Raw genomic sequence first — 115,343 nt, forward strand, 5'->3', positions numbered from 1 at the left:
GGCGTCAGAACGCCCTGCGGTGACGTGAGTTGCCGAAGAAAGGAACACGATGAAGTCCCTGAAGGCCGCCGCTGTCGTTGCCGGATCCGTGGCCCTCGCCGGCGTCGCCGCGCCCGCGTTCGCCCAGAGCGCCACCGATGTGACGCCCACCAGCCTCAACGGCGCCGTCAACCGGATCACCGAGGGTCCCCTCACCGTGCACGACGTGATGCCGCTGCAGCACCAGTCGGACGCCCTGGACACCGAGAACAAGGGTTCCGTGCTCAACACGGTCAAGGGCGCCACCACCGCCCTCAATCAGCACAACCCGCTGCTCGGCGGCCTGCCCCTGCAGAGCTGACGACGCCTCACCCACCGGGGCCGGTACCGCACCCGCGGCACCGGCCCCGGTGCTTCCCCGGCGCGTCGCCCGATCGTGTGGAGCCGAGACGGGCGCTGGTCCACACGGGTGAGAAGCCGCAGGGGCTGGACGGCCGCCGTCGATAGGGTCGCGCGGTGACCTCAACCCCCACCGAGAAGCGCCCCGCCGAAGCCGGCACGCTCGTCGTGCTGGCCTGGAGCGGCGAGGCCCCCGACGGATCCGACATGCCGTACCTGCTGGCCTACTCCCTCGGGGACGCCGAGGGTGGCCCGGAGGCGACCTCCGCCGCCGTACGGCAGCTGCTCGACCGCAACGGCCTGCCCGTCGGCGGCGACCTGGTCGACGGCACCGGCAAGCCCGGCCTGCCCGTCTCCCTGCTCGTCGAGGCCGGCCAGGCCGTCCTCAACATGCCGCAGCTCGTCGCCCAGTGCGACGCCCCGCCGGAGTGGCTCGCCGCCGTCAAGGAACGCGGCTACGCCTACCTGGTGTTCACCACCCGCGCCTGGCCCGAAGGTGAGCCCGGCAAGCCCGTCGAACCCGCCGCGCTCGCCGCGTTCGCCGGCGCCGAGGAGACCCTGACCGCCGCCGCGCACGTCGTCCTGCCGGCCCGCAGCCTGCGCGGCTGATGACCGGGACCCCGGCCGGCGGCAGACGGCTCGGCCCGCTGCTGGTGCTCTCGGGGGCGGCCGGGCTGCTGGCCTCCTGGGTCATCACCCTGGACGAGTTCAAGCTGCTGAAGAACCCGCGCTTCGTCCCCGGCTGCAGCCTCAACCCGGTGGTGTCCTGCGGCAGCGTCATGAAGAGCGACCAGGCCTCGGTGTTCGGGTTCCCCAACCCGATGCTGGGCCTGGTCGCCTACGGCATCGTCGTCTGCGTCGGCATGAGCCTGCTCGTCGGTGCCCGCTTCCCCGGCTGGTACTGGCTGCTGTTCTGGGCCGGCTGCCTGTTCGGCATCGGGTTCGTCTCCTGGCTGCAGTTCGAGTCGCTGTACCGGATCGACGCGTTGTGCCTGTGGTGCTGCCTGGCCTGGGCCGCGACCATCCTGATCTTCTGGTACGTCACCTCCGCCGTCGTACGCCACGGCTTCCTGCCCGCGCCCGGCTGGCTCAGGACCTTCTTCGCCGAGTTCACCTGGGTGCTCGCGCTGCTGCACGCCGGAGTCGTCGGCATGCTCGTGCTCACCCGCTGGTGGGACTTCTGGACGAGCTGACGATGACGAAAGCCGAGGAGGTGACGAGCCGATGAGTGACCAGACGACTATTGCTGCACTCGGGGGAATTGTGAACTGAAGGCCAATTCCGGCTCGTTACGCGGTACGGACGTCGAACCCAGCATCCTGCCCAGCATCCCGAAAGGCACCGTACCTGACATGAAGTCGACCACCCGAGGAACCCTTGCCGCCGTCGTCACGGGCATCGCGGCCGCCGTGGGCGCCACGGCCACGCCCGCCGCCGCCGCGGTGCCCACGGTCCCCGTTCCGGTACCGCTGGACGGTGTCTCGAAGTCCCTCCACACGGAGGTGCCGCAACTGGGCCTGGAGATGCCGCTGATCATCCCCGGCGCGCCGGAGGGCCCCCGCTACGTCCAGGGCCGGCTCCTGCCCGAGCAGGTGCTGCCGCAGGTGCCCCTCAACGGCGCGCTGCCCGGCGCGAACCTGCGCACCCCGCTGCCGCACCTCGTCGGCCAGGGCTTCGACCACCTCAGCCTCGACGCCCCCGCCTCCGCCCTGCGCGCCGTCAGCCCCGGCCTGGCCGCGAAGGCCCCGCTGACCCCTCCCAACCCCGGCAACGCCGGCCTCCCCGCCCTCACGACGCCCGCCCTCGGCGTCATCGCCCCCGTCCTGCAGACGGTCCCGGGCGCCGACCTGGGCCTCGGCCCGGGACTGTAGCGGGACGACCACCCACCGGATGGCCGTCCCCCGGTGACCCCGGCGCCCTTGATCCGGTTAGCGCTGGTGACAGCTGAACCCGGACGAGGAGTGAGCGATGGTCGTCGGTGTCGGTGGCGTGCCGGTGGGTGCCCAGCAACGGGGCGGAGCCAGGGCGGGGAAGCCCTCGCGCAGAGACGCGGCACGGGGGCTGTTCGCCTCGCTCGCCGCCCTGGCACTGGCCCCGGTCGTCGCCGCCTCCCGCCCCGCACCCCCACCGGGCGGCCTCCCCGGCGGCTCCTTCGAGGAGACGTACCGGGGCCGCCGCATCCGGGGCGTGCCCGTCCCGGCGGCCGGAGGGCCGGCGGCGGGAGGGCCGGCGGCGGGAGGGCTCGCGGCGGACGCCGACTGGCAGGTCACCGTCGACGACCGCCCCCTGCACCTGATGCGGCGCGCCGACGGCAGCTGGCTCAGCATGATCGACCACTACAGCTCGTACCCCACCCCGCTGGCGGCGACCCGCGCGGCCGTCGACGAACTGCGCGGCCGGCGGCTGCGGGACCTCGCGCCCGGCCCCAGCGGCGGAGCGCCGGGCCGCATGCACATGGGGGGTGACCATGGCGTACGTGCGTAAGAACGTCCGCAACCTCACCGGCGGCGAACGCCGGCGCTTCGTCAACGCGCTGCTGGAACTCAAGAAGCGCGGGCGGTACGACGAGTTCGTGCGGACGCACATCGACTACTACACCGCCGACGGCGAGACCGGACTGCGCGCCGCCCACATGGCGCCCTCCTTCCTGCCCTGGCACCGCAAGTTCCTGCTGGACCTGGAGCAGGCCCTGCGCGGTGTCGACGACTCGGTGACCGTGCCGTACTGGGACTGGACCCGGGACCGCACGACGACATCCGTGCCCTGGACGAACGACCTGCTCGGCGGCACCGGGCGGCGCTCGGACCGGCAGGTGATGAGCGGCCCGTTCGCCTACTCGGCGGGCCACTGGCCCATCAAGGTGGGCCTCACCGACGGCACGTTCCTCACCCGGGACCTGGGCCGCGCCGCCGCCCCCCTCCAACTGCCCACCCGGCGCGAACTGCAGAAGGCGCTCGACCAGAGCGCCTACGACGTCTCGCCCTGGGACTCCACCGTCACCCGCGGCTTCCGCAACACGCTGGAGGGCTGGGGGACCGGCCACGGCAGCGCCTCGTGGCGCAACCACAACCTCGTGCACCGCTGGGTGGGCGGCGCCATGGTGAGCGGCGCCTCCGTCAACGACCCCGCCTTCTGGCTGCACCACGCCTTCGTCGACCTGCAGTGGCAGCGCTGGCAGCACGCGCACCGCGAGCATCGCTACCTGCCGGCCGAACCGCCCGGCGTCCACGACAAGCAGCACGGCCGGGTCGTCGCCCGGCACGAGAAGCTCCCGCCGTGGAACATCACCCCGGACGAACTGGAGGACCTGAGCCGGATCTACCGCTACGCGTGAACCGCCCGTCCCGGGCGACGCGAGAGCCCCGGCACCTTCAGGTGCCGGGGCCCTCGCGACAGGGTCAGTTGCCGTAACCGCCGGGGGCGCCGGGGGTGCCGGGCATGCCGGGCATGCCGCCCTCGTCGTCGCCGCTGACGTTGGCGCAGATGTTGCCGAACGCCGGGTTCAGCGCACCGATGACGTCCACGGTGTTACCGCAGACGTTGACCGGGACGTGCACCGGAACCTGGACCAGGTTGCCGGACGCGACACCGGGCGAGCCGGCGGCCAGGCCGTGGGCGCCCGCGTCGGCCATCGCCAGACCGGCCCCGCTGATCACCACGGCACCGGTGCCGAGAGCAACGGCGGTTGCCTTCGCGATGCGAGACATCACGTTCTCCTTCAGTAGCTCGGAAAGCGCGGGGGCGAATCCAGCCACCGCACTCCCCCTTCAACGGCTCGGAGCGGGGGTGGTCACGGGTGATCAGCCGCGCATCACCCTTTCAACGGGCCGGGGCTTCCCCCGTGCGGCGGGTACGAGCCGGGGATCCCCCGGGGGAGGGCGGGCGCTGCCGGGGTAGGCGGGGGCGCGCTGCCGGGGACCTCGGCCGGGGTGGGGCCGGGCTCGACGGCACCGCGGTCGCTGAGGCCGGGCCCGCTGGAGGCCACCGGGCTTGCCGGGAGGGGACAAGACACGGTCGCGCTTGCCGGCGCCGGGCTCGCTGGAGCCCGCCGCGCTTGCCAGGGCCCGGCCCGTCGGAGGCCGCCGCGCTTGCTTGAGCCCGCGGGCTTTCCGGGGTCCGGCCCGTCGCAGGCCGCCGCGCTTTCCGGGGCGGATTCGACGGGGCCTCGCTTGCTTGAGCCCGCGGGCTTTCAGGGGTCCGGCGCGTCGGAGGCCGCCGGGCTCGGCGGAGCCGCGCGTGCCAGAGCCCGCGGGCTCGCCGGGGCCCCGTTCGCCGGAGCCCGCTGCTCGCCGGGACCCCGCTCGCCGGAACCCCCTCCGCCCGGAGCCCGCCGCGCTTGCCGGGGCCGGCCCGTTTGGGGCCGCCGGGCTTGCTGGGCCGGGCTCCACTGGACGCGCTGGGCTCGCCGGCAGGTGTCGGGCTCCGCATGCCCGGGGGCTCGGTATGGCGCATCCTGGGCGGGTGGAGCTGAATCGGGTGCGGTCCCGCTCGCGCGCTTCAGGACGCGTGCGCCTCCTCGGGCGAGGGGGCGCGATGTGACGCGGCCCGCGGGCGCCGGCCGGGGGGTGACGGCCTTCGACGGTGTGCCGGCGGCGCTCGTCGACGGGCGCGGCAGGATCGTCTGGTGGTCACGCTCCGCGGCGGAACTCCTGGGCTGGCCCGAGGCCGAGATCACCGGAACCCCTGCGCGGGACCTCCTGGCACCACCGGAAACCCCGGCGCCGCACCACCGCCCCCGTACGCGCCGGCTGCGGCACCGCTGCGGTGAGGTGGTCGAGGCCGACGTACGGATCGAGCGGGGGCCCGAAGGGGACAGCGCGTTCCTCGTCGCCGTACCACCGGACTCGCCGGCCCCCCTCGACGAGGACTCCGCCCTGGCACGCGCCCTCCTCGACCAGGAGCACATGGGCGCCGCGTTCCTCGACACCGGACTGCGCACAGTCCGTACCAACGGCACCTTCGAGGCTCTGTGGCCCGCCGGGACCGACTGGCTGGAGGAGCTGCGGGACGCCAGCGGGGGCGCGAGCGCGCGCTACCTCGTCCGCCGGGCCCTGGCCGGCGGCGCCCCGGTCGTCGGTGCCGAGTACCGGATCGGCCCGCCGGACTCCGAGCGGATGGTCTCCCTCACCTGCCTGCGCATCACCGATGCCCGAGGCAGGCCCTCGGGCGTCGTGGTCGTCGCCACGGAACTCACCGAGCAGTACCGCGCCCACCGCCGGCTCAGCCTGGCCTACGAGGGCGCCGTCGGCATCGGGGGCGCCCTCGACGTCGTGCACTGCGCCCGGGACCTGGCGTCCCTGCTGGTGCCCGCCCTCGGCGACTACGCCTCCGTGGACCTCAGGAAGGACGTCCTGGAGGGCTGGGAGCCGCTGGCCGGATACCACGGCCCGCAGGCGGAGCAGCTGCGCAGGGTCGCCGTACGGGCCGCCGACGGCGCGTGGCCGGCCGCGATGGTCCAGGTCGGCGAGTTCCTGCCGGAGATCCCGGACCGCCCGGAGTTCCAAGGGGTCGCCGTCGGCGAGGGGGTCGTCGTCTCCGATGCCGCGACCACCCGCCGGCTGCTCGGCGACGACCCGCACCTGCTCGCCAAGCTGATGCCGGACGGCATGCGCTCCTCCCTGGGCTGCCCGGTCTACCGGCGCGGCCGCATCCTCGGGTACGTCCTGGTCTACCGCACCACCGACCCGGAGCCCTTCGACTCGGGCGACACCCAACTGCTCAAGGACCTGTGCGCGCGCACAGCCCTGGCCATCGACCACGCGCTGCGCTTCACCCGGGAGCACCACACCGCCGTCGTCCTCCAGCGCAGCCTGCTGCCGCCGTCGGCCGGGGAGAGCGCGGCCGCCGAGACCGACGGCACCTACCTGCCGGCGAGCGGCACGGCGAGCGTCGGCGGCGACTGGTTCGACACCTTCCCCATGTCCTCGCTGCGCCTCGCCCTGGTCGTGGGCGACGTGATCGGCCACGGTCTGCGGGCCACCGCCACCATGGCCCGCCTGCGGACCGCCGTGCAGACCCTCGCCGACCTCGACCTCGCCCCCGACGAACTCCTCACCCACCTCGACGACCTGGTCATCCGCATCGGCGCCGAGGCCGAGGAACCCGACACCGTGGGCGCCTCCTGCCTCTTCCTCGTCTACGACCCCGTCAGCAGGGTCTGCCAGATGGCGTCCGCCGGACACCCCGCGCCCGCCATCGTCCGGCCCGGCCACGACGCCGAGTTCGCCGACTTGGTGCCGGGCCCGCCCCTCGGCGTCGGCGACAACCCCTTCGAGGTGTGCAGCGTCACCCTGCCGCCGGGCAGCGTGCTCGCCCTCTACACCGACGGACTGGTCGGCCGGGGGCTGACCGAGGGACCGGAACGGCTGAGACGGAGCCTCGGCACCCTGTGCGCCGACGGCCTCGGCCTCAAGGAGATCGGCACCCGGATCATCGAGCAGCAGCCGCCCGCCCGGGAGTCCGACGACGACATCACCCTCCTCCTCGCCCGCACCCGCGCCGTCCCCGACGAGGACACCGCCGAGTGGCGGTACACCGCCGACCCGGCGGCCGTGCACGACGCCCGCGACGACATCCGCGCCCAACTCGGCGCCTGGGGGCTCGAAGAGCACGTGTTCGCCACCGAACTCATCGTCAGCGAACTCGTCACCAACGCCATCCGCTACGCCGGCGCACCCGTCACCCTCCGGCTGATCCGCGAGCGCGTCCTCGTCTGCGAGGTGTCCGACCCCAGCAACACCCAGCCCCGGCTGCGCCGCGCCAAAAGCACCGACGAGGGCGGGCGCGGCCTCTTCCTGGTCGCCCAGATCGCCGACCGCTGGGGCAGCCGCTACGGCGTCCACGGCAAGACCATCTGGACCGAGCAGGCCCTCGGCGCCGGCCTCGGGCAGCCCCTCCGGCCCACCGGCACCGCCCGGAAAATCCCGTGAGATCTCCGGGCCCGCCGTCCTAGACTCCCGCGCCATGGACGCCGATACGGACAGGCTTACGGAAACCGGTGCCGACGTGGCCGAGCGGTCCCGGCAGGTGATCGGGCTGCTCGCCGACGAGCGCAGACTGCGCGCCCTCGCCGCGGTGGCGCTGGGCGCGGACAGCGCGGCGCGGGTCGCCCAGGCGGCCGGGCTCGGCGCGAAGGACACCGCACTGGCCCTGCTCCGGCTGCGTGAACAGGGCGCCGTGACCTGCACGGACGGCGCCGACGGCGGGCTGGCCGTCGGCTACGGCCTCTTCCGCGAGCTGGCCCGGCCGGCGCGCTCCGCCGAGGACCGGCCGGCCGACGGGACGGACGCCGTGCTGAACACCTTCGTCCGGGGCGGCCGGCTGGTCCGGCTGCCCGCGCAGTGGACCCGTAAGAAGCTGGTGCTGCGGCACATCGCCGAGGAGACCTTCGAACCGGGCGTGGAGTACCCGGAGCGGATCGTCAACGAGCGGCTGCGCGCCTGGTGCGACGAGTCCGACGACATCGACCATGTGACGCTCCGGCGCTATCTGGTGGACCTGCACCATCTGCACCGGAGCGAGGGCGTCTACCGGCGCCCCGAGGCCGCCTGACCGGCCGGGGTCAGCCGATCGTCCACTGCTGACGCGCGGATCCGCTGTCCGCCTCCTGGGTCACCGTGGCGGCGTCGGCCGTCGAAGCGGTGGTCAGGAGCAGTCCGCTGTGCACCGAGGCCACGGTCCAGGCGCCGTTCGGCAGGCGCTGGACCGTCCAGTGCTGGTTGCCGCCTCCGGTGCAGGTCCACTGGATGACCTTCGCCCCGGGGCTGGTGGAGCCGCCCGCCACGTCGGCGCAGAGTCCCGACTCGGTGTTCCTCAGCTCGTAGGAGCCGTCGGACTGCCGGGTGAACCGCCACCGCTGGTTGGCGCCGCCGTTCGCGGTCCAGGTGATGAGCTGGGTGCCCGCGGTGGTGCTGTGGTCCGGGTCGTCCAGTGCCTTGCCGCCCGTCACCAGGGTGTGGGTGCCGTCGAGCGACGACGGCGCGGGGCCCGTGGCGGTCAGCGTCAGGGTCTGCTCGGCCGCGGTGCGCCCGTCCCCGACGGAACTGCCGCTGGTGTCGGTCCAGAAGCGGGCCGGGGTGGTCTCGGCGAACCGGCCGGAGTCGGCGGACAGCCCGATTACCAGGCCGCTGTAGCGGTTGACGAGCCGGTAGGCGCCGGTGGCGGCGCCACCGGCCGTGGTGCCGGGGATCACCCACCACTGCCGGCCCACACCCGGGCCGCCGGAACCGGCGGCGGTCACCGTCGGCCGGGTGCCCCAGGCGCGCTGCGCCGTACGGGTGGAGTCGACGCCGAGCAGGTCACCCGTGGCGGCGTTGGCGATGCGGTACGAGCCGTCGCCGTCGGCGCTGAAGATCCACGACTGCAGGTCCGAGCCGGAAGCGGTCGCCGACGACGTGGTCGCGGAGCTGCCGGAGACCTGGGCGAGGACCCGGTCGTCGCCGCTCGCGATCCGGTACGCCTTGCTCGTGTCGACCGGAGCGGCCGGCGCGGAGGTGCCGATGCTGACGTTCACGTACTCGCCGGAGGAGCCGCCCGAGCAGCCGAAGGAGCAGTACGAGCGGAACGACTTGCCGACGATGCCCGTGGCGGTCCTGTTCGCGCTGTCCAGGAACCAGCGGTACCAGGACGCCGTGCCGTAGCCGCTGCCCGTGTCCCCGAGCAGCTTCCACTTCTGCGTGGCCAGGTCGTCCGTGGCGTAGAACCGCTGCGGCGCGTCGCCGCTCTGGTCCACGCCCTGCGGCTCACCGATGTACAGGCCCAGGTAGGCGTCGTAGGTGACGTCCATCACGAACAGCGGCGAGGTGGGGGGCGTGGTGCCCGCGGCGATCTGCTGGGCGGCGGTGCCGCTGTTGCCCGGGTCGTACTCCTTGTCCGTGGGCGTGTAGCCGGTGGTGTGGGTCGCGTCGACCGGCACCATGTTGCTTTCCCTGCCGCCCACTCCGGGCTGCGTCCAGGCGCCGTCGTACCACTTCTGCCAGGTGCCCGGCGCCATCTTCCCGGAGATCGGGGCGCGGGCCACGTGCTCGTGGAACGCCTTCCAGCTGCCGCCCTTGTCCACGATCCGGGAGCCGTAGAAGGCGTAGAACCAACCGGACGCGGTGTCCACGAACAGCCGGGGGTCGCCGTCACCGTAGTCGAACGTCTGCTGCGGGAAGGCGGTCGTGTCACCGCGCTTCGTGCTGTACGGCGAGGTGATGACGTGGTTCTTGATGGTCCACGTCCTGCCCTGGTCGGTGGAGACGGCGTAGTCGATGGCGTCGAAGTGGAGGCCGTCGCCGAAGGGCTGCGGGGTGAACTCGTTGTGCACCAGCCCGTACCAGTCGCCGGTGTCCGGGTCCACCCACACGTTCGTCAGGTCGCAGTAGTTCTTCCGTGCGTAGCCCGACCCCGAGGGGGCGTACGTCGCCGTCAGGCCGGTCGGGCTGTTGTCGCACCGCCAGGTGGTGTCGTTGTTCCGGTCGCTGGGGTTGGCCGGGTTCACCGCGTCGCTGATGGCCGACGTGCGGGTGGCGTCGTCCATGGTGGTGCCGGTGAAGAACGTCCACTGCCGGCTGTCGCTCGCGCCGTACAGGGAGTGGGCCTGCGCGAAGTGGAACGTGCCGTCCTTGTCGATGTACGGCGAGGCCGGCGTGTCGTCGGGGTGCGTCCAGGAGCCCTTCGCCCCGACGCTGACGGTGTAGGCGGGACCGGAGGCGGCGGCCGCGGGTGCGGCGGGGGCGGCCAGGGCGCTGCCGACGGTCACGGCGAGCGCCGTGGCGACGACCGCGCCGGCGAGTCTCTTCCGGTTTCTCGGGGGAGTGGACACAGGTGCTCCTCTTCTGTTTCCAGGTGGGGTTCGGGTGGTCAGTCGAAGGTCTCGACGTACTCCTCCGGCGGTCCGAGGGCGGGCCGGTCGTGCAGGGTGAGCCGGTCCCCGAACCGTTCGAGCTCCAGCACGGTCAGCGTGTTCTCGCCCCGGCGCAGCAGCGGGCCCGGGACGTACAGCGTGGTCTGCGGGCCGATCTCCCAGTAGCGGCCGAGGAGGGTGTCGTTGACCCAGACGAAGCCCTTGGCGAAGCCCGGCAGGCCGAGGAAGGTGTCGGCGGGCTCGTCCAGGATCAGCGGTGCCGTGGCGAAGCCCGCGCGGCCGTCGCAGGGCGCGGCCGTCGCGGCGCGGGCGGTGTCCGGCCCGCTCCACTCGTCGAGCGGCAGCCGGTACATCGTCCAGTTGTGCACCAGGCGGCGGTCCACCCGCACCCCGCCGAGGATGCCCTTGCCCTGCCCCAGCAGGGGCCCGTAGTTGATCCGGCCCTGGTTCTCCACCAGCAGTTCCAGGCGCACCCGCTCACCCCGGCCGGCCAGGGCGAACGAGGCGGTCTCCCGGTCCAGTACGGCGACGGGGGCGCCGTCGGCGAACACCTGGGCCCGGTCGTGCAGTCCGGTCACCGTCACCTCGTGCCGGCCCGGCGGCAGCAACGGCTCCGCGGCGTACAGCACCAGTCCGGAGGACTGGCCGAGTTCCTCGAAACTCAGCGGCGCCGCCGCCCGGACCGGTTCGGTCACCGACCGCAGCGCCGTCAGCAGGGCCGCCCGCCGGGTGACCGGCAGGTCGCGGGGCGCGAGCAGGGGCGGGTCGGCGGGCACCGGACGGGTGACGGGCGCGCCGGCCAGGGCGGCGAGCTGCTCGCGCACCGCGTGGAACTTGTCGGTGAGCGCGCCGTGTTCGGCGATCGGGGCGTCCGAGTCGTAGCTGGTGACGGTCGGCCGGAGCGTCTCGCCGTCGTGGTTGGCGCCGGCCCACAGCCCGAAGTTCGTTCCGCCGTGCGCCATGTACAGGCTCACCGAGCCGCCCGACCGGAGGATCCCGCCGACGCCCTCGGCAGCGCCTGCCGCCGGCCGGACGTGGTGCTTCTCGCCCCAGTGGTCGAACCAGCCGTTCCAGAACTCGGCGCAGAAGAAGGGCTCGCCCGGCCGCCGCGAGCGCAGCAGCGCGGCGGCCTGTTCCGGCCGTGACCCGAACGTCACGGCCGCCAGCTCGCCGGGCACCGTGCCCCCGTCCAGCATCAGCGGTGTCGGCCCGTCGGCCGTGTACAGCAGTTCGGTCACGCCCCGCTCCACCAGCGCGTCCCTCACCCAGGCGAGGTAGGTGTGGTCATCGCCGTAACTGCCGTACTCGTTCTCGATCTGCACGGCCACGACCGGGCCGCCCCGGGCCGCCTGTAGCGCGGCGATCCGCGGGACCAGCGCGTCGAACCAGCGCCCGACGGCCTCCAGGAACGGTCCGTGGGAGCTGCGCGGCCGCATGCCCGGGATGCCGGTGAGCCAGGCGGGCAGACCGCCGTTGTCCCATTCGGCGCAGATGTACGGCCCCGGCCGGACGATGACGTCCAGCCCCGCGTCGTCGGCCAGCCGCACGAACCGGGTCAGGTCGCGCCAGCCGTCGAAGCGCACGTCGCCCGGTGCGCGCTCGTGGAAGTTCCACGGCACGTACGTGTCCACGGTGTTCAGGCCGAGGGCCGCCAGCCGCTGGAGCCGGTCGGCCCACTGCCCGGGGTGGACCCGGAAGTAGTGCAGGGAGCCGGAGAGCACCCGGTGGGGACGGCCGTCGCGCCGGAGAGTCCCGTCGGCGAAGGTCAGGGCGGGCCGGGTGGCGGCCGCGGGACGCGGCAGGGACAAGGTCACTTGACGGCTCCTGCGGTCATGCCCGCACGCCAGAACCGCTGGAGTGCGAGGAAGGCGATCAGAAGCGGTACGACGGACACCAGGGAACCGATGACCACCAGCGGGGGAGGCACCGCCACATGGCTGGCGTTCCAGCCGACCAGGCCGACCGTGACCGGCTGCAGGCGGTCGTCGCCGAGGACCATCGCCGGAAGCAGGTAGTTGTTCCAGATCTCCACGAACTGGAACAGGAAGATCGTCACCAGCGCGGGCAGCATCATCCGTACGCCGATGGCCCGGAAGATGCGCAGCTCGCCCGCGCCGTCCAGCCGGCCGGCCTCCAGCACCTCGTCGGGCACGGTCTGCGCGGCGAACACCCGGGAGAGGTAGACGCCGAACGGGCTGACCACGCTCGGCAGCAGCACCGCCAGCGGATTGTCGATCAGATGGACGCCGGAGAACATCAGGTACAGCGGCAGCGTGAACAGCACCTTGGGCACGAGCACGGCCGCCAGCACCGCGCCGAAGATCGCGCCGCGGCCGGGGAAGTCGTACTTGGCGAGGGCGTACCCGGCGAGCGCCGAGAACGCCGTGCCGAGCAGCGCGCCGATCCCGCAGTACAGCACGCTGTTGAGCATCCAGCGCCAGAAGATGCCGCCGTCCTGGCCGCTCAGCCTGGCGATGTTGCCGAACAGCCCGAAGCCGTGGAACCACAGGCCGCTGCCGGAGAACTGCTCGCCGAACGGCTTGGTGGACGACACCAGCAGCCACCACAGCGGGAACAGGAAGTAGCAGGCCGACAGCCCCAGCAACGCCATGACGGCGATCCGGCTCGTCGCGGTGCCGTCCCGCCGTGCACGGACGGGGCGTGCCTTCGTGGTGATCGCGCTCATGCCCGCTCCTCCCGGCCCGTCAGCCTGAAGAAGACGAAGGACACGCCACCCACCAGCAGCGCCAGCAGCACGGACTGGGCGGCCGCGTACGGGTAGTTGCCGGCCGCGACCGCGCTCTGCGCCGACATGATCGGCGTGAACGTGGAGGACACCGAGCCGCCCGACACCGGCAGCAGGACCGTCGGCTCGTTGTACAGCTGCGCCGAACCGATGATGGAGAACACCGTGGTCAGCACCAGCGCCCCGCGGACGAAGGGGATCTTGACGCTCCAGGCGACGCGCAGCGCCGACGCGCCGTCCATCCGCGCGGCCTCCAGCACCTCCGCCGGGATCGACTGCAGCGCGGCATAGATGATGATCATGTTGTAGCCGGCCCAGCTCCACGTCACGATGTTGGCCACCGACCACAGCACCAGATCGCTGTCGAAGAACGGGATCGAGACGCCGAACGGGTGCAGCAGCCGGTTGACCGGGCTCGACTGCGCCGAGTACATGAACGACCAGACCAGCGCCGCGCTCACCCCGGGGATCGCGTACGGCAGGAAGCTCGACAGCCGGAAGAAGCCCTTGCCGCGCGCCGACTTGGAGTCGATCAGCAGCGCCAGGACGAGGGCCGCGCCCAGCATCACCGGCACCTGCACCACGCCGAACAGCGCCACCCGGCCCAGCGAGGACAGGAACGCGCCGTCCTCCAGCGCCCGGGCGTAGTTGCCGAGGGGATCGAACACCTTGGTGGGCGCGGTGAGGCCGAGCCCCGACCGGTGCACGGTGTACAGGCTGCTGACCGCCGCGTAGCCGATGGGCGCGACGTACATCGCCAGGAACAACGCGATGAACGGGGCGCAGAACAGCAGGGGGCGCAGCCGGCGCCGGGGCATCAGCGCGCGCGGCGGGGGCGGGGCCGGGGCCGGCGTGGGGCCGCCGGCCGGGCGGCTCCGGCCCCGGGCCGCCGCCGGAGCGGTTGCGTTGGTCACGGACTCGTTCCTCACTGTGGGTCTGTGGCGCCGGGGGGTGTGACTCGCAGGCCGGGGTCGCCCGGTCATCCGGTGATCTTCAGGCCCTGCTTGTTCATCTCGCCGACCGTCTGGTCCTGCGCCGTGTGCAGGGCGTCGGCGATCGTGCCCTTTCCGGCCCACGCCTTGCCCAGGCCGTCGTCGAGGTCGGCGGCCGTCTTCGTCATCAGCGGGCCCCACGTCCAGTCGGCGTTGACGTGCGCGGACGCCGCGGCGAAGACGTCGTAGATCTTCTGGCCGCCGAAGTACGCGTCGCCGCCCTTCAGTTGCGGCAGGTCCAGCAGGCTCTTGGCGGCCGGGTACAGCGCGGCCTTCTCGACCAGTCCGCCGAACGCGGAGCGGTCGGTGCCGAGCCAGTGCGCGAACTCCCAGGCGCCCTTCGGGTCGTCGCAGCCCTTGAGGACCGCGGTCGAGGACCCACCGGCGTTGCCGGCCTGCCGCGCCCCGTCGGTCCACTGCGGCAGCGGCGCCACGGCCCACTGGCCGGCGCCGTTCTTCGCGCCGCCCTTGATGACGCCGGCCTGCCAGACCGCGCCCACGACGGTGGCGATGTCACCGTTGCCAAGCCCCTTGTACCAGGCCTGGTCGTACATCGGCGCGCTGCTGATCAGCCCCTTGTCGGCCAGGCCCTGCCAGTAGTCGGCGACCTTGTCGTTGGCCCGCGAGTCCATGCTGACCTGCCAGGCGTCGCCCTTGATCCCGAACCAGCCGGCGCCGGCCTGCCAGGCGAGGCCCGCGTAGTCGTAGTCCAGGTACGGCGAGGAGATGTAGCGGTGCGGGCCGGAGGCGTGGATCCTCTCGGCGTCGGCCTGGTACTCGGCCCAGGTCGTGGGCGGCTTCAGGCCGAGCGAGCCGAACACCTTCTTGTTGTAGAACAGCGCCATCGGGCCGGTGTCCACGGGAGCGCCGTACACCGCGCCGCCCAAGGTCACCGACTTCCACGCCGCCGGCTGGTAGTCGCCCCGGTCCGCGGAGGCGTACGCGCTCACGTCGGACAGCGCGCCCTGGGCGGCGAAGCTGGGCAGGGTCTCGTAGCCGACCTGGGCGAGGCAGGGGGCGTTGCCGGCCTTCACCGCGTTGAGCATCTTCTGGTAGCCGCCCTTGGCGCCCGGCTGCACTTCCTGGTAGTCGACGTGGAGGCCCGGGTGGCTCTTGTCGAAGGCGGCGACGGCGTCCGAGTAGCCCGGCGCCCAGCCCCAGAATGTGATCGATGACGTGCCGGACGACGACGTCGATCCCGATCCGGATCCGGAACACCCCGTGGCGGCCAGGACCAGTCCCGCGGCACCCGCGATACCGGCGACGCGCATGATGGAACGCTTCACAGCTCCTCCTGAGGCTGGGTGGAGCGGAGGAGAGGCCTCCGCGAGGCCGCGTGCGCGGCGTGCGGCACTGGGCCCGAACGGACGGGCCGGCGCGCTGTTGGCCGAAACTATGGCAGAGAATGTTATCGATGCCAATGGGGGTGTTCGCTTTGGCTCCGGTGCTGGGTGAACCGCGTGCGGGCAGGGCTGTGGGCGATATCATCGGTGCCCGCGAGGAGGAAGGAACTCATGGCGAAGCAGAAGGCCGGGGTCGAGCGGCCGCCGGGCATGGCCGACGTGGCACGGGTCGCGGGTGTCTCGGCGCAGACCGTGTCCCGCGTGCTGTCCGACCATCCCAACGTGCAGGACAAGACGCGCGCCAAGGTCCTGGCCGCGGTGGACCAGCTCGGCTACCGCCGCAACAACGCGGCCCGCATGCTCTCCTCGGGACGCAGCCGCACGATCGGCGTGGTGACCCTGCAGACGAACTTCTACTCGCGGGCCGCGGTCACCTCCGGCATCGAGCACGCGGCCCAGGCCGCCGGGTACACGGTCAGCACGGCGACCACGACCTCACTCGACACCTCCGCCATCGAGGGGGCCCTGTCCCGGCTGGCCGACCAGGGCGCCGAGGGGATCATCCTCTCCGTTCCCCTCATCCACACCAGCCCCCGGATAGAGCAGCTCACCCGGGCCACCCCCACCATCACGATCGACGGTTCGCGCACCGATGCCACCGAGGTGGTGGCTATCGACCAGACGCTGGCCGCCCGGCTGGCCACGCAGCACCTCCTCGACCTGGGTCACGACACGGTCTGGCACGTCGCGGGCCCCGAGGAGTGGCTGGAGGCCGCGGCCCGGCGCGAGGGCTGGCGCAGCACGCTGGAGGAAGCGGGGCGCCCGGTACCGCCGCCTCTGGAGGGGGACTGGTCACCCGGCTCCGGTTACCGGAACGGACTCATCCTCGCCCGCATCCCGGACGTGACCGCCGTGTTCGTCGCCAGCGACGAGATGGCCTTCGGCGTCATCAGGGCCCTGCACGAGCTGGGCCGGCGGGTGCCGGAGGACATCTCCGTCGTCGGAGTGGACGACATCGAACTGGCCGAGTACTGCTCGCCGTCCCTGACCACGGTCGCCCAGCCGTTCGCCCGCATGGGCGCCCTCGCCGTGGCCCATCTGCTGCGCCTCATCGCCGAACCGGGCGCGATGCCCGAGCCGGCCTCGGTGGAGCCGCAACTCGTGGCCCGGGCCAGCACGGCGCCCGCGAAGGGCGGGGGAGCTGCCTGAGGGGCGCGGGCACCCGCGGGGCGACGCACGCTTGGCCCGCGGGCATCACGTGCCCCCACCAGGCCCCGTCCCTTCCTTCCCGCGCCGTACTCGCCGTCAGGCGCCCGGCCCGGCCTGCTCCTTCTTCCGCAGCAGCACCAGGACCCCGCCCCCGATCACGACCAGGCCGATGGCCAGGCCGGTGATCAGCGGGGTGATCGCGGAGCCGCCCGTGTCGGCGAGGTTGGTGCCGGTGGCCGCCTTGCCGCCCACCGTCGCGGGGCTGGGCTCGCTGAGGGTCTGGGTGCTCTCACCCGTGATCGCGCCCTGCGTCCGGCAGTCGAGGACCCCGGTGAAGCGCCGGATGAAGCCGTTGGGCCCGGTGATCGTGAAGTCGTAGGGCTGGTCCTCCTGGAGCGGGATGGTCACCGTGCGGGACGCGGCCGCCGGGATGGTGTGCTCGGTGCCCATCAGCTCGAAGGTGAAGGGCTGGTCGCCCTTGTTGACGGCGGTGATGTCCACCCCGCCCCTGGCGCAGTCCTTCCGGGCCGACAGGGCCGGTATGGCACCCTTCGAGGCCCAGGTGGCCGTCGTCGTCGCGGACACGGTGGACTCGCTGGAACCGGCCAGGATCTGCGTCTGGCTGCGGCTCTCGGCGGTGAAGGCGCGTCCCACCGGAACGGTCGTCGACGCCTGCACCGTCAGCTGGGCCGTCCCGGCCGCCGCGTCCTCCGGCACGTCGAAGTACAGCTCGCTGCCGTCCTTCACCGACGTGAGGACCTTGCCGGTCTTGTCGATGATCCGCACCCCGCTGGTGGCCGCGTCCGCCGGCGGGATCACCGTCACACCGCGCGCGTTGGTGTGCACGGTCACCGGGCCGAGCAGATCACCCGGACGGCCGGACACCGCGGGCGGGTCCAGTGTCAGCGACGCCCGGGGCTCGGCGCCGCCGCGGGCGCTCCGCTCCAGGTAGTCGGCGAGCTTCTCGGCGCGCGGGTCGACGGCGTCGACCTTCGCATGGTCCGAGTAGCGCCAGATGGCCACCTGGGTGCCGGCCGCCGCGTCCTGCTCGGTCAGGCCGCGCGCGCCCGCCTTCCGGGCCAGGGCGGCGAGATCGTTGACCTGCGGGTAGGAGTGCTGCAGGATCCAGCGGATCCGGCCCGCGTCCTTGTTGGCGCCCAGGGACGTGCCGCTCCACGGCGTCTCGTGGTACCTGGCGTCGCGCTGCGTCGGGTTCTGCAGATCGACGCAGTACGTCTGCAGGGTGCCGCCGCCGTCCACGGACATCTCGAACAGGCCCGCGGCCACCCGCTGGTCGCCGCCGTCCTGATGGATCACGGCCTCGCCGTACGTCTTGAGGCCGTTGATGGTGGCCGTCGCCCCGCCCTGGGTCTGGGTCTCAGGGGTCCCGTCGGCGAGGGCCGTACCGGCACCGGACAGCACGCCCGCGGCCGCGAGGCCGGACACCAGCGTCACCGCGGCGAGCCGGGTCACTCCGGCGGGCCGGAAGAGCCCAGAGAACGCAGCAAGCACAGAATTCCCCTTCGAGCAGGACCCGTTGGACGTGGGGGACGGTCCCACCAGCAGAATCGGCGGCCCCGAGGGGCACGCCCGGCATCCTATGATCACGCGGACGCGCCTTGCCGGTCAGATCGTCCGACGGGCGATCCGATCCGGAATCGTTATCCCGGCGCCCGCACTTGAGCTGCGACTTATCGACAAATCCACTGGTGAGCGGGGTGCGTTCGCCAGGCGTGCGCCGATAAGTCCCGTTGGGGATGGATGGGGAGGGCGGCCCGGGTTGCCCGACAGCCTCCTCTCCGCCCCTTGCCGCCCCTCGCCGCTCCCTGACGTCATGTCACTGCTGCTGGCTCACGCCGCGGTTGGTTCTGCTCCTGCTCCTCCTCCCGTTCCCGCTCCCGCGCCTGCTCCTGTTCGGTTTCCGGGGCCGGCGTCGGCGGTGGGGTCTCCCAGTTCGGCTCCGGGCGGGCCGCCGTCGCCGGTGACTCCGTCGGTGTTTCCGGCCTGGCCGCGCGGCGGAACACCGCGGTGCCGCGCGCGAGGTCGTGGCCGATCGCGACCGCGTCGATGTCAGCCGACGTCCAGGTCGGCTGCCCGTCCCGCATCTCCGAGCGCACCTTCAGCCGCCCCTGCACGACGACGGGGTGCCCCACCTCCACCGAGGCCATCAGGTTCACGGCGAGCTGCCGGTTGGCCCACACCGTGAAGAAGTTGGTGTGCCCGTCGGTCCAGGCGGCCTTCTCCCGGTCCCAGTAACGCGAGGTCACCGCCAGGCGGAACCGTGCCGACGGTCCCGCCGCCAGCTCCCGGTACACCGGCCGCGTCGCCACGTTCCCCACTACGCAGACAACTGTCTCGTTCATCGTCCGTACCCCTCCCTCGCCCGGCCCCTTCCGGCCGGGCGGACACGCGTACGGGCCCGTCCCGTACGGCTGCCGTCTCCGTCGTGCCGCCGCGTACGTCGCCGTCGTCGCCGTACGCACGCCACCGCACGCCCCGCCGATCGCGAACGCCGCCGGATCCCCGCTCCCGGGAACCGGCGGCGCGATCGCCGTGGGACCAGACTGCCTCCGTCGGGACGAGCCCGCTGAGCCCTGTGGACCACTCCTCACATGTGGAAAACTCCGTCACCCGGACGAGTGATCCGGGCGCAGCAGGAGCCGTCTCACCCCGTCTGGACCACCCGCCCGTACTGCTCCCGGACCTCCCGGTACCGCAGCAGCTCGGCCGCCACCGGATCCAGTACCCGGGCCCGCCCGCAACTCGCGGCGGCCTCCCGCAACCGGCGTTCCGCCTCCAGCCCGTAGCGCCGTGCCGGCCCCCGGGCCACCATCCGGCAGCCCCACTCCACCAGCGGCCCGCCGACGATGCCCGCCACCATCAGCAGCACCGGCACCCACAGGTTCGGCGCCATGATCCCGGCGATCTGGCCGGCCAGCCACAGGCCGCCCACGATCTGCAGCAGCGTCATCGACGCCTGGACCAGCACCGCCGCGGGCCACCAGCCCGGCCGGGGCGGCCGCCCCGGCGGCAGCCCGGCCCGCGACGCCAGCTCGTCCAGCGCCTCCGACAGGCCCAGGGAGCCCCGTACGGCGGCCTCGCGCACCGCCTGCGCCCATGGCGCGGGCAGCCCCGCCGAGGCCCGCTCGGACACCGTACGGACCGCCTGCTCCACGCGCTGGCGTGCCGTGGCCTCCTCGTCGGTCTGCGTCCGCAGCGCCATCCGGCCCGTCGAGGGTTCGCCACGGTTCTGGTACCAGCGCCACAGCCGCAGCCAGGGCGTGCCGCAGGCCCGGTTGGCGTTGCGCAGCCAGGCCCGTTCGGCGGCGTCACCGGCCGCCCCCGCGCCGACCGCGTCGGCGAGCCGTGCGGAGAACTCCTCCCGGGCGTCCTCGCTGAGACCGATGCGCCGGCCCGCCGCGTACACGGGCCGCAGGCCGGCCGCGGCGGCGTCCACGTCGGCGGCGATTCGGCGGCCCGCCGCGCCGCGTTCCGTCACGAAGTGGCTGAGCGAGTCGCGCAGTTCGCCGACGCCCTCGCCGGTGAGCGCGGACAGCGCGAGCACGGTCGCGCCCGGCTCCCCGTGCTCGCCGAGCGCCACGCCGTCCTCGTCGAGCAGCCGGCGCAGATCGTCCAGGACCTGGTCGGCGGCTTCCTCGGGTAGCCGGTCGACCTGGTTCAGCACGACGAACATGACCTCCGCGTGCCCGGCCATGGGCCGCAGGTAGCGCTCGTGCAGGACGGCGTCGGCGTACTTCTCGGGGTCGACGACCCAGATCACGGCGTCCACCAGCCGCAGCACCCGGTCCACCTGCTCGCGGTGCTGCACGGCCGCCGAGTCGTGGTCGGGCAGGTCGACCAGGACGAGCCCGCGCAACTGCTCCTCGGCCTCCGGGCTCTGCAGCGGCCGTCGGCGCAGCCGTCCCGGAATGCCGAGCCGGTCGATGAGGCTCGCCGCGCCGTCGCTCCAACTGCACGCGATCGGCGCGGCGGTGGTCGGGCGCCGTACCCCGGTCTCCGAGATGGCCACCCCGGCGAGCGCGTTGAACAGCTGCGACTTGCCGCTGCCGGTGGCGCCCGCGATGGCGACGACGGTGTGCCGCCCGGACAGCTTGCGCCGGGCGGCCGCCTCGTCCAGGACCCGGCCCGCCTCGGCGAGCGTGCCGCTGTCCAGCCGGGTGCGGGAGAGGCCGACGAGTTCCCGCAGCGCGTCCAGCCGGGAGCGCAACGGGCCGTCGTACGCCAGCGGGGCGGGGGCACGGGAGTCCCCGCGCCGCTTCTCCTGCGCCAGGGCCCGCTCGGAGGCGGCCGTGGTGGCGGGCGTGTTCTCGGTGACCCGGCGCGCGATGAGGCCGTCGTCCCAGGCGTCGCCGGCTTCGTCGGGACCCTGGGCGTCGCGGGTGGGGGAGGCGGCGTCCGGGGTGACGTCCGGGGTGACGTCGGTGTCCGGCTTGTCGGTGCCGGGACGGCCGGCGGCTGTACGCCCGCCGTCGTTGCCGGCCCCGAGGGCCTCGGCGCCTTCGCCGTGCCGGCTGTCCCGGCCGCCGCCCTTGCGGTCCTCGTGGCCCTCGCGGTCCTCGTGGCCCTCGCGGTCCTCGCGGCCCTTGCGGTCCTGGCTGGGCTCGTCGCCCGGCACGCGCGCGTGGGGCGCGTTCTCGCTGTCGTCGCCGGTCTTCTGCGCGGGAACGGGGTCGGCGCCGGCGTCGGCGTCCTCGTCCGCCTCGCGCGCGGCGGTCGGCTCGCCGCTCTCGCGCCCCAGACCGTCCTCCGGGCCCTGACCGGCGTCGCCCCCGTCCGAAACCTTGGCCCCAGCCCCAGCCCCAGCCTCAGCCTCGGCTTCGACGGAGGCGGTCACGCGGGCGGAGTCGTCGCCGCCGTCAGCGCAGCCGTCGGCGGGCTCGTCATCCTCCAGGAGGAGACTCCGCCCGCTCTCGCTGGAGGCCTCTTTCTCCCCCTCATCGTCCGCTCGACCGGTGAGGCTGATGAGATCCGTGCGCTCGACGCGTTCACGGCCGACGCGTTCACGGCCGACGTGATCGCGCTCGTCGCGCTCGGCGTCCGGCACATGAACGGCGTGATCGGTGTGATCGCTGTGGTCCCTGTGATCCGTGTGATCCATGTGATCGATCTGACCCATCTGGTCCATCTGGTCCGTGTGGTCCTGGTCAGTGACGGCGGTCACCGGTCACCTCTCCTTCAGCAGTACGGACAGCGCGGCGATGAGTTCGGCCTGCGGTTCGGGCTGGACGTCGAGGGCGTCGAGCGGGGCGAGGCGCCGCTCGCGTTCGATGTGCATGACGCGGTCCACGTAGTCGTCGAGGAGCCGGCCGGCCCGCTCGCGCAGCCGCAGCGCCCCGTTGGCGCCGATGCGTTCGCCGAGCCGCTCGCCCGCGTTCCGGGTGCGGCGGCCGCCGAGCAGCGCGGTGGCGACGAGCGCGGCGACCACCTCGGCGTCCGGGGCGACGCTCCGGTCCAGCCGGCGTACCTCGTCCTCGGCGTACTCCTCCAGCTCGCGCCGCCATCGCCGGACGGCGAGACCGATGCGGTGCTCGGCCTGTTCCAGGGACTGGTCCCGGTCGGCGAGTCCCGCGGTACTCGCGGCGGGCTCGCGGCGCCAGGCGTCGTCGACGCGCTCGTCGGCCGCAGTGACCGAGCACAGCAGCAGCGCGGACAGGCTGCCCACGAGGGCGTTCAGCAGCTCTCCCGCGGTGCAGTCCAGGGGGTAGGCGCGCCAGCGCTTGAGCGCGTCCCCGGCGAGCACGGCGCCGTTCTGGAGCCGGCCACGCACGCGTGCGTGCTCGGCGTCGTAGGCGCTGTCGACGGCGGAGGTGAGACGCAGCGCGGCCGAGTACTGGGCGGCGGTCGCACCGGCCAGCTCGGGCATGCGGGACTTGAGCGAGTCGAGCAGGCCGTGCACCGTGCGGGCCATGACCTGGTTGCGGGAGGCGGTGTCATGGGCGTGGTGCACCAGCCAGCTGCGCAGCGGGGCGACGGCCGTGGCGGGCAGCAGGCCCCCGCCCCAGGCCGACTCGGGCAGCTCGGGCACCGTGAACCGGGGTACGTCGCCCAGGCCGGCCTTGGTGAGAAGGGCGCCGTACTGCCGGGAGACCTCGGAGACGACCTGGTGCGGCACGCGGTCGAGGACGGTGACGAGCGAGGCGTCGTACTCCTTGGCGGTGCGCAGCAGGTGCCAGGGGACGGCGTCGGCGTAGCGGGCGGCCGTGGTCACCATGATCCAGATGTCGGCGGCGCAGATCAGCTCGGCGGCGAGGACCCGGTTGTCAGCGACGAGCGAGTCGATGTCGGGGGCGTCGAGCAGCGCGACGCCGCGCGGCAGGGTGTCCGCGGTCTCCAGGCGCAGTACACGCGTCGGGTCCTGGCCGGGCGGCAGCAGCAGGTCGTCGGCGGGGTCCTGATGGGGCACCCACGCGCGGGTGAGGCCGGGCAGCACCCGCTGGTCGCTGAACCAGTGATGGTCCTCCGGATGGCAGACCAGAACCGGCGTCCGGGTGGTCGGCCGCAGCACTCCCGCCTCGCTGACGCGGCGCCCCACCAGTGAGTTGACGAGCGTCGACTTGCCCGCGCCGGTGGAGCCGCCCACGACGGCCAGCAGGGGCGCGTGGGGTTGCCGCAGCCGCGGCACCAGGTAGTCGTCGAGCTGGGCGAGGAGTTCGTCGCGGTTGGCACGCGCGCGTGGGGCGCCCGCGAGGGGCAGCGGAAAGCGCGCGGCGGCGACACGGTCGCGCAGGGCGGAGAGCGTGTCGAGCAGCTGAGGCCGTACGTCCAAGGTCACCACATGCGAAGAATGCCCAATTTTAGGGGAATTCTGAAGCATATAGACATGTCTGCGCGCCGACGGGACACAACGGGCGGAAGGGATGACTGGGACGCGGGCACAGTCAAGGCATAACGAGTGCACAACACCCGGTGCGCCGACGGCCAAAAGCGGTGCACGATTCGTACCTGCCTGCGATTATCAGGACCGCTTCACCGAACCTCCACATCGAGCCACGGAGGCGAAGCGACAGGGGCAAGGAACGGGGAGCTTTATCCTTGTCCCGCACCAGGCCCCCGTAGCTCAGTGGATAGAGCAGGCGCCTTCTAAGCGCTTGGCCGCAGGTTCGAGTCCTGCCGGGGGCGCCCCCGCCCAGCCCTCCCACCGGGAGGGGCCAGACTCTGGAGCCGTCCGACTGCGAGCACGTGTCACGGCTGGCCGTGTCTCATACGTGTCGGAGTTCTGGGTGAGGCATCCCCTCGTGGGCGGCCGCTCAGCGAGATCACCGGCCGTTTCAGGCCGTCGCTTCAGATCGGGCAGCGGCCCATCGACGGGGGAGCGCAGGCCGATGCCGTGCTCATGCCACTCCATGCGGGCTCTGCAGCCCACCAGGCTCCGTTTCGACCGGCTTCAGCGCTCGCAACGCCACCGGGGCAGCCGTTGGGCTCGACCCCGGCCTGGCCCGAGTGCAGCCAGCCCATGAAGTTCGGCGGCTACGTCCTCGTCGAAGGGGAGGGCGATCGTCAGTGGACCTGCCGGGCGCTGTGGAGGTGTACCGGGCCGGCATGTCTGGTGGCGCTCGGACGGCCGGCCCGAAGAGCTGTTGGAGGCCTGCCTGATGTCCGAGCTGTTCCGCTGACATCCGACGCTGGCGCCGCCATCGCTGTACTCGACGCCTCGTTCACCGCGGCCGTCCCTGGTCAGGGAAAGCCGCGATCGGAGAGTCTAGGGGCATGCTGCTGCCGCTAACCCATGGGAAAACCGAGTTCATCGAGGTCGTGCGCATCACCGACCCTGTCAGGCATCTCACATCGGAGGACCTGGCCGGTGACACTGTCGCGGTATGGGAAGGAGATCAAGCCCAGCAGGCCCTGTCTCTGATCGCCGGCCTACCGGGGAGTGAGCTGTATCGCTGCTTTCTCCCGGGCTGGGGGATCCGGGCGCACGGCTCCATCGATCAGCTCTTCGAGATTGCCTTCTGCTTCCGCTGTCACGGGGGCCGTATCTGGGGGGCGGGTCTTCCTGTCGAACAACGCGGTCAGACCTTCGACGCAGAGAGTCCGGCCGCACTTGAACTGCTCCACCGATTCCGCTCCTGCCTGGCGGACTGACGTCTCGGGAGCTTGTGCGGCCAGGTCAGAGCAAGGGAGAGAAGTCGGCAGACTGGTCGAGGTGGAACGGTGAGCCCGCACGAGTCGGAACCCATTTTTGCCGTAGGGCAGCCGCGATGGCGTCGGCAACGTCGGAGAGCACCACTGGGTTGCCCGGGCGTTCGAGCCAGTTGCTGGTGTGAAGCTGATTCGTGGTGACGACCAGGGTCGTCCCAGGGTGTTCTGCATGCTCCACGGCGTATGTACAGGGCGACCAGCAGAGACCCTGACTGTATGTGGGTCTGCGTCGCAGCCGCCGGCGGTAGCTCGTGCCGTCGACGACTATGCGCCGTGAGCCCTTGCGGCCCATTGCTATGGTTTCTCCCCCAGTTGTCAGCATGCTAGTGGCCAACGCATAGCGGAGGCGCGGTGCGGTACTCGGGCCGTCTCTGGGCCGTCCGAGGGCACCCGACGCCGACCAGCAACGACAGAAGCCCACGACATCTGAACTGTTCAGAGCCGTGGGCTTCGTCAGGGCCGCCGGTCGGCGAGACCGTTGATCAGCAGACCGGCTACTGAGTGCCGTCTGCGGGTCTCATGAGGGCGAGTCGAATGAGTTCCGAAGTCGGCAGACAAGCCGTCGCGGGGCCTTTCGCTGGTCCGGGTGGGCGAACCCGGCCGCATGAGCCGCCGTGCCCTCTCGGGGACGAGGGCTGACTCCAGCGCTGACCGACTGCGAGCGTGTCTCCCGGGCGGCCGTATCTCATACGTGTCGAAATCCCGGAAGAGGCGTCCTCTACGGGCGTGTCGTTCGGCAGATCACCGCCGGCTTCAAGCCGTCGCTTCAGAGGCCGGTGGTTCCCGATCCGGATGCCGGCGGTTCCCGATCCGGTGGCAGCCTGTTGATGGATGACCGGCGAAACCCCTGCCGCGGAACCGACGCCGCGCGCTGCTCGGTGGGCGACAGGCGTCTGGGAAAACCCATTGCGGACCTTCCTGGGACGGTTTGAAACTGAGGTCCATGCGCGGATTCACCAGGACCGACAACGAATTCCTCGTCTCCTGCCTGGGCGATCCGCAGCGCACAGTGGCGGCCTACCATGCGCTGCTGCGGCGCGGCGAGGAGGCGACGAGTGCCACTCGCCGTGGCCTCCACCACGAGAATCCCGCAGCCCGTGAGGGCTGCTGCCGCCTCCTCGACCACCTGGTCGACACCGAAGAGCAAGTCGCTCCAGGACATCACCGCGGCGCACCACAAGGTGCAGAAGCCGGTGTTGCTGGCCGGGATCTCGCGGACGTACCAGCCGAAGGACGAGGAGGGTGAGCAACTGCCGCCCGAGTCGACCCGCGTGCAGGTCAAGGGCGAGGACGCGCTGAAGGAGATGGCCGCGTCGCTGACCCGCCTCTTCGATGTGACCGCCACCAAGGACTGGGCCAACTGCACGGCCCGCGCGGACGTCGTCGTGGACGACAGGACCGTCGTCGCCGACGTCCCGGTCAGCTATCTGCTGTTCCTGGAGAAGCAACTCACCGACCTGCACACCTTCGTCAAGAAGCTTCCCGTGCTGGACGCCGCCGAGTCCTGGTCCCTGGACCCCTCGACGGACTGGTGGAAGACCGACCCGGTCCGCACGATCCGTACCAAGAAGGTGCCGCGCAACCACGTCAAGGCCGAGGCGACCGAGAAGCACCCGGCGCAGGTCGAGGTGTACTACGGGGACGTCCCGATCGGTTACTGGACGACCGTGAAGTTCTCCGGAGCGCTCCCCGTACGGCGGGTCAACGAACTCGTCGAACGGGTCGAGAAGCTGCAGCAGGCGGTCAAGTTCGCCCGTGAGGAGGCCAACGGCGCCGAGATCACCGATCAGCGGGTCGGTGACGCGGTGTTCGGCTATCTGTTTGAGTGACGTCCAGTTCTGGTGACATCCAGTTCTGGTGACGTCCTGTTCGAGTGCCGCGTCGCTCGGACAGCATCATGAACGCTCCCGTGCGCGAGCGCGGGGGTGCGCCACTGGCGCGGGCCGGCATGAGGACCGGTTCGCGTACGGAGCGCAAGCTGAAACTGAAGTTCAGGCTGATCACGCGGTAACGGTGGAGGTTCGAGTCCTCCCCCCGGCACCACGCGCCGGGGTGGCCCAACATGGCAGAGGCAGCCGCGATCAAGCTCAGATTCTCGCTCCAGTCTCAGTATTGCCGCCGATCGCCGGGTCGACCGGGGACGGACGAGCGCCGTCGGATGCGAGTTCGACTCTCGCCTGCACCTCTTGCACGCTGCGGTAGTTCAAAGGAAGAACACGACGGCCTGATGACTGATCCGTCCTCTTGAACGCCGCCGGCGTGCGCAATTGGGTGGCATCCCCAGGGGCCCGGGAGCTGGATACGACTCCCGGGCTCCGCCACGTCCGGGAAGCGGCGGCGGCTGGATCAGGCGGGCGGCTGATCGTCTGTGGCCGAGCGGCGGCCCCCGTACGAGGCGATCAAGGCGTCGGCCACCTTCGCCGCGTCCGCGTCGGCCACCTCCGCCGGGTACTCCGGCAGCAGGTCGTCCCAGACGGGCAGCCAGGACCCGAACAACTGCGTCTGCCCCTCGGGCCGGGCGAAGAACCAGATGTGCAGGTGCGCGGCGCCGTCCCCGATCCGGTACACGTGGGCCCGGGAGATGTGCGGCAGTGCCTGTATGTGGCGGACGAGGTGCGTGCTGAGCACGCCCAGCTCGGCTGCCATCTCGTCGGACAGGTCCGCCATGTCGTAGTGGTCACGGGAATGCAGCATCAGCACCAGCGGCACGCCGACGCCCTTGATCCGGGACAGGCGCCAGCGTTCGTTGAACCAGACGCCCTCGTCCCGGGCGCGGCACACGTCGCAATGCGCCGGGTCCTCGCCGTGCCGTTCCGGCTCCGGCAGCACGGGCGGGCGCAGCGGCGAGACGCGGAGTCCGTCCGGTTCGAACGGGCTGATGTCCCAGCCGGTCATCCGCGCCAGCGGGAGCCGGCTCTCCTCGTCCGCCGCCGCACGTGCGTGGTCGTAGAACTCATCAGGTCGCAAGGGCATGATCGGAGACTAGCCGCGCAGGCGTCGATGGTCTGATGATCGGTGCGATAGGTCGGACAGCCAGTCAATTCGGGTAGTCGCTGGCAGTGGTGACTGCTGTTCCCGTCGTCACGACCGCGCGGTCGTAGAAGAGACCACAGTAGAAGAGACCACGGCGGAGACGACGGCGGTCGCCACGAGGCTGCCGATCATCACCATCCCCACGCCGATCACGAAGAGGCCGCTGGAGTCGTCCGACCAGTCATAGTAGGCGGCGATCGTGAGGCCCGCCGTGGTGCCGAGCACGGCGCCCGCGACGTAGGACCGGTACGCCGCCCAGCACACCGGCGCCAAGAGCGTCAGCACCAGCCCGATCACCTGCCACGCCTCGTACGGACCGGTCTCCGTGCCATCCGGCCGCACGTCGCGATGCTGGTCCCAGCCCAGCCAGGCAGCCCACCCCGCCAGCGACACTCCGGCCAGCAGGAGGATCGCCAGCAACTGAAAAGCAGGTTTCCTGAGTCCTTGTCCCATGGCCCAAGCGTTTCCGTTCACCCGGCCACCGACCAGAGCACAAGTACTCAGCTCCGCCCGAGTACCTCAGCCATGAGCGGCCCGACCGGGCGGCCAGGTCTGCGACCATTCCGGCATGCGTGAGCTGAGTCAACTGATCGACGTCGAGGAACCGGCCTGGTCCGAACTCGGGCGGACGCTCGAAGCCTGCCCGGTGCCCGTGGAGGTGCTGCCGTCCGACAGCGGTCTGGGACGGGCGTCGATTCTTCAGCTACAGGTCACGGCCAGGTCCTACCTGGGCGCGGTGGTGCTGCACTGCGGCGGTCTGCTGGTGGACGAGGGATGGCTGCGAGTCTTCGGCAGCCCGGTGAGTGGGGCCGCGCACGGGGTGCCGGGCCTTGCCCGGGTGAATCGGTTCCCCGCGACGTTCGACCCGGCGTGGCGGCCGGAAGCTGGTCTGGTGGTGGCACACGACGTGCTGGGCGAGGTCTTCGCTCTCAACGGTGCCGCCCCCGCCGATGCCGGCCGCCCCGGCGCACCTGGCGAGGTCGTCTACTTCGCTCCCGATTCCCTCCGCTGGGAGGCCCTAGGGGTGAGCCACTCGACGTGGCTGACCTGGCTGCTCTCCGGGGCGCTCGACGAGTTCTACGCCGACCTCCGCTGGACCGGCTGGAAGGAGGAGGTCCAGGCACTGAACGGCGAGCAGGGCCTCACGGTGTACCCGCCGTTGTGGTCTGCCGAGGCGCGCCAGGACGTCGCGGCGACCAGCCGTCGCGCCGTGAGCATGCGGGAGATACTCGGAGTCGCCCGGGACACGTGCCGACAGTTCGACGGGGTGGACCCAGGCTTCCTCGGCGTCGCGTGAGCAGGGCATCGTGTGAACAGGCGGCCTCGTCCAGGCGGCGGCAGCAGGCAAGAGGGAGGGGAGTCGGACCCGCTTAGGATCTTGTGGCATGGACATCGTCGAACTTGTCCTCATACTGGGCCTCTTCGCCGGAATCGTGAGCGTCCAGAGCCGTCTCTCCGGAATGGAGAGGCGACTGGTCCGTATCGAAGGCCGGCTCGCTCTGGTAGCCGACCGGCTCGGGCTGCAGGAGCCGGAGGAACAGTGCGCGCAGCGGGAGCGGATCGAGGCGCTGGTGCGCGAGGGCAAGCAGGTCGCGGCGATCAAGGCGTTCGGCTGAGACTTCCCGGAGCGATTGCTTGGCAGATGCCGGCGCAGCAACCGGATCGCAGGGGCGTGGTCGTAGTACTCGGCTACCTGTAGTGGCGTCTGCCCAGTCGAATCGGGCAATTTCCGGGTCTGCGCGGTACGCGAGGAGCACTGCCGTCGTGGCCACCATGAGCGGATCACCGCTCTGCAGCGCGGCATCTCCTTCCGTCCCAATCGCGTGTGTCAGCGGAGTCGCACCGTTGCCCTCGTCGGGGTCTGCACCGGCATCAAGCAGCCGAGCCAGCAGTGAATAGGGTCCCCGTCCTTCGGGGGTCAACGGCTATAACTAGCACTTCGTTACCGTCGACACTAACGTAGGAGGGAACCCATTCCGGACCTTGTGGTCCCAGGTAAGGTCTAATTCCCGACTCCAAGTCGGCCAGGTCGATTGTGGCTACTCCATTGACGGTACCTGGTTCAACTCCCACAAGGATGTAGCCAAATCCACCGGCCGTCTGTGAGCTTTTCTCTACCGATCTATTTGCCATGGCGAGAATATGGCGAGCGAGAGTAGCTTTGGTCTGCTTCTCGCTTAGGTTGTACTTCGACTTCCATTCGGTCCAGTCATTTTCATCGTGCTCACCGGCACCTTTCACCGCTTCGACTAGCGACCTCAGCTGCAGGGGGGTGCGAAAGGGCTTGCTCAGGCCGATGATTGCGGATCTGCGGTTGCTGTGGGAGTCCGCCGGTCGACACGGTCGGTGGGCTTGGCCACCCGGCAGGAGGGCAGGAGGTCGATGCGACGTTCGGGGCCGTCCCTGGGCCGTCCGACGCCCCCCGAGGTCACTCGACGACGACCGACAGTGACAGTCGAGCCGCGGCCGCCAGCCACGAACCCCCAGGTCACAGCCCCCCGACCATACGGGTTACCACCCAAGGGTGGCCGTCAGGCAAGATGGGGTGTATCTGCCCACTGCCAGATTCAAGCTGCCGGACGGTTTCTCTTGGCTGAGTTCATTTACACCATGCGCAAGGCGCGCAAGGCGCACGGCGACAAGGTGATCCTCGACGACGTCACCCTGAGCTTCCTCCCGGGTGCCAAGATCGGCGTCGTCGGGCCGAACGGCGCCGGTAAGTCGACCGTGCTGAAGATCATGGCGGGGCTGGAGCAGCCCTCCAACGGTGACGCGTTCCTGTCGCCCGGTTACAGCGTCGGCATCCTGCTCCAGGAGCCCCCGCTGAACGAGGAGAAGACGGTCCTGGAGAACGTCCAGGAGGGCGTCGCCGAGGTCAAGGGCAAGCTCGACCGGTTCAACGAGATCGCCGAGCTGATGGCGACCGACTACTCCGACGCGCTGCTCGACGAGATGGGCAAGCTCCAGGAGGAGCTGGACCACGCGGGCGCCTGGGACCTCGACGCCCAGCTGGAACAGGCCATGGACGCCCTGGGCTGCCCGCCCGGCGACTGGCCCGTCACCAACCTCTCCGGCGGTGAGAAGCGGCGCGTCGCGCTCTGCAAGCTGCTGCTGGAAGCGCCCGACCTGCTGCTCCTCGACGAGCCCACCAACCACCTCGACGCCGAGTCGGTGAACTGGCTGGAACAGCACCTCGCCAAGTACCCGGGCACCGTCGTGGCGATCACCCACGACCGGTACTTCCTCGACAACGTCGCCGAGTGGATCCTCGAACTGGACCGCGGCCGCGCCTACCCGTACGAGGGCAACTACTCCACGTACCTGGAGACCAAGGCCACCCGTCTCAAGGTCGAGGGCCAGAAGGACGCCAAGCGGCAGAAGCGGCTCAAGGAAGAGCTGGAGTGGGTGCGCTCCAACGCCAAGGGCCGCCAGGCCAAGTCCAAGGCGCGCCTCGCCCGCTACGAGGAGATGGCCGCCGAGGCCGACAAGATGCGCAAGCTGGACTTCGAGGAGATCCAGATCCCGCCGGGCCCCCGCCTGGGCAGCGTCGTCGTCGAGGTCGACAAGCTGAACAAGGCCTTCGGGGAGAAGGTCCTCATCGAGGATCTCTCCTTCACGCTGCCGCGCAACGGCATCGTCGGGGTCATCGGTCCGAACGGCGCCGGCAAGACCACGCTGTTCAAGATGATCCAGGGCTTCGAGACCCCGGACACCGGCAGCATCAAGGTCGGCGAGACCGTCAAGATCTCCTACGTCGACCAGAGCCGCGAGAACATCGACCCCAAGAAGACGCTGTGGGCCGTCGTCTCCGACGAGCTGGACTACATCAACGTCGGACAGGTCGAGATGCCGAGCCGGGCGTACGTGTCCGCCTTCGGGTTCAAGGGGCCGGACCAGCAGAAGCCGGCCGGCGTGCTGTCCGGCGGTGAGCGCAACCGCCTCAACCTGGCGCTCACCCTCAAGCAGGGCGGCAACCTGCTGCTCCTCGACGAGCCGACCAACGACCTCGACGTGGAGACGCTCTCCAGCCTGGAGAACGCGCTGCTGGAGTTCCCCGGCTGCGCCGTCGTCGTCTCCCACGACCGCTGGTTCCTGGACCGCGTCGCCACGCACATCCTCGCCTACGAGGGTGACTCCAAGTGGTTCTGGTTCGAGGGCAACTTCGAGTCGTACGAGAAGAACAAGATCGAGCGGCTCGGCCCGGACGCGGCCCGCCCGCACCGCGCCACCTACAAGAAGCTGACCCGGGGCTGATCTCGCACATGCGCCACACCTACCGCTGCCCGCTGCGCTGGGCGGACATGGACGCGTACGGCCACGTCAACAACGTGGTCTTCCTCCGCTACCTGGAGGAAGCCCGTATCGACTTCCTGTTCCGCCCGGACAAGGACTTCCAGCAGGGGTCGGTCGTGGCGCGCCACGAGATCGACTACAAGCGGCAGCTCGTCCACCGCCACGAGCCGGTGGACATCGAGCTGTGGGTCACCGAGATCAAGGCCGCCTCCTTCACCCTCACCTACGAGGTGAAGGACGGCGACCTGGTCTACGTCCGCGCCTCGACCGTCATCGTGCCGTTCGACTTCGAGGCGCAGCGGCCGCGCCGGATCACCGCCGAGGAGCGCGACTTCCTCGGCACCTACCGGGACGACCGCGACGAGGCAGACCAAGAGGCCGTCGCCGCATGACGGTGCTCCACCTCACCGACGACACGGAGGCCGCCGACCTCGCGGCCTTCCTCTCCCGGCTGCTCCACTACGACCGTTCCGCCGCCGTACGGCTCCAGGCCGCCGGGACCGCGCTCGCCGTGTTCGGGCGCCCGCCGTCCTTCGAGGTGCTCGCCGTCCGCGCGGTGCGGCTGGCGAAGCCGTACGAGAACGGGCTCGACGTCACCCTCGACGTGACCGTCTCCGCCGGCGAGCTGCTGGAGTCCGTGGACGAGCGCGCGGCCACGGCCGCCGTGCCGGGCGCGGTCACCGGGCCGCCGTGGGCCGGGCTGCTGCCCCCGCGCGGCGGCTGGCGCGCCGAACCCGGTCTGCCCGGCCCCGACGCGCTGCGGGCGGCGGTCGCGTCCGCCGTCGCCGAATTCCGCTCCCGTACGGCGGAACTGGCACCGGAGCTGCGGACCCGCCCGGAACTCGACCGCATCGGCCACGCCATCTGGTCCCGCGAGATCGCCCCCACCCGTCTGCCGGTACGGGCCCTGCACGCGGCCCAGTCCCTCGGCTTCCTCCGCCCGGGCACGGCCGCCGACGACACCGCGCTCCTCTCCTGCGGAACCTGGCTCAGGCTCCGCACGCCCTACGGCTCCGTCGCCGTCCGCCCGCCGGTGCCGGGGGCCCTCGGCTCACTCGGCGACCTCGGGGTCAGCGTGCGCTGACGCGCCGTGGCGAGCCGTATTCAGTTCCGGTCGACCGGCCAGATCTGGATGTGGTCGTCCTCCAGCTCCAGCGCCACCCGGTCGCGCATGTTCAGCGCGGCGGTGTACTCGGCGGGCAACTGGAGGCGGCCCGCCCGGTCGAGCATCGCGTACTCGCGGGCGACCAGTGTCTCGTGACCCGTGGTCGCGTCCACCTCGCTGCGGCGCAGGACCTCCGTGGAGGTACGGCCGTCTCGGATGGCGACCGTGCGGCGGACCTCGCCGGCCACCGCCTGGTCGTGGGTGACGATGACGATCGTGGTGCCCAGGGTCTCGTTCGCGGCGCGGAACGCCTCGAAGATCTCCGCGGCGGTGTGGGAGTCGAGTTCGCCTGTGGGTTCGTCGGCGAGCAGGACGGAGGGTGCGTTCGCGAGGGCCACCGCGATGGCGGTCCGCTGCTGCTGGCCGCCGGACATCTCGTGCGGGTGGCGGTCACGGCAGTCGGCCACCCGCAGCAACTCCAGGAGTTCCAGGGCGCGTTCGGTGCGGGCGCGGCGGCTCGTGCGGGTGCGGGGGCCGGTGCCGGCCAGCTGGAGGGGGAGGGCGACGTTCTGGGCGGCGGTGAGGTAGGGGAGCAGGTTGCGGGAGGTCTGCTGCCAGACGAAGCCGACGACCTCGCGGCGGTAGGCGAGGCGGTCGCGGGCGGTCATGGCGAGGAGGTCGCGGCCGGCGACGTGGGCTACGCCGGCGGTGGGGGTGTCGAGGCCGGCGAGGATGTTCATCAGGGTGGACTTGCCGCTGCCGGACGCGCCGACGAGGGCCATCAGCTCGCCCTCCCGGACGGTGAGGTCGAGGCCCTGGAGAGCCTGGACCTCGATGCCGTCGGCGGAGAAGATGCGGACCAGGCGGTCGCAGGTGATGAGGGTGTCTTCGCTGGTCATGAGGTCTCCTGCGTGGATGCGCGGTACTGCGGCCGGGCGGGGGTGGGTCCGCTTACAGGCGCTGCCAGGGTGCCGCTGCGCCCACCCGTGCCGCCCCCAGCGGCACGCATGCCCGCAGCTACGTGCGGACGTGCCCCGTAAGGGGCGCGGGGAACTGCGCGATCAGCCACGACGGGCCCGCGGCCGACGACGGCGCATCCGGTGACGGCGCGGCCCGTGCCGCCCCTCATCGGCCGTCCCCCGCCCGCAGCTCCCGTGTGGAGCCTCGGTGCACCGTCCACCACGCCTGGGTGGCCGCGACGGTCACCGACAGGGTGAGGACCAGGAGGGCCGGGGCGGTCAGGGACCAGGTGTCCGGGCGGAGGGTGGCCTCGCCGGCCGGCGTCTCCGCCGTGGCCACCGCGATGGTGGTGAGGTCGATGCCGGGGGAGAGGAGACGGATCGTCGCCCAGCCGGTCAGCGCGCCGCCGAGGCCGGCCAGGAGGGCGAGCGGCAGGGACTCCAGGACCAGCAGGCGCCGGGACTCCGCGCGGCTCAGGCCCATCGTGCGGAGCCGGGCCAGCAGGGCCGTGCGTTCCGGGGCCGCGCGCAGCAGGGACAGCAGGAGGGCGAGCAGCGCGTAGCCCGCGCCGGCCGCCACCGCCGCCGTGTACACGTGCTCCGCGCCGGTCTGGAGCGGCGAGTCGGCGTACCCGGCCCGCTCCTCGGCCCGTACCAGGACCGTGCCGGAGCCGTGGACGGCCTGGCGCAGCGCCCCCGCGTCCACCTGGCCGCCGCTGAGCAGCAGGGCCGTGGGACGGGCCGCCGCAGCGGTCAGCCCGGCACGGTCGACGACCAGGAAGTCACCGGAGACGGCCGGGGTGCGCTCGCGTACGGCGGTGATCCGCACGGTGACCGCGCTGCCGTCCTCCAGCCGGACCAGGAACGGACGGCGGGTGCCGTACGCTTCGGCGACGGACGGGGAGGCCAGGGCGGGGAGTTCGCCGTGCCGTCGCGTCAAGCCGCCTGCCTCGAAGGCGCCCAGCCCCGTGTGCGTCGCCAACCGGCCGTAGCTGTCCGGGTCCACGGCCGCCAGCGCCACCGAGTCCTGGCCGTCCAGCGGCTTCGCCTGGTAGTCGATGCTCACCGGGGCCACCCCGCGCACCCCCGGCACGTCCCGCACGCGCGCGTCGAGACCGGCGGGCAGGGGCGCGTCGGAGTCGACGCGGGCGTCCGCGCCGACGGTGAGCAGGGCCGCGCGGTCCCGGGTCGAGTGCACCCCGGAGAGGACCGAGCCGCCGAACGCGGCCGTGGTGAGCGCGGTCAGCAGGGCCAGCAGCGGCAGGACCGCCGACACGGAGGTACGGCTCGCGCGGGCCAGGGACAGGTGGGCCACCGCTCCGCGCAGCCGGCGGGCCGGGCGGCCCAGCCGGCGCAGGACGAACGGGTAGGTGCGCAGCAGCACGAGCGCCGCGATCACCCCGACCAGCACCGGCGCCACCGAGATCAGCTGGTCGCCCGTCGCACCACGCCGGCGCAGCGCCTCCACCGCCCCGGCCGCGAGGACGAGCAGCGTCAGCTCGGCGACCGTACGGCGCCGGGACGGCCGTACCGTCGCCACGTCCTCGCGCGGGCCGCCGGCCACCCGCACCGCGCGGTGCGCGAACGCGGCCCGCACCGGGAGGGCGGCGCAGGCGACGGCGGTGACGGCGAGGGCGGCGGCCACGGCGTATCCGGTCCGGCCCTCCGGGACCAGCGCCAGCGCCACGCCGAGGCCGAGCGCGCCCGCGGGTACGGCGACCACGGCCGTCTCCGCCAGCAGGCGCCCGGCGAGGCCGCGCAGCGAGACGCCCCGGGCGCGCAGCAGGGCGAGTTCGGTGCGGCGACGGTCGGCGGCCAGGCCGCCCGCCATCAGCAGGACCACGGCGGCGACCGTCCCGGTCCCGGCGGCGGCCACCGCGACCAGCGAGGAGATCCCGGAGCGCAGACGGGAGAAGCCGGCGAGCGCGTCGTCCAGCCCGGTGTCGACGTCGGCGCGCGGGTCGGTGACGGTCCGGGCCCGCTGCAGGCCGGGGCCCGACTCCAGGGCGGCGACGGCGGACTTCAGCCGGTCCAGGTCATGGGCGTGCAGACCGCCGAGGTCGGGGGCGAGGTTCCAGTACCGGGCGGGGTCACCCGCGGTGCCGAGCAGGGCGGGCGCGGCGTCCGGCGGGAGCAGCAGCGCGCCGAGCCAGTACTGGACGGGGTCCGGGCCCGGCGGGGGCACGGTCACCAGGCTCGGGTTGCGCAGCAGCGGCTGGGTGGACCAGTAGGCGCCGGCCGGGTCGCGCGGGGTGAGGATGCCGGTGATCCGCACGGCGAGCGGAGGCCTGCCGACGCCGGGCACGTGGATGACCGAGCCGGTCCTGATGTGCAGGCTCCTGGCGGTGGCGGCGGTGACGGCGGCCTCCACGCCGGGGGTGCTGTCGGTCACCGGGCCGGACGTGCGCGGCAGCCGTCCCTCCCGCACCCGGGCGTGCCCCGCGAGGCCGCTCTGCGCGACCAGCGCGACATGGGCGGGCAGACCGCTCGGGCGCGGGATCCACGGGTCGGGCACCGGCGGCTTGGTCCGGGTGCCGACGCCGTACGCCGACTGGTCCCGGTCCACGGACAGCGGGGCGCCCGCCGCGTCGAGCAGCTTCGCGTACTGCCGTTCCAGCGTGTCAGGCCGGAGCGCCGCCGCACGCTCGCCGGGCGCCGCGGTGAAGTCGGGCTGCGGGGCGGAGACCGTGATCGTGGTGTGGACGGGGCCGGCCTCCCGCAGGGCACGCGCCAGCCCGGCGTCCTCGTACCGGTCGACCGCGCGCGGGAAGACCCCGGCCAGGCAGGCGGTCACCGCGACCAGCAGGGCGAGCGCGAGAGCCGCCCCGGGGGCGGACCGCAGCCGCGTCCGTACCCAGGGCGCGACCACCACGGTGACAGCACGCCGCACCTCACTCACCCCCCTGGTCCCGCAGCGCCCGCGCCGGGTCCGCCCGGCGCAGCGACAGGACCGCCGTGACCGCCAGCGGGGCCAGCGAAACGACCGCCAGCAGCAACACGACCTGTCCCACCGGGAGTTGGACCACGAGGGGCGGGTCCGGCCGGGTGGCCTGGGTGGTGAGGACGATCAACGGCAGGATCGCACGGGCGAGTACGGCGCCCAGGGCCACGCCCACGGCGAGCGACAGCCCGACCAGGACCGTCTGTTCGGCGGCGACGGCGCGGGCCAGCCGCCGGCGCGGCACACCGAGCGCGCGCAGGACCGCGGACTCCGCGTCCCGCGCCCGCAGCGCCCCGGCGGCGGCCACGGCGAAACCGACCGCGGCGAGGGCGGCCGCCACCACGGCCGCCGCCGTGAACGCGGCCGTCGGGCCCGCGCCGAACGGGTCGTCGCGCAGCTCGGCGGCGATCTCGTCCCGCACCACGACCTGCCCGGGATCCATGTCGGGCAGCGCCCGCACCGCCGCCGCGACCCCGGCCGCGTCGCCCGGCGCGGTCCGCAGCCACCACTCGGTCGGCGTGACGCTGTCACCGTGGCGTGCCTCCAACGCCCGCTCCGCGGCGCGCAGATCGAGCAGTACGGCACCCCCGTCGCCGTCACCCGTGTGCTCGGCGTCGGCGGCCGTCGTCGGCAGCGCCCGCACGGACCGGACGATCCGCACCGGCAGGCTCTGGCCGCCGATCGTCACGTCCACCCGCTGCCCGGTACGGGCGCCCGCCGACGCCAGGAACAGGTCGGTCGCCACGGCGGTCACCTCCGGCGGCGCCGGGCGGGCGGCGCGCAGGTCGACCGTCAGGGAGGCCACGGTCCAGATGTCCGCGTCCGGGAGGTACCCGGTGCCGTAGGTGACGGTCAGCGGCCGGCCGGGCAGCACCTCGGGCCGGGTGGGGCTGGTCCTGGCGTTGGGCACGGCGGCGCCGCCCGCCTCGGCGGCCGTGGTCCAGCGGGCGGGCAGAGACAGCCTGCGGGTCTTGCCGTCGGCGCCCGTGGCCGCCAACTCCCGCACAGTGAAGCGGTGTCGCTCGGCGCGTTCGGCCGGCTGGCCCATGGTGAGCCGGAATCCGGTCAGACTCAGCGGGCCGGCCCCGGCGGGCAGTTCCAGGGTGAGGACGTGAGTGCGGCCGTCGGTGGGCAGCTGCCCGATCGGCAGGTCGTACGGCACCCCGTAGCGGTCCTCCAGCGTCACCGTCACGTCGGCGGTCGTACCGGGCCCGGTGGAGCTGCGCAGGCTCGCCGTCAGCCGCAACCGGGCCGTGTGGGAGGGGACTTGGGCCCCCGCTGGGGTGTCCTTGGGCGTGAGCCCGGTGAGCAGCCGCCGCGCCGGTACGTCCGCCAGGTCCCGGCGCATCAGCATCGTGTCCGCCGCGCGGGCGGTGTCCAGCGCGAGCACGGTCGCCGTACGGTCCCCGGAGAGCAGGTCCTGGGCGCGGACGGCGGGGGCGGCCGAGCGGACGTGGGGCAGGCCGGCGTACAGGTCGGTGCGGCCGAGGTCACCGTCGCCGTCCGCCAGCACCCGCACCGGCGCACCGGCACGGAAGTCGGCCTGGTCGTCCTGCGAGCGGCTCCAGGAGGAGGCCTGTCCGATGGCCAGCATGCCGAGCGCCACCGCGAGCACGAGCAGCAGCACGGGCCCGGCCCCGCGCGCGGTGCGCCGGCTGAACTGCCAGCCGACCAGCGCCGGCGTCAGTCCCCGCCCGGCCGCCGCGCGCCGCTCCGCGAGCCTGGCGACCGGCGGCAGCAGCCGCAGCGTCAGCACGGTCCCGGCGAGCAGGGCCAGCGCCGGCGCGGCGACGAGCAGCGGATCGATGCCGAGCACCCCGCCCCGTCCGGCCACCACGGCGCCCGACGTCTGCCGCCCCAACTGCCAGTAGGCGACGCCGGCCACGGCCAGCAGCGCGAGATCGGCGCCCGCCTGGAGGGGGCCGGGGACCAGGCCGGCGCCGGGGGTACGACGGGGACGGGCACCGGTTCCGGCGCGGATGGGGGAGCGCGTGCCGGGCGGGGCCGCCGGGCCGCCACCGGCTGTCCGCGCCGTCCGCGCCGTCCGCCACGGTGCCGTGGCCCGGCGGCGGACCGGTGTCGCGCCCCGCTTGCCGCCGGGACGCCCCGGCTCCCGTCCGGCGCCCAGGGTGGGCAGTGTCGCGGCCGTCGCGCAGGCCAGGGCCACCGCAGCCGCCACCAGCCACACCCAGAGGCGGCCGGTCGGGGGGACGTCCAGGTGGAGGTGGAGCCGGCTCAGCGGGCCCCGGGAGGCCAGCAGGGTGGTGAGCGGGGTGGAGAGCAGGGGCGCGCAGAGGGCGGCGGGGAGCGCGAGGAGCAGGGACTCCGTGGCGGCCAGGACCGCGAGCCGGGTCCGGGAGGCGCCCCGGGCCCGCAGCAGCCGGGTCTCGGCCGCCCGTTCGGTGCTGAGCAGCCGGGCCACGAGCAGCAGCGCGTACCCGGCGAGCAGGATCAGCTGGAGCGTGACGATCAGCAGGTTGGAGCGGGAGACGAGCAGGGAGCGGTCGATCCGGTCGAGGACGTCGGGCAACGAGGTCGACAGCGCGGTCATCCCGCTCAGCGCCGCCGACTTGCGCAGGCTGCCGCTGCCCGCGCGCGCGGCGTCCCGCAGCGCGCCGGTCCGCCCGGTCGTCAGCGTGCCGAAGTCGGCCGAGGCGAGCCAGGCGGTCGACCCGGTGCTCACCCGGCCGGCATTGAGCACCGACGGGTCCGTGAGCAGGGGGCCGTACATCGTGAAACCGGACGTCTTCACGCCGCGCCCGCGCAGGTCGTCCAGCTGCCAGTACGGCGCCGTCACCGAGAGCGGGCGGTACAGCCCGGTCACGCGGACCCGCACGGAACGGCCGCCGAGCTGGTCGGCCAGCGTGATCCGGTCGCCGGGCTCCAGCCGGAGCGGGGCGGACACGGCCTGCGGGATCGCCACCTCGGCCTCGGCACCGGCTCCGGCGGGCCGGGGGAGCCGGCCGGTGGTCATCCGCACCTGGGTGGGGTCCAGCGCCGCGAAGTACGTGAGGTCGGGATCGCCGGACCCGGCACCGGACCCGACGTTCGATCTCTCGCCGGCCGGGCGGAGCGAGCCGGGCAGGGCGTACGGCCCCGAGCGGCGCAGCGTCCGCACGGTCACCGGAAGCCCGTCGAACGTCTTCCGCGCCCCCGCCCGTACGGCCTGGTCGGCGGCCGTACGCCGGCCGGCGGGCACGTCGGCCTTGACGATCAGGGCGGTGTCGGCCGCGTTGCGCGGGTCGTCGAGCACGTGCCGCAGTGCCGCGTCGCCGATCGCGCCGGAGTACGCCGTGAGCGTCGCCAGCACCGTCGTGGTCAGCAGCACCGTGAGCAGCATCGCGCCGAGCAGCAGCCGGTGGGCCCGCGCACGTGAGACGACGAACCCCGTCACCCAGCCCCGCCCCCGCCCACCCTGTCGTCGCGGGTCCGTCGTGGACCCTCCGGATCATCCGGACCTCCGCGGGCGATGCTCGCAGAGACAACGGGCCCCGGGTAAGCGGTTGTCGACCGGTCTATACCGGATCGTGACCGGAATCCGGTGCCGTACGGCCGGAATCCGACGTTCAGCGACCGGGTGCGGTCAGCCCGGTGCGTTGATCATCGACGCGGCCGCGTAGGTCAGGTAGTTCCACAGCGTCCGCTCGTGCTCCTCGGACAGCCCGAGTTCCTCGACGGCCACCCGCATGTGCTTCAGCCAGGCGTCGTGCGCGGCCCGGTCCACGGTGAACGGGACGTGCCGCATGCGCAGCCGGGGGTGACCGCGCTGCTCGCTGTACGTCGTCGGACCGCCCCAGTACTGCATGAGGAACAGGGTCAGCCGGTCCTCGGCCGGGCCCAGGTCCTCCTCCGGGTACATCGGCCGCAGGAACGGGTCCTCGGCGACACCCTCGTAGAAACGGTGGACGAGCCGGCGGAAGGTCTCCTCCCCGCCGACCTGCTCGTAGAAGGTCTGCTCCTGAAGCGTGCCGCGCCGAATCTCATTCACGTGGTCCATGGTCTCAGACCGGGTGACCGAGGACTCCGGACGTAAGACCGCCCGGCCCCGGCCGCCCTACTGTGGACCCATGGGCGCCTACGACGCGGAGACCGACCGGCTCGCCGCCGAGGCGCGGGCCGCGCTGGTGCGGGAGATCGACGCCGACGGCGCCTTCGCGGAGGATCCCGTGTGGCGGCAGGCGTTCGCCGCCGTGCCTCGGCACCTGTTCGTGCCGTACTACTACGTGGGCGTCCGGGGCGGCTACGAGCGCCGTTGGGGCGAGAGCCCGGACCGGGACGCGCGGGAACGCTGGGTACGCGGTGCCTACGCCGACGCCCCGCTGGCCACCCGGCTGCGCGACGGCGAACTGCTCTCCTCCAGCAGCCAGCCCTCCCTGATGGCGCGGATGCTCGTCGCGCTGCGGGTCGAGGACGGCCACCGGGTGCTGGAGGTCGGCGCCGGCACCGGCTACAACGCGGCGCTGCTCGCCCACCGGCTCGGCGACGACGACCTCGTCACCACCGTCGACCTGGAACCGGAGATCACCGAGTCGGCCCGGACGCATCTGGCCGCCGCCGGTCACCATCCGGCGGTCGTCACCGGCGACGGGGCGCGCGGGGTCCCCGAACGCGCGCCCTTCGACCGGATCATCGCCACCTGCGCGCTGCCCACCGTGCCGCGGGCCTGGCTCGCCCAGTGCCGTCCCGGCGCCCGCGTGCTGGTGCCGCTCGCCACCGGGCTGCTCGCGCTGACCGTGCGGGACGCCGGGCACGCCGAGGGCCGCTTCCTGTCCACACCGGCCTACTTCGTCCCGCTGCGCGGTGAGGGCCGCGCCGAGGCCGGCCCGGTGTCGCTGAGCGGGCTGCCGTCCCGGGCGCGCGAGCAGGAGTCGTTCCACTTCCTGCTCGGCCTCGCCGGGGCCGCTCTGAGCCCGCTGGACGCCTACGCCCTGTGGGAACGCACGGGCATGCCGGACCGCGAACGCTACGGCGTCACGATCGCCCCCGACCCCACAGACACCGGCCACGCACGAGCCTGGCTGGACGACCCGAACGGCCCGAACACCTGGCCCCTCCCGTAACCGCCCGCGTCACGGGGACGCGGTGCGACTGACTGGGCCCGACGGCGGTTGGCTCCGGGCGCCGCGCCACGCCGGCGCGGTCCGACTGACCGAGCGGTCCGACCGGCTCGGCCGGTCACTCGCCCGATCGTCCGACGTGACCCGTCCCGGCTCGGCCGCCGGCAGCGGGCCCTCGGGCCCGACGGCGGTCGGCCGACCGGTGGTCCATCGGTCCGGGCCGCCGCACGCCGTCAGCCGCGGCGGACCGTGATCGTCGTCCAGGCGCCCACGTGTACGCGGTCGCCGTCCTGTAGAGGCACGGGCACGAAGGGCTGGATCGGCTCGTCGCCGCCGTTGACCGTCGTCCCGTTCGTCGAGTTCTGGTCGACGACCGCCCAGGTGCCGTCGGGCTGCTGTATCAGCACCGCGTGCTGGTGCGAGACGCCCGGGTCCTCCGGCGGCACCGACAGGTCGATGTCCGGGGTGTCGCCCGTGGAGTGCCGGCGCCGCCCGATGGTCACCTGGTTGCCGGTGAGGGCGCGCTGCTGCTCGGGCGAGTAGGCGGGCAGGTTCAGGCCCGCCGCCTCCGGACCGGAGCGGTGCATCATCGCCATGAAGTACTCGCGGTCCGGGCCGATCGTCGCCGTCCAGCCGGCCGACGGCCGCGAGGCCTGCGGGAAGCCGGGAACGTTCGGGGCCTGGGGGGCACCGGCGGGCGGGTAGCCGTAGCCGCCGCCGGGACCACTGGCGGACCCGGACGGGCCGGGCTGCCCCGGCTGACCGGGCTGGCCGGTCGGCGGGGAGATCACCCAGTCGTCGTCTCCGCCGCCGAAGGCCGGGCCACCGGCCGGGGGCCGGCCGGTCTCCTGCGGGAACGCGGGCGGGGCGGGCGGCCCGGCCTGCTGGAACGCCTGCGGGGGGCCGCCCGCCGCGGCGCCGGGGCCGGGCGGGGTCGGACCGGGCGGCGGCGGAACCGGACGCGAGGGGTCGGCGCCGAACACCGAGGGGCCGGAAGCACCGGGCCCACCGGGCGGGCCGGGGGGAGTCGGGGCGCCGGGACCCCCGGGCTCACGCCCGAACGGCGGCGCACCGGCGGGACCACCCTGACCGCCACCGAACGGCGGCGGACCGGACGTGTCCCCTTGGCCGCGACCGAACGGCGGCTGGCCGGGGGTGTCTCCCTGGCCGCGACCGAAGGGCGGTGGACCGGATGTGTCCCCCTGGCCGCGGCCGAAGGGCGGCGGGCCGACTGGGTCGCTCTGCCCGCCACCGAAGGCGGACGGGGCGGACGGGTTGTTGCCGGGCCCCTGGCCGGGGCCGCCACCGAAGCCGGAAGGGCCACCGAAGCCGCCAGGACCACCGGGGCCGCCGGAGCCGTTGGGTGCGCCGGACGTCTGGCCGGGCACGCCACCGAAGCCGGGGCCACCAGGGCCGCCGGGCGCACCAGGTGCCTGACCCGGGACGCCCCCGACTCCCGGCGGCGGGCCGCCCGGACGGCGGGCGTCGCCGAAGCCGGACGGGCCCGCGGGGCCGCCCGGGCCCCCGGGACCCTGCTGGCCGGACGGGCCGGCCGAGGTCGGCGGCAGGCCGGACGGGCGGCGCTCCGAGGCGAACGGCGTCGGGCCCGAGGGCTCGCTGCCGAAGGACGGGATCGGCTCGGCGGGCCGGTTCACCTGCGAGGGCCGCGAGCCCTGGTACTCGTACCCGTCACCGCCGCCGTACGTCGCGCTCGGCGGCTGGAAGCGGGGCTGGGTCGGGCGCGGCGCCGCCGGGGTGTACGACGTGGCCGTGTTGGTCAGGAAGTTCCACCGGCACTCCTCGCAGAACGGCGCGCCGCCCTCACGGGGCGTACGGCACTGCGGGCACAGTTCCGGCTCCGGATCGGGCACGGCCGACAGATGCGGGCGGCCACCACCGGGCTGACCCGGGCCGCCGGGCTGGCTGGGGCCGCCGGGGCCGGGCGGGCCGGGCGGCGGGAAGCCGTAGCCGCCACCGGCTGTCGGCGGCGGGGGAGGGGGCGGAGGTACGGCACCGGCCATGCGGTGACCGCAGACCTCGCACCAGTCGTCGGAACCCGACTGGTGTCCGTTCGGGCAGGTCGGCATGTCGGCGCTTCCCCTTCTCCTAAGGGTCCGTGGTACTCGCTTGCAAGGGTCACTTCTTCACGCGAACGGTCTTGGTGGACCGGGTCTCGAGAGTCATCTCGTCGGCTTCCGCGACCTTCGCCTTCAACCGCACAGTACCTGTCGCCGCGTCGACCACGTCCACCACCTTCGCAAGCAGTTTCGCAGTATCCGCGTTCCCCGAGGCCCCGGCGAGCTGAACCGCCCGCCCCAGTTTGGCCGTTGCTCCGTCGAAATCGCCTGCTTTGCGCAGATCGAGCCCTTGCTGGATGACCTGTGCCAGTTCGGCCTGGCCGGTGTAGTGCGCGACCTGGGGATTGATCGAGGTCGAGGCCGTCATGTCGTCGGTCCACACGGCCCGTACGAGCCCCTGCGCCCCGAGGTTCTGTACCGTTCCATCCGCTTCCGGGATGACCAGGGAGACGCGCGCGGCCAGCATCTCGCGGCCGATTCCGGCCGGCGGGACCTCGACACAGAGGTGGTAGTCGCGGGACTCGTCGCCCCAGGAACCGGTCGGATAGTCCCCGGCGCGCGGCCCGGCCTCGGTACGACGGCCGGTCAACTCCTCTACCGTGGGCGCGACTTGCTTGACGAAGCGGATGCTCGTGCCGACCGGCGTCCACACTCTGAGCGCGACGTCGGCGACCTCCTTGCCCATGGCCGCCTCCATCATCCGCGTGAAGTCGGCGGCGAGCGCGGCCGGATCGGCCACGATGTCGGCGGTGCCGAGCAACGCGGAGGCGATCCCTGTGACTTCTTTCACTTCCCAGTCGGTGCCCACGCCCCGCGCGTCACACGTGAACCGGCCGGCGCACGCGTCGAGCGCGGACTTCAGGTCCGCGGGCGCCTCGTGCTCGTTGCGGCCGTCGGTGAGCAGGATGCCGTGCCGGATGGCGACGTCCGCCGAGGCCAGCAGGCGGTCGGCGAGCCGCAGCCAGGTGCCGATGGCCGTACCGCCGCCCGCGCTCAGCCGGCGCAGCGCCTCCCTGGCCTCGGCGCGGGTGCGCGCGTCGGCGACCGCGAGGCGCCCGCCGCCCGGATAGACCTCCGTGGCGACGTGCGTGCCGCCGATCACCGCGAAGTGGACGCCGTCGCGCAGGGTGTCGATCGCGGCGGCCGTGGCGTCACGGGCGTTGCGCATCTTGGCCGGCGGGTAGTCCATGGAGCCCGAGCAGTCCACCATGACCGCCACGGCCGCCGACGGGCCCTGCCCCGGCGCGTACAGGTGCGGGGCGGTGACGGCGCTGCCGATCGTGCCGCCGCCGGTCGCCGACACCGTGACGATCGCGTTGACCTCGCTGCCGCCCTCGGGCAGGTACTCGTTCTGGTAGACGTCCATCGAGAACTGCGGCACGTTCGACTTCGCGAAATTGGCCATGACTGATCGAATCCCCCTCGGATCCCCCTCGGACACCTGGCCGGTGTGAGGCGGTGACGTGGACGGTCCGGTCCCCTCCGGTCCGTCGGTGCTCTCCCCTGTCCGGCCTCAGGCCGATCCTGCCCCGTGCGGCGGCGCGGGGAACGGCAGGACCGCCACTGTTACGTTGTCGTGGCCCCCGCCGTCGAGCGCGTGTCCGACCAGGACCCGCGCACTGTGCAACGGGCGTTCGGCCGCGTCCGGGGGCACGACGTCGGCCATCTCCCCGGCCGTCTCGGCGTAGTTCCACAACCCGTCGGTGCAGACCACGACGACTCCGGGCCGGTCCGGTTTGAACGACGCGGTGTGCGGCTCCAGTTCGTAGGCGTCGGCGCCGAGCCAGCCGGTGATCGCGTGGGCGCGCTCGTCGGCGTAGGCCTCCGCCTCGCTCATCAGGCCCGCCGCGACCATCTGCGCGGCCCAGGAGTCGTCCTCGGTGAGCCGGGCCGCGGGCGTGCCGCGGTCGTCCGGCACCCAGTAGGCGCGGCTGTCGCCGACCCAGCCGACCACCAGGAGCCCGGCGGCGACCACCGCGCCGACGATCGTGCACGCCGGGGCGTTCTGGTGCGGGGTGTGCTCCCGCGCCGTGTCCGGTTCCCCGGCGAGGGCGTTCACGGCCTGCGAGGCGGCGATGATCGCCTCGTGCATCGCGGCCTGCGGATGCGTGCCGCGCGGCAGGGCCGCCAGCAGGGTCTCGCCCGCCGCCCGGGACGCGGCCAGGGAGGCCTCGTCGGGGCGGGTCGCCGAGGACACGCCGTCGCAGACGATCGCGAGGACGGCGGGGGTGCCGTCGGGCAGCGCGGCGGTGTCGACGGCGAAGGCGTCCTCGTTGCGGTGGTGGCGCAGCCCGCGGTCGCTGACGGCGGCCGCCGAACCCGACTCCCGCTCCATGTGGTCGCGTTCCCGTGGCTGGGCGTGCCCGCAGTTCTCGCAGTACCCGTCGCTGTCAACCCGCCCGGCCCGACAGGCGACACACACCTGCGCCGAACCATCGCCGGCGGCGGCCTCAGCCGAACCGTCGCCGACCTCAGCCGAACCGTCGGCGCCACCGGCCTCCGCCGAGCCGGTCCCGCCGGCACCGGCGCCGGTCCCACCGGTACCCGCATCGGCTCCGCCTGCATCGGCGCCGGCACCCGGGACGGCCGCCCGGGGGTCCGGCGCCTGGAGCGGATAGTCGTCGGGCTGCGGCGCACGGTCGAAGCGGACGCCGGGGGCCGGGACTTGTTCCGGACCGGACTCGGACGCACCCGGCCCACCAGGCGCACCCGACGCACCCGGCGTGCCCGAGGCACCCGGCCCACCCGACGCAGGCTGCTCGTCCGGCCCGTCCGGCGCACCCGCCCCGCCGCGCGCACCCGGCGTGTCCGGTCCGTCCGAGGGCTCCCCGCCCCCGGCCGCCATCAGCGGCTGCCCGCTCAGCGGGGAGCCCCCCGAGTCCGTGCCCGGCAGGTCGGTGGGCAGGTGGACGGGCGGCTGGGCACCCGAGCCGGCCGGTCGGGCGGCGGGCCAGTCCACATCGCCACCCTCCCCGCCCACGGCAGCACCGCCCACGGCAGCACCGGCCATGCCGACACCAGCCACGCCCTCGCCTGCACCGGCCATGCCGACACCAGCCACGCCCTCGCCTGCACCGGCCATCCCGGCACCGGCCGCGCCTGCACCGGCCATGCCGACACCAGCCACGCCCTCGCCTGCACCGGCCATCCCGGCACCGGCCGCGCCTGCACCGGCCGCGCCGGCACCGGCCATGCCGACACCAGCCACGCCCTCGCCTGCACCGGCCATCCCGGCACCAACCACGCCGGCACCGGCCGCGCCTGCACCGGCCATCCCGGCACCAACCACGCCGGCACCGGCCGCGCCTGCACCGGCCATCCCGGCACCAACCACGCCGGCACCGGCCGCGCCTGCACCAGCCACGTCCTCACCGGCCACGCCGGACCCGACGGCCGTGGCCGCCCCGGTCAGCGGGCCCGTGCCTCTTCCCGTGGCCGACCCTCGCGCCGCCGCCGACGCGGTCATCGTCAGCGTCGGGTGGTCCCGCGGCGGCTGCGGTACGACGGACAGGTCGTACCCGCACGCGCCGCAGAACAGGTCACCCGGTTCGAGCGGTTCCGCGCAGCTCGGGCACTTGGCCAGTGCGGCCTGCTGGGGCATCTGCGACATCGACTACACCCACGTCCGGGGGCGGTAACGGTTCGCCCGTTCCACCAGTTCGATCCTCTCCTCGCCGCCGGGCGCCAGCCGGGCCAGCGTGCGGTAGGCGCGCTCCAGGCCGAAGCGGAGGCCCCGCTCGTCCAGGCCGCTGCCGAGCAGTACCCGCCCACCGGTGGCCGGCCTGGCGCCCTCACCCGTGGAGAGTATCCAGTCCAGCGCGCAGCCGAGCACCTCGGCCGACAACTGCTCGCGCCGGGCCGGGTCCAGGCCGTACGCCTTGAGCGCCTCGACCTGGCCGGCGGCGGCGGTCAGGTCGTCCAGGAACGGTACGTCACCCGCGGCGGCGGTGCGCTCGCGCAGCCGGGCGCGGACGGCCGCCACCCGGGCCGCCGTGTAGTGGATGGACGACTCCGGCACCGACTCCAGCGTCCCCACGGCCCCGGTCCGGTCGCCGCCCGCGAGCCGCACCCGGGCCAGCCCGAAGGCCGCGCTCACGAAGCTCGGGTCGGTCGCCCACACCAGGTGGTAGTACTCGGCGGCGTTGTCCAGCTGCCCCAGCACCTCCGCGCACAGGGCGAGGGCCAGCTTGGGCGCGGCCTCGCCGGGGAAGGCGTCGTAGACCGCGTCGAAGGCGAGCGCGGCTCCCTCGAAGTCACCCGTCACCAGGGCGGCCACGCCCCGGTACCACACCACCCGCCAGTCCTCGGGCTGTTCGTCCTCCAACTTCGCAAGGGACATCAGCGCGGCCTGGTGGTCGCCGCTCTCCAGCCGGGCCCGGACCTGGCGCAGCCGGGTCTCGACCGTGCGCACCGGCGCCGCGTCCAGCGCGGCCAGCAGCTCGGCCGGCTGGGACGCCATCAGGCCGCCCAGGAAACCGGCGTTGGGGTCGCCCGGGTCGACCAGCGGGACGGGCAGGGCGAGCGCGGCGGCCGGCACGTCGACGGGTCTGACGAGGGACGCCGGAGGCAGTGCAGCCGGGGCGGGGGCGGCGCCGCGCGCGGTCGGCCGGGCGCCGAGCCGGGACACGTCACCGGCGGCCGACGGGAACAACACCGTGTCGGGCACCCGGACCTCGGGCCCGAACAGCGTCGACAGCGCGGGCCGCGCCTGCCCGCTCTGCAGCGAGACGACCTCCCGCAGTACCCCGGTCAGCTGCTCGGACATCTCCTGCGCGGAGGCGAACCGGCGGGCCGGGTCGGGGTCGGTGGCGCGGACCAGGAGCCGGTAGAACGACTCGTACCGGCGGAACACCTCGATGGTGTCCGGGTCGGGCAGGGAGTCCACGTAGACGTTCGTGTACCCCTGGAAGTCGAACGTGAGCACGGCGAGCGTACGGCCCACCGTGTACAGGTCGCTGGCAACCGAGGGGCCGACCTCGGCGACCTCCGGGCCCTGGTAGCCGACCGTGCCGTAGATCGCGGACTCGTCGTCGTCCATGCGGCGCACCGCGCCCATGTCGATCAGCTTCAGCTGGTCCTCGGTCTGGATGGCGTTGTCGACCTTGAAGTCGCAGTACAGCACGTTGCGGCTGTGCAGGTGGCCGAGCGCCTCCAGGGCCTCGATGCCGTACGCGCAGGCCTGCTCCACCGGCAGCGGGTCGCGGCGGCCGTCCGGGGTGCGGCGGGCGTTGGCGATCTCCTTCAGGGACTTGCCGCCCACGTACTCCATGACGATGTAGCCGTCGAGGGAGCCGGTGCGCTGGTCCAGGTGCTCCACGAAGTTGTAGATCCGCACGATGTTGGCGTGCTCGATCTCCGCGAGGAAGCGCCGCTCGGAGATCGCGGCGGCCATCGCGTCCTGGTCACCGGTGTCCAGCAGGCCCTTGAGCACCACCCACCGGTCCGACACGGCCCGGTCCACGGCGAGGTAGATCCAGCCGAGCCCGCCGTGCGCGAGGCAGCCCGCGACCTCGTACTGGCCGTGCACGATGTCCCCGGCCTTCAGCTTCGGCACGAACGAGTACGGGTGCCCGCACTTGGTGCAGAACCCCTCCGTGCGCCCCGGCCGCTCCCCGCGGGCCCGCCCCACCGGCGCCCCGCAGTCCGAGCGCGAGCAGAACCGCTTGCGCTCGGGCACCTCCGGGTGGTCCAGCACCATCGCGCGCGGGTCGGGCCGCGGAACCTGCGGCACGCTCACCAGACCGGCGCCGAGCCGCCCCCGCGTGGAGGTGCCGGACGCCGAACCGGAGCTGCGCACCGACACCGAGCGGCCGGTCGACGTGCCGGACAGCGACCGCGACAGCCGCCCCGACACCGAGCGCCGCGACTTCGACGACTGCGAGGACGTACGGGAGCTGCGCGCGCTGGAGCGCGAACCACTGCCCCGCGAGGAGCCCTTGGTCACGCCGGTGGGCGGCGAGCCGACCATGCCGCTCGTGGAGACCACCGGGGCGAGCCCGCACGTGTCGCAGTACAGCTCGCCGCCGCCCACGTCCTCGTACGACCCCTCGCAGCCCGGCCGCTGGCAGTTCTGCCCCGCCTGACTCATGACCGCTCCCCCCTGTCGTCCTCCGGCACGCGCGGGGTGCCAAGCAGTTCCTGGGCCGCCCGCTGGTAGCGCAGCACGGCCTGTCCGGCGACGCGCAGGTCGCAGGGCGCGCTCCACAGCATGCGCCGGGCCGTGTCGTACCGCTCGACGAGCAGCGGGTCCTCGGCGTACCCGAGGCGGGCCACCTTCGCCTTGTACGCGTCGAGCCGGCCGCGCAGCTCCGCCCGGACCGCGAGCGGCGCCGTGACCGCCGTCAACGACTCGCGGGCCCGCAGCAGTTCGTCCTCCGCCTGCTGCTCCAGGGCCTCCAGCAGCGGGGAGAGCCGGTGCCACTGGGCCTTCCTGCGGTACTCGGCGGCCGCCGCCAGCCGCTCCTGCAGCACGGTCGGCGGCCCGCTGACCACCGGCACCTCCGTCGCCGCGATCTTGGCGAGCACCTCGCCGCGCGCGGTGCGGGCCTCGGCGAGGGTGCGGTCCGCGCGGGACAGCACGTCCCGCAGCCGGATCAGCCGCGCCTCCGCGTCCTGCCGGACCGTCAGCACGGCCTCGATCTCGCGGCGCACGTCCTCCAGGGCGCGCGCCTCGCGGTCGTACACCGTGGTGTCCGGGCGGCCGCCGCCGGGCGCCGAACTGCCCTCGGCCGGCACCCAGAAGGCGAGCGGGTCGGACACCACGTCCTCGCGCAGCGCGGTCAGCGTCCGGGTGATGCGCTCCAGGTCGTCGCCCGCCGGGTGCTCGCCGGGGCGCACGCCCACCGAGTGCGCGAGCCGGCGGGTGCGCTGCAGTTCGGCGGCGAGCAGATCGATCCGGGCGGGCAGCGCCGACCACACCGCGTCGGCGGCGACGACCAGGTCCAGCGACGTCGCGTACAGCTCGTTCATCCGGTCCACCAGCCCGGTCAGCGAGTAGCTCTCGCTGAGCCGCCCGGCGCCGGGCACGGCGACGGTCTCGCCGCGCAGCAGCCCGGTCAGCTCCACCAGGTCGTCCCGGCTGGACCAGCGGCGCCGGGAGCGGATCTCCCGGGCGGAGCGCAGCGCGGCCGCGTACGCGTCGAAGCAGGACCACAGCAGCGTGATCGACGCGTCCGCGGCGGCCCAGCGCTCCTGGGTGACGCCGGTCAGCGCGGCGCCCTCCAGGAGCCTGCGGCCCGCGTGGTCCTGGAGGGCGAGCAGCGACGTCTCGATCGCCTCGTGCTCGGCGCCGAGCCGCGCCAGCGCACGGTCCACCTCGTCCCGGTCCATCACCGGCCCGGCGGGGTCCGTGACGCCCATCGATCACCTCTCGCTGCTGTGTGGCGGGCCTGGTGCGGCCCCGGTCGGTCGGCCTCGGGGTTCAGCTCGTGCGCAGGTACCGCGGCGCGGGTGGCTCGGACGGTCCCGAGTCACTCCCCAGTGTCGCCGACAGCCATGTGTCGTAGGACTTCTGCCAGCCGTTCGCCCGGTAGTCCACCAGGACGCGGTTGACCCGGCGTACCAGATCGGAGGCGTCCTTCTTCATCGCCACGCCGTAGTACTCGGTGGTGAACGGGGTGCCCTTCAGCTCGACCGTCGGGTCCTGGGCGGCCTGGCTCGCCGCGAGCGCGCCGTCGGTGACGACCGCGTCGACCTCGCCGAGCTGGAGCCGGACCAGGCAGTCCAGCTGGTTGGGCACGGTGGTGGACAGGTCCGTGGACGCGGGCAGCCGGCCGGACTCGCGGTCGGCGTCGAGCTTGGCGAGCGCGGTCGAACCGGCCGCAGTGCAGACCTTCTTGTGCGCGAGGGAGCCGTCGTAGCCGGTGATGGACGACGACTTGGGCGCCAGCACCTGCTGCCCGGTCTTGAAGTAGGGCGCGGAGAACGCGACCTGGTTCAGCCGGTCGCAGGTGATGGTCATCGTGCGCACCACCATGTCGACCCGGCCGTTCTGGATCGCGGGGATGCGCTGGCTGGTCGGTATCGCCTTGAACTGCACCGCGTCCGGGTCGCCGAGTATGTCCGCGGCGATCCGGTGCACGAGGTCGATGTCGAAGCCCTCCAGCTCCGCGCCCTCGGTGTTCGGGTTGCGGTAGCCCCAGCGGTAGCTGTTCTGGTCGATGCCGACGACGAGTTTGCGCTTGGCGCCGGTACGGGCCTTGATGGCGTCGATCGTGGGCCCGTCCGCGCCGGACGGCGCCAGCGTCTGGTTCTGCGCCTGGTCCTCCCGGCAGTCGCCGGCGCGTGCCTGCCGGCCGTTCGCCACACCCGGCCCGGCCGTCGCCTCCGCGTCCGGGGGCGAGGACTGGGTGCGGGGGAGCAGCAGGACGAACGCCAGCGCGAGCGCGCACAGCACCGCCATGGCGCCGACCCCGCCCCAGCCCCGCAGGGAGGCCCGTGTACGTGCCGCGTACATCGTCATGCCCCCTGTCACCGGTACTCCGAAAGCCTGCGCCCGATGCCGGCCACCGCGCCGGCCGCGCCGAGCACTCCCAGCACGGCCGCGCCGATCGGCAGCCCGGTCATCGCGTTCCGCCCGTCACCGGCCGCCTGCTGGAACTCGGCCTGCTCGTGGTCGATGGCCCCGGCGAGGTTCTTGTCGACGCTGTCGAAGCACGCGCCGGTAGCGTCCTTGCCGCCGATCACCTTGTCCAGCGCCTGCTGGTAGTTGCCGTTCTCGTCGTCCGCGCGGGCGGCGGCGTGCCGCTGCTTCCACACCGTCATGTTGCCCTGGGCGGCCCGCACCGGCCGGGTGCCGGCCGTGTCGTCGGCGAGCTTCCCGGCCGCGGTGAGGCCCTTGCCGAGGACGGCCATGTCCTGGTCGAAGTCGTAGTAGTAGGCGTCGTACGTCCTGCCGTCGACCGTGACGGTCTCGGCGCCGCGCGAGACCAGGCTCAGGTTCTCGTTGCCGCGCGCCTTCAGGGAGGCGATGCGGGCGTCGTGCAGGACGTTCAGGGAGCGGATCCCGTGGTCGTAGGAGCCGTCCAGCTCGGCGCGCGCCACCGCGTGGCCGATCACCAGCCACAGCAGGGCCACCGCGGTGGCGCCGGAGGCGGCCACCAGACCGTGGTTGAGGACGCGGTTGGTGCGCCGGTAGGTGCGGTGCTGGGCCCAGCCGAGCGCGGCCAGGGCGAGCACGCCGAGCGCGATCGCCGCCCACGGGTACGGCGTCGCGTTCCCGTAGTCGGCGTCCAGGCGCTGGTTCTCCTTGGTGTAGAGGTCCTCGGCGGCCGGGAGCATGTCCTTCTGCATCTTCTCGTTCGCGTACCGCAGGTAGGCGCCGCCGACCGGATAGCCCTGGCGGTTGTACGTCCGGGCGCGCTCGATCAGGCCCTTGTACTCCGGCAGCAGCTTGTTCAGCCGGGCGATGGTCGCCTCGGAGGACGAGCCCGGCTCGGCGTTGGCGGCGGCCGTGACCAGTCCCGAGGCGGCCGTACGGATGTCCTTCTCGTAGCGGTCGCGGGAGGCCGCCGTCTCCTGGCCGCCCGCCAGGAACCCGCTGGACGCGGCCGTGTTGGCGTCGGCCAGCGAGCGGTAGATGGCGGCGGAGCCGGAGCTGAGCGGCTGGCTGCGGTGCAGCACGTCGTCGGCGGCGGCCGCCCGCTCCGAGGTCTGCCACGCGGTGACCGCGCCAAACGCGACGACCAGCAGGGCGAGTACGGCACCGATGACGCGCAGCCGGCCCGGCTCGGTCGTCACGGCCGCCCGCAGCCGCTCGGCGCCCTCGGCGAGGGCGGTACGGCGGGCGGGCGGCGCGCCGGGCAGCGGGCCAAGGGCCCCGGCGGAGGCGGGCGGTGCGGGCTGGGGAGGGACGGCGGGCAGGGCGGGACCCGCCACTGGTGGCGCCGCGCTGTTCTTCGGCGGGTGTGTCACTCGACCTCCCCCTGGTCATCCGGTCGCCGCACAGTATCGCCCCCCGACGGGCATGCTGCACGGGCCTCAGGCGGAGGGGGCGTTTTCTCTCCGGCGCCCTCGCCCATGGAAACGCGGTGGGGACGCACCCGGTTCCCAGGGGCCGTGGTTCGGCTGCGGCGCCGTCGGGGCTGGTCGCGCCCACGCGGCGGAGCAGCACAGTGATACAGCCCCGCGCCCCTTTCGGGGCACTTGTCCCGGCGAGTTACCCAGTTCTCCCGGTCTCCCAGTAGGCCCTCGCCCGCCGCTGGGCCCCCGTCCCGGCCCCCAGCCGGTCAAGGCCCAGCAGGGCGGCGCCCAGCACCGGGCGGGCCGTGACGACCCGGACGTCCGCCTTCGGGGCCCAGCCGGCCAGCCGTTCCCGGATGCCGTCGTCCAGCTGGGCGTGACCCGCCGTCAGGACACTGCCCCCCAGCAGCACCGGGGTCTCCTCGTCCAGCAGGTCCAGCCGGGTCAGGGCCACCGTGGCCATGGTGGCCACCTCCTCGGCGAGCCGGCCCACGACCGAACGGGCCACCGGGTCGCCCTGCGCGGCCGTCTCGAACAGCACCGGCGTCAGCTCGTGCCGCCGCGCGTGCTCCACCTCCTCCAGGTGCAGGGCCTCGATCAGCGCGTACATCGTCGGCAGCCCGAAGTGCGCGGGCAGGGTGCGGGCCAGCGCGGTCGGCTCGCCCCGCCCGTCCTCCGCGCGCGCGGCGTGCCACAGCGCCTCCTCGGCCAGCCCCCAGCCGCCGCCCCAGTCCCCGGAGATGCGGCCCAGCGCCGGGAAGCGGGCGGTGCGGCCGTCGGGGCGCATGCCCACGCAGTTGATGCCGGCCCCGCACACCACGGCCACGCCCCGGGGCTCGGCGACGCCCGCGCGGAGGATCGCGAACGTGTCGTTGCGGACCTCCACCGACGTGCCCCACGCGCGCGCGTGCAGGGCGGCCGCCAACTGCTCCTCCTCCACCGGCAGATCGGCGTTGGCGAGGCACGCGGACAGGACATCGACCCCGGTGACGCCCGCCTCGCCGAACGCCCGCCCCACCGGTTCGGCGAGGGCGTCCAGCGCCGCCGCCACGCCCACCGTGGGCGGCCGGAAGCCGCCGCCGCGCGCGGTGGCCAGCACCTCCCCGTCGGCGCCGACCACGGCCACGTCGGTCTTGCTGTTGCCCGCGTCGATGGCGAGGACCCTCGCGGTGTCGGTTGCGGTCAGGCCCACGCGAGATGCTCCCGGTTGTGCGCGATCAGTCGGTCGGTGAGGGTGTCGGCGTAGGCGTACTGGCCGATCAGGGGGTGGGCGAGCAGGGCGCGGAAGACGCGGTCCCGGCCGCCGCGCAGGGCCGCCTCCAGGGCCAGGTCCTCGTACGCCGTCACGTTCGCCACCAGGCCCGCGTACAGCGGGTCCAGCTCGGGGACGGGCAGCGGGGCGGTGCCGGACGTGCCGACGGCCGCCTGCACCTCGATCACCGCGTCGTCCGGCAGGAACGGCAGCGTGCCCTTGTTGAGCGTGTTGACGACCTGGTACGGGCTGCCCGCGCCGCCGAGCAGGGCCGCCGCGAGGTCCACGGCCGCCTCCGAGTAGTAGGCGCCGCCCCGCTTGGCCAGCAGCGCCGGTTTCTCGTCGAGGGCCGGATCGCCGTACATGGCGAGCAGTTCCTTCTCCATGGCGGCGACCTCGGCCGCCCGGGACGGCTTGGTGCGCAGCTCGTCGACGACCTGGTCGTGCGCGTAGTAGTAGCGCAGGTAGTACGACGGGACGACGCCGAGCCGGTCCAACAGGGCGCGGGGCAGCCGCAGGTCGTCGGCGACGGTGTCGCCGTGCTCGGCGAGCAGCTTGGGCAGCACGTTCGCGCCCTCGGGGCCGCCGAGGCGCACCCCCGTCTCCCAGGTGAGGTGGTTCAGGCCGACGTGGTCCAGGTGCACGTCGGCGGGGGTCACCCCGAGCAGGGCGGCGAACTTGCGCTGGAGCCCGATCGCCACGTTGCACAGGCCGACCGCCCGGTGACCGGCCTGGAGGAGGGCGCGGGTGACGATGCCGACCGGGTTGGTGAAGTCGATGATCCACGCGCGCGGGTTGGCACGCCGGACCCGCTCGGCGATGTCCAGGACCACCGGGACGGTGCGCAGCGCCTTGGCGAGGCCGCCGGCGCCGGTGGTCTCCTGGCCGACGCAGCCGCACTCCAGCGGCCAGGTCTCGTCCTGCTGCCGGGCGGCCTGCCCGCCGACGCGCAGCTGGAGCAGCACCGCGTCGGCGCCGTCGACGCCCGCGTCCAGGTCGGAGGTGGTGACGATCCGTCCGGTGTGGCCCTGCCTGGCGAAGATGCGGCGGGCCAGTCCGCCGACCAGCTCCAGTCGCTCGGCGGCCGGGTCGACGAGGACCAGTTCCTCGATGGGCAGGGTGCCGCTGAGCCGGGCGAAGCCGTCGATGAGTTCGGGGGTGTAGGTCGAGCCGCCGCCGACCACGGTGAGTTTCACTGGAGGTGCCCTCGCTTTTGGAGTTGGGTGATGTCGTTCATCGGCCGGGGGTCCGGGGGTCGTCCCCCGGGAAAGCACGGCATACGTGGTTCAACCCTTCACTCCGGTGAGCGTGACGCCCTCGACGAACGCCTTCTGCGCGAAGAAGAACACGAGGATCACGGGGGCCATGACCAGCACCGTCGCGGCCATGGTGAGGTTCCAGTCGGTGTGGTGGGCGCCCTTGAAGGACTCCAGGCCGTAGCTGAGGGTCCAGGCGCCGGGATTCTCGGACGCGTAGATCTGCGGGCCGAAGTAGTCGTTCCAGGCGTAGAAGAACTGGAACAGGGCGACGGCCGCGATGCCCGGCTTCGCCATCGGCAGGACGACCTTCAGCAGCGTGCGCAGGTCGCCGCAGCCGTCCACCCGGGCCGCGTCCAGGTACTCGTTCGGGATGGTCATCAGGAACTGCCGCAGCAGGAAGATGGAGAACGCGTCGCCGAACGCCATCGGGATGATCAGCGGCCACAGCGTGCCCGACAGGTCCAGCTGCTTCGCCCAGAAGAGGTACATCGGGATGATGACGACCTGCGGGGGCAGCATCATCATCGAGATGACCAGCATCAGGGCCAGGTTGCGGCCCCGGAAGCGGAACTTGGCGAGCGCGTACGCCACCGGGATCGACGACACCACGGTCAGCACGGTGCCGAGACCGGCGTAGATCAGCGTGTTCTTCCACCAGGTGAGGAAGCCCGGAGTGTCGAGCACGGCCTTGTAGTTGCCCCACTCCCAGGTGTGCGGGATCAGGTCCCGGCTGAGGGCCTGGCTGTCGCTCATCAGCGAGGTGAGGAACACGAACACGAAGGGGAGGGTGAAGAACAGCGCGGCGGCGACCCCGAGGGAGTGGATCGCCACCCACTCCAGCAGCGCCCGGCGCTTCGCGGTCCGCTCGGCGGCGTACGACACCGGGGGCGCGGGCCGCACCGGCTTGTCCAGTACCTGGGTCATGGTCAGTCACCTGCCTGGATGAGACCGCCCCGGCGCCGCATCAACAGCGCGGTGAACGCCATCGACAGGGCGAACAGCACCAGGGCCACCACACACGCGGAGCCGTAGTCGAAGCGCTGGAAGCCGAGGTTGTAGACGAGCTGGGGGAGGGTGAGCGTGGACTTGTCCGGGTAGCCGGGCTCGAACTGGGTGCCGGCGCCCTGGATGACGCCGGAGGCGACCTTCCCGGCGATCAGCGGCTGCGTGTAGTACTGCATGGTCTGGATCACGCCGGTGACGACGGCGAACATCACGATCGGCGAGATGTTCGGCAGGGTGACGTACCGGAACCGCTGCCAGGGGGAGGCCCCGTCCAGCTCGGCGGCCTCGTACTGCTCGGCCGGCACGTCCAGCAGCGCCGCCATGAAGATGACCATCAGGTCGCCGATGCCCCACAGCGCGAGCAGCGTGAGGGCCGGCTTGGACCAGGTGGGGTCGTTGAACCAGCCGGGGGCCGGGACGCCGACCTTCTCCAGGATCGAGTTCACCGGCCCGGTCCCCGGGTTGAGCAGGAACGCGAAGGCCATGGTGGCCGCGACCGGCGGGGCCAGATAGGGCAGGTAGAACAGGGTGCGGAAGACACCCGTGGCTGTCTTGATCTTGGTGATGAGCAGGCCGACGCCGAGGCCGAAGGCGACCCGTAGCGTCACCATCACCACGACCAGCCACAGGGTGTTGCGCAGGGCGGGCCAGAACAGCGGGTAGTGCTCGAAGACGTACGTCCAGTTCTTCCCGCCGCTCCACGTCGGCGCCTTGAAGCCGTCGTAGTGCATGAACGAGAAGTAGACCGTGGAGACCAGCGGGTACGCGAAGAAGACCGCGAAGCCGATCAGCCAGGGCGACATGAAGGCGAGCGTGCGCAGCGCCTTCCGGCGGCGCCTCGACGCGAGGCTGCCGGGGCGCATCGACACCGACGGGATGGCACTCATGGCTACTTGGCCTGCGCGATATCGGTGTCGATCTGCGCGGCCGTCTTCCGCAGGCCGGCCTTGAGGTCCGTGACCTTGCCGCTCTCGTAGTCGTACCCGAACTGCTGGATCGTCACCAGGTACACCCCGCCGTTGATGGACGCCGGAGTGGTGGTGGACTGCGGGTCGGCGGCGATGTCCAGGAACGTCTTGAAGCGCGGGTCGTACTTGAGCTTGGGGGACTTCAGGGCGGCCAGCGTCGAGGGCACGTTGTGGATGCCGTTGGCGAAGCCGACCACCGCGTCGGTGTCGGTGGTGATGTACTTGACGAACTCCCAGGCCGCGTTCTGCTTGTGGCTGTTGGCCGCGATGCCGGCGATGGTGCCGGTGATGTAGCCCTTGCCGTACTGGTCGGCCTGGTCGTCGGGGACGGGCAGGGGGGCCACCCCGATCTCGAACTTCGGCTTGGCGTCCTCGGCCATGCCCAGGCGCCACTCGCCATCGAGCTGCATGGCGACCTGCCCGGTGTGGAAGGGGTGCTTGGCGCCCCACTCGTCACCGAGGGTGGCCCGGTACTTCTCCAGCCTCTTGAACCCGCCGAGTTCGTCCACGAGCCGCTTCTGCAGCTCGAAGCCCTTGGTGAACGCCGGGTCCTTGGCCAGGTTCGACTTGCCGTCCTTGTCGAAGTAGGTCGGCGAGAACTGGGCGAAGTAGTGCTCGGTCGTGGTCTCCCAGCCGTGGTAGTCCGGCATGAAGCCCAGCTGCTGGTAGCCGTCGCCCTTCTCGATCGTCAGCTTCTTGGCGTCGGCCTCGAACTCCGACCAGGTCTTCGGCGGCTGCGCGATGCCCGCCTTCTGGAACGCCGTCTTGTTGTAGTACAGCCCGTACGCGTCGCCCAGCAGCGGCACCGTGCAGCGGTCGCCGTCGAACTGGGTGTACTCGTTCATCGTCTTCGGGAACGTCTTCTCCGGGTCGATCGCCGACTTCTTGAAGAACGGGTTGAGGTCGACCAGCGCCCCCGAGGAGCAGAACTTGCCGACGTTGTTCGTCGTGAACGACGAGATCACGTCGGGCGCCTTGGAACCGCCGGTGCGCAGCGCCTGGTTGATCTTGTCGTCGGTCATGTTGCCGACGACGTTCACGTGGATGTTGGGGTGCGCCTTCTCGAAGCCGTCGACCAGGGACGTGACGGCCTTGACCTCGTTCGGCGCGCTCCAGGCGTGCCAGAAGTTGATCGTCGTGTCCTTGGTGGCGTCGTCGTTCGCGCCGGAGTCCGACTGGCCGGTGCAGGCGGTGGTCAGCAGGGCGAGCGACGAGGCGAGAACAGTCAGGGCGAAAGCCGTCTTTCGGGCAGCCGAGGGTATGGCTTCGGGCATGGCGGGATCTCCCAGGGACGGGGTGGGTGAACTGAGGGACTCGGGACTCAGGACTCAGGAGAGGGTGGGGGCCTCAGCGGGAGGTGTCGAAGACCTCGTCGCGGGTGGCCGCGAGGGCGCGCTCAAGGGCGCCGCGCAGGACCGGGTGTTCGAGGACGTCGCCGACGACGAGCCGGGGCCGGGCGGCCGCCAGCTCCTCCAGCTCGGCCTGGACAAGGCCGCGCAGCACCTCGCCGCCGGCCGTCAGCGCGGAGCCGCTGAGGACGACGAGTTCGGGGTCGAGGACGGAGACGAGCGAGGCGAGACCGGTGGCCAGCCGGGTCGCGTAGGTCTGCAGCAGCTCCCGGTAGGGGCCGCTCGTGTGGTCGGCGGCACGGGCCACCAGCTCGGCCGCGCTCTCGGTGTACGGCCCCTGGGGCAGGTTCTCGATGCCGAGTTCCCGGGCCAGCTTCGGCACCGCCTGGGAGCCGGCCAGCTCCTGGTAGCCGCCGCTGTTGGCCTTGGTGACCTGGCGCACCAGGGGCGTGCCCGGCACCGGCAGGAAGCCGACCTCGCCGGCGCCGCCGGTCCAGCCCCGGTGCAGCCGCCCGCCGAGGACCAGGGCGGCGCCGAGGCCCTCCTGGTTCCACAGCAGCACGAAGTCCGCGTGGCCCCGGGCGGCGCCGAGCCGGAGTTCGGCGACGGCGACGAGGTTGACGTCGTTCTCGTACTCGACCGGCATCGGCAGCGCCGCCGCCAGTTCGTCGAGCAGTGTGGGGGAGTGCCAGCCGGGCAGGTGCGAGGCGTAGCGCAGCCGGCCGGTGTTGGGGTCGAAGGCGCCGGGTGTGCCGATGACCAGGCGGTGCACGTCGGACCGGGCGAGCCCGGCGGCCTTGACGGCGCCTTCGAGGGCCTCGGTGACCTGCTGGAGGACGGGCTGGGCCGGGCGCCGGCCGGGGGTGGGCAGCTCGTGCTCGCCGACCGTGCGGCCGGTGATGTCGGCGACGGCGGCGCGGATGCGGTGCGGGGTGACGTCGAGCGCGGCGGCGTACGCGGCGGCGGGGTTGACCGCGTACAGCTGGGCGTTGGGCCCCGGCCGGCCCTCACTGGTGCCGGTGACCCGGACCAGCCCGGCCGCCTCCAGCCGGGCCAGCAGCTGGGAGGCGGTCGGCTTGGACAGGCCGGTGAGCTTGCCGATCCGGGTGCGGGAGAGCGGCCCGTGCTCCAGGAGGAGGTCCAGGGCGGCGCGGTCGTTCATGGCGCGCAGGACGCGCGGGGTGCCCGGCGTACCGGCCGTTCCTGCCATGTCTGTCGCCACCTGCCCTTCAACTGCTCAGCTTCTCAACATGATCACCGGAAGTCCACCGAGGGTGCCGGGGGAGGCTTCCGGGGGTGCCTCCGGTGATCACTGTTAGGAAAGTTTCCTATTCGGATGGGAGGAACGTAAGCCCAGGACGAAGGGGGAGTCAATAGACAACGAACGACAGCGCCCCCGAGGCAACGGAGTCGTTACCTCGGGGGCGTTCGTGTCGTGGGCCTCGGGGGCGTCCTGCCGTGGGCCTCGGGGGCGTCCCCGTCCTGGACCTCGGGGCCTCGGGGGGCCCTGTCGCGGCGAGGGGCCGCTACTCGGCGGGGACCGGCGGCCGCCCGGTGGTCACGTGCCAGGTCACTTGCCCGGCCCGGGCTGGGGTGCGATCGGCGCCGCCGCCCGCGACTGCGGGGACGTGGCGCTGGAGTACGCCGACGGCGGCGCGACCGACGCGGCCGGGTCCGGGGCGTCCTCCTCGTCCTCCACGGCCGTCGCCCCGCCCACGATGCGGATGCTCGCCGCGTCGAACGCCCGCTTGATCCGCCAGCGCAGCTCCCGCTCGACGGTGGTGGACTTGCCGGGCATGGTCCGGGCGGAGACCCGCACCACCATGGAGTCGAGCAGCACGCTGTCCAGGCCGAGGACCTCCACCTGGCCCCACAGCAGCTCGTTCCAGGGCTCTTCCTTGCTCATCTTCTCGGCGACCTCGGTGAGGGTCGCCTTCACCCGGTCCAGGTCCTCGCTCGCCTTCACGGTCACGTCGACCCCGGCCGTGGCCCAGCCCTGGGAGAGGTTGCCGATCCGCTTGACCTCGCCGTTGCGGACGTACCAGATCTCGCCGCCGTCCCCGCGCAGCTTGGTCACCCGCAGGCCGACCTCGATGACCTCGCCGGAGGCCACGCCCGCGTCGATCGTGTCGCCGACGCCGTACTGGTCCTCCAGGATCATGAACACGCCGGACAGGAAGTCCGTGACCAGGTTCCGGGCGCCGAAACCGATCGCCACGCCCGCCACCCCGGCGGAGGCCAGCAGCGGGGCCAGGTTGATCTTGAAAGTGGACAGCACCATCAGCGCGGCCGTGCCGAGGATCAGGAAGCTCGCCACCGACCGCAGCACCGAGCCGATCGCCGCCGACCGCTGCCGGCGCCGCTCGGCGTTCACCAGCAGCCCGCTCAGCCCGCCGCCGTCGCCCGACTGCGCGGACCGGTTCATCCGGTCGATGAACTTGGTGATCGCTCGTCGTACGACCGCTCTGAGCGCGAACGCGACCACCACGACCAGCAGGATCTGCAGGCCCATCGCGAGCCACGTCGACCAGTTCTGCTCGACCCAGCTCGCCGCGTTGTTCGCGCTCTCCTGGGCGTCCTGGAGCGACGGCACGGCCGGAGTCACCGACCCGGACGGCGTCGGGGACGGCGACGCGCCTGCGGCGAGCAGGACGGCGGGCAAGGACACGGCGGGTACCTCCATGGTGCATGCGCGGCCCGTGCCGGTGGGGCGGACGGTCGGGGTCTTCGCGGTCTTCCGGGGCGAAGCGGTCTCCCGGGCGGTTTCGGCTTCACCGGAGATCACGAAAAGGTCACCGGACGGACAGAGGCACCACACTAACGGGGCATTGCGTATGCCCCGTGCCGTTCCGGCCGCCGGGGGCGCAGGAGAGACGGGGCTCACCAGGGCGTGAACAGCACGGGGTCCTGGGGATGTATCAGGTGTGGTCGAAAACACTCCCAGCCCGTTACCGGGACATGGTGGCGCTTCCACCAGGCATGAGGGGAGACTGACTGCAGATCGTCCCGGCGCGAGCCACGCGCCGCCGACGCCCAAGGAGGCACCCGTGCCGCATGTCCTGGTCCTCAACGCGTCGTACGAGCCCCTCGGCGTCGTACCGCTCCGCCGCGCGCTCGTCCTCGTCCTGGAGAACAAGGCCGTCTCCCTGGAGGAATCCGGCGCCTATATGCACAGCGCGACCGTCACAGTCCCCGCACCCAGCGTGGTCCGGCTCAAGCGATTCGTGCGGGTTCCCTACCGGGGGCCCGTTCCTCTCACCAGGCGCGCGCTCTTCGCCCGCGACGGCGGCCGGTGCATGTACTGCGGCGCCGCCGCGACCAGCGTCGACCACGTCATCCCGCGCTCCCGCGGTGGGCAGCACGCGTGGGAGAACGTGGTGGCCTCGTGCCGCCGCTGCAACCACGTCAAGGCCGACCGCCACCTCGTCGAACTCGGCTGGCGCCTGCGCCACAAGCCCGCCCCGCCGACCGGTCTGGCCTGGCGCATCATCGGAACCGGCCACCGTGACCCCCGCTGGCTCCCCTACCTGCAACCGTACGGCGCGGACGACGCCCTGGCCCGGATCGACGGGATCTCGGCCTGAGACCGGGGGCTTCGCGTAGCGGGGGTGGGAGGAGCGACGCGGCCGGGTGGGGGTGGGGCCCTCCGCCCGCGCGGCGGTGGGACCCTTCGGCGGTGGGACCCTTCGCCCGCGCCGCCTGCCCATTGGAAGCTTTGGGACACCGCCCCCTCCGAACCCCCTGGTCAGACTCGCCGGCCGCCCGCCCATACCTGCCAATCAGTGGGCGGTCCGGCACTCGTCGGTCTTCGGGGTGGCCGTCACCAGGTGGGAGAGGTCCAGGAGTGCCTCGTCGGTGGGGACGCCGCCCGGGCGGATCGCGACCTGGGTCGCCGGTGTGCGGCCGAACGTCACGAGGACCTGCCGCTCGGGAGTCGACTGCCGGGCGTCGAGCACCCAGTCCACACCGTCCGCCTCGAAGCACGGGTCCTTCGTCACCGTGGGCGCCGTGACACCGCAGCGCAGGATCACGTCCTGGCCGCCCCACACGACCACCCCCGCGAGCCCCACGGACCGGCGCTCCTTCCCCGCCAACCGCTCGGGCGCCTTCCGGGTGACCTGACGGCAGTGCGCGTCCCCGGCACCCTTCGCGGCGGTCAGGCCCCGGGCCGGGTCGGTCAGCCGGTGGGCCGTCACCGCGCCGGCCGTGGCCAGGAGTACGGCGCCGGCGGTGGCGGTCAGGGTGAGGCGGCGCGAGAGCCTCACGGGCGGCGGACCCGGTCGTAGACGAGGGCGAGGGTGCCGTCCTCGCCCGCGGACTGGCCGGCGAGGGTCCAGCGGCCCGCGGGCAGGCCGTCGTCGAAGAGGCGGGGGCCGCCGCCGAGGACGACGGGGAAGACCGTGAGCGCCAGGCGGTCGACCGCGTCGGCGGCCAGCAGCGCCTTGATGACGCTCGGGCTGGAGACCACGAGGATGTCACCGCCTTCGGTCGCCTTCAGGTCCCCGACCACCTCGGCGGCCGGCTTGTCGGCGATCGTCGTCCGCTCCCAGGGCGCCTCGCCGAGGGTCGAGGAGAGGACCACCTTGTCGGTGCCGACGAGCCACCGCGCGAAGCCCTCGTCGCGCGGGTCGGCGCCCTCCATACCGATGACGGTGGGCCAGAAACCGAGGAACCCCTCGGCGTTGACCCGGCCGAGCAGGGCCGTCGTGGCGGGCTCCCACAGGCTCGTCAGGTGGTCGCGGGCGACGTCCGAGACGGCGTACGGCATCACCCAGCTCATGTCCAGCGGGTTGCCGGGCGCGGCGTAGCGGCCGTCGAGGGAGAGGGCCAGGTTGGTGACGACCCTGCGGCCGCGAACTGCTCGGTCATTCCGTGCTCCTCGTGTCGGTGCTGTCGGGGTCGGTGCTGTCGGGGTCGTGCGGGTCTTCGGTGAGGATCGAGGCGAGCCTGTCCAGGCTCTGGCCGAAGCCGATCTCGATGCCGGCGACGAAGTCCGCGGCGTCGATCGTGCTGTCCGTGACGCGCCAGTGGACGTCGAGCTCCGAGCCGGTGGCGGTGGGTCCGAGGGCCATGTCGACGTGGGCGGTGAAGGCGACGCCGCCGTCGGGGAGCAGCGGGGAGAGCCGGTAGGCGAGCCGCTCACCGGGGCGTACGTCCTCCACGACGCCCTCCGCGCGGCCGGCGACCGGGTCCGCATCGCCGGTGTCCTCGGCGTCGCGGTACTCCTGGACGATCCGCCCGCCGGGCCGCGCCTCGAAGACCAGCTCGGAGACGCGGAGGTCCTCCGGCGTCCACCAGCGCGCGAGCGGACCGGCCTCGGTCAGATGGCGCCAGACCCGCTCCGGGCACTCCGTCAGCGAACGGTGGAACGTGAACGAGCGGCCGTCGGCCCACCCCGGCTCCGTCGCGGCGAGCCGCTCCGCGTGGAGGCCGCGCCCGTAGCGCTCGTACGTCGCGTGCGGGCCGCCTGCCTGTTCCGTGCTGTCGGCGAGAGCGCCGAGTACGGCCGCGAGCTCCCGCAGGGGGCCGGGCCGGAGCGCGTAGACGCGGCGCTGCCCGGTGCGCTGGGAGGTCACGACCCCGGCGCGCTCCAGGGTCTGCAGGTGCTTGGTCGTCTGCGGCTGGCGCGCCCCGGCGAGCTCGGCGAGCACGCCGACCGGGCGGGGCCGCTCAGCCAGCAGACCGACGAGCCGCCAGCGGGCCGGGTCGGCCAGTGCGGCGAGGAGTGCGTCCATAGGGCACGAGTATTCCCGACTAAGAATATTCGCGTCAAGGAATATGTTGGCCTCCGCGACTGGTGCGCCCCTGGGCGGAGGGGCGGTCCGCCGAGCGGGGGAGCGGGGCTGGCCCGGGGGCGGACGCGGTGGGGCGCGCGGGCGCCGGACGAGGGGTGCGGCGGAGGGAGGGCGCGGTGGAGCGCTGGGACCGGATCGGGCGTGTGGCGGGGTACGGGTCGGCGGCGGCCCTCGTGCCGTACCTCGTGATCAAGGTGTCGTGGGTGGCCGGTTCGGCACTGGGGCTGCTGCCGGTCGGGCGCGGGTTCAGCCTGGGCGGGTGACTCGTGCTCAACACCGTCACGATCGGACTGGCCGCGGCCGGGATCGCCCTGGCGCTGCACGCCACGGCCGTGCTGACGGGGGCCGGGATCGTGTGCACGCTGGTACGCGGTGCCGGCGGTGCCGGCGGTGCCGGCAGTGCGTGCGGTAGCGGTGCCGGCGGTGGCCGCCTTGCTCGAAGTGCCCGCGATACCTGCGGTGACCAGCCCGCCCCTGACGGCCGTCGGCCCGGTGCGGTCCCGCCCGTTGCCTCCCCGCCTCCGGGGGCCGGGGAGGCGGATGGCATGGTCGGCCCATGAGACTCTTCAGAGCCGTATGCCTGGTGGCCCTGGCCCTCTCAATGGGCGCCGGATGCACGGCAGTTCACCTGGACGACGGGCGGGCGCCGGACCCGCGGGAGACGTTCGCCCCCGCCGACCGCAAGGCCATGCCCGATCTGACGGGCACCGCGATCGACGGCCGGCCGATCGCGGTGCACGACTACCGGGGCAAGGTGCTCGTCGTCAACGCCTGGGCCTCCTGGTGCGGTCCGTGCCGGGCCGAGGCCCCCGACCTCTCCGCCGTCCACACCGCACTGCGCGCGCGGGGCCTACGCGTGATGGGCGTCGACACCGACGTCTCCCGGGCGACAGCTGCCTCCTTCGCCCGCGAGCATCACCTCGCCTACCGCAGCCTGCACGACCCGAAGACGACTCAGCTCCTGCGCGTCCCCAAGGGCCTGGTGAACCCGCAGGGCTACCCCTACACGCTGGTCGTCGACCGGAAGGGCCGGATCGCGGCGGCGTGCATCGGCCCGGTCAGCCGGACCGAACTGACCCGCCTGGTCGAGCCGTTGCTGTGAACGGCGCGACCGGGCGGGCCCGCGTGACGGATCAGCCGGCCGCCGCGAACGAGGCGGCGAGGCGGGGGACATAGTCGGCGAACGCGGCGGACCAGCAGCCGTAGTCGTGGCCGCCGTCGCAGGTGGGGGAGAGCGAGGAGCCGTCGCCGTAGTCGACGTACCGGCTGGGGATTCCCAGCTGGTCCAAGCGGTTCTTGACCGTGCTGGAGGCGATCTCGGTGAAGTGGTCGATCGGGCCCTGGTTCCCGGTGTAGAGGGTGATGTCGCCGCCGTTCAGGCGGGCCAGGTTGGTGGTGGAGGCCGGGTCCACCTGGTTCCAGACGTGGTCGTCGAAGACCGCGTACGGTGAGCCGAAGATCGCGTCGCTGTCGATGTACGGCCCGTACCCGGTGCACTGTCCGGTGCCGGACGGCGTGGAGGTGCTCACGGCGCACCACGCGCCGGTCACGTTCAGCTCGGTGGCGAGGACCGCCCCGCGGACCGCCGGCATGCCGAAGTCGATGCCCCCGGACAGGCTGGCGACGTGGCCGAAGAGGTCGGGTCGGAGTTCGCCGTAGTGCAGGGCGCCGAAGCCGCCCATCGACAGGCCGGCGACCGCCCGGTGGGCCCGGTCGCCGATCGTGCGCAGGTTGGCGTCGACGAAGGGCACGACCTGGTCGAGGTGGAACGTCTGCCAGTTCGCCGCGCCCATGGCCGTGTGCTGCATGACCCAGTCGGCGTACCAGCCCTTCAGGCCGCCGTCCGGCACCACGGTGATCATGGAGTCCGAGTGCAGGGCCGGCGCGGCCGCGGCGTCGTCCACGGTGCCGCCCCCGCCGTGCAGGAAGTACAGGACCGGCCAGCGCCGGCCGGGCTGCGTGGCGTAGTCCTGGGGCAGGAAGATCCGGATCTTGTGCTGCCCGGACAGCTCGGGTGTGGTCACGGTCAGCGTGAAGTCGGTGCTCGAGTGCACCGCGGGCGTGCCGACCTGCGTGAGGCCGTACCCGTCGGTGAAGACGGGTGCGGGGACGGGCGCGGGGCCGTCGTCCGCCGCCGCGTGGGCGGGCGCGGTCATGAACAGCGCGGTCACGGCCATGGCCGCGGCGACGACGGCGGATCGGGCGGCCAGGGCGGATCGCGTGCGCCGGAGTCGGCCGGCCAGGCGCCGGGTCAGTGGGAGCGGTGTCATCGGAAGTGGTCCCTTCAGAGCGCGCAGTACGCGTCGGCCGTCGCCTTGGCGGTGTCCTGCTGGCCCCGGGTGCCGGCCAGCAGATGGAACTCGTTGTTCACGCGGACGACCTGCTGCGAGCCGTCCTCGCTGCTGTACCAGTCGCTGTAGTAGCCGAGGACGGCCCCGTTGTGCCCCCACGCCCAGCGGCCGCAGGGCAACTTGAGGTGGGCGATGCCCAGGCCGTAGGCGGCGCTGCCGTCGGCGTTCGCCGGGACGGTGGTCTTCAGCTCCGCCTCCTGCGCGGGCGGCAGCAGCCGGCCGGTCAGCAGGGCGCGGGAGAAGGTGGCCAGGTCGTCCAGCGTCGACACGATCGCGCCCGCCGGCCCGAACGCCTGTACGTCGGAGGCGGTCACGTCCCGGATGCCGATGCTGACCACCGGATACTCGTACCCGTGGAGGTAGTTGCCGTGCAGGGCCGGGTCGGCGGTGGGGAACGTCGTGTCGTGCAGGCCGAGCGGCTCGATGACCCGCTGCCGGATCTCGGTGGCCGCGTCGTTCCCGGTGACCGCCTTGATCACCATCCCGGCGAGCACGTAATTGGTGTTGGAGTAGCCCCACTTCTCGCCGGGCGCGCTGGTGGGCTTGTGCTGCGCGAGTCCGATGTCCACCAGCGACTGCGGCGGCCACGCCCGGTCCGGCTGGGTGTTGAGCGCGTACGTCAGGGCGAACGACGTGTCCTGGGCGTAGTCCGGCAGGCCCGAGGTGTGGTTCAGCAGCTCACGGATCGTGATCTTCGAGCCGTCGTAGCCGTTCGCGTCGACCGCGCCGGGCAGCCACCGCTCGACGGAGTCGTCCAGGGACAGCCGGTGCTCGGCCTCCAGCTGGAGCAGGACGGTGGAGGTGAACGCCTTGGTGTTGCTCCCTATCCGGAACTGCGCCTTGGGATCGGCGGCCACACGCGTGGAGAGGTCGCCGACGCCCGCGTGCACGTACGCGGCCGTGTCGCCCTGCCGCACCAGGCCGATCACCCCGGGATAGCCGTCGGTGACGCCCTGCTGGGCACCGCTCTGCAGAATGGCGGCAGCGGAATCGGTCGTGGAGGCGGTCGCGGTATCGGTACCGGTCGAGGTGACGGCCGCCGTATCGGCCGCGTTGTCGGTCGCGGTCGCGGCGCTCGCCGGGACGGTGCCGGTCAGGGCGGCGAACGCGACGATCGCGCCCACGGCGGTCAGACGGAGGGACTTCAACGGAATCGGGCTCCTTCGGGAGGCGGCTCGGCAGGGCAGCGGTTCGGGTCCGCGTCCGCCCGCTGGTGATCGGGCCCGGCGCCGCGAACCGGGGTGGAGGCGATGCTGCCGACGCGGTGCCGGGACGGACAGGACGAGCGACCGGCCACATGTGACCGGCTGTCAGGACAGCCTGTTGAACAGCGTGTTACGGCGTCCCGGGACCGGCGGCGGACGGGAAGGTGGCCGCCGTGTAGCGGCGCTGCCGCTCGCGGAACGTGCGGCCGAGGTGATGCTGGAGCCGGGCGTGGCGGAACTGGTAGACCGCTCCGGTCTGCCGCAGCACCCCGCGGTGGTAGGCGTCGTCCAGGAACGCGGCCGTGTCCCAGGGCAGCCGGCCGGTCAACGGCAGCCAGACCCGCGTCAGTACGACCCACTGCCCCCAGGCGGTGAACGCGAGCACGTACGAGACCCCGCCGCCGACGCCGCCGACCGCGCCGATGAGCAGGCCGTCGGCCAGACGCCAGTTCAGCGGGCCGAGCACCCCCTGCAACAGCGCGACCACCAGACTCCCGCTCCCGGCGATCGCCACGGTGAGCGCCGGTGCCACGACGAGGAACTGACGCGCCACGGTGGCACGGTTCGCGGCCAGCAGGCTCACCGGTGTGGCCGCGGCGGTCACGTCCACCGGCGCCTCCAGCGCCGCGACGAGTCCGAACACCAGCGCCGCCGCCGAGCCGAAGATCAGCCCGAAGCACACCATGTTGATCAGCGTGCTCTCGACCGTGCCGGCGTCGGCGAGCGGCGTGCCCCGGAACACCGCGCGCTCCAGGGAGAGGGCGCACGCGTAGCCGACGCCCATGACGAATCCGCCCAGCAGCCCGTCCCGGAACCGGGCCGCGAAGGTACGGACCGGGCGGCGGCCGAGTCCACCGCGCAGGCCGGGCTGCCGCAACCGCACCCTGGCCGGCTCGAACGCCGTACCGCCCCGGACGGAGATCACCAGGGCGTACGCCGACCCGAACGCGAGCCCTGCCACGGGGCCCATCAGGCACCCCTGCAGGAAGGTCTCACCGGCCCCGGTGCCGGTGTTGAGGAGACCGACGAGCCAGTCGGCCACCGCGACGCTCAGCGCCGTCGCCACCACCACAGCGAGGACGCGCGTCGAGCGCGGTAGCGAGTCGCCTATCCGCCACCAGGCGAGGTCCTGCCGGTCACGGTCGCGCCCGACCAACTGCTGGGCCAGGTAGCCCAGCCAGCGCTCCGCCCGTCCCGCGTCCCAGCCGGCCGGCCGGGGCCGGTGGCCGGCGGCGTCCCGCTCGGGTGCGTGCCGCCGGTAGCTGGCGGGCACGAACCCCGCCAGCAGGTGCTCCTCCAGGGACCTCACCGTGGGAAACCGCGCGGCGTCCAGCAGTTCGGCGGGGTCGCGGTCGGGCACCTCGCTGTACATGGTGCGAGCGAGGACGACCATCAGCGGGGTGGTCAGCACAGCGGCGAGGCGCTCGGCCGCGGGCGCCGCCGGGACGCCGAGCTCCTCCAGAAGACGGTCCCACAGCCCCGAGCCCGGCCCGGGCCCCGGCCGTACGGTCGTATCGGCGCTGCCCGCGTCACCGCCTGCGTCAGCACCCGCCCCGCGCGCGCCGGCCCCCTGTACCGGGCGGGCGGTTCTCGGCAGGTAGCCGACGAGGTCCTCGTGGGTGAGATCGGTCAGTTCTAGGCCGGCCGCCCACAGCAGGGGTGCGTGTGCCGCGCGGACGGCCTCGGCGAACTCGTCCGGGCGGCTGGTGAGCACCAGCGGCAGGGACGTCGCGTTGAGCGACTCCAGCGCCTCCTGTCGCAGGCCCTCGGCGATCTCGTCGAACCCGTCGAGGACCGGCAGGACGAGGTCGGCGTCGACCAGCGCCGCGGCCAGGGTCGCCCCGCGGGGGCCGCGACGGGCCAGATGGGGGTGGTCGCGCAGCAGCCGGCCGATCAGCCAGTCCCGCAGCGCGGTGGTCGTCGGGTCCCAGGAGCCCAGGCCGAAGACCACCGGCACCCGGCCCTGGCCGCCCGACGCCTCAAGGTGGTCCAGCACGAACCGGATGGTCAGGATCGACTTGCCCGACCCGGCCCGGCCGAGAACCACCAACCGCCCGGACGAGATCCGCCGGTACACCTCCGCCACGCTCCGCAGGTCACCGCTCAGATCCACCTCACGCGGCACCGCCCCGGGACCGAGACGCTGGATGTTGTCCGAACGATCCGTCACCCCCGCGGGCGCCGGCCGCCACCGCACCGGCAGCGGGAACGGATCGTGGACGCGTCGCTGCGCCTCCTCCCGCCGCAGGCGCCGCCGCACCTCGGTCGCCAACTCCCGCGTCATGTCGGCCAATCCGCCGGACACCACCGGGTCGGGCGCCCCCACCGGCAACGGCACAGGCGCTGTCACCGATTCCGGCACCGGCCCCGGCCCCGGCCCCGGCACGGATACGTCCACGACCACACGCGGCGTCGGACGAGTGAGCCCGTCGCCCCTGTCGCCTCCGTCACCGCCGTCGCCTTCCCCGCCGCCCCCGCCACCCCCCTCCCGCGACCGCGCCAGCAGCGCCACCAGGCGCTCGCGGTCCTCCCGGCCGAGGTCGAGCGCGTCGGCCAGCAAGTTCACCGTGCCCAGCCGGTGATCGGTGGAGCCCCCGCTCTCCAGCCGGCGGATCGTGCGGACGCTGACCCCGGACCGTTCCGCCACCTGCTCCTGCGTCAGGCCCGCCTGCGCACGCAGCCGGCGTAACAGCGTGCCGAGCTGATCTGTCACCGAGACGCCTCCCTACTCGCCAGTAAGAACCTCGGTGAGCGTACCGGCGGCACCGGCCACCGATGGCCGGTCCCCTGACCTGTGCGAAGAACATGACACACGCCACGATCAGTGCTCCGCGACACGTGAGGAATCGAGGTGCGATACCGCTACTGGTGCGGCGAATGCGGCTTCAGGACGGCCTGGCTTCCCGAGTCCGACGGTGAACGGCAGCAGATCGAGCACTACGCCGGGAAGCACCCCGGCACGCCGCCCGGCGGCCACGTCGAGTCCTCGCGCCGGAACCCGGACGGCGGCCCCGGCTGCGTCCACCTCCTCGCGGTCGTCGTCCTGCTGCTGCTCATCGCCGCCGCCTGCCACCGCTAGCACCGAACGCAACGCCCGTACGCCCAAGGGCTGAACGCCCCACGACCGAACCGCCCCACCACCCGCGCCCGAATCCACGAAGGAGACCCATGTCCACCTCACCCCGGCCGTCCCGCGGCATCACACGCCGGTCGCTGCTCCGCTCCGGATCCGGTCTCGCCCTGGGCGCCGGTCTCGCCGTGGGCGCGGGCGTGGCCGGTGCCACGCCCGCCGCCGCGACCAACGGTGTGGGCCAGACCGGCGCGCCCCTGTGCCAGCAGCCCGGCGACTCGGCGAGCCGGGTCGGGCTGGGCAGCGGGGACCTGGCCATCCCGTACTACCGGGAGCACGACAACACCTGGGGCTACGTGTTCGGCGACTCGTTCGACAGCGCCAACACCTACCTCGGCTCCCCGGTGATGCTCAACCAGGCGTCCTACGACCCCTCCGGATCGCCCATCTCCTTCACGTGGGCGATGCCGGACGGCAGGGCCACGCAGCTGTTCGACTACGCGCACAACGCCGACAACGGCTACGGCACCGAGAGCACCCGCATCCCCAACGACTGCATCGAGTTCGGCGGCCGTACCTACCTCCAGTACACGTCCGTGGTGCACGGCATCGGCGGTGACCCGCTGCCCGCCGGGGAGGACGGCTCGCTGATGTCGGGCGTCGCCTACTCCGACGACCACGGGCGGACCTGGACCGACTACCCGTACCACTGGGCGGGCCAGTACCAGGGCGTGAACCAGTCGATGTACGGGATGTGGTCCTTCGCCGGCATCGACCCGGACGGCTGGCTGTACATCTTCTCGAAGCGCTGGAACGGCACCCACAAGAACACCGCCGACCAGGGGGCGATCCAGCTGTTCCGGATCAACCCCGGCGACTTCCGCGCCGGCAACTTCGGCGCCCAGCAGAACTGGGCCTACAACGGCGGCTGGTACTGGGCGACCGACGGCACCCCGCCCGCCTCGCTGTTCGGGCCCGGCAACAACATCGGCGAGTTCTCCGTCAAGCGGATCGGCGACCGCTACTGCATGAGCTGCTTCGACGTCACCGACGGCGCGATCAGCACCCGCAGTGCCGCCCGCCCCGACGCCGTGTGGTCGGCGCCGACCCCGCAGATCGTCGGCAGCAACGCCTGGCCGCCCACCCACTGGGGCCGCCCCCAGGTGGAGAACCTGTACGGCGGCTACATCCACCCCGGCAGCGCCGGCCCGAACTCCCTGACCCTGATCGTCTCCCAGTGGACGGCCCAAGGCGCCTACCGCGTCCTGCAGTTCGACGGCATCACGGCCTGACGGCGCCGGCGCGCCCACCGGGCGCGCCGGACCCCCGGGCGGTTCGGTACGAGGGGCGGGCCCTGCCGGGTCTGTGGCTCCGAATGAGTGGACTCGCCGGTTCGCTTATCAGAAGAGAGCTTTTATGGCGAGTCGCCGGTGGTGATGTGGCCGTCCGAGTCCCTGACCCGTGACTGGAAGAGGCGCCCGACATGCGACGTACCCCTCCCCGCAGGCTGCTCGCCGCGACCGCTTTCGTGGCGTCCCTCGTGATCCCCACGGCGGCGGCCCCCGCCACGCTGGCCCACGCGACCGCCGTCCACCTGACCGCCGCCCGCGCCGCGGCGCCCGCGAGCGCGGTCCGGGGCAACCCGGACGACTGCCGTACCGGCAGGCTCAGCCCCGCCGTGAGCGGACGGCTGGACAAGACGATCGCGGAGGTCCGCAAGCAGGCGGCCATCCCCGGTGTCGTCGTCGGACTGTGGCTGCCCGGCAAGGGCTGCTACGTCCGCGCGACCGGAGTCGCCGACACCGCCACCGGAAGGCCGATGACCACCCGCCCCTACGTCCGGATCGGCAGCGAGACGAAGACGTTCACGGTCACCGCGCTGCTCGAACTCGTCGACCAGCACCGGATCGGGCTGGACGACCCGATCTCCCGCTATGTGCGCGGTGTGCCGAACGGCCGTCACATCACGCTGCGCCAGCTCGCCGAGATGCGCAGCGGACTGTTCCCGTACAGCGCCGACCCGGACTTCGTCCACGACCTGCTGAGCGACCCGGAGCGCTATTTCACCCCCAAGGAACTGCTCGCCTACGCCTTCAAGCACGAGAACACCTTCGCGCCGGGCGCGCAGTTCCAGTACTCCAACACCAACCTGATCCTGCTCGGCCTGGCGATCGAGAAGGTCACTGGCCAGCAGCTCGCCGAGGTCATCCACACCCGCGTGCTCCGGCCGGCCCGCCTGAACCACACACTGTTCCCGCACGGCCCCGAGTTCCCCGAGCCGCATCCGCGGGGCTACACCGACCAGACGCTGACCGGCGCGGTCGCCGACGCCACCGACTGGAACCCCAGCTGGGCCTGGGCGGCCGGCGCGATGATTTCCAACCTGCGCGACCTGCACCGCTGGGCGAAGATCGTCGCCACCGGCGAACTCCTCACCCCCCGGACCCAGGCGCAGCGCCTCAAGACCCTTCCGACCGGCTTCCCCGGCACCAGCTACGGCCTCGGCATCTTCAAGACCAACGGCTGGATCGGGCACAACGGCTCCATCCCGGGCTACGAGACCGTGACCATGTACCTGCCCTCCCAGAAGGCCACCATGGTCATCATGATCAACACGGACTCCACCAGCCAGGGCCAGGAACCCTCCACCCTCCTCGCCCGCGCGATCACCGGCATCATCACCCCGGACAACGTCTACGACGGCGCCGTCGCCTCCCGCTGAGCAGCACCCGTCTCCCGCTGAGCACCAGCCTCCCGAGGGGCCCCGTCATCCACGGGGCCCTTCGGCACGCGCCCCGCATCCGACGTACAGCGCGACCCCCACGACGAACGCCGCCGACGCCACCGCCCAGGCACCCGGTTGGGACCCCGGCTGCATCGGCCACGCCCACACGGTGACCCCGCGCCCGTGCGCCCCCGAGGAGCCCAGGTACACGGCGCTCACGTACCCGAACGCGGGCAGCCAGCTCAGACGGGCGCCGAGCAGTACCGACCCGGCGGACCATGCCGCCCGACAGCGTCTTCACCTTCGCGTCGATCCGGTCCCCGAGGCCGACCCGGGCCACCGCCCGCTCGACGGCCTCCGGGGCACGCGCGGCCGGCAGCTCCTTCAGCCAGGCCACGTACGCCACGAACTCCCGTACCGTGAAGCCGGGGTAGTAGCCGAACTCCTGCGGGAGGTAGCCGAGCCGGCGCCGGATCCCGGTCCGGCCGCCGTGCTCGGCGCTGTCCTGCCCGAGGATCTCCACCCGGCCGCCGGACGGCCGGGCCACCGTGGCCAGCACCCGGATCAGCGAGGTCTTGCCGGCCCCGTTCGTCCCCAGCAGCCCGTGCACACCGGTGCCGAGATCCAGGTCGACGGAGTCGAGGGCGAGGGTCTTGCGGTGCCGGACACAGAGCCCGGTCACCCGTATGGAACTCACGGTTTCTCCAGAAACGGACGTGCCGTCAGGGTCAGCGGTCGTCAAGGGCAGCGGTCGTCAAGGACGGGGGTGGCACGGGCGCCGGGGGCGTCAAGGACGGGTGCGTCACGGGCGGTGGAGGCGTCAAGGACGGGGTCTCAAGGTGTTTCTCCAGGGACCACGCGTCCGGTTCCGGCAGTGTGCCGTCGGCGTACCGGGCGGCCGTCCTCTCCGACGCGTGCCAGATGCGCGCGTTGTCGTCGGTCATGCGGTGCCTCCCAGCGGGGCCGGGGTCAACTGGGCGAGAACGGAACGCGGTTCGGCACGCGCGCGCCGGGCGCGGGACTTGACCGTGCCCTCGGGGATGCCGAGCAGCCGGGCCGCCTCCCGGGTGCTCAGCCCGTCGACGACGGTCGCCCGCAGCACCTCGCGCAGCTCGGGGGAGATCCGGTCCAGCGCGGTGCCGACATCGCCGTACTCCAGACCGGCCAGCACCCGGTCCTCGGCGGACGGCGCGGCACCGGCCTCGTGGCCGAGGTCCGCCGCCGTCACCGCGTCCATCGGGGCCAGCGGCACCCGCGCGGCCCGCTCCTGCGCCCGCAGCGCGTCCACCAGCCGCCGGGCCGCGATGGTCCACAGCCAGCCGCCGGCCTCCTCCCCGCGGTGCCCGGACGCCGAACGCCACACCGTGACGAACGTGTCCTGCAGTATTTCCCGGACGACCTCCCGATCGGCGCACCGCCGGCTCAGCCGCGCGTGCAGCCAGCCGGCGTGCCGGTCGTACAGGGCGGCCATCGCGGCCGGGTCCCCGCCGGCCACGGCCCGCAGCAGCGCCGCGTCCCCGCCCGCGTCGTCCGTCTCCCGGTGGCCCCCACGGGGCGGAACAGTCTTACAACCGGTCTATCGACCGTCCGGCCCCATCTGGATCACACCCGGCCACCCCACGGCGTGCGATCCCGGGCAGGTGCCGCCCGACCGAGTGAGAGTGCCCTCGCCGAGACGGGGTAGGCCTGCCGTATCCACCGGAATCCGACCACCGGAAACCGCAGCACGCGATGACCTACCCACAAGGAGCCACCGTGGCCGTGTCGACCCGCCTCCCGATCCCCGCCCCCTCCAAACCCGTGGCGGAGCCGTCCGCCTTCATCGAGGCACCGGGAGTGTGCGTCTTCAGCGCGGAGAGCGCCTACGCCGAGGCCCCGCTCACCAGCGAGCCGCCGCTACCCGCCGCCGAGCCCCTGACCAGCGAGCCGCCGCTCGCCGAAGCCACCCCGCTGACCAGCGAGTCCGACCCCGTCCCGGACTTCTACGGCCCGGCGCTGTAGATGGCCGAAGCCCTCTGCGACGCCCTCGACGGGGATCTCTGCCGGCTCGCCGCCCTGCACGGCGTCGCCACCTCCTACAGCCCCTCCCCGGACCGCACGGTCACCGTGTCCGCCTCCGCCGTGGTCGCCGCCCTGGCCGCCCTCGGCGTCGAAGCGGCCACCCCGGGCGCCGTACGCACCGCACTCGCCGAACGGGAGCGCGAGCTGCGCGAACGGCTCCTGCCGCCGACGATCGTCCGCTGGACCGGCGCCGCGGCGGTCCCGCCGACGGCCCTGCCCGCCGGCACCCGCCTGCGCGTGGAGACCGAGGACGGCGAGGTGTGGGAGGGCCCCGGAGACCTCCCCGAGGCGCTGCCGGAGGGCGTCCACCGGGTGAGTGCCACCGCGCCCGACGGGCGGACCGGTCACGCCCACCTCGTCGTCGCCCCCGACCGGCTGCCGGCCCCCGCCGGACGGTCGTGCGGCCTCCTCGTCCAGCTGTACTCCCTGCTCTCCCGCCGCTCCTGGGGCATGGGCGACCTCGCCGACCTCGCGGAGCTCGCCGCCTGGGCCGGACGCACCGCCGGCGCCGGCTTCGTACAGGTCAACCCGCTGCACGCGGCCGTACCGGGGGAGCCCACCGACCCCTCCCCGTACCGGCCGTCGTCCCGCCGCTTCCCCGACCCCGTGCACCTGCGCGTCGAGGAGATCCCCGAGTACGCGTACGCCGAGGACCGCGCCCGGCTCGGCACGCTGCTGGAGCGGGCCGAGCGGCTGCGCGCCGACGTCCTCGACAAGGGCGCCCTCATCGACCGCGACGCGGTGTGGGAGGTGAAGGGCGAGGCACTGGAACTGGTGCTCCGGGTGCCGCTCGGACCGGGCCGCCAGGCCGCCTACGACGACTTCCGCACCGCCCACGGCCAGGCCCTGGAGGACCACGCCACCTGGTGCGCCCTCGCCGAGACCCACGGCTCCGACTGGCACCGCTGGCCCGGCGGCCTGCGCGACCCCCGCTCCGCCGACACCGCCCGCGCCCGCGACACCCTCGCCGACCGCGTCGCCTTCCACTCCCGCCTCGCCTGGCTCACCGACGGCCAGCTCCGCGCCGCCCAGCGCGCGGCGAAGGAGGCGGGGATGGCCGTCGGGATCGTGCACGACCTGGCCGTCGGCGTGCACCCGGCCGGCGCCGACGCCTGGGCCCAGCAGGACCACTTCGCCGCCGGCATGTCGGTCGGCGCCCCGCCCGACGCCTTCAACGCCCGCGGCCAGGACTGGGGCCTGCCGCCCTGGCGCCCCGACCGGCTCGCCGCCTCCGGCCACGCCCCCTACCGCCACCTCCTGCGCGCCCTCTTCCGCTACGCCGGCGCCCTGCGCATCGACCACGTCATGGGCCTGTTCCGTCTCTGGTGGGTCCCCCAGGGCAGCGCCCCCACCGAGGGCACCTACGTCCGCTACGACGCCGACGCCATGCTCGCCCTCCTCGCCCTGGAGGCCTCCCGCGCCGGGGCCGTGGTGATCGGCGAGGACCTGGGCACCGTCGAACCGGGCGTGCGCGAGACCCTCCAGCGGCGCGGCGTGCTCGGCACCTCCGTCCTCTGGTTCGAACGCGACTGGGCCGGCGACGGCCGCCCCCTGCCCCCCGAACGCTGGCGCGCCGACTGCCTGGCCACCGCCACCACCCACGACCTGCCGCCCACCGCCGCCCGGCTCACCGGCGAACACGTCGACCTGCGCGACAGCCTCGGCCTGCTCACCCGCGCGGCCGCCGAGGAACGCGCCGAGGCCGCCGCCGACACCGCCGAATGGCTCGCCCTGCTGGGCAGCCTCGGCCTGCTCGACAGCCCGGCCGCCGGACCGCCCGGCTCCGACGAGGAGGCCGAGATCCAGGGCGTCCACCGCTTCCTGCTGCGCACCCCGGCCCGCATGATCGGCGTCTGGCTCCCCGACGGCGTCGGCGACCGCCGCCCGCAGAACCTGCCGGGCACCTGGGACCAGTACCCCAACTGGCGGCTGCCGGTCGCCGACGCCGACGGCCGCCCGGTACCGCTGGAGGACCTCACGGCATCGCCACGCCTGCGGGCCCTGCTGGAGGTCTGCCGACGGGCCGCGGGGGGTGCGGGGGGTGCGTGAACCGGTGCCTGGCACGTGCCACGCCGTCGGCCGCCGACCCGGTCACGGCCCCGCTACGCCACCCCGGGCGCGCGGCCGTTCCGGGCGTTCGCTAACTTGGGGACCGTGGACAAGAAGAACGCCCTGCGCGCCGGCGCCCTGGCCGCCGGTACGACGCTGATGATGCTGCTCATGTCGTCCCCTGCCCTCGCGCTGACCCGCGACGACGGTGACGACCCCGGCCCGGGTCTGAGCGCCATCCAGACCGTGGGCCTCTACGTGCTGATCCCGCTGGGCCTGTTCGTGGTGATCGCCGGCCTGGTCATGGTGCTGGACAAGTCCCACCGCAAGGCGGACACGACCTCGTCCAACATCAACGTCAAGGGCGACGCCCAGGCCAAGGCCTGAGCCCACCCCCGTCTCCGCCGCCGAGGGCGCCCGTCCTCCGGTCCGTACGCGCGCACGCCGCCGTAGGGGCCGGACGAGACCGGCGCCCTCGGCGTTTTTCCCTCGCGCGGCTCAGGGACTCGGCGCGGTCAGATACCGCTGCACGGTCGGTCCCACCCACGCCACGATCTCCTGCGGATGCAGCGCCACGGTCGGCGGCAGCCGCAGCACGTACCGGGTGAGCGCGAGCCCGAGGAGCTGCGCCGCACACAGAGCGGCCCGCACCGGGACCTGCTCGGGGTCGGGGCACGCCTGCCGGGCCACGGGCAGCAACTGGTCCCGGAAGATCTGCTGCATCCGCTCGGCCCCGGCCTGATTGGTGACCCCGACCCGCAGGACGGCCGTCAGCTCCTCGTTCTCCTCCCACATGCCGAGGAAGTGCGTCACCAGCGCCCGGCCGAACTCGTCGCGGGGTACGGCGCCCAGGTCCGGCATCCGCAGGTCGAGCCGCACGGCCGCCGCGAAGAGGCCCTCCTTGCTGCCGTAGTAGCGCATCACCATGGACGGGTCGATGCGCGCGTCCTTGGCGATGGCGCGGATGGTGGCCCGCTCGTACCCGTCGGAGGCGAAGCGCTCGCGGGCGGCGGCGAGGATCGCGGTACGGGTCGCGTCGCTGCGGCGGGGCGGGGAGGTCTTCGTGGTGCCGGTGCCGGTCATGCCAACGAGCGTAGGCCAACAGGTGTGGGTCAACAAGTGTGTGCCAACGGGTGTGGATAAGTGGGTGTGGGGCAGCGGGCGCTTGCCAGCGGGTGTGGATATGCGGGCGTGCGTCAATGGGCGCTTGCCATCGGACGCTTGCCAACGCGTGTGGGCCAACGACTGTGTGCCAACAGGTGTTGACATCACCCCCGCCCCGGTCCTACCGTTGCCAACAAGCGTTGACCAACAAACGTTGGCCCACAAGTGTTGGCGCCCCAGGAGGCCCTCATGACCGGCACCACTGGACACCACAGCACCACCGGCACCGGCAACACCCCCGCCCCCGCAACCACCCCCCGCGTCATCGTCACCGGCTCCGGCCCTACCGGCCTCCTCCTCGCCGGTGACCTCGCCGCCGCCGGTGTCCCGGTCACCCTCCTGGAAAAGCGCCCCCGCAAGATCAGCAACCTCTCCCGCGCCTTCGTCCTGCACGCCCGCACCCTCGAACAGCTCGACGCCCGCGGCCTCGCCGACGACCTGGAGGCCATCGGCCAACCGCTCCAGCAGCTCCGGCTCTTCGGCCGGCTCACCGTGGACCTCGCGGCCCTCCCTTCCCGCTTCAACCACCTCCTCGTCCTCCCGCAGTACGAGGTCGAGAAAGTCTTGCTGCGGCGCGCGGTCGAGGCCGGGGTCGACTTCCGGTACGAGACCGAGCTGACCGGACTGACCCAGGACGCGGACGGGGTGACGGTCGAGGTCTGCGGGCCGGAAGGCCGTACCGAGGAGCTGCGGGCGGCGTACGTCGTCGGTGCCGACGGGATGCGCAGCGCGGTGCGGGAGGCCGTCGGGCAGCCGTTCCCCGGCAAGTCGGTCATCCGGTCCGTCGTCCTCGCCGACGTCAAGCTCGCCGAGAAGCCCCCCACCCTCCTCACCGTCAACGCGGTGGGTGACGCCTTCGCGTTCCTCGCGCCCTTCGGGGACGGCTACTACCGGGTGATCGGCTGGCACCGCGGCCGCAACGTGCCCGACCACGAGCCGCTGGACCTGGCGGAGGTCAAGGAGATCACCCGGCTCGCGCTCGGCCGGGACTTCGGGATGCACGACGCACGCTGGATGTCCCGCTTCCACAGCGACGAGCGGCAGGCGCCCGCCTACCGGGTCGGCCGGGTCTTCCTCGCCGGGGACGCCGCCCACGTGCACACCCCGGCCGGCGGCCAGGGCATGAACACCGGCCTCCAGGACGCGGCCAACCTGAGCTGGAAGCTGGCCGCCGTCGTCACCGGCCACGCGGACCCGGAACTGCTCGACAGCTACCAGGCCGAACGCCACCCCGTCGGCAAGGCGGTGCTGCGCAGCAGCGGCGGGATCGTCCGGCTCGCCATGGCCAAGCGCCCCTGGACCCTGGCGGCCCGCGCCGCGCTCACCACCGTCCTGAACGCCGTCGGCCCGGCCCGCCGCAAGGTAGCGGCGCAGGTCACCGGCCTCGGCTACGCGTACGCCGCACCGAAGGGCGCCCACCGCCTCACCGGCACCCGGGTCCCGGACGTGCCCCTCGCCGACGGCCGCCGCCTCTACGAGGCGCTGCGCGGCGGCCGCTTCGTCCTGATCACCCCGGAGCCGTACGAGGACGGGCGCGCGGACCGACTGGCCGTGGCCCGCTGGGCGAGCGACCGCCGTACGACCGTCCGCCGTACGACCGTCCTGGTGCGCCCCGACGGGCACGTGGCCTGGGCCGCCGACTCCGCGGACCGCTCCTCCGTCGACGCGGCCCTCGCCCGGCACCTCGGGCCCGCCGCCTGAGACCGGGGCGGCTACCCGGCCGTCGAGCGCAGCAACTCCCGCAGCAGGCCGGCCAACTGGCCGGCCTGTTCGGCGTCGAGGGAGGCCAGGGCGGCGGTCTGCTCGGCGAGACCCGCGCCGACCGCCTCGTCGACGAGCCGCAGACCCTCCTCGGTGAGCGTCACCTGGAGGGCGCGGCGGTCGTGAGGGTCGGGGAAGCGGCGCAGCAGACCCGCCCGTTCCAGGCGTTCTGGCGCTGGCTGATCGCGCTCGTCGTCGTCGCCCCCTTCGGCGCCCCGCGGGCCTGGCGGCAGCGGCACCCGATCCGGCGACACGCCGGCTACGTGCTGCTCGCCTCGCTCCTCGGTGTGGCCCTCTGCAACACCCTCGTGAACCAGGCCGCGCTGACCACACCGGCCGCCACCATGGGCGTGGTCATGGCCGCGTCGCCGGTCCTCATGGCGGTGTTCGAGCGGCTGGGCGGCGCACGGCTCGGCGCACGCCGCACCGCCGGGCTGCTGGCCGCCGGCGCGGGCGTGGCACTGCTGGTCTGCGGAGGAAGCGGAGGAAGCGCGGGAAGCGGCGGAGCCGGGGTGGGCTTCGGCGCCGGTGGCCTGTGGATGCTCGCGGCCACCTGCTGCTTCGCCGGATACAGCGCGCTGCAACGCCGCAGGCCGGCCGGTACGGCACGTGCTGGCGGCCGTACGCAGAGGAGCTGAATCGGGCGCGGCGGTCGGCACCGTCCTGCACGCCCTGCGGACGGCGGTCGACCGGCGGCAGCCGTGACACCGTGCACTCCGGGCCGGCCGGGCACTCCGGGACCACCCGTCTCCCTTGACACGGTCTGCCCCCGAGGTTCCCATGGAGAGGCCCGACACCACTGCGCGGAACGGGAGTTGACATGCCGACGAAGATCGTGATCCGCCCGCTGGACAAGAAGGAGACCACCGGGGACAGCAACGCCAACGGCACCTGACCGGTGGTCCGTGCCGGGTGCCGGTGCCCCGTGCCTGGTCAGTGCGGAGGGGCCACCGCACCCGGGCATCGTCTCCTCGGGTCGCATGGAAGGATGGCGCAACCGACACATAACGAGGAGATGACCGCGTGCCTGGCACAAACCTGACTCGCGAAGAGGCTCAGCAGCGGGCGCAGCTGCTCACCGTTGACTCGTACGAGACCGAACTCGACCTCTCCGGGGCGCAGGACGGCGGCACCTACCGGTCCGTGACCACGGTGCGCTTCGACGTCGCCGAAACCGGCGGCGACAGCTTCATCGACCTGGTGGCGCCCGCCGTCCACGAGGTCACCCTCAACGGGGACGCACTCGACCCCGCCGAGGTCTTCCAGGACTCCCGGATCGCCCTGGCGGGCCTGCTGCCGGGCCGCAACGTGCTGCGGGTCGTCGCCGACTGCGCCTACACGAACACCGGCGAGGGCCTGCACCGCTTCGTCGACCCGGTCGACGAGCAGGCGTACCTCTACACCCAGTTCGAGGTGCCGGACGCCCGCCGCGTCTTCGCCTCCTTCGAGCAGCCCGACCTGAAGGCCACCTTCCAGTTCACCGTGACGGCCCCCGAGGGCTGGACGGTGATCTCGAACTCGCCGACGCCCGAGCCCACGGACAACGTGTGGGCGTTCGAGCCGACGCCGCGCATGTCGACGTACGTCACCGCGCTGATCGTCGGCCCGTACCACAGCGTGCACAGCGTGTACGAGAAGGACGGGCAGAGCGTGCCGCTCGGCATCTACTGCCGGCCCTCGCTCGCCGAGTTCCTGGACGCGGACGCGCTCTTCGCCGTCACCCGGCAGGGCTTCGACTGGTTCCAGGAGAAGTTCGACTACGCGTACCCGTTCAAGAAGTACGACCAGCTGTTCGTGCCCGAGTTCAACGCGGGCGCCATGGAGAACGCGGGCGCGGTCACCATCCGCGACCAGTACGTCTTCCGGTCCAAGGTGACCGACGCGGCGTACGAGGTGCGGGCGGCCACCGTGCTGCACGAGCTGGCCCACATGTGGTTCGGCGACCTGGTCACCATGGAGTGGTGGAACGACCTGTGGCTGAACGAGTCGTTCGCCACGTACGCCGAGGTCGCCTGCCAGGCCGCCGCGCCCGGCTCGAAGTGGCCGCACTCGTGGACCACGTTCGCCAACCAGATGAAGACCTGGGCCTACCGCCAGGACCAGCTGCCGTCCACGCACCCGATCATGGCCGAGATCCGCGACCTGGACGACGTGCTGGTCAACTTCGACGGCATCACCTACGCCAAGGGCGCCAGCGTGCTCAAGCAGCTCGTGGCGTACGTCGGCGAGGACGAGTTCTTCCAGGGCGTGCAGGCCTACTTCAAGCGGCACGCGTACGGCAACACGCGCCTGTCCGACCTGCTGGGCGCCCTGGAGGAGACCTCCGGCCGCGACCTGAAGACCTGGTCGAAGAAGTGGCTGGAGACCGCCGGCATCAACATCCTCCGCCCGGAGATCGTCACCGGCGCCGACGGCACCATCACCACCTTCGCCGTCCGCCAGGAGGCCCCGGCCCTGCCCGCCGGCGCCAAGGGCGAGCCGATCCTGCGCCCGCACCGCATCGCCGTCGGCCTCTACGACCTCGACGAGGCGTCCGGCAAGCTGGTGCGCACCCAGCGGATCGAGCTGGACGTCGACGGCGAGCTGACGGCCGTACCGCAGCTGGCCGGCAAGCGCCGTCCCGCGGTGATCCTGCTCAACGACGACGACCTGTCGTACGCCAAGGTCCGCCTGGACGAGCAGTCCCTCGCGGTGGTCACCGAGCACCTCGGCGACTTCGAGTCCTCGCTGCCCCGCGCCCTGTGCTGGGCCTCCGCCTGGGACATGACCCGCGACGGCGAGCTGGCCACCCGCGACTACCTGTCGCTGGTGCTGTCCGGCGTCGGCAAGGAGTCCGACATCGGCGTCGTGCAGTCGCTGCACCGGCAGGTCAAGCTGGCCGTCGACCTGTACGCCGACCCCGCCGCCCGCGAGGCCCTGCTCACCCGCTGGACCGACGCCACGCTGGCCCACCTGCGGGCCGCAGCACCGGGCAGCGACCACCAGCTGGCCTGGGCGCGGGCGTTCGCGGCGACCGCGCGCACCCCGGAGCAGCTGGACCTGCTGGACGCCCTGCTGGAGGGCACCCAGACCGTCGAGGGCCTGGTCGTCGACACCGAGCTGCGCTGGGCGTTCGTGCAGCGGCTCGCCGCGGTCGGCCGGTTCGACGAGGCGGAGATCGCCGGCGAGTACGAGCGCGACAAGACCGCCGCCGGCGAGCGGCACGCCGCGACCGCCCGTGCTGCCCGGCCGACGGCCGAGGCCAAGGCGGAGGCGTGGGCCTCGGTCGTGGAGTCCGACAAGCTGCCGAACGCCGTGCAGGAGGCGGTCATCGGGGGCTTCGTCCAGACCGACCAGCGCGAGCTGCTCGCGCCGTACGCGGACACCTACTTCGAGGTGCTGAAGGAGGTCTGGGACTCCCGCTCGCACGAGATCGCCCAGCAGATCGCCGTCGGCCTCTACCCGTCGGTCCAGGTCACCCAGGAGACCCTGGCCAGGACCGACACGTGGCTGGCCGCGGCTGAGCCGGGCGCGGCGCTGCGCCGGCTGGTCTCGGAGTCCCGCGCGGGCGTCGAGCGTGCGCTGAGGGCCCAGGCGGTGGACGCGGCGGCCGAGTAGGTCCCACCGGTGGGACAGTAGGTCCCCCTCTGGTTCCAGGGGGCCCGGCCATGCGCCGGCCCCCGCACCGGACACGCGAAGGGGCGGTCACGTGAACACGTGACCGCCCCTTCGACCGTGCCGGGCCCTGCCGGACCGGGCCGGGGTCACTTCTTCGAGGACAGCTCCGCCGCCACCAGCTCCGCGACCTGTACCGCGTTCAGGGCGGCGCCCTTGCGGAGGTTGTCGTTGGAGATGAACAGCGCCAGGCCGTTGTCCGCCGTCTCGTCACGGCGGATCCGGCCGACGTACGCCGGGTCCTGGCCGGCCGCCTGCAGCGGGGTCGGGATGTCGGAGAGGGCCACACCGGGGGCCGCCGCGAGCAGCTCCGTGGCGCGCTCCGGGGAGATCGGGCGCGCGAAACGGGCGTTGACCTGGAGGGAGTGACCGGAGAACACGGGGACGCGCACACAGGTGCCGGAGACCTTCAGACCCGGGATCTCCAGGATCTTGCGGGACTCGTGGCGCAGCTTCTGCTCCTCGTCGGTCTCGTTCAGACCGTCGTCGACGATCGAGCCCGCCAGCGGCAGCACGTTGAAGGCGATCGTGCGCTTGTAGACCCCCGGCTCGGGGAAGTCCACCGCAGCCCCGTCGTGGGTCAGCTTGTCCGCGTCGGCGGCGACCTTCTGCACCTGCCCGTGCAGCTCCGCCACGCCCGCGAGGCCCGAGCCGGACACCGCCTGGTACGTGGCGACGATCAGCGCTTCGAGGCCCGCCTCCTCGTGCAGCACCTTCAGGGCCGGCATCGCGGCCATCGTGGTGCAGTTCGGGTTGGCGATGATGCCCTTGGGGCGGTCGGCGATCGCGTGCGGGTTCACCTCGGAGACGACGAGGGGCACCTCGGGGTCCCGGCGCCACGCCGAGGAGTTGTCGATCACGACGGCGCCCTGCGAGGCCACCTTCTCGGCCAGCGCACGGGAGGTCGCGCCGCCCGCGGAGAACAGGACGATGTCCAGGCCGGTGTAGTCGGCCGTCGAGGCGTCCTCCACCGTCACGCCGTCCAGGATCGTCCCCGCCGAGCGGGCCGAGGCGAACAGGCGCAGCTCGCTGACGGGGAAGTTCCGCTCCGCCAGGATCCTGCGCATGACCGTGCCGACCTGACCGGTGGCTCCGACGATTCCGACCCTCACGGCGTCTCCCTCTGTATCTCTCGTGCTGCGTGCCTTCGCATGACCGGGGCTTTTCCATGATGCGGCCGACCCCGGTCCACCTGTCCAATCCTTTGCCGCGTCTGCCCGCAAAGTGGGACACGCTCCTGCGGCGTACGGTTCCGGAACTCCGTCGTACACCGTGCTGAGCTGCAGATGTTCCCTCGGCGGCGGCCTCCCGCCGGAAGCTGTGCTGTGCCCGCCCCTGCCCCGCCGCGCCCGGGTCACACGACGGTGTGACGTACGCCTCTCCGGGTTCTGGACGCCGGGCCGAACGTTCCCGCGTGTTCGCGCGTCGTAGGGGCGGACGCGGGAGGGGGTGGCGTGTGCTGCGCGGAGGGGCGCGCCGTGGTGCTCAGGCGTACGACGCCGGTGCGGACCGGGCCGGCGGGGATCCGCTGGACGCGGCACAGGAACGCCGGGTGCGGGCGGTGCTCGCGCTCGGGGGCGTGCCGCAGGCGGACCTGCCGGACGGGGTGCAGCAGGTCCGGCTGCGGCTGCTGGAGCGGGCCGCGAGCGGGCGGGAGGCGCCGCGGGACGTGTCGGCGTGGGCGGCGGTGGTCGCCTCCAACCTCGCCATGGACTGGCACCGGGCCAAGCGGCGCCAGGAAAGCCTGGGGGAGCGGCTGGCCTCGCTGCGGGAGCCCGCGCACCCCTCCGGGGAGGAGACCAGCGTGCTGTCCCTCGCCGTGGCCCAGGGGCTGGACGAACTCCCCGACGCCCAGCGGCAGGTGCTGGTCCTGCGCTTCTTCGCCGACCTGCCGGTGCGCTCGATCGCCGAGGAACTCGGCGTCCCCGAGGGCACGGTCAAGAGCCGGCTGCACACGGCGGTCCGGGCGCTGCGCGACCGGCTGCACGAGGACGAGGTGGTGTGAGATGGCCGTCCGAGACGGGGGCGTGGAGCCGCGCGAGTACGACGGCCCGGACGACGCCCTGATGGCCGCGATCACCGGCGATCCCCTGCCCGAGGCAGTGGACGCCCACCCCGACGAGACCTTCCGCTCCGCCCACCACGCCGCCGAGACCGACCTCGCGGTGCTGCGCGAGCACCTCACGTGGATCGCGGAGGCTTTGACGGGGGAGACCCTGAGGGGGGAGCCGCAGGTCGGCGGGGCGCGGGACGAGGTGCCGAGGGAGCGCGGGGCGCGGGCGGGGGACCCGCGGGATCGCGGTCCGCGCGGCGCGATGCCGGGGGGCGGCGGAATCCGGGGCGCGGCCGGGTCGGCCGCCGAGCGGGCGGCGGTGGCGGAGACGGGGCCCGTGCCGGAGACGCAGTCCGTGCCGGAGGCGGGGTCCGTGAGGGCGGAGGCCGGCCGGGGCGTGCCGGGGGTGAAGTCCCCGAGGCGGGGCCGGGACAGCAGGCGTCGGCCGGCGGCGCCGTCGCGGCCCGGTCGGCCCTCCGGGGCCCGGCGTGTCCTGCGTGTCGCCCTCGGATCGGTTGCCGGGGCCGCTGCCCTGGGCCTGCTCGCCGGGCTGGGGTGGCTCGCCGCGCAGGGCGGCGGGGGACCGGCCGACGGGGCCGACGCCAAGAGCGACTCGGGCGCGCGGGGCGGTGCGAACGGCGACGGAGCGGCGCCGGACGGCAAGGGCGTCGACCTCGCCTGCGCCCGGCTGGTCGTCGAGGGCAGCGTGGTCCGGGTGGAGCCGGGAGCGGACGGGGCGGACCGGGTCTCGGTGCGCGTCGGACACCGGTACCGGCCCGCCGACGGGCCGGCCGAGGTCTCCTTCCTCCTCGACGCCGGGGCGGACCCCGCGCCGCGCCGGGGGCAGCACGTGCTGGTGTCCGTCCCCCGGGGCACCGACCACGCGAACGTGTGGGCGGTGGGGGACAGCAGGGTCGCCGCCGACCGGGCCTGGATCAGCGACGCGCTGTCCGGTCCCGAACGGGCGTCCGGGCAGGCCGACTGCCCGTCCTGACACACCGGCCACGCACCCCCCTCAGCCCTCCTTCGAGCGGGCGTAGTGGCGGGACGCCTTGGCGCGGTTGCCGCACGCGGCCATCGAGCACCAGCGGCGGATGCCGTTGCGGGACGTGTCGAAGAAGTGCAGGACACAGCTCTCGTGGGCGCACCGGCGGATCCGGTCCGGCGCCTGGGCCAGCAGGTCCAGGTAGTTGCGGGCGGCCAGCCAGGCCGGCCCCCAGGCCGGGTCGGTGAACTCGGGCTCCTCGGCGGGGCCTTCGCCGGTCAGCCGTACCCGGACCCGCCCGTGCGCCAGCACGGCGTCGACCAGCGGGGCCCCCTCCGCGACCGGCCCGTCCACCACCGCCCGGAGCGCCTCGCGCGCCTCGCGCACATGGCGCAGCACGGCCGGATCGGCGGGGTGGGACGCGTCGAGCCCGTTGCCCGCCAGCCACACCGCCAGCCCGTCGGTGTCGGTGAGCAGGTCCTGGACGACGCCCTCCCTGTTCCAGCGCGTGTTGAGCAGGTCGAGCGCGAGGGGCTCTCCCGTGAGCGGGCGCGGGTCGCGGACGACAGGCATCAGACACTCCTTCTCGGATTCTCGGACAACCCCCGGCTAACCACTCAAGGGTAAGTCACCGGTTGACGCCCTCGCATCTAACTGTCTAACCTCATCTACGACGGTTAGACATGCCGAAGGGGAGAGACATGAGCTTGCGCACCGGCCACACCGGCCTGAACGTCACCGACCTGGACCGTTCGCTCGCCTTCTACCGGGACGTCCTGGGCTTCACCCTGCTCGCCGAGGGCAAGGAGGACGGCCGCCGCCACGCGTTCCTCGGCGACGGCGACGGCGACAGTGACGAGCCCGTCCTCACGCTCTGGCAGCAGGCGCAGGAGTCGTACGACGGCGACCGCGCCGGACTGCACCACCTGGCCTTCACCGCCGACTCGGTGGAGCGGGTCCGCGCCTACGAGACGGCGCTGCGCGCCGCCGGGGTGCGCTTCGCCCACGAGGGCGTCGTCGCCCACCGGGAGGGCTCCGCCTCCGGCGGGATCTTCTTCCACGACCCGGACGGCACCCGCCTGGAAATCTCCGTCCCCGACGGCGCGGAAGGCACCCCCGCCCCGCACGCCACCGCCCCGACCTGCGGGTTCTTCTAGCCATGGGGGTGTATCACGCCGGCTCGCTGGCCGTGCAGGAACGGGTCGGGGTCCGGGAGCGCGCTGAGCACGTGGGCCGTTCGCTCGGCCAGGGCATCAAACCGGTCGCCGCCGCGTTCCTCGAACTCCAGCCCCTGCTGGTCGTCGGCGCCGCCGACCCCGCCACCGGCAGGGTGTGGGCCTCGCCCCTCGCGGGCTCCCCCGGCTTCGTCCGGGCCACCGGGCCCCGGCAGATGTCCGTCCTCCGGGAGCCGGCCCCGGGCGACCCCCTCGCCACGGCCCTCACCACCCCGGACACCCCCGTCGGCACCATCGCCGTCGACCCCCGCACCCGGCGCCGTATGCGCCTCAACGGCCGACTGCGGCCCACGGCGCGGGGCTTCGCGGTCACGGCGGAGCAGGTGTTCTCCAACTGCCCGAAACACATCCAGCGCAGGGAGAGTTACGAGTGGGCCGCCGAGCGCAGGCCGGGATCGGTACGGCGATTGCGGCAACTCGACGCGGAACAGCGGGCGTTCATCGCCTCGGCCGACACCTTCTTCCTCGCCACCGTCCGCGGCACCGGCGCCGACGTCAGCCACCGGGGCGGCAACCCCGGCTTCGTGCGGGCCACTTCACCCGTGGACCTGACCTGGCGGGACTACCCCGGCAACGCCATGTTCCTCACCCTGGGCAACCTGAGCACCGACCCGCGTGCGGGACTGCTCTTCCTGGACTGGACGAAGGGCACCACCCTGCACCTCAGCGGCGAGGCGCGCACGGAGTTCGACGACGACGGCGAACGGACCGTCCGCTTCACCCTGACCGAGGCCGTGCACCGGCCCGCCGCCCTGCCCCTGCGCTGGACGGCACCGGAGTATTCACCGGCCAATCCCGACATCGCGCGCTAACGTCCCTGTAATGCGACGGAAGTTGAGGGTGGCGGCCTACGCCGTGTGTGTCCGCGACGGTCAGATCCTCCTCGCCCGCTCACCGGCCCCCGACGGCACCCCCGAGTGGGTGCTCCCCGGCGGCGGCATGGAGCACGGCGAGGACCCGTACGACACCGTGCGCCGCGAAGTCACCGAGGAGACCGGCTACCGCATCGAGGTGACCGGCCTCCTCGGCATCGACTCCCACCACGTCCCGATCCGGGGCCGCCTCGGCCGCCGCAGCGTCGACCACCACGGCGTGCGGATCGTCTACACCGGCGAGATCACCGGCGGCGACCTCCGCCACGAGGTCAACGGCTCCACCGACTTCGCCGCCTGGCACGACCTGGACGCCGTACCCGGCCTGGCCCGCATCCACCTCGTCGACACCGCACTCCGCCTGTGGCGCGAACGCCCGCCCTCGGGCCGCGCGACCACGGAACGGCCGGTGCCCTAGAACCCCGAGACGAGCACCCGGAGCCCCGCTTCCGTACGGCGATGGGCGTCACCCGTTGCCGCCGCGTTCACGCACGGGTCATCCCCGGTGCCGACCATCCAGAGCGAGCGGGGCGTTCGCGCCAGCGGTGGCCCCGCGACCACTGCCGACGCGTTCGCACCCGGGGAGATCGCGCCATGCCGCGCACACGCTCTGCCGCCGCCTCCGCCCAGGGGGCCCGCCGCCGTACCGTCCTCGCCGCCGCCGGCGCGGTCTCGCTGACCGCGGGCGCCGGCTACGCACTCCGCCCGGCTCACGGCCGGACCGCCGCACAGACCGCCGCCCACGCCGAAGCACCCTCGGGGGCCGGTGCCGGGCCCGCTCCCGCAGACCGCGCGGCGCACGCCGGTACGGCCGCCCGGAGGACCGGCCCCTCGACCCGGGGCACCACCCTGGAGTCGGTCGCCACTCCCAGGGGCGGCTCCGGCTACCGCCGCCTCGGCGACGGACCCGGCTGGCCCCGGGTCGTGCGCACCGACCTGGCGCACCCCCGGTCCGGCCGCGCGGACCGCCGTACGGCCCTCGCCGCGTTCGTCCAGTTCACCGACCTGCACCTGACGGACGTGCAGCACCCGTTGCGCGCGGAGTTCCTGCGCGCGGCCGACCCGCACGCCTGGCGCCCGCAGGAGGCGCTGACCGTGCCCGGCGCGGTCGCCCTCGTGGAGCGGGTCAACGCGCTGCGCGGCGCCCCGGTCACCGGCACCCCGCTCCGTTTCGTCATGACCACCGGCGACAACACCGACAACAACGCCCGCACCGAACTCGACTGGTTCATGAAGGTGATGAGCGGCGGCCGGATCACCCCGGACTCCGGGGACCCCCGGCACTACGAGGGCGTGCAGAACAGCGGGCTCCCCCTCTACTGGCAGCCCGGCTCCACCCGCCGCGACCACGACAAGGCGCTCGGCTTCCCGCACCTGACGGGATTCCTGGCCGCCGCGGTGCGCGAGGTGCGCAGCCCCGGCCTCGCCCTGCCCTGGTACTCCACGGTCGGCAACCACGACAGCCTCCCGCTGGGCTGCTACGGCTCACACGGGGACCCCTACCTCACCGAGGCGGCCATCGGCGGAAAGAAGCTGATGGACGTCACCGCCTCCGAGGCCAGGAAGCTCCAGGACGCCATCAAGAACGCCACCGACCCGAGGGGCGTCGCCTACCGCGAGTTCCTCAAGGCCCACACCCGCTCCCTGCGCGCGGTCACCCCGGACGAGCGGCGCGCCCCGTACACCCGGGACGACTACCTCAAGGCCCACCTCGACCCCGCCCACCAGGGGCACGGACCGGCCGGGCACGGCTACTCCCCGGCGAACCTGGACGCGGGCACCCAGTACTACGCCTTCCGGATCGCCGGCGACGTCATCGGCGTCAGCCTCGACACCACCGACCCGGGCGGCCACTACGAGGGCTCCGTCGGAACCGCCCAGCTGCGCTGGCTGCGGCGGACCCTGGACGGGAACAAGGACTCCTACGCGATCGTCTTCAGCCACCACACCAGCACCTCGATGACCAACACCCGCCCCGACCCGGCCCGTCCGGGAGAGCGGCGGCACGGCGGCGCCGAGGTGGTCTCGGCCCTCGCCACCCACGGCAGGGTGCTGGCCTGGGTGAACGGCCACATCCACCGCAATGTCGTCACCCCGCACCGGACGGCCGGCGGCCGCTCCTTCTGGGAGATCTCCACCGCCTCCCACGTCGACCACCCGCAGCTCGCCCGCGTCGTGGAACTGGTGGACAACGAGGACGGCACCCTCTCGCTCCACACCACCCTGATCGAGTCCGCCGCCCCGCACCGCGCGGACCACACCGACCTCTCGCAGACCGGCCTGGCCGCCCTCTACCGTGAACTCGCCTGGAACGCGCCCGGCGCCAACCGGACGCTCGCGGGCCGGCCGGCGGACCGGAACACCGAACTCGTGCTGAAGAAGGGCTGATACTCACTCAACCGGCCTACACCGGCGCAACCCCCGGCCGGCCGGGCGGGTCCCTCCCCGCGACCGCACCGTACAGCTGACTCTGGGGAACGACATGCGCGCACGCACGACACTGGTGGGCACCACCGCCCTGCTCCTCACGGCGGCCCTCGCCGGCCCCGCCGTCGCCGCCGGCCGGGCCGGAACCGTCGCCGAGGGCGGCCACTCCGGTACCCGTAAGGCGATCGAGGCGCAGGTCACCGCCGGGATTCCCGGCGTGACGGCCACCGTGCGGGACGCCCGCGGCACTTGGTCCGCCACGGCCGGTGTCGGTGACCTGCGCACGCACCGGCCGCGCTCCACCGCCGACCGCTACCGGGTCGGCAGCATCACCAAGACCTTCGTCTCGACCGTGATGCTCCAGCTGGAGGCCGAGGGCCGGCTCTCCCTGGACGACACCGTGGAGAAATGGCTGCCCGGGGTGGTCGACGGCCACGGCAACGACGGCCGCCGCATCACCCTCCGCCGGCTGCTGAACCACACCAGCGGTATCTACGACTACACCGTCGACCCCGGCTTCGACGCCGACTACTTCCAGAAGGACGGCTTCTTCGAGCACCGCTACGACGACGTCACCCCGCAGCACCTGGTGGCGATCGCCATGCGGCACGCGCCGGTCTTCGCGCCGGGCGCGAAGTGGGAGTACTCCAACACCAACTACATCCTGGCCGCCATGATCATCAAGAAGGTGACGGGGCACTCGTACGGCACCGAGATCACCCGCCGGATCATCCGCCCCCTGCACCTGCGCGCCACCTCCGTCCCCGGCACCCGGGTCACCGTCCCCCACCCGAGCAGCCGCGGCTACTCCAAGCTCGGCCCGTCGGCGGACGGACCGACGTACGACGTGACCACCCTCAACCCCTCCTTCGCCTACTCGGCGGGCGAGATGATCTCCGACTCCGCCGACCTCGACCGCTTCTACAGCGCTCTCCTGCGCGGCCGGCTGCTCCCCGCGAAGCAGCTGAAGGAGATGAAGACCACCGTGAAGATCGACGGCGTCCCGAACATCCGCTACGGCCTCGCCCTCACGGACACCAGGCTGTCCTGCGGGGTCCACGTCTGGGGCCACAACGGCGGCATCCAGGGCTCCGTCTCCACCGCGATGACTACCGCCGACGGCCGTCACTCCCTGGCCCTGAACTTCAACGGCGACTGGACGGGCGACCTGGACGCGGTGAGCGAGGCGGAGTACTGCGGCGGGTGAGCCTCCTCCCGGCGCCTTCCCCGGGCTCGTTTTGAACGCGTTCAAATCTGCGCTAGGGTCACTGTCACACCGTGAGGGGAAGTGGCCTAGTGAAGATCGTGATACCCGGGGGAACCGGCCAGGTCGGTACGGTCCTCAAGCGCGAGCTGACCGCGGCCGGACACGACGTGGTGGTGCTGACCAGGCGTCCGGCGACCCCGGGCGAGGTCGCCTGGGACGGCCGGACCCTGGGGCCGTGGGCCGGCGAGATCGACGGCAGCGATGTCGTCGTCAACCTCGCCGGCCGCAGCGTCAGCTGCCGCTACACCGCCACCAACCTGCGGGCGATGATGGACTCGCGGGTGGACTCCGCCCAGGTGGTGGGCGAGGCGATCGCCGCCGCGGCCCGGCCGCCGCGCCTCTGGCTGCAGATGAGCACCGCCACCGTCTACGCCCACCGCCACGACGCCCCCAACGACGAGCGGACCGGCGTGATCGGCGGCGCCGAACCGGGCGTCCCCGGCTACTGGGCCTACAGCGTCGACATCGCCAAGGCCTGGGAACGCGCCCAGGAGGAGGCGGACACCCCGCATACCCGGAAGGTCGCGCTGCGCTCCGCCATGGTGATGAGCCCCGACCGGGGCGGCGTCTTCGACGTCCTGCTGCGGCTGGCCCGGCTCGGTCTCGGCGGCCCGGTCGCGGGCGGGGCGCAGTACGTCTCCTGGATCCACGACCGCGACTTCGCCCGCGCCGTCGCGTTCCTCGCCGAACGGGACGACCTGAGCGGCCCCGTCAACGTCGCGGCCCCCGAACCGCTGCCCCAGCGCATGTTCATGCACGACCTGCGGGCCGCCTGGGGTGTGCCCGTCGGCCTGCCCGCCACGGCGTGGATGGCCGGGCTGGGCGCCCTCGCGCTGCGCTCCGACACCGAACTGCTGCTCAAGAGCCGGCGGGTCGTGCCCGGCCGCCTCCTCGACGCGGGCTTCGCCTTCGACCACCCGCGCTGGGACGGGGCCGCGGCCGACCTGGTGGCCCGCGTGCGCGCCGGACGCGTGAGGAGGGGCCACCGGCGTTCAGGTCCGGTGGCCCCTCCTCTCCCCTCCTGATGCCCGCTCCGGTCCGTCACTACCGGGGCAGCACCACGACATAGGCGGCCGGGTCGCGGTCGGCGGACGCCATCAGGGCCGTACGGATCACCGCCGCCTGTTGCTCCAGGGACTCCCGGAGCTTGCGGGGGGTGACGTGGACGACGGTGATGCCGAGCCGCTCCAGGTGCTCGCGCTTGCGCGCGTACTCCGACCACAGGGCGTCGTCGTCACGGCACGGCGCCCGCGTGTCCAGTTCCACGGCGACGGCCTGTTCGGGCCAGTACGCGTCGAGGCCGCCGAGGTGGGGGCCGCCGGGCAGGCGCAGGTCGACGTTCCAGACCGGGTCGGGGAGGCCGTACTCGCCGACCATCCGGTAGAGCCGGTCCTCGGCGACCGCCCGGCCCTCCGCCACCAGCGAGTCCACCGCGTCCACCACCTGGGGGCGGTTCAGCAGCTTCGCACCGGTCAGCTCCCGGACGACGGACGCCGGTTCGCAGTGGCCGCCGCGCACCGCCTCCGTGAGCAGGCGCCGTACCGCCTCCGCGTCGGTGAGGTCCGCCACCGCGTCCGCCAGCGCACGCGGCACCGGTGCGACCGGCAGCCCCGCGACCGCGCGGGGGGTCGGCAGGGCGGGGGTGCGGATGACGCGGACGTGGCCCGTGGAGCGCAGCCGGCGCAGCCGCGGGACCAGGACGTCGACGCGGTCCAGGGACGGCAGCGGCGGGGCGGCGGCGAAGCCGTACAGGGCGAGCGCGGCCATACCCGTGATCACCGCCTCGGGGTACGGCGAGTGGTGCGGGTCGTCGGCGGTGGGCTGGGCCGGGACGCCCGGCGCCGATTCGCGCGTCGCGTACAGCAGGGCCGCGTGCAGCCGCTCCTCGCTCGTCGGCGGCCCCGGGTGCAGCAGGACCACGTTGGGGAGCAGCAGCTGCCAGGGGCCGCCGGACCGGCACTGCTCGTTCAGCTCGGCCGTGGACACGCCGCGGGAGCGGAGCTGGGCGGTGGTCAGCACGCGGTGCCGGCCGTCGGCGAGGTGCCGGAGGGGGCGGGGGGAGAGCGGGGTGTTGTGCGTCATGGCCACCGGATTCCCGCGCCGGGACTCCCTCTTAACCGCTGTTACAGGGCTATCGACAAATACAGACAACACGGCGCTAAAGGCCAGGTGTTCGGGTGTCGAGTAGGCAGGGAAAACCCCTGGTCCAATCAGGTGAGGACCAGGGGTTACGGCTCCTATTGCCTGAATTCCGTAACGGTCACCGACCGGCCAGGCCTAGGCCAAAGGTCGGTGGGATCAGCGTTCAGGTGAGATCAGCCGCGCGATGCGATCAGCTAAGTGTGATCAACGGCCCGCGGCCGCCGCGTCGCACTCCTGTCCGCGCAGCGCCCGCGCCAGGTCGTCCCGGGCCTCCAGGACGAGCCGGCGCAGCGCCGGGGCCGCGTCCGCGTGGGCGGTCAGCCACGCGTCCGTCGCGTCCAGCGTCTCCCGCCGGTCCTGGAAGGAGGGGAACAGCCCCCGTACGACGTCCATGCCGATCTGGATCGAGCGCTCCTGCCAGATCCGCTCGATGACGGCGAAGTACTTCTCGGCGTACGGCGCGGTCAGCTCCCGCTGCGAGGGCTGGTCGAAGCCCGCGATGGTGGCCTCCACCAGGGCGTTGGACAGCGTGTCGGACTCCACGACCTGGGCCCAGGCCTGCGCCTTGACCGCGGCCGAGGGGCGCGCGGCCAGGCAGCGGACCTGGTGGCGCTTGCCGGACGCGGTGTCGTCGCGGGCGAGTTCGTCGGCGAGCACCCGCTCGTCCGCGATCCCGTGCGCGGTGAGCGGCTCCAGGAAAGCCCAGCGCAGCTCCTGGTCCACCTCCAGGCCGGGGATCGTCTCGGTGCCGTCCAGCAGGCCCTTCAGCAGGGCGAGCGCGGACTCGGTGCCGGCCGTGTGCGCGAAGAACCGGGCCCAGGCCAGCTGGTGCTCGCTGCCCGGTTCGGCCGCGCGCAGCTCCCGCAGCGCGCCCTCGGCGAGCAGCGCCCCGCCCGTGGCCCGCCCCTCGGGCGCCGTGTAGTGGAGGAGTGCGGACTCGGCCCACGCGTGCAGCATCTGGAGCACGCCGATCTCGGACTCGCGGCCCGCGAACCGCAGGACCAGCGCGGTGAAGTCCCGGGCCGGCAGCAGCGCGTCCCGGGTCATGTTCCACAGCGCGGACCAGCACAGGGCGCGGGCGAGGGGGTCGGTCAGGGCGCCGAGGTGCTCGCGCAGGGTCGCGAGGGACGTCTCGTCGAAGCGGGTCTTGCAGTAGGTGAGGTCGTCGTCGTTGACCAGCACCAGCTCGGGCGCCTCGGCCCCGGCCAGGCCGTCGACGACGGTGCGCGGTCCCTCGACGTCCGCCTCCACGCGCGCGTACCGCTCCAGGTCCCCGACGGGGGTACGGCGGTACAGGCCCACCGCCACCCGGTGCGGGCGCAGCTCGGGGTGTGACTCGGCGGCCTCCTGGAGGACCGCCAGCTCGGCGATCCTGCCGTCGGCGTCCAGCAGCACCTGCGGGGTGAGGGAGTTGACGCCGGCCGTCTGCAGCCAGGAGCGGGACCACGCGGTCATGTCCCGGCCGCTGGTCTCGGCCAGCACCGACAGCAGGTCGCCGAGGCGCGTGTTGCCGTACGCGTGCCGCTTGAAGTAGCGGCGGGCGCCCTCCAGGAAGGCGTCCTGGCCGACGTAGGCGACCAGTTGCTTCAGTACGGAGGCGCCCTTGGCGTAGGTGATGCCGTCGAAGTTGAGCTTGGCGTCCTGCAGGTCGCGGATGTCCGCCGTGACGGGGTGCGTGGAGGGCAGCTGGTCCGCGCGGTATGCCCAGGCCTTGCGGCGGTTGGCGAAGGTGATCCAGGCGTTGCCGAAGCGGGTCGCGCCCACGTTGGCGAAGGTGCCCATGAAGTCCGCGAAGGACTCCTTCAGCCACAGGTCGTCCCACCACTCCATGGTGACGAGGTCGCCGAACCACATGTGCGCCATCTCGTGCAGGATCGTGTTGGCGCGGCCCTCGTACGACGCCTGCGTCACCTTGCCGCGGAAGATGTACTCCTCGCGGAAGGTCACCATGCCCGGGTTCTCCATCGCGCCCAGGTTGTACTCGGGCACGAACGCCTGGTCGTACTTGCCGAACGGGTACGGGTAGTCGAAGTGCTCGTGGAAGAAGTCCAGGCCCTGCTTGGTGATCAGGAAGACGTCGTCGGCGTCGAAGTGGGGGGCGAGCCCCTTGCGGCACATCGCGCCGAGCGGGATCTCCAGCTTGGTCCCGTCGTCCAGGACCCGCTCGTAGGAGTCGGTCACGTAGTGGTACGGGCCCGCGACCACGCAGGTGATGTACGTCGAGATGGGCTTGGTCTCCGCGAACCGCCACACACCGCCCGCCCGTCGCCCACCACCACCCTTCTGCGGAAGCGCTTCGCGCCCTTCTTGAATCAGTTCACCGGCGCCGTTGCTCCACGCGGTCCAGCCCTCCGGCGCCCGCACCTCGAAGCGGTAGGGGGCCTTGAGGTCGGGCTGCTCGAAGTTGGCGAAGACGCGGCGGGCGTCGGCCGGCTCGTACTGGGTGTAGAGGTAGACCTCTCCGTCCTCGGGGTCGACGAAGCGGTGCATGCCCTCACCGGTGCGGGAGTACGCGCACTGGGCGTCGACCGTCAGCTCGTTCTCGGCGGCCAGGTCCTCCAGCGTGATGCGGGAGCCGTCGAAGACCTGGCCGGGATCCAGGTCCCGGCCATTGAGTGTGACGGAGGTCACGGTTGGGGCGACGAGGTCGGCGAACGACGAGGCCCCCGGCTCGCCGCAGCGGAACCGGATCGTGGTCACCGACCGGAACGTGCGCGGCTCGCCCTGCCCCTCTCCGACGGCGGAGCGCAGGTCCAGGGACACCTCGTACCCGTCGACGGACAGCAGGGCGGCCCGCTCCCGGGCCTCGTCACGGGACAGATTCTCACCGGGCACGCGCGCACTCCTTCGTGATCGCTTCAGGGGCTGAACAGGACCGATCCTGCCATGCGCACCTGACAGCGGGCACCAGGGAATGACGGCGGCCGCGGACAGGTTGAACGCTGCACAGACCTTTCCCGGCAAGGAGAAGCATGTCCGAGACCGCGACCACGCCCGGCAAGACCCCCGTGGACTTCTGGTTCGACCCGCTGTGCCCGTGGGCCTGGATGACCTCCCGCTGGGTCCTGGAGGTGGAGAAGGTCCGCGACATCGAGGTCCGCTGGCACATCATGAGCCTCGCCGTCCTCAACGAGGACAAACTGGACGAGCTGCCCGAGTCCTACCGGGAGATGCTCGCCACCAAGGCCTGGCAGCCGGTCCGCGTGGTCACCGCCGCCTGGCAGCGGCACGGCGAGGACGTCCTCGGCCCCCTCTACACCGCCCTCGGCGCCCGCATCCACAACAACGGCGAGGGCCCCACCCTGGACGCCATCGCCGGCGCCCTCGCGGACGTCGGCCTGCCCGCCGAACTGATCGACTACGCCGAGCAGAAGGACTTCGACTACGACGCCGAGCTGCGCGCCTCCCACAAGGAGGGCATCGACAAGGTCGGCCAGGAGGTCGGCACCCCGGTCATCGCGGTCCCCGGCGACGACGGCGAGCAGATCGCCTTCTTCGGCCCGGTCGTCACCCCCGCCCCCAAGGGCGAGGAAGCGGCCCGCCTCTGGGACGGCACCCTCGCCGTCGCCTCGGTCCCCGGCTTCTACGAGATCAAGCGCACCCGCACCAAGGGCCCGGACTTCAGCAATCTGTGACCCACCGCCGGCCGGCGCATGCCACGAAAGGGCCCCCGCGAGTCATGTCCTCGCGGGGGCCCTCTTTCATCCGCCTGCCCGCGTGAAGGGTGAGAAGACGATCACGAGGCAGGACGTGCGGGGCGGCTCGGGCGGGTTCAGGGGGCGAGCAGCAGTACGTCCGCGCGGGACTTCGCGGCCTCGTAACGGCGGGCCACGTCCTGCCAGTTCACGACCTGCCACATCGCCTCGATGAAGTCCACCTTCTGGTTCCGGTACTGGAGGTAGAAGGCGTGCTCCCAGGCGTCGAAGACCAGGACCGGCGTCGATCCCTGGCCGACGTTGCCCTGGTGGTCGTAGACCTGCTCCACGATCAGCCGGCCGCTCAGCGGCTCGTACGCGAGGACGCCCCAGCCGGAGCCCTGGGTGGTCGCCGCCGCCTTGGACAGCTGGGCCTTGAAGCCCGCGAAGGAGCCGAAGGACTCGGTGATGGCGTCCGCCAGGTCGCCCACGCCGTCGGCCGCGAGGGGCTCACCGCCGCCGTCGCCGGTCATGTTGTGCCAGTAGACCGAGTGCAGGATGTGCCCGGAGAGGTGGAACGCCAGGTTCTTCTCCAGGCCGTTGACCGAGCCCCACTGCTCCTTGTCCCGCGCCTCGGCGAGCTGCTCCAGCGTGTCGTTGGCGCCCTTGACGTAGGCCGCGTGGTGCTTGTCGTGGTGCAGCTCGATGATCTCGGGGCTGATCACCGGCGCCAGCGCGGAGTAGTCGTAGGGCAGGTCGGGCAGCGTGTAGACGGGCATGCGGGTCCCCTCCGAACCTCTTATTGCACATAGGTTGCAGCAACGAAAGACTAGCAACAATGCTGCGGGCCGGGGCAACGTCATGCGGACGGTGAGAATCCGGTCACCGGCCGCGGGAACGGACGGGACTTCTGACGGCCCTTTGGTGGAACCCGACAGACAGGTTGTCAGGCCCGGTGTAGTGGGCGGCACTTCACCTCAGTGATCAGTGTCACGCCGTACCGGGTGTCCTCTGCATCTTTTGTGTGAAGCCCACCAAGTCCCCGTTCCCCGCTTTGTCGAGCGCTGACGGTGATCGGCTCCAGGCCCCCGGGATAGCGTCGCGGTGTTCCCACCTGCCCTCACCCCACGGAGTCCCCATGAGCACCGCCACCGCAGGCGTCCGACCCGGCGCCGTCCTCGCCGACCTGCTGCCCACGTCCCGCGTGCGCGACGTCGCTCTCGTGCTGGGCGGCGCCGTGCTCACCGGTCTCGCGGCCCAGCTCTCCATCCACGTGCCGGGCACCCCGGTGCCGGTGACCGGGCAGACCTTCGCCGCGCTGCTCGTCGGCACCGCGCTCGGCGTCCGCCGCGGCCTGCTCTCCCTCGCCCTGTACGCGCTCGTCGGCGTGGCCGGCGTGCCGTGGTTCGCGGACGGCGGCTCCGGCGCGGGCGCCGTCTCCTTCGGCTACGTCCTCGGCATGGTGCTCGCCTCCGCCGTCGTCGGCGCCCTCGCCCGGCGCGGCGCCGACCGCTCCCCGCTGCGGATGGCCGGCACGATGATCCTGGGCGAGGCCGTCATCTACGCCGTCGGCGTGCCCTACCTGGCCGTCACCGCCCACATGACCGCGTCCGCCGCGATCGCGGCCGGCCTCACCCCGTTCCTCATCGGCGACGCCATCAAGGCCGCCCTGGCGACGGGTCTCCTGCCCACCGCCTGGAAGCTGGCCGACAAGCGCTGAGGCGGCGGTTCACGCGGTCGTTCATGTACGAGAGGCTCGCCGGGCGTTCCCCGGCGAGCCTCTCGCGTGTCCGACGGGTGGGTTCAGCCGGTGGTGACCTTCTCGGCCGGCCGGTCCGTCTCGACGGCTTGAGTGGTCCGCGCACGGCGGGACTCGACGGTCTGCTTCACCACCGCGACGACCAGCACGACCGCCGCCACGCCCAGCGACAGCAGTACGGTCGTACGGCCGCTGCTCGCGCCCTTGGTGTCGGTCAGCATGTAGCCCAGGACGAACACGATCAGCGCGGCCGCCGCCCAGGTCAGATACGGGTACAGCCACATCCTCACGACGAGCTTCTCCGGCGACTCGCGCTGGATGATCCGGCGCATCCGCAGCTGCGAGAAGCAGATGACCAGCCACACGAACAGGGCCACCGCGCCACTGGAGTTGAGCAGGAAGAGGAACACCGAGTCCGGGTAGCGGTAGTTGAAGAACACCGCGACGAACCCGAAGGCCACCGAGGAGAGGATCGCGGTCATCGGCACGCCACGGGCCGTGGTCCGCGCGAACGCCTTCGGCGCGTCGCCGCGCTCACCGAGCGAGAACGCCATCCGGGAGGCCGTGTAGAGGCCCGAGTTGAGGCAGGACAGCACCGAGGTCAGCACGATGAAGTTCATGATCTGACCGGCGTGCGGGATGCCGAGCGACTCCAGCGCGGCGACGTACGAGCCGTCCTTCTGGATGGCGGGGGAGTTCCACGGCAGCAGCGAGACCACGACGAGGATCGAGCCGAGGTAGAAGACCGCGATACGCCAGATGATGCTGTTGGTGGACTTGGTGACCGCGCGCTGCGGGTCCTCGGACTCGCCGGCCGCCAGCGTGGCGATCTCGCTGCCCATGAAGGAGAACACGACCAGCAGCACACCGGAGAGGACGGCGCCGGGGCCGTTCGGCAGGAAGCCGCCGTGCGAGGTCAGGTTGGAGAAGGACGCCGTGTCGGTGTGCGCGCCAGGCAGCACGCCGAAGATCGCCAGCACGCCGACGGCGATGAACGCGCCGATCGCGACGACCTTGATCCCGGCGAACCAGAACTCGAACTCGCCGTAGGAGCCGACGGAGACCAGGTTGGTGACCGTCAGCACGGCCATCACGATCAGCGCCCAGCCCCACTGGGGGACGGCGGGTATCCAGCCCTCCAGGATCTTCGCGCCGGCGCTCGCCTCGACGGCGAGGACGACGACCCAGAAGAACCAGTAGAGCCAGCCGATGGAGAAGCCGGCCCAGCGGCCCAGCGCGCGGTCGGCGTGCGCGGAGAAGGAGCCGGAGGTCGGGTTGGCGGCGGACATCTCGCCGAGCATCCGCATCACGAGGACGACGAGGGTGCCGACGAGGGCGTACGACACGAGGATGCCGGGGCCGGCGGTGGCGATGCCGGAGCTGGAGCCGACGAAGAGGCCGGCGCCGATCACGCCGCCGATGGCGATCATCGTGAGGTGGCGGTTCTTGAGTCCTGCCTGAAGTCCGGAACCAGGGGTCATGGACGGATTTCCTTTGCGCCTGGAGGAGCGTTTCCCGTACGAGCGGGGGTGCCGTGGTGGGGCGGTGTACGGGGTCTCGCACGAGCGGTGTACGAGGCGGCCCAGTGAATCTGAGGCGAACGAATTCGGGAACCTTTGAATCCAGATCGTTACTTGAGGTTTCCTTGAGGTTCCATGGTTTTTATGGTGTTCTCCCTGCTCGGCACCCGAAGCTGCCGCCTGGATGGGGGCGTGTCACACTCGTCCCATGCGCGTGTACCTCGGCTCCGACCATGCGGGCTACGAACTCAAGAACCACCTCGTCGAATGGCTGAAGTCGGCGGGGCACGAGCCCATCGACTGCGGGCCCCACATCTACGACGCCCAGGACGACTACCCGCCCTTCTGCCTCCGTGCGGCGGAGCGGGCGGCGGCGGACTCCGACGCCCTCGGCATCGTGATCGGCGGCTCCGGGAACGGGGAGCAGATCGCCGCGAACAAGGTGAAGGGTGTGCGCGCGGCGCTGGCCTGGAGCGAGGAGACGGCGGCGCTGGGACGGCAGCACAACAACGCCAACGTGGTGGCGGTGGGGGCGCGGATGCACAGCGAGGAGGAGGCGACCAAGTTCGTCGAGGTCTTCCTCAACACGCCGTTCTCCGGCGACGAGCGGCACATCCGCCGCATCGACATGCTGTCGTCCTACGAGACCACGGGCACCCTTCCCCCGATCCCCCCGCACCACCCCCAGCAGTAACCCTCCGGGGGTTCGGCCCCTTCGCCCACCCACCCACCCGACTCGGTCGGCCGAGAGGCGCCCCAACCCCCCTTCACCCCGCCGTGGGCCGGGTGACGTGGGATGTGGGCTTCGGCCTCCGGCCGGGTGAGGTGAGGCGGGGGCGTGACCCGCACGCCGAACCGGGTGAGACGCGCGCTCGGGCCCCAGCCACCCGGCCCAGCCAGTTCCCCGGCCTTCCGGCCTTCCGGCCCTGGCCCCGGCCTTCCGGCCCTGGTCCCGGCCTTCCGGCCCTGGTCCCGGCCTTCCGGCCCCGGCCTCGCGTCGACTCTGTCCCGGATGAGAGTGTGGGCTTGGCCCGCCGACCCGCCGACCCGCCGACCCGCCGGCCCGCCGAGTAGGCGGGGGGTACCTGTGTTGGGGCGGTGCCTTTGTGGCCTACCGAGTCGGGTGGGTGGGTGGGAAAATACTGGTTGGAAAGGGGAACCTCGTCTTGCCGGAAGGGCACACCATCCATCGGTTGGCTCAGGACTACGCCGACTGCTTCCAGAACACCGCCCCCGCGGTCAGCAGCCCGCAGGGCAAGTTCTCCGACGCCGCCGACCTCCTCACCGGCACCCCCCTCACCGCCACCGAGGCCCACGGCAAACACCTCTTCCTCCGGTTCCGCGAGGACCACTGGGTCCACATCCACCTCGGCCTCTTCGGCAAGGTCACCTTCGGCCCCACCCCCGCGCCCCCGCCGACGGACACCGTCCGGCTCCGCCTCGCGAACGACACCGCGTACACCGACCTCCGCGGCCCCACCGCCTGCGCCCTGATCACGCCCGCCGAGAAGCAGGCGATACACGACCGCCTCGGCCCCGACCCGCTGCGCGAGGACGCCGACCCGGCGGCCGCGTACCGGCGCGTCTCCCGCAGCCGTACGACCATCGCCGCCCTGCTGATGGACCAGAAGGTCATCGCCGGCGTCGGCAACGTCTACCGCGCCGAGGTCCTGTTCCGGCACCGCATCGACCCGTACCGCCCCGGCCGGGACATCACCCCGGCCGAGTGGGACACCGTATGGGCCGACCTCGTCGCCCTGATGCGCGAGGGCGTCCGCCACAACCGCATCGACACCGTCCGCCCCGAGCACACCCCCGAGGCGATGGGCCGCCCGCCGCGCGTGGACGACCACGGCGGCGAGGTGTACGTCTACCGCCGCGCGAACCAGCCCTGCCACCTCTGCGGCACCGGGATCCGCACGGCGGACCTCGCCGCCCGCAACCTCTTCTGGTGCCCGGCCTGCCAGAAACCCTCGGGGTCCGTCTAGGTCGTCCGTCCAGGGCGTCCGTCTAGAACCCGTGCGGCAGCCACGGCGGCACCGGCGAGCCGAACGCCACCGACGCCTCCGTCAGCGCGCCCGGCCGCAGTTCCCGTACCCGCCCGGCCGACGCCAGCGACAACAGCGAGACGCCGCCGAGATAGGCCGCGCCCAACTCCCGTGCCGACAGGGACAGTTCCGCCGGGTCCGCGGTCCGTTCGCAGGACGCTCCCTTCGTGTCACCGGTCAGCCGCCAACGCCCCTCGTTCCAGGGGCAGAACGCGTCCTCCACCTCCAGCACGACATCCACCGGCGTCTGGTACGTGCGCGCCGAGAGGGCCGTACCGACGTCGACGAGACGGACGTACAGCCCGTCCCGCAGGCGCGGTTCGCAGCGACGGGCGTCGGAGACCTGGTGCAGCCAGGAGTCGTCCACGGGGCGGGCCCGCACACGCAGCGTCGTCGTCAGGTCGATGTCCCACAGGAACCGCCACAGCGCCGCCTCGCTCGCCGGGTCCAGCGCACCGAGGTCCCGGAGGACCACGGTGCCGTGAGGCGCGCCGGCGGGCGACCAGTCCGGCTTGACCGCGTACCGCGCGTACCCCGTCACCTGGCCGTCCCGCTCAGCGACCACGCACTGCAGGGCCGACGCCCCGCCCCGCTCGCTCGCCGGGTCCAGCAGCCGTACCCGCTCCCAGCCCGGCTGCCGGGCCGGCATCCCCGGCCGGCCCGGGACCAGCGCGCCGTACACCGCCTCGCACGCGTCGAGGGCGTCGGCCGGCTCCTCGTACCGCAGGCGTACGGCGTCCGTGCCCGGCGGGACGGACAGCCGCACCCGGCCGGTGTCGATCTCGGCGGCGAGCCAGGTGGTGGCCGCGCCGTACCCGAACCGGCCGTAGATGGCGGGCTCGGAGGCCGTCAGGACCGCCAGCGGCTCGCCCCAGGAGCGCACGTCGTCCAGTTGCCGGCGCATCATCGAGGTGAGCACGCCCCGGCGCCGGTGCGTGGCCGCGACGCCGACCATCGTGACGCCCGCGGCCGGCACGAGGGCGCCGCCCGGCACGGTCACGCGGAAGCGGAACGCCCCCGACGTACCCACACACCGCTCACCGTCCCAAACCCCTAGGGAACGGTTGAAATCGGTCAGGGAGTGCCACAACTCCCGCTCCTCGGCCGCTTCCTCGACACCGCCGAAGGCGCGGAGCAGCGTGCCGTACCAGAGGTCCCAGTCGTCCTGCCGCAGCACCCTCGGCGCGGGCGTGAAATCGGTTGCCGCCATGACCCATGCCTATCAGGGCATTGTGGGACGAGCCAGCGAATTTCTCTCCGACGGCCCCGCGCGGGCCCTCCGTGCCGTTGACTATGTTGTTGAACGCTGAAGTTGAGCCTCGGACGGGGGACAAGTGGGACCTCCCGTGCCAAGTGGCCGGTCCGATGGATAGGGTCCCCAACTAATGGCAGCAGGACGAGAGCGGCGCGCGAAGGCCGATACGTTCACGGCCCGGTGCAGGAAGCAGTGGCACCGGGCCCGCGTCGGCCTGCGCCGGAGCGCCGTGGACTACTTCCGCGGCAACGGCTCCGACTGGATCGCCCTTGTCGGCCTCCTGCTCACCATCCCCGTTCTCACCGCCCTCACGCTCGCCGACTCGGTGTGGTGCTCCCCGGCCACCCTGGTCCTGCCCATCGTGGCCGGCGGCCTGCTGCTGCGCCCGGCCAGCCTGCTGGGCCTGTACGCGGCGGGGGCCACCGCGCTGATCGTGGAGTCGGTGCGGCTCGGCCCCTACACCGAGGGACCCAGCCGGGTCACCCCCGGCGTGGTCCTGGTGGTCGCCGCCTGCGGCTTCTTCGGGCTGCTGACGGCACAGTTCCGCAGCCGCGTCGGCGTGCCCTGGCGGCGCGGCGGCACCATGCTGTTCGACCTGCGCGAGCGCATCCGGGTGCAGAGCAAACTGCCGAAACTCCCGCAGGGCTGGCACCACGAGATGGCGCTCCGCCCCGCCGGCGGCCAGTCCTTCTCCGGCGACTTCGTCGTCGCCGCCCGCACCAACGGCGGCCGCACCCTGGAGGTCGTCCTCACGGACGTGTCCGGCAAGGGCATGGACGCCGGGTCCCGCGCGCTGCTGCTGTCCGGAGCGTTCGGCGGCCTGCTCGGCTCGCTCCCACCGCACGCGTTCCTCCCGGCCGCCAACGGCTACCTGCTCCGCCAGGAATGGGAGGAGGGCTTCGCCACCTCCATCCACCTGGTGCTGGACCTGGACTCCGGGGACTACGAGCTGTACACCGCCGGGCATCCGCCGGGCCTGCAGCTCAGCGCCGGCAGCGGCCGCTGGGAGGAGAAGGCCGCCGAGGGCCCGCTGCTGGGGGTCTACGACGGCGCCCAGTTCGACCCCGTGAAGGGCTCGCTGCGCCCCGGGGACGTGCTGATGCTGTTCACGGACGGCCTGGTGGAGACGTCCGACCGGGACATCGTCGAGGGCATGGACCGGCTCACCGGCGAGGCCGACCGCTATGTCGCCGGTGGCTTCCACGGAGCCGCCTGGCACCTCATCGAGGCGGTGGCCAAGGACGTCAACGACGACCGGGCGCTGCTGCTGATCTGCCGCGAGGCATTCGCCGCGGCCCGCTGAGAGAGGTGACCGTGCCCGCGCACCCGCCCCCGCTGCTCACCCTGGCCGAGGTCGAGGCCGTCGCACGCGCCGCCCACGAGGGGCAGACCGACAAGGCGGGACGGCCGTACGCCGAACACCTCGCGGCCGTCGCCGCCGGTGTCCGCGCCCGCGGGGGCGACGCCGACCAGATCGCGGCGGCCTGGCTGCACGACTCCGTCGAGGACGACGCGCTCACCGAGGAGTGGCTGGCGGCCGCCGCGCTGACCCCGCGCACCAAGGCGGTCGTACGGGCCCTCACCAAGCGGCCGGGGGAGGAGCCGGAGGCGTACGCGGACCGCATCCTCGCCACGCCGGGCGCCCGCCTCGTGAAGGAGGCGGACCTCGCCCACAACGCCGATCCCGGGCGGCTGGCGGTCCTGGACGAGGCCACGCGAACACGACTGACCGAGAAGTACGCGCGGATGCGCGCGCTTCTCGGTCTGACCGGCCAGATCAGTGAGGTCGGCCAGACCGGCCAGATCAGTGAGGTCGGCCAGACCGGCCAGACCGGGCAGGTCGGTCAGAAGTAGGGGCTCAGGCGCCGACGGGCTCGCGTTCGCGTTCCCGCTGCCGCCGGTCGGGGGCCGGTCCGCCGGTGTCCGGTTTGAAGACCCACTCCATCCGCGGCTCCATGGCGAAGCGGAACACCCGGCGCACGGGCGGGGTGCACAGCAGCGTGGCCGTGCACGCCGCGAGGACGGTGAGCAGGAGGACACCGAGCGGGCGGTGCAGCCACGGTGTCTCGAACACGCCCGCGTACTTGGCGCTCTTGACCACGAACCCGTGCAGCAGATAGGCGTACAGCGTGCCCGTGCCGAGCGCGGTGAACCAGGTCCTGCGGCTCGGCACCCAGGAGAAGAGGCACGCGGTCAGCAGCACGGCGCCGCCGAACATCACCGGCACCATGACGGGCCCGGCCCACCACGGCGCGCCCAGGTCCTGGGCGGCGGCGTCCCGGTAGACCCAGGAGGAGTTCACGCGGGGCACGACCCACCAGGCACCGGCCATCGCCAGCGCGAACACGGGAACCGACAGGATTCGCACCGACCGGCGGCGCACCATGCGGAAGTGCTCCGGCTTCAGGGTCATCCCCAGCACGAAACAGGGGAGGAACTGCAGAACGCGGTGCAGGTCCAGCTCCCCGCCGAGTACCGACGCCGTAGAGCCCAGCATGGCCAGGCCGATGGCGATCGGCAGGGGATGGCGCACCAGCTTCCAGACCGGGGCGGTCAGGCGCCAGATGAACAGGGCGCACAGGAACCAGGTCAGGTAGTAGGGGTTGAGCACGCTGATGTTGTGGTCGTCGGAACGGCCGGCGTAGATACGGAAGAGTGAGTAGGCCGTCTCGAAGATGACGTACGGCACGAGGACGCCGGTGATCAGCCGCTTGAGCCGGTCCGGGCGGAGGTCGAAACTCCGGGAGAAGTAGCCGGAGATGATGATGAAGGCTGGCATGTGGAAGGTGTAGACGACGTCGTACGCCGCCTGCAGCGTGCGGTTGCCGGTCTTGACCGTCGCCCAGGTGTGGCCGATCGCCACCAGCATGATCGTCAGGTACTTGGCGTTGTCGAAGAAGGCGTCGCGCTGCCTGCCGGGTCTCGCCACCGGCTCACTGGACTGCCGGGGACTGAGCACTGCACCCGGCAGGGGCTGTGCCTCAGGGAGGGTTCCGTGGCTCTGACCGGGGGGCGGGTCGGCGTCAAACATCTCAGGCACCCTAGCGTCGTGACGGGAATTCGTAAAACTCCCGAAGTCATTCCTGGTATCGCCTCCTGATACCCCGTTCTTGAGGGAACTTGCCTGTGAGATGAGTACGCGTCAGGGTCGTCAATTCGTCACAGATGTACCAATTAATCCGGACAGTTAGGGTGATTTGCACCCCTCGCTTCGGTAATTCGAATTGCCTGTGCACAAGATGTGTGGGCATGGAAACCAACGCCTTCAATTTCCCCTGATCTCACGCCCGGACGCCCGGTCGAATTTCCGTGCGACGCCGTGACGGGCGAGGACTCCTGGCCAACGTTGTGTCACGAGCCGCATACCGGGGCCCGGTTGGTGGCACGATGGTCCTGGCGGGGGTGCGCGGGGTCGTGCCCCTGGGCCGGGAGAGGGACCGACCAAAGGTGTGATCTGTTGTGGCCATTTCACTGTCCGTGGTGCTGCTTTTGGCGATCATCCTCGTCGTGCTGCTGAGGGGCGGCAGCATCAAGCCCGGCCCGGCCATCGTCGCCGTCCTGTTCGGCTTCTTCCTCGCCTCCACGGGCATGGCCCCGTCGATCAACCGCTTCCTGAACTCGATAGCGGACACGATCAACCAGATCAACTTCTGACCGGCGCCGAGACGGGCGCCCCGACCGCAGCGCCCGCTCCGGCGCGTGGCACGTGGGGGACACGACCGGCTCGGCCGGGCTGATCCGGGCCCTGGGACGCGATCAGGGCCAGGCCGGAGGGGTGATCCTCCGGCCGGGCCCTGAGTCGTCTGGAGCGGGCGACGGGAATCGAACCCGCGTAGCTAGTTTGGAAGACTAGGGCTCTACCATTGAGCTACGCCCGCAGCACGGCGCCGCAGGTCGGTGACCGCGGCACTGGAGTGCATCGTAGCGGGTCGCGCACCGCGGAGGCCAACGCGTTCGGGCGGTGTCGGCGTATCGCGTGCGGGGCGCCGGTAAAGCTGCCGACGCGGCGGTCCGGGCCATGTACCCTACGTGTCGCACCAGACGGGGTGTGGCGCAGCTTGGTAGCGCGTCCGCTTTGGGAGCGGAAGGCCGTGGGTTCAAATCCCGCCACCCCGACCACCGGCTCACTCGCCGTGACGCCCCACCGCGATGATCGCCTTTTGGGGCGCTGAGCGGCTGCGGTTACTATGCAAGCTGCGCGCCCGTGTGTCCTCGGCCCCATGGCCTACGAACTCCTCCGGGCGGCTAAATCCGCCGGACCTGTCAGGCCCCGGCAGAACCCGAGAAGTCAGCCACAAGGAGACCGAACCGTGAAGAGCGCCGTGGAGACCCTGAACCCGACCCGGGTTCGGCTCACTGTCGAGGTGCCCTTCGAGGAGCTCAAGGACAGCCTCGACGCGGCGTACAAGAAGATCAACCAGCAGGTCACGGTGAAGGGCTTCCGCAAGGGCAAGATCCCGGCCCGCGTCATCGACCAGCGGTTCGGCCGCGGTGCGGTGCTGGAGGAGGCCGTCAACGACGCGCTCCCGAAGTTCTACACCGAGGCGGTCAACGAGGCCGAGCTGAACCCCCTGGGCCAGCCCGAGGTCGACATCACCGAGCTGAAGGACGGCGAGACGCTGAACTTCACCGCCGAGGTCGACGTCCGCCCCGCCCTGGAGATCCCGGACTACTCGGGCATCGAGGTCGAGGTCGACGCCGTCGAGGTCACCGACGAGGACGTCGAGAAGTCGGTCGAGCAGCTCCGTGAGCGCTTCGCCTCCACCTCCCCGGTCGAGCGTGCCGCCGAGGACGGCGACGTCGTCACCATCGACCTGGAGGCCAAGGTCGACGGCGAGGTGCTGGAGGACGGCATCGCCAGCGGCGTCTCCTACACCATCGGCTCCGGCGAGCTGCTCGACGGCATCGACGACGCCGTCAAGGGCCTGTCCGCCGACGGCGAGGCGACCTTCACCTCCGAGCTGAAGGGCGGCTCCGCCGCGGGCAGGGAGGCCGAGGTCACCGTCAAGGTCACCCAGGTCGCCGCCCGCGAACTGCCCGAGCTGGACGACGAGTTCGCGCAGCTCGCCTCCGAGTTCGACACCCTGGACGAGCTGAAGGCCGACAGCCGCAAGCGCCTGGCCGACATGAAGCAGTACGACCAGGCCACCCAGGCGCAGGAGCGCGTCCTGGAGAAGCTCCTGGAGCTGGTCGAGGTCCCCGTCCCCGAGAAGCTGCTCGAGGACGAGATCAACACCCGCAAGCACAACCTGGAGCACCACCAGCTCGGCCAGATGGGCCTCACCCTCGACAAGTACCTGGAGATCCAGGGCAAGACCGCCGAGGAGTTCGACACCGAGACCCGCGAGGCCGCGGTCAAGGGCATCAAGACCCAGTTCGTCCTCGACGAGCTGGTCAAGACGGAGAAGCTCAACGTCAACCAGGAGGAGCTCACCGAGCACCTCATGCGGCGCGCCGCCTCCTCCGGCATGTCCCCCGACCAGTTCGCCCAGGCCGTCGTCGAGGGCGGCCAGGTTCCGCTCCTGGTCGGCGAGGTCGCCCGCGGCAAGGCCCTGGCCGTCGTGGTCGAGAAGGCCACGGTCAAGGACACCAACGGCGAGGTCATCGACCTCGACGACGACGAGGACGAGGAGACCGAGGCCGTAGAGGCCGAGGCCACCACGGACGAGCCGACCGAGGCCTGAGCCCCGGCGACGCTGAATGCCTGAGACGGGCCCCGGGGACGACCCCGGGGCCCGTCGTGCGTCTCCGGCCCGCCCCACCAACCCAAAGGGGCGCGGGACTGTGTCGATCTGCGGCTCCGCCGCGTGGGCGCGAGCAACCACAACGCGCCCGCACCCGAACACGCACCGCAGCCCCCTCGCCGCACCCGCACACCGCTACGCCCCCGGCGAACACCCCCTTCTCCGGGATTCCCCGAAGGGACCCGCGCGTTAGGGTCCATGAGTACGGGGGCAGGGGAGTCTCCTGAAGCCCCCGCACCAGACCCCGTAGGGAACACGTGAGACGGCTCCACGCCGTCGCAAGAGCGAGCAGGTGGATACGTGACGAATCTGATGCCCTCCGCCGCCGGCGAGCCTTCCATCGGTGGCGGCCTCGGCGACCAGGTCTACAACCGGCTGCTGGGCGAGCGGATCATCTTCCTCGGCCAGCAGGTCGACGACGACATCGCCAACAAGATCACCGCTCAGCTGCTGCTCCTCGCCGCCGACCCGGCCAAGGACATCTACCTCTACATCAACAGCCCCGGCGGCTCGGTGACGGCCGGCATGGCGATCTACGACACCATGCAGTACATCCCGAACGACGTGGTCACGATCGGCATGGGCATGGCCGCCTCGATGGGGCAGTTCCTGCTCACCGGTGGTACGGCCGGCAAGCGCTTCGCCCTCCCGCACACCGACATCATGATGCACCAGGGCTCCGCGGGCCTGGGCGGTACGGTCTCGGACATCAAGATCCAGGCCCAGTACCTGCTGCGCACCAAGAAGACCATGACCGAGCTGACGGCGCTGCACTCCGGCCAGACGGAGGAGACGATCCTCCGCGACGCCGACCGGGACCGCTGGTTCACCCCCGAAGAGGCCAAGAACTACGGTCTCATCGACGAGATCATCACGCACGCCTCGGGCATTCCGGGAGGCGGCGGCACCGGTGCCTGACCGGCCCGGCCACGCCACGCACCGCCACGACCCCAGCCCCCAGAACGCCACCAGGACGGTGAACACCCTCATGAGCAACTTCCCCGGCGCCGCCAGCGGCATGTACGAAGGGCCTCGCCCCGAGAGCCGCTACGTCATCCCGCGCTTCGTCGAGCGCACCTCCCAGGGCGTCCGCGAGTACGACCCGTACGCGAAGCTCTTCGAGGAGCGCGTGATCTTCCTGGGCGTCCAGATCGACGACGCCTCCGCCAACGACGTCATGGCGCAGCTGCTGTGCCTGGAGTCGATGGACCCCGACCGGGACATCTCGATCTACATCAACAGCCCGGGCGGCGACATGACCGCCCTGACGGCGATCTACGACACGATGCAGTTCGTGAAGCCCGACATCCAGACGGTGTGCATGGGCCAGGCGGCCTCCGCCGCGGCCATCCTGCTCGCCGCGGGTACGCCGGGCAAGCGCATGGCGCTGCCGAACTCGCGCGTGCTGATCCACCAGCCGGCGGGTTCCACCGGCCGGGGGCAGCTCTCCGACCTGGAGATCATCGCCAACGAGTTCACCCGGATGCGCCAGCAGCTGGAGGACATGCTCGCCAAGCACTCCAGCCAGCCGATCGAGAAGGTCCGCGAGGACATCGAGCGCGACAAGATCCTCACGGCCGAGGAGGCGCTGCAGTACGGCCTCGTCGACCAGATCATCTCCACCCGCAAGCTGAACAACGAGGCGGTCCGCTGACGCGGGAAGCCGTAGTCTCCGCGCCCTTGGCACGGCCCACATCACAGTGAACCGTGCCAAGGGGGGCCCGAACACCGGGCCCGGCAAGGTACCGTCGGACATAAGGCAGCACCAGGAGCCGCTGGAACCCGTGTCCAGGCGTCTCCCAGGCGAAGGGGAAGCACACCGTGGCACGCATCGGTGACGGCGGCGATCTGCTCAAGTGCTCGTTCTGCGGCAAGAGCCAGAAGCAGGTCAAGAAGCTCATCGCAGGGCCCGGTGTGTACATCTGCGACGAGTGCATCGACCTCTGCAACGAGATCATCGAGGAGGAGCTGGCCGAGACCAGCGAGGTCCGCTGGGAGGAGCTGCCCAAGCCCCGCGAGATCTACGAGTTCCTCGAGGGCTACGTGGTCGGCCAGGAAGCGGCCAAGAAGGCGCTCTCCGTCGCGGTGTACAACCACTACAAGCGGGTCCAGGCCGGCGAGAACGGCGGCGCGCAGGGCCGCGAGGACGCCATCGAACTGGCCAAGTCCAACATCCTCTTGCTCGGCCCCACGGGCTCCGGCAAGACCCTCCTCGCCCAGACCCTGGCCCGCATGCTGAACGTCCCGTTCGCGATCGCGGACGCCACGGCGCTGACCGAGGCGGGCTATGTGGGCGAGGACGTCGAGAACATCCTCCTCAAACTGATCCAGGCCGCGGACTACGACGTCAAGAAGGCCGAGACCGGGATCATCTACATCGACGAGATCGACAAGGTCGCCCGGAAGAGCGAAAACCCGTCGATCACGAGGGACGTCAGCGGCGAGGGCGTCCAGCAGGCGCTCCTCAAGATCCTCGAAGGCACCACGGCCTCGGTCCCGCCCCAGGGCGGCCGCAAGCACCCGCACCAGGAGTTCATCCAGATCGACACGACGAACGTGCTGTTCATCGTGGGCGGTGCCTTCGCCGGCCTGGAGAAGATCATTGAAGCCCGCGCGGGCGCCAAGGGCA

The 115,343-nt window shown here is 72.6% G+C and carries 94 protein-coding genes, 3 tRNA genes and 2 pseudogenes (1 of these 99 only partly in view); 50 read left to right on the plus strand and 49 right to left on the minus strand.

Translation table 11 applies throughout. The annotated features are described in order from the left end of the window. Positions 1 to 49: 49 nt before the first annotated feature. The 6 genes from DBP14_RS23425 (at position 50) to DBP14_RS23450 (ending at position 3,712) form a co-directional block, all read left to right on the plus strand. Positions 50 to 340 carry a hypothetical protein gene (locus DBP14_RS23425; RefSeq protein WP_129309113.1) on the plus strand — a complete coding sequence of 97 codons (291 nt, stop codon included), beginning with the start codon at positions 50 to 52 and terminating at the stop codon, positions 338 to 340. Between the two features lie 155 nt (positions 341 to 495). Beyond that, the gene (locus DBP14_RS23430; RefSeq protein ID WP_129309114.1) at positions 496 to 987 is read left to right on the plus strand and encodes a DUF5949 family protein; all 492 of its coding nucleotides are present in this window, start codon (positions 496 to 498) and stop codon (positions 985 to 987) included. Beyond that, on the plus strand, positions 987 to 1,571 hold the full coding sequence (locus DBP14_RS23435; protein WP_129309115.1) for a vitamin K epoxide reductase family protein: 585 nt from the start codon (positions 987 to 989) through the stop codon (positions 1,569 to 1,571). Before DBP14_RS23430 ends, DBP14_RS23435 begins: the two co-directional genes overlap by 1 nt. A gap of 159 nt (positions 1,572 to 1,730) precedes the next feature. After that, positions 1,731 to 2,249, plus strand: a complete 519-nt coding sequence (locus DBP14_RS23440; protein ID WP_129309116.1) for a hypothetical protein — start codon at positions 1,731 to 1,733, stop codon at positions 2,247 to 2,249. 97 nt (positions 2,250 to 2,346) lie between these two features. Further along, positions 2,347 to 2,862, plus strand: a complete 516-nt coding sequence (locus DBP14_RS23445; protein ID WP_129309117.1) for a tyrosinase family oxidase copper chaperone — start codon at positions 2,347 to 2,349, stop codon at positions 2,860 to 2,862. After that, positions 2,846 to 3,712 (plus strand): tyrosinase family protein, encoded by an 867-nt coding sequence (locus tag DBP14_RS23450; RefSeq protein WP_206739330.1) that lies wholly within the window; start codon positions 2,846 to 2,848, stop codon positions 3,710 to 3,712. Before DBP14_RS23445 ends, DBP14_RS23450 begins: the two co-directional genes overlap by 17 nt. A gap of 64 nt (positions 3,713 to 3,776) precedes the next feature. Here the strand turns inward: DBP14_RS23450 and DBP14_RS23455 are convergent, their stop codons facing one another. Continuing rightward, on the minus strand, positions 3,777 to 4,085 hold the full coding sequence (locus tag DBP14_RS23455) for a chaplin (RefSeq protein ID WP_129309118.1): 309 nt from the start codon (positions 4,083 to 4,085) through the stop codon (positions 3,777 to 3,779). 828 nt (positions 4,086 to 4,913) lie between these two features. On the opposite strand from DBP14_RS23455, the gene DBP14_RS23460 reads away from it, so the two are divergent. After that, the gene (locus tag DBP14_RS23460; RefSeq protein ID WP_129309119.1) at positions 4,914 to 7,307 is read left to right on the plus strand and encodes a SpoIIE family protein phosphatase; all 2,394 of its coding nucleotides are present in this window, start codon (positions 4,914 to 4,916) and stop codon (positions 7,305 to 7,307) included. 34 nt (positions 7,308 to 7,341) lie between these two features. Continuing rightward, positions 7,342 to 7,929: a DUF2087 domain-containing protein gene (locus tag DBP14_RS23465; RefSeq protein ID WP_129309120.1), complete on the plus strand. Its 588-nt coding sequence runs from the start codon at positions 7,342 to 7,344 to the stop codon at positions 7,927 to 7,929. 10 nt (positions 7,930 to 7,939) lie between these two features. On the opposite strand, the gene DBP14_RS23470 is transcribed toward DBP14_RS23465, so the two are convergent. The 5 genes from DBP14_RS23470 to DBP14_RS23490 all read right to left on the minus strand — a co-directional run bounded on the left by DBP14_RS23470 (position 7,940) and on the right by DBP14_RS23490 (position 15,249). After that, positions 7,940 to 10,183, minus strand: coding sequence for an RICIN domain-containing protein (locus DBP14_RS23470; RefSeq protein ID WP_129309121.1), 2,244 nt, complete (start codon positions 10,181 to 10,183; stop codon positions 7,940 to 7,942). Positions 10,184 to 10,221: 38 nt separating this feature from the next. Next, the gene (locus tag DBP14_RS23475; protein WP_241741013.1) at positions 10,222 to 12,039 is read right to left on the minus strand and encodes a glycoside hydrolase family 35 protein; all 1,818 of its coding nucleotides are present in this window, start codon (positions 12,037 to 12,039) and stop codon (positions 10,222 to 10,224) included. Beyond that, positions 12,036 to 12,911: a carbohydrate ABC transporter permease gene (locus tag DBP14_RS23480; protein ID WP_129309122.1), complete on the minus strand. Its 876-nt coding sequence runs from the start codon at positions 12,909 to 12,911 to the stop codon at positions 12,036 to 12,038. The genes DBP14_RS23475 and DBP14_RS23480 overlap by 4 nt, the downstream gene beginning before the upstream one ends. Next, positions 12,908 to 13,789 (minus strand): sugar ABC transporter permease, encoded by an 882-nt coding sequence (locus tag DBP14_RS23485; protein WP_129312043.1) that lies wholly within the window; start codon positions 13,787 to 13,789, stop codon positions 12,908 to 12,910. Before DBP14_RS23485 ends, DBP14_RS23480 begins: the two co-directional genes overlap by 4 nt. Before the next feature lie 161 nt (positions 13,790 to 13,950). Next, positions 13,951 to 15,249: an extracellular solute-binding protein gene (locus DBP14_RS23490; RefSeq protein ID WP_241741014.1), complete on the minus strand. Its 1,299-nt coding sequence runs from the start codon at positions 15,247 to 15,249 to the stop codon at positions 13,951 to 13,953. Between the two features lie 228 nt (positions 15,250 to 15,477). On the opposite strand from DBP14_RS23490, the gene DBP14_RS23495 reads away from it, so the two are divergent. Beyond that, positions 15,478 to 16,515: a LacI family DNA-binding transcriptional regulator gene (locus DBP14_RS23495; protein WP_129309123.1), complete on the plus strand. Its 1,038-nt coding sequence runs from the start codon at positions 15,478 to 15,480 to the stop codon at positions 16,513 to 16,515. 96 nt (positions 16,516 to 16,611) lie between these two features. Here the strand turns inward: DBP14_RS23495 and DBP14_RS23500 are convergent, their stop codons facing one another. The 4 genes from DBP14_RS23500 to DBP14_RS23515 all read right to left on the minus strand — a co-directional run bounded on the left by DBP14_RS23500 (position 16,612) and on the right by DBP14_RS23515 (position 23,311). Beyond that, the gene (locus DBP14_RS23500; protein ID WP_206739331.1) at positions 16,612 to 18,027 is read right to left on the minus strand and encodes a TQXA domain-containing protein; all 1,416 of its coding nucleotides are present in this window, start codon (positions 18,025 to 18,027) and stop codon (positions 16,612 to 16,614) included. A 320-nt stretch (positions 18,028 to 18,347) separates the two neighbouring features. Continuing rightward, positions 18,348 to 18,878, minus strand: coding sequence for a single-stranded DNA-binding protein (locus tag DBP14_RS23505; RefSeq protein WP_129309124.1), 531 nt, complete (start codon positions 18,876 to 18,878; stop codon positions 18,348 to 18,350). Positions 18,879 to 19,180: 302 nt separating this feature from the next. Further along, complete coding sequence (locus tag DBP14_RS23510) at positions 19,181 to 21,697, minus strand: GTPase (RefSeq protein ID WP_129309125.1); 2,517 nt, start codon at positions 21,695 to 21,697, stop codon at positions 19,181 to 19,183. A gap of 3 nt (positions 21,698 to 21,700) precedes the next feature. Next, positions 21,701 to 23,311 carry a dynamin family protein gene (locus DBP14_RS23515; protein WP_129309126.1) on the minus strand — a complete coding sequence of 537 codons (1,611 nt, stop codon included), beginning with the start codon at positions 23,309 to 23,311 and terminating at the stop codon, positions 21,701 to 21,703. Positions 23,312 to 23,582: 271 nt separating this feature from the next. Between DBP14_RS23515 and DBP14_RS23520 the strand changes: the two genes are divergently transcribed. The 3 genes from DBP14_RS23520 (at position 23,583) to DBP14_RS23540 (ending at position 26,507) form a co-directional block, all read left to right on the plus strand. After that, positions 23,583 to 23,655, plus strand: a tRNA-Arg gene (locus tag DBP14_RS23520). Between the two features lie 588 nt (positions 23,656 to 24,243). Continuing rightward, a complete protein-coding gene (locus tag DBP14_RS23525) occupies positions 24,244 to 24,621 on the plus strand; it encodes a hypothetical protein (protein ID WP_129309127.1) in 378 nt (125 codons plus the stop codon). A gap of 1,154 nt (positions 24,622 to 25,775) precedes the next feature. Beyond that, complete coding sequence (locus tag DBP14_RS23540) at positions 25,776 to 26,507, plus strand: hypothetical protein (protein WP_129309128.1); 732 nt, start codon at positions 25,776 to 25,778, stop codon at positions 26,505 to 26,507. A gap of 517 nt (positions 26,508 to 27,024) precedes the next feature. Here the strand turns inward: DBP14_RS23540 and DBP14_RS23545 are convergent. Both DBP14_RS23545 and DBP14_RS23550 read right to left on the minus strand, forming a co-directional pair. Continuing rightward, positions 27,025 to 27,651 (minus strand): hypothetical protein, encoded by a 627-nt coding sequence (locus DBP14_RS23545; RefSeq protein ID WP_129309129.1) that lies wholly within the window; start codon positions 27,649 to 27,651, stop codon positions 27,025 to 27,027. 108 nt (positions 27,652 to 27,759) lie between these two features. Then, positions 27,760 to 28,164 (minus strand): hypothetical protein, encoded by a 405-nt coding sequence (locus tag DBP14_RS23550; RefSeq protein ID WP_129309130.1) that lies wholly within the window; start codon positions 28,162 to 28,164, stop codon positions 27,760 to 27,762. Positions 28,165 to 28,279: 115 nt separating this feature from the next. On the opposite strand from DBP14_RS23550, the gene DBP14_RS23555 reads away from it, so the two are divergent. The 5 genes from DBP14_RS23555 (at position 28,280) to DBP14_RS23585 (ending at position 33,088) form a co-directional block, all read left to right on the plus strand. Further along, on the plus strand, positions 28,280 to 29,008 hold the full coding sequence (locus DBP14_RS23555; RefSeq protein ID WP_129309131.1) for a DUF2625 domain-containing protein: 729 nt from the start codon (positions 28,280 to 28,282) through the stop codon (positions 29,006 to 29,008). 88 nt (positions 29,009 to 29,096) lie between these two features. Beyond that, positions 29,097 to 29,327, plus strand: coding sequence for a hypothetical protein (locus DBP14_RS23560; RefSeq protein WP_129309132.1), 231 nt, complete (start codon positions 29,097 to 29,099; stop codon positions 29,325 to 29,327). A 973-nt stretch (positions 29,328 to 30,300) separates the two neighbouring features. Beyond that, positions 30,301 to 31,965, plus strand: coding sequence for an energy-dependent translational throttle protein EttA (ettA, locus tag DBP14_RS23575; RefSeq protein WP_129309133.1), 1,665 nt, complete (start codon positions 30,301 to 30,303; stop codon positions 31,963 to 31,965). Positions 31,966 to 31,973: 8 nt separating this feature from the next. Further along, on the plus strand, positions 31,974 to 32,396 hold the full coding sequence (locus tag DBP14_RS23580) for a thioesterase family protein (RefSeq protein ID WP_129309134.1): 423 nt from the start codon (positions 31,974 to 31,976) through the stop codon (positions 32,394 to 32,396). After that, positions 32,393 to 33,088 carry a hypothetical protein gene (locus tag DBP14_RS23585; protein WP_129309135.1) on the plus strand — a complete coding sequence of 232 codons (696 nt, stop codon included), beginning with the start codon at positions 32,393 to 32,395 and terminating at the stop codon, positions 33,086 to 33,088. The genes DBP14_RS23580 and DBP14_RS23585 overlap by 4 nt, the downstream gene beginning before the upstream one ends. Before the next feature lie 20 nt (positions 33,089 to 33,108). On the opposite strand, the gene DBP14_RS23590 is transcribed toward DBP14_RS23585, so the two are convergent. From DBP14_RS23590 to DBP14_RS23605, 4 genes are all read right to left on the minus strand, one after another. Further along, positions 33,109 to 34,008: an ABC transporter ATP-binding protein gene (locus DBP14_RS23590; protein ID WP_129309136.1), complete on the minus strand. Its 900-nt coding sequence runs from the start codon at positions 34,006 to 34,008 to the stop codon at positions 33,109 to 33,111. 226 nt (positions 34,009 to 34,234) lie between these two features. Further along, entirely contained in the window at positions 34,235 to 36,958 is a 2,724-nt protein-coding gene (locus DBP14_RS23595) for an FtsX-like permease family protein (protein ID WP_164992391.1), read from the minus strand. A gap of 1 nt (position 36,959) precedes the next feature. Further along, on the minus strand, positions 36,960 to 40,403 hold the full coding sequence (locus tag DBP14_RS23600; RefSeq protein WP_164992392.1) for an FtsX-like permease family protein: 3,444 nt from the start codon (positions 40,401 to 40,403) through the stop codon (positions 36,960 to 36,962). A 189-nt stretch (positions 40,404 to 40,592) separates the two neighbouring features. Next, positions 40,593 to 41,006 carry a globin gene (locus tag DBP14_RS23605; RefSeq protein WP_129309137.1) on the minus strand — a complete coding sequence of 138 codons (414 nt, stop codon included), beginning with the start codon at positions 41,004 to 41,006 and terminating at the stop codon, positions 40,593 to 40,595. A 70-nt stretch (positions 41,007 to 41,076) separates the two neighbouring features. Between DBP14_RS23605 and DBP14_RS23610 the strand changes: the two genes are divergently transcribed. Beyond that, the gene (locus DBP14_RS23610) at positions 41,077 to 42,069 is read left to right on the plus strand and encodes a methyltransferase domain-containing protein (protein ID WP_129309138.1); all 993 of its coding nucleotides are present in this window, start codon (positions 41,077 to 41,079) and stop codon (positions 42,067 to 42,069) included. A 230-nt stretch (positions 42,070 to 42,299) separates the two neighbouring features. Here the strand turns inward: DBP14_RS23610 and DBP14_RS23615 are convergent, their stop codons facing one another. The 14 genes from DBP14_RS23615 to DBP14_RS23685 all read right to left on the minus strand — a co-directional run bounded on the left by DBP14_RS23615 (position 42,300) and on the right by DBP14_RS23685 (position 62,605). Next, positions 42,300 to 44,153 (minus strand): FHA domain-containing protein, encoded by a 1,854-nt coding sequence (locus DBP14_RS23615; protein ID WP_129309139.1) that lies wholly within the window; start codon positions 44,151 to 44,153, stop codon positions 42,300 to 42,302. Positions 44,154 to 44,202: 49 nt separating this feature from the next. Continuing rightward, complete coding sequence (locus DBP14_RS23620) at positions 44,203 to 45,549, minus strand: VWA domain-containing protein (RefSeq protein WP_129309140.1); 1,347 nt, start codon at positions 45,547 to 45,549, stop codon at positions 44,203 to 44,205. A gap of 108 nt (positions 45,550 to 45,657) precedes the next feature. Continuing rightward, positions 45,658 to 47,154: a PP2C family serine/threonine-protein phosphatase gene (locus DBP14_RS23625; RefSeq protein WP_129312050.1), complete on the minus strand. Its 1,497-nt coding sequence runs from the start codon at positions 47,152 to 47,154 to the stop codon at positions 45,658 to 45,660. 603 nt (positions 47,155 to 47,757) lie between these two features. Then, the gene (locus DBP14_RS23635; protein WP_129309141.1) at positions 47,758 to 50,232 is read right to left on the minus strand and encodes a serine/threonine-protein kinase; all 2,475 of its coding nucleotides are present in this window, start codon (positions 50,230 to 50,232) and stop codon (positions 47,758 to 47,760) included. Then, positions 50,229 to 51,503, minus strand: coding sequence for a hypothetical protein (locus DBP14_RS23640; protein WP_129309142.1), 1,275 nt, complete (start codon positions 51,501 to 51,503; stop codon positions 50,229 to 50,231). The genes DBP14_RS23635 and DBP14_RS23640 overlap by 4 nt, the downstream gene beginning before the upstream one ends. Positions 51,504 to 51,564: 61 nt before the next feature. Further along, the gene (locus DBP14_RS23645; protein WP_129312051.1) at positions 51,565 to 52,599 is read right to left on the minus strand and encodes a glutamate ABC transporter substrate-binding protein; all 1,035 of its coding nucleotides are present in this window, start codon (positions 52,597 to 52,599) and stop codon (positions 51,565 to 51,567) included. Positions 52,600 to 52,613: 14 nt separating this feature from the next. Beyond that, positions 52,614 to 54,056, minus strand: coding sequence for a hypothetical protein (locus DBP14_RS23650; protein ID WP_206739332.1), 1,443 nt, complete (start codon positions 54,054 to 54,056; stop codon positions 52,614 to 52,616). A gap of 244 nt (positions 54,057 to 54,300) precedes the next feature. Beyond that, positions 54,301 to 55,296, minus strand: a complete 996-nt coding sequence (locus DBP14_RS23655) for a BadF/BadG/BcrA/BcrD ATPase family protein (RefSeq protein WP_129309143.1) — start codon at positions 55,294 to 55,296, stop codon at positions 54,301 to 54,303. Further along, on the minus strand, positions 55,287 to 56,552 hold the full coding sequence (locus DBP14_RS23660; RefSeq protein WP_129309144.1) for a 6-phospho-beta-glucosidase: 1,266 nt from the start codon (positions 56,550 to 56,552) through the stop codon (positions 55,287 to 55,289). The genes DBP14_RS23655 and DBP14_RS23660 overlap by 10 nt, the downstream gene beginning before the upstream one ends. Before the next feature lie 90 nt (positions 56,553 to 56,642). Next, on the minus strand, positions 56,643 to 57,539 hold the full coding sequence (locus tag DBP14_RS23665; RefSeq protein WP_129309145.1) for a carbohydrate ABC transporter permease: 897 nt from the start codon (positions 57,537 to 57,539) through the stop codon (positions 56,643 to 56,645). Positions 57,540 to 57,541: 2 nt separating this feature from the next. Beyond that, positions 57,542 to 58,483, minus strand: a complete 942-nt coding sequence (locus DBP14_RS23670; RefSeq protein ID WP_129312053.1) for a sugar ABC transporter permease — start codon at positions 58,481 to 58,483, stop codon at positions 57,542 to 57,544. A 26-nt stretch (positions 58,484 to 58,509) separates the two neighbouring features. Beyond that, positions 58,510 to 59,862 (minus strand): ABC transporter substrate-binding protein, encoded by a 1,353-nt coding sequence (locus tag DBP14_RS23675; protein WP_129309146.1) that lies wholly within the window; start codon positions 59,860 to 59,862, stop codon positions 58,510 to 58,512. Between the two features lie 73 nt (positions 59,863 to 59,935). Continuing rightward, positions 59,936 to 61,147: an ROK family transcriptional regulator gene (locus DBP14_RS23680; RefSeq protein ID WP_129309147.1), complete on the minus strand. Its 1,212-nt coding sequence runs from the start codon at positions 61,145 to 61,147 to the stop codon at positions 59,936 to 59,938. A 360-nt stretch (positions 61,148 to 61,507) separates the two neighbouring features. Beyond that, complete coding sequence (locus DBP14_RS23685; RefSeq protein WP_241741015.1) at positions 61,508 to 62,605, minus strand: mechanosensitive ion channel family protein; 1,098 nt, start codon at positions 62,603 to 62,605, stop codon at positions 61,508 to 61,510. A 379-nt stretch (positions 62,606 to 62,984) separates the two neighbouring features. Here DBP14_RS23685 and DBP14_RS23690 point away from each other — a divergent pair, with 379 nt between their 5' ends. Beyond that, the gene (locus DBP14_RS23690; protein WP_129309149.1) at positions 62,985 to 63,521 is read left to right on the plus strand and encodes an HNH endonuclease; all 537 of its coding nucleotides are present in this window, start codon (positions 62,985 to 62,987) and stop codon (positions 63,519 to 63,521) included. 195 nt (positions 63,522 to 63,716) lie between these two features. Here DBP14_RS23690 and DBP14_RS23695 read toward each other — a convergent pair whose 3' ends face one another. The 3 genes from DBP14_RS23695 to DBP14_RS23705 are packed head-to-tail and all read right to left on the minus strand — an operon-like array spanning position 63,717 to position 65,672. Next, positions 63,717 to 64,202 (minus strand): DUF3515 family protein, encoded by a 486-nt coding sequence (locus DBP14_RS23695; RefSeq protein WP_164992393.1) that lies wholly within the window; start codon positions 64,200 to 64,202, stop codon positions 63,717 to 63,719. Then, entirely contained in the window at positions 64,199 to 64,768 is a 570-nt protein-coding gene (locus DBP14_RS23700; RefSeq protein ID WP_129312054.1) for a dihydrofolate reductase family protein, read from the minus strand. Before DBP14_RS23700 ends, DBP14_RS23695 begins: the two co-directional genes overlap by 4 nt. 34 nt (positions 64,769 to 64,802) lie before the next feature. Next, a complete protein-coding gene (locus DBP14_RS23705; protein WP_129309151.1) occupies positions 64,803 to 65,672 on the minus strand; it encodes a metalloregulator ArsR/SmtB family transcription factor in 870 nt (289 codons plus the stop codon). Positions 65,673 to 65,848: 176 nt separating this feature from the next. Here DBP14_RS23705 and DBP14_RS36190 point away from each other — a divergent pair, with 176 nt between their 5' ends. Together DBP14_RS36190 and DBP14_RS23710 are read left to right on the plus strand one after the other, a co-directional pair. Beyond that, complete coding sequence (locus DBP14_RS36190) at positions 65,849 to 65,995, plus strand: hypothetical protein (protein ID WP_164992214.1); 147 nt, start codon at positions 65,849 to 65,851, stop codon at positions 65,993 to 65,995. A 293-nt stretch (positions 65,996 to 66,288) separates the two neighbouring features. Continuing rightward, on the plus strand, positions 66,289 to 66,834 hold the full coding sequence (locus tag DBP14_RS23710) for a TlpA disulfide reductase family protein (protein WP_129309152.1): 546 nt from the start codon (positions 66,289 to 66,291) through the stop codon (positions 66,832 to 66,834). 31 nt (positions 66,835 to 66,865) lie between these two features. Here DBP14_RS23710 and DBP14_RS23715 read toward each other — a convergent pair whose 3' ends face one another. The 3 genes from DBP14_RS23715 to DBP14_RS23725 all read right to left on the minus strand — a co-directional run bounded on the left by DBP14_RS23715 (position 66,866) and on the right by DBP14_RS23725 (position 72,001). Continuing rightward, positions 66,866 to 68,002 (minus strand): alpha/beta hydrolase-fold protein, encoded by a 1,137-nt coding sequence (locus tag DBP14_RS23715; RefSeq protein WP_241741016.1) that lies wholly within the window; start codon positions 68,000 to 68,002, stop codon positions 66,866 to 66,868. 14 nt (positions 68,003 to 68,016) lie between these two features. Beyond that, on the minus strand, positions 68,017 to 69,231 hold the full coding sequence (locus DBP14_RS23720; protein ID WP_241741017.1) for a serine hydrolase domain-containing protein: 1,215 nt from the start codon (positions 69,229 to 69,231) through the stop codon (positions 68,017 to 68,019). A gap of 187 nt (positions 69,232 to 69,418) precedes the next feature. Beyond that, positions 69,419 to 72,001, minus strand: a complete 2,583-nt coding sequence (locus DBP14_RS23725; protein WP_129309154.1) for a helix-turn-helix domain-containing protein — start codon at positions 71,999 to 72,001, stop codon at positions 69,419 to 69,421. A 138-nt stretch (positions 72,002 to 72,139) separates the two neighbouring features. Between DBP14_RS23725 and DBP14_RS23730 the strand changes: the two genes are divergently transcribed. The 3 genes from DBP14_RS23730 (at position 72,140) to DBP14_RS23740 (ending at position 75,080) form a co-directional block, all read left to right on the plus strand. Further along, a complete protein-coding gene (locus DBP14_RS23730) occupies positions 72,140 to 72,367 on the plus strand; it encodes a hypothetical protein (RefSeq protein ID WP_129309155.1) in 228 nt (75 codons plus the stop codon). 89 nt (positions 72,368 to 72,456) lie between these two features. After that, entirely contained in the window at positions 72,457 to 73,650 is a 1,194-nt protein-coding gene (locus DBP14_RS23735) for a DUF4185 domain-containing protein (RefSeq protein WP_129309156.1), read from the plus strand. Between the two features lie 191 nt (positions 73,651 to 73,841). Then, positions 73,842 to 75,080, plus strand: a complete 1,239-nt coding sequence (locus DBP14_RS23740) for a serine hydrolase domain-containing protein (protein ID WP_129309157.1) — start codon at positions 73,842 to 73,844, stop codon at positions 75,078 to 75,080. Here the strand turns inward: DBP14_RS23740 and DBP14_RS36975 are convergent. Both DBP14_RS36975 and DBP14_RS23755 read right to left on the minus strand, forming a co-directional pair. Beyond that, the gene (locus DBP14_RS36975; RefSeq protein WP_241741018.1) at positions 75,037 to 75,780 is read right to left on the minus strand and encodes an ATP-binding cassette domain-containing protein; all 744 of its coding nucleotides are present in this window, start codon (positions 75,778 to 75,780) and stop codon (positions 75,037 to 75,039) included. The two genes, DBP14_RS23740 and DBP14_RS36975, sit on opposite strands and share 44 nt — an antisense overlap. Before the next feature lie 243 nt (positions 75,781 to 76,023). Then, positions 76,024 to 76,590, minus strand: a complete 567-nt coding sequence (locus DBP14_RS23755) for an RNA polymerase sigma factor (RefSeq protein WP_129309158.1) — start codon at positions 76,588 to 76,590, stop codon at positions 76,024 to 76,026. A 248-nt stretch (positions 76,591 to 76,838) separates the two neighbouring features. Here DBP14_RS23755 and DBP14_RS23760 point away from each other — a divergent pair, with 248 nt between their 5' ends. The 3 genes from DBP14_RS23760 (at position 76,839) to DBP14_RS23770 (ending at position 79,580) form a co-directional block, all read left to right on the plus strand. After that, a complete protein-coding gene (locus DBP14_RS23760) occupies positions 76,839 to 77,084 on the plus strand; it encodes a hypothetical protein (protein ID WP_129309159.1) in 246 nt (81 codons plus the stop codon). Further along, entirely contained in the window at positions 77,085 to 79,193 is a 2,109-nt protein-coding gene (gene malQ, locus DBP14_RS23765; protein WP_129309160.1) for a 4-alpha-glucanotransferase, read from the plus strand. A gap of 105 nt (positions 79,194 to 79,298) precedes the next feature. Beyond that, positions 79,299 to 79,580 carry a hypothetical protein gene (locus DBP14_RS23770; protein ID WP_129309161.1) on the plus strand — a complete coding sequence of 94 codons (282 nt, stop codon included), beginning with the start codon at positions 79,299 to 79,301 and terminating at the stop codon, positions 79,578 to 79,580. Between the two features lie 111 nt (positions 79,581 to 79,691). Here DBP14_RS23770 and DBP14_RS23775 read toward each other — a convergent pair whose 3' ends face one another. Continuing rightward, positions 79,692 to 80,276, minus strand: coding sequence for a TetR family transcriptional regulator (locus DBP14_RS23775; RefSeq protein ID WP_129309162.1), 585 nt, complete (start codon positions 80,274 to 80,276; stop codon positions 79,692 to 79,694). Positions 80,277 to 80,546: 270 nt separating this feature from the next. Here DBP14_RS23775 and DBP14_RS23780 point away from each other — a divergent pair, with 270 nt between their 5' ends. Then, positions 80,547 to 82,058 carry an FAD-dependent monooxygenase gene (locus DBP14_RS23780; protein ID WP_129309163.1) on the plus strand — a complete coding sequence of 504 codons (1,512 nt, stop codon included), beginning with the start codon at positions 80,547 to 80,549 and terminating at the stop codon, positions 82,056 to 82,058. Positions 82,059 to 82,069: 11 nt separating this feature from the next. Here DBP14_RS23780 and DBP14_RS36980 read toward each other — a convergent pair. Continuing rightward, a pseudogene (locus DBP14_RS36980) lies at positions 82,070 to 82,285 on the minus strand (MarR family transcriptional regulator); the annotation flags it as partial. On the opposite strand from DBP14_RS36980, the pseudogene DBP14_RS23785 reads away from it, so the two are divergent. Next, a pseudogene (locus DBP14_RS23785) lies at positions 82,283 to 82,720 on the plus strand (DMT family transporter); the annotation flags it as partial. The pseudogenes DBP14_RS36980 and DBP14_RS23785 sit on opposite strands and share 3 nt — an antisense overlap. Before the next feature lie 421 nt (positions 82,721 to 83,141). Further along, positions 83,142 to 85,715: an aminopeptidase N gene (gene pepN / locus DBP14_RS23795; RefSeq protein ID WP_129309165.1), complete on the plus strand. Its 2,574-nt coding sequence runs from the start codon at positions 83,142 to 83,144 to the stop codon at positions 85,713 to 85,715. A gap of 146 nt (positions 85,716 to 85,861) precedes the next feature. Here pepN (DBP14_RS23795) and DBP14_RS23800 read toward each other — a convergent pair whose 3' ends face one another. Further along, positions 85,862 to 86,884 (minus strand): aspartate-semialdehyde dehydrogenase, encoded by a 1,023-nt coding sequence (locus DBP14_RS23800; RefSeq protein ID WP_129309166.1) that lies wholly within the window; start codon positions 86,882 to 86,884, stop codon positions 85,862 to 85,864. Between the two features lie 416 nt (positions 86,885 to 87,300). Between DBP14_RS23800 and DBP14_RS23805 the strand changes: the two genes are divergently transcribed. Both DBP14_RS23805 and DBP14_RS23810 read left to right on the plus strand, forming a co-directional pair. Beyond that, positions 87,301 to 87,777: a sigma-70 family RNA polymerase sigma factor gene (locus DBP14_RS23805; protein WP_129312056.1), complete on the plus strand. Its 477-nt coding sequence runs from the start codon at positions 87,301 to 87,303 to the stop codon at positions 87,775 to 87,777. A 1-nt stretch (position 87,778) separates the two neighbouring features. Next, a complete protein-coding gene (locus DBP14_RS23810) occupies positions 87,779 to 88,819 on the plus strand; it encodes a hypothetical protein (RefSeq protein ID WP_129309167.1) in 1,041 nt (346 codons plus the stop codon). Between the two features lie 21 nt (positions 88,820 to 88,840). On the opposite strand, the gene DBP14_RS23815 is transcribed toward DBP14_RS23810, so the two are convergent. Then, positions 88,841 to 89,383, minus strand: a complete 543-nt coding sequence (locus DBP14_RS23815; protein ID WP_129309168.1) for a CGNR zinc finger domain-containing protein — start codon at positions 89,381 to 89,383, stop codon at positions 88,841 to 88,843. A 128-nt stretch (positions 89,384 to 89,511) separates the two neighbouring features. Here DBP14_RS23815 and DBP14_RS23820 point away from each other — a divergent pair, with 128 nt between their 5' ends. From DBP14_RS23820 to DBP14_RS23845, 6 genes are all read left to right on the plus strand, one after another. Next, entirely contained in the window at positions 89,512 to 89,967 is a 456-nt protein-coding gene (locus DBP14_RS23820) for a VOC family protein (protein ID WP_129309169.1), read from the plus strand. A gap of 2 nt (positions 89,968 to 89,969) precedes the next feature. After that, on the plus strand, positions 89,970 to 90,857 hold the full coding sequence (locus tag DBP14_RS23825) for a pyridoxamine 5'-phosphate oxidase family protein (RefSeq protein WP_129309170.1): 888 nt from the start codon (positions 89,970 to 89,972) through the stop codon (positions 90,855 to 90,857). A gap of 10 nt (positions 90,858 to 90,867) precedes the next feature. Next, positions 90,868 to 91,335 carry an NUDIX hydrolase gene (locus tag DBP14_RS23830; RefSeq protein WP_206739333.1) on the plus strand — a complete coding sequence of 156 codons (468 nt, stop codon included), beginning with the start codon at positions 90,868 to 90,870 and terminating at the stop codon, positions 91,333 to 91,335. 176 nt (positions 91,336 to 91,511) lie between these two features. After that, positions 91,512 to 93,305: a TIGR03767 family metallophosphoesterase gene (locus tag DBP14_RS23835; RefSeq protein ID WP_129309171.1), complete on the plus strand. Its 1,794-nt coding sequence runs from the start codon at positions 91,512 to 91,514 to the stop codon at positions 93,303 to 93,305. A 94-nt stretch (positions 93,306 to 93,399) separates the two neighbouring features. Beyond that, positions 93,400 to 94,551, plus strand: coding sequence for a serine hydrolase domain-containing protein (locus DBP14_RS23840; RefSeq protein WP_206739334.1), 1,152 nt, complete (start codon positions 93,400 to 93,402; stop codon positions 94,549 to 94,551). Between the two features lie 89 nt (positions 94,552 to 94,640). Next, positions 94,641 to 95,636, plus strand: a complete 996-nt coding sequence (locus DBP14_RS23845; protein ID WP_129309172.1) for a TIGR01777 family oxidoreductase — start codon at positions 94,641 to 94,643, stop codon at positions 95,634 to 95,636. A gap of 19 nt (positions 95,637 to 95,655) precedes the next feature. On the opposite strand, the gene DBP14_RS23850 is transcribed toward DBP14_RS23845, so the two are convergent. Then, complete coding sequence (locus tag DBP14_RS23850) at positions 95,656 to 96,693, minus strand: hypothetical protein (RefSeq protein WP_129309173.1); 1,038 nt, start codon at positions 96,691 to 96,693, stop codon at positions 95,656 to 95,658. A 264-nt stretch (positions 96,694 to 96,957) separates the two neighbouring features. Further along, positions 96,958 to 99,588, minus strand: coding sequence for an aminopeptidase N (gene pepN, locus DBP14_RS23855; RefSeq protein WP_129309174.1), 2,631 nt, complete (start codon positions 99,586 to 99,588; stop codon positions 96,958 to 96,960). A gap of 137 nt (positions 99,589 to 99,725) precedes the next feature. Between pepN (DBP14_RS23855) and DBP14_RS23860 the strand changes: the two genes are divergently transcribed. After that, complete coding sequence (locus DBP14_RS23860) at positions 99,726 to 100,388, plus strand: DsbA family protein (protein ID WP_129309175.1); 663 nt, start codon at positions 99,726 to 99,728, stop codon at positions 100,386 to 100,388. A 137-nt stretch (positions 100,389 to 100,525) separates the two neighbouring features. On the opposite strand, the gene DBP14_RS23865 is transcribed toward DBP14_RS23860, so the two are convergent. Continuing rightward, positions 100,526 to 101,167 (minus strand): superoxide dismutase, encoded by a 642-nt coding sequence (locus tag DBP14_RS23865; RefSeq protein WP_129309176.1) that lies wholly within the window; start codon positions 101,165 to 101,167, stop codon positions 100,526 to 100,528. A gap of 359 nt (positions 101,168 to 101,526) precedes the next feature. Between DBP14_RS23865 and DBP14_RS23870 the strand changes: the two genes are divergently transcribed. After that, positions 101,527 to 102,108, plus strand: a complete 582-nt coding sequence (locus tag DBP14_RS23870; protein WP_129309177.1) for a biotin transporter BioY — start codon at positions 101,527 to 101,529, stop codon at positions 102,106 to 102,108. 83 nt (positions 102,109 to 102,191) lie between these two features. Here DBP14_RS23870 and DBP14_RS23875 read toward each other — a convergent pair whose 3' ends face one another. After that, positions 102,192 to 103,628 carry an amino acid permease gene (locus tag DBP14_RS23875; protein WP_129309178.1) on the minus strand — a complete coding sequence of 479 codons (1,437 nt, stop codon included), beginning with the start codon at positions 103,626 to 103,628 and terminating at the stop codon, positions 102,192 to 102,194. 247 nt (positions 103,629 to 103,875) lie between these two features. Here DBP14_RS23875 and DBP14_RS23880 point away from each other — a divergent pair, with 247 nt between their 5' ends. Both DBP14_RS23880 and DBP14_RS23885 read left to right on the plus strand, forming a co-directional pair. Next, entirely contained in the window at positions 103,876 to 104,361 is a 486-nt protein-coding gene (locus DBP14_RS23880; RefSeq protein ID WP_129309179.1) for a ribose-5-phosphate isomerase, read from the plus strand. A gap of 472 nt (positions 104,362 to 104,833) precedes the next feature. Then, positions 104,834 to 105,655: a DNA-formamidopyrimidine glycosylase family protein gene (locus DBP14_RS23885; RefSeq protein ID WP_129309180.1), complete on the plus strand. Its 822-nt coding sequence runs from the start codon at positions 104,834 to 104,836 to the stop codon at positions 105,653 to 105,655. Positions 105,656 to 105,677: 22 nt separating this feature from the next. Here the strand turns inward: DBP14_RS23885 and DBP14_RS23890 are convergent, their stop codons facing one another. Then, positions 105,678 to 106,925: a GNAT family N-acetyltransferase gene (locus DBP14_RS23890; RefSeq protein ID WP_129309181.1), complete on the minus strand. Its 1,248-nt coding sequence runs from the start codon at positions 106,923 to 106,925 to the stop codon at positions 105,678 to 105,680. 175 nt (positions 106,926 to 107,100) lie between these two features. On the opposite strand from DBP14_RS23890, the gene DBP14_RS23895 reads away from it, so the two are divergent. Further along, positions 107,101 to 108,273 (plus strand): PP2C family protein-serine/threonine phosphatase, encoded by a 1,173-nt coding sequence (locus DBP14_RS23895; RefSeq protein ID WP_129309182.1) that lies wholly within the window; start codon positions 107,101 to 107,103, stop codon positions 108,271 to 108,273. Positions 108,274 to 108,305: 32 nt separating this feature from the next. Next, on the plus strand, positions 108,306 to 108,824 hold the full coding sequence (locus tag DBP14_RS23900) for an HD domain-containing protein (protein WP_164992537.1): 519 nt from the start codon (positions 108,306 to 108,308) through the stop codon (positions 108,822 to 108,824). 4 nt (positions 108,825 to 108,828) lie between these two features. On the opposite strand, the gene DBP14_RS23905 is transcribed toward DBP14_RS23900, so the two are convergent. Beyond that, the gene (locus DBP14_RS23905) at positions 108,829 to 109,839 is read right to left on the minus strand and encodes an acyltransferase family protein (RefSeq protein ID WP_241741279.1); all 1,011 of its coding nucleotides are present in this window, start codon (positions 109,837 to 109,839) and stop codon (positions 108,829 to 108,831) included. Between the two features lie 590 nt (positions 109,840 to 110,429). On the opposite strand from DBP14_RS23905, the gene DBP14_RS23910 reads away from it, so the two are divergent. After that, positions 110,430 to 110,624, plus strand: a complete 195-nt coding sequence (locus DBP14_RS23910; RefSeq protein ID WP_129309184.1) for a hypothetical protein — start codon at positions 110,430 to 110,432, stop codon at positions 110,622 to 110,624. Positions 110,625 to 110,774: 150 nt separating this feature from the next. On the opposite strand, the gene DBP14_RS23915 is transcribed toward DBP14_RS23910, so the two are convergent. After that, a tRNA-Gly gene (locus tag DBP14_RS23915) sits at positions 110,775 to 110,848 on the minus strand. Between the two features lie 164 nt (positions 110,849 to 111,012). Here DBP14_RS23915 and DBP14_RS23920 point away from each other — a divergent pair. From DBP14_RS23920 to clpX, 5 genes are all read left to right on the plus strand, one after another. After that, positions 111,013 to 111,089 (plus strand) — tRNA-Pro (locus tag DBP14_RS23920). A gap of 191 nt (positions 111,090 to 111,280) precedes the next feature. Further along, the gene (gene tig / locus DBP14_RS23925) at positions 111,281 to 112,654 is read left to right on the plus strand and encodes a trigger factor (RefSeq protein ID WP_129309185.1); all 1,374 of its coding nucleotides are present in this window, start codon (positions 111,281 to 111,283) and stop codon (positions 112,652 to 112,654) included. Positions 112,655 to 113,026: 372 nt separating this feature from the next. Next, positions 113,027 to 113,632 (plus strand): ATP-dependent Clp protease proteolytic subunit, encoded by a 606-nt coding sequence (locus DBP14_RS23930; RefSeq protein WP_129312060.1) that lies wholly within the window; start codon positions 113,027 to 113,029, stop codon positions 113,630 to 113,632. 70 nt (positions 113,633 to 113,702) lie between these two features. Then, entirely contained in the window at positions 113,703 to 114,368 is a 666-nt protein-coding gene (locus tag DBP14_RS23935) for an ATP-dependent Clp protease proteolytic subunit (RefSeq protein WP_129312061.1), read from the plus strand. 167 nt (positions 114,369 to 114,535) lie between these two features. Next, positions 114,536 to 115,343, plus strand: the 5' portion of a protein-coding gene (gene clpX, locus DBP14_RS23940; RefSeq protein ID WP_129309186.1) for an ATP-dependent Clp protease ATP-binding subunit ClpX. It continues 479 nt past the right edge of the window; the window shows 808 of its 1,287 coding nt (coding positions 1-808); its start codon is at positions 114,536 to 114,538; its stop codon lies off the right edge, out of view.

This window comes from Streptomyces sp. L2, assembly GCF_004124325.1.
Taxonomy (GTDB): Bacteria; Actinomycetota; Actinomycetes; order Streptomycetales; family Streptomycetaceae; genus Streptomyces.

Coding starts and splice junctions, on each gene's coding strand:
- DBP14_RS23820 (WP_129309169.1), top strand. CDS start 89,512: ATGAGCTTGCGCACCGGCCACACCGGCCTGAACGTCACCGACCTGGAC.
- DBP14_RS23610 (WP_129309138.1), top strand. CDS start 41,077: ATGGGCGCCTACGACGCGGAGACCGACCGGCTCGCCGCCGAGGCGCGG.
- DBP14_RS23880 (WP_129309179.1), top strand. CDS start 103,876: ATGCGCGTGTACCTCGGCTCCGACCATGCGGGCTACGAACTCAAGAAC.
- DBP14_RS23680 (WP_129309147.1), bottom strand. CDS start 61,147: ATGGCAGGAACGGCCGGTACGCCGGGCACCCCGCGCGTCCTGCGCGCC.
- DBP14_RS23865 (WP_129309176.1), bottom strand. CDS start 101,167: ATGCCCGTCTACACGCTGCCCGACCTGCCCTACGACTACTCCGCGCTG.
- DBP14_RS23830 (WP_206739333.1), top strand. CDS start 90,868: ATGCGACGGAAGTTGAGGGTGGCGGCCTACGCCGTGTGTGTCCGCGAC.
- DBP14_RS23875 (WP_129309178.1), bottom strand. CDS start 103,628: ATGACCCCTGGTTCCGGACTTCAGGCAGGACTCAAGAACCGCCACCTC.
- DBP14_RS23560 (WP_129309132.1), top strand. CDS start 29,097: ATGGACATCGTCGAACTTGTCCTCATACTGGGCCTCTTCGCCGGAATC.
- DBP14_RS23670 (WP_129312053.1), bottom strand. CDS start 58,483: ATGCGCCCCGGCAGCCTCGCGTCGAGGCGCCGCCGGAAGGCGCTGCGC.
- DBP14_RS23495 (WP_129309123.1), top strand. CDS start 15,478: ATGGCGAAGCAGAAGGCCGGGGTCGAGCGGCCGCCGGGCATGGCCGAC.
- DBP14_RS23625 (WP_129312050.1), bottom strand. CDS start 47,154: ATGGCCGGTGCTGCCGTGGGCGGTGCTGCCGTGGGCGGGGAGGGTGGC.
- DBP14_RS23870 (WP_129309177.1), top strand. CDS start 101,527: ATGAGCACCGCCACCGCAGGCGTCCGACCCGGCGCCGTCCTCGCCGAC.
- DBP14_RS23450 (WP_206739330.1), top strand. CDS start 2,846: ATGGCGTACGTGCGTAAGAACGTCCGCAACCTCACCGGCGGCGAACGC.
- DBP14_RS23645 (WP_129312051.1), bottom strand. CDS start 52,599: ATGTACGCGGCACGTACACGGGCCTCCCTGCGGGGCTGGGGCGGGGTC.
- DBP14_RS23935 (WP_129312061.1), top strand. CDS start 113,703: ATGAGCAACTTCCCCGGCGCCGCCAGCGGCATGTACGAAGGGCCTCGC.
- DBP14_RS23850 (WP_129309173.1), bottom strand. CDS start 96,693: ATGACGCACAACACCCCGCTCTCCCCCCGCCCCCTCCGGCACCTCGCC.
- DBP14_RS23445 (WP_129309117.1), top strand. CDS start 2,347: ATGGTCGTCGGTGTCGGTGGCGTGCCGGTGGGTGCCCAGCAACGGGGC.
- DBP14_RS23705 (WP_129309151.1), bottom strand. CDS start 65,672: ATGGACGCACTCCTCGCCGCACTGGCCGACCCGGCCCGCTGGCGGCTC.
- DBP14_RS23555 (WP_129309131.1), top strand. CDS start 28,280: ATGCGTGAGCTGAGTCAACTGATCGACGTCGAGGAACCGGCCTGGTCC.
- DBP14_RS23825 (WP_129309170.1), top strand. CDS start 89,970: ATGGGGGTGTATCACGCCGGCTCGCTGGCCGTGCAGGAACGGGTCGGG.
- DBP14_RS23525 (WP_129309127.1), top strand. CDS start 24,244: ATGCTGCTGCCGCTAACCCATGGGAAAACCGAGTTCATCGAGGTCGTG.
- DBP14_RS23780 (WP_129309163.1), top strand. CDS start 80,547: ATGACCGGCACCACTGGACACCACAGCACCACCGGCACCGGCAACACC.
- DBP14_RS23590 (WP_129309136.1), bottom strand. CDS start 34,008: ATGACCAGCGAAGACACCCTCATCACCTGCGACCGCCTGGTCCGCATC.
- DBP14_RS23815 (WP_129309168.1), bottom strand. CDS start 89,383: ATGCCTGTCGTCCGCGACCCGCGCCCGCTCACGGGAGAGCCCCTCGCG.
- DBP14_RS23710 (WP_129309152.1), top strand. CDS start 66,289: ATGAGACTCTTCAGAGCCGTATGCCTGGTGGCCCTGGCCCTCTCAATG.
- DBP14_RS23905 (WP_241741279.1), bottom strand. CDS start 109,839: ATGCTGGTGGCGATCGGCCACACCTGGGCGACGGTCAAGACCGGCAAC.
- DBP14_RS23480 (WP_129309122.1), bottom strand. CDS start 12,911: ATGAGCGCGATCACCACGAAGGCACGCCCCGTCCGTGCACGGCGGGAC.
- DBP14_RS23550 (WP_129309130.1), bottom strand. CDS start 28,164: ATGGGACAAGGACTCAGGAAACCTGCTTTTCAGTTGCTGGCGATCCTC.
- DBP14_RS23580 (WP_129309134.1), top strand. CDS start 31,974: ATGCGCCACACCTACCGCTGCCCGCTGCGCTGGGCGGACATGGACGCG.
- DBP14_RS23860 (WP_129309175.1), top strand. CDS start 99,726: ATGTCCGAGACCGCGACCACGCCCGGCAAGACCCCCGTGGACTTCTGG.
- DBP14_RS23615 (WP_129309139.1), bottom strand. CDS start 44,153: ATGCCGACCTGCCCGAACGGACACCAGTCGGGTTCCGACGACTGGTGC.
- DBP14_RS23675 (WP_129309146.1), bottom strand. CDS start 59,862: ATGCCCGAAGCCATACCCTCGGCTGCCCGAAAGACGGCTTTCGCCCTG.
- DBP14_RS23775 (WP_129309162.1), bottom strand. CDS start 80,276: ATGACCGGCACCGGCACCACGAAGACCTCCCCGCCCCGCCGCAGCGAC.
- DBP14_RS23895 (WP_129309182.1), top strand. CDS start 107,101: ATGGCAGCAGGACGAGAGCGGCGCGCGAAGGCCGATACGTTCACGGCC.
- DBP14_RS23665 (WP_129309145.1), bottom strand. CDS start 57,539: ATGACCCAGGTACTGGACAAGCCGGTGCGGCCCGCGCCCCCGGTGTCG.
- DBP14_RS23455 (WP_129309118.1), bottom strand. CDS start 4,085: ATGTCTCGCATCGCGAAGGCAACCGCCGTTGCTCTCGGCACCGGTGCC.
- DBP14_RS23930 (WP_129312060.1), top strand. CDS start 113,027: ATGCCCTCCGCCGCCGGCGAGCCTTCCATCGGTGGCGGCCTCGGCGAC.
- DBP14_RS23605 (WP_129309137.1), bottom strand. CDS start 41,006: ATGGACCACGTGAATGAGATTCGGCGCGGCACGCTTCAGGAGCAGACC.
- DBP14_RS23585 (WP_129309135.1), top strand. CDS start 32,393: ATGACGGTGCTCCACCTCACCGACGACACGGAGGCCGCCGACCTCGCG.
- DBP14_RS23810 (WP_129309167.1), top strand. CDS start 87,779: ATGGCCGTCCGAGACGGGGGCGTGGAGCCGCGCGAGTACGACGGCCCG.
- DBP14_RS23740 (WP_129309157.1), top strand. CDS start 73,842: ATGCGACGTACCCCTCCCCGCAGGCTGCTCGCCGCGACCGCTTTCGTG.
- DBP14_RS23835 (WP_129309171.1), top strand. CDS start 91,512: ATGCCGCGCACACGCTCTGCCGCCGCCTCCGCCCAGGGGGCCCGCCGC.
- DBP14_RS23485 (WP_129312043.1), bottom strand. CDS start 13,789: ATGCCCCGGCGCCGGCTGCGCCCCCTGCTGTTCTGCGCCCCGTTCATC.
- DBP14_RS23715 (WP_241741016.1), bottom strand. CDS start 68,002: ATGACACCGCTCCCACTGACCCGGCGCCTGGCCGGCCGACTCCGGCGC.
- DBP14_RS23735 (WP_129309156.1), top strand. CDS start 72,457: ATGTCCACCTCACCCCGGCCGTCCCGCGGCATCACACGCCGGTCGCTG.
- DBP14_RS23435 (WP_129309115.1), top strand. CDS start 987: ATGACCGGGACCCCGGCCGGCGGCAGACGGCTCGGCCCGCTGCTGGTG.
- DBP14_RS23465 (WP_129309120.1), top strand. CDS start 7,342: ATGGACGCCGATACGGACAGGCTTACGGAAACCGGTGCCGACGTGGCC.
- malQ (WP_129309160.1), top strand. CDS start 77,085: ATGGCCGAAGCCCTCTGCGACGCCCTCGACGGGGATCTCTGCCGGCTC.
- DBP14_RS23635 (WP_129309141.1), bottom strand. CDS start 50,232: ATGAGTCAGGCGGGGCAGAACTGCCAGCGGCCGGGCTGCGAGGGGTCG.
- DBP14_RS23425 (WP_129309113.1), top strand. CDS start 50: ATGAAGTCCCTGAAGGCCGCCGCTGTCGTTGCCGGATCCGTGGCCCTC.
- DBP14_RS23505 (WP_129309124.1), bottom strand. CDS start 18,878: ATGAACGAGACAGTTGTCTGCGTAGTGGGGAACGTGGCGACGCGGCCG.
- DBP14_RS23545 (WP_129309129.1), bottom strand. CDS start 27,651: ATGCCCTTGCGACCTGATGAGTTCTACGACCACGCACGTGCGGCGGCG.
- DBP14_RS23440 (WP_129309116.1), top strand. CDS start 1,731: ATGAAGTCGACCACCCGAGGAACCCTTGCCGCCGTCGTCACGGGCATC.
- DBP14_RS23620 (WP_129309140.1), bottom strand. CDS start 45,549: ATGGCCAATTTCGCGAAGTCGAACGTGCCGCAGTTCTCGATGGACGTC.
- DBP14_RS23890 (WP_129309181.1), bottom strand. CDS start 106,925: ATGGCGGCAACCGATTTCACGCCCGCGCCGAGGGTGCTGCGGCAGGAC.
- DBP14_RS23640 (WP_129309142.1), bottom strand. CDS start 51,503: ATGGGCGTCACGGACCCCGCCGGGCCGGTGATGGACCGGGACGAGGTG.
- DBP14_RS23840 (WP_206739334.1), top strand. CDS start 93,400: ATGCGCGCACGCACGACACTGGTGGGCACCACCGCCCTGCTCCTCACG.